The following is a 112,781-nucleotide window of genomic DNA, read 5'->3' as shown; positions in this document are numbered from 1 at the left end:
GCCAACGATTCCATCACCGCAACCGGCGTAGCGACGGTGTCGGGCGCAACAGTGTCGGCGACGATCTCCGGCGGTTCGGGCAGTCCTCTCGGCCAGCACACCATCATCACGGCGAGCGCGATCAGCGGCACGTTTGCCTCGTTCTCCGCGTCATCGACGTCAGCCTTCTTGCAGGAATCGCTGTCGTACGATGCGACGCACGTCTACCTGAACATCACGGGCAATGGCGCTGGCGGTAATGTGGACTTCACGACGGTCACGCAGACGGTCAATCAGTTCAACGTCGCGTCCGCGCTGAACGCGGCGGGCAACGCCAATGGCTTCAGCGGACCGCTCTTCAACGCCCTTGTGGGCCTTTCCGCTGTGCAGGCGCGTGCCGCATTCACGTCCCTTGACGGCGAAGCGGCGACAGGGGCGCAGCGCGCCTCCTTCCGCTTCATGGACCAGTTTCTCAATTTAATGCTCAACCCCTTTGTCGACGGCCATTTCGGCGCCGCCACGGGCGGTGGTGTCACCGGCTTTGCGCCGGAGGAGCAGGCCAACCTGCCGCCGGACTTGGCGCAGGCCTACGCATCGGTGTTCAAGGCGCCGCCACCTGCAAGCTTCGCGCAGCGCTGGAGCCTGTGGAATGCTGCGTTCGGCGGCAGCGGCAAGACCAGCGGCGATCCCGTGATCGGTTCGACCGACACCAGGCTCAGCACCTATGGGGTCGCCGGCGGTATCGATTATCGCCTCTCGCCCTCGACGGTGATCGGCCTGGCTGCGGCCGGCGGCGGCACCAATTGGGGATTGTCGAACAGCCTCGGCAGCGGCCGCAGCGAGTCCGCGCAAATCGGCGCTTATGCGAGGACGGTGATCGGTCCGGCCTACATCGCCGAGTCGATCGCTTTTGCCAATCACTGGTTCACGACCGACCGAACCGCGCTCGGCGGCAATCTGCGCGCGACCTTCACCGGCCAGAGCATTGGCGCGCGCATCGAAGGAGGTTACCGTCTTGCCGTGACGCCCAACTTCGGGATCACGCCCTATGCGGCGGCGCAGGCGCAGGCATTTCGCTCCGGCGCCTACAGCGAGACCGACGTGAATAATCTGGGCTTCGGCCTGACCTACGCAGCCAAGCAAGCCACCGATGTCCGAACCGAGCTCGGTGCCCGTTTTGATCATCCGACACTGCTCGGTGGCACGCCGCTGATCGTGCGCGCGCGACTGGCCTGGGCACACGATTTCGTCGATACGCCTTGGCTCAATGCAGCGTTTCAGGCGTTGCCGCTCTCGAACTTCACCGTGTTCGGCGCACCGATTCCGCACGATTCCGGCCTCGCCTCGATTGGCGCCGATTGGTACCTGAACCAGAACTGGAAACTGCTTGCCAAATTCGATGGTGAATTTGCCAAGCGCTCGGACCTCTACGCCGGCACAGTGGCGCTGCGGTACTCTTGGTGATGGCCGCGCCCCGCGCAAGGGGGCGCCAGCGATCGAGGTCAATCCGCATCGAGCGATCGTGCACGGCCGAGGCCGCCGACTGCCATGAACAATTGCGACATGCCCGCGAAGCCGCGAGCACGCATGATCAATGACAACAGAAGCCTTCAGTAAGCGAGCTTTGGATACCAGTCGGTACCGCGCCCCTCTGGCGTGGTGTCTAAGATGGTCCAGAGCGGATCGAAGTCGGGCGCGCCGCGGGGATCCTGTTGGGGGTCAGCCATCGTGGCACCCATCTCGCCGGACCAGAAATGCCGGATCGTGCCGTTGCGCTGCGTGAACACGCTGTAGCCGGGCACGTCGGCGTCCTCGGCGCTGACGTAGTCGCGCGTGTAATCGCCGGAGAGGTCGGAGAAGATCTTGTGTCGTGTCCAGCCGCGCGCCTTCTTTGCCTCGATCAACCGCGCGATCGGCGATCGCGCGATGAAGACGAAGGCGATACGCTGCTCGATGTCGGGCAATTTATGTTCCCACGTGCTCATGAATGAGGTGCACATCGGGCAGGGCGTCTGCCGCTGCGGCCCGAACATGTAGCTGTAGATCGCGAGCGTCTGCTTGCCGTCAAACAAATCGGCGAAACTCGCTTTGCCGTTCTCGCCTTCGAACACGTAGTCCTTCTTCACCTCGCCCCCGGGCGGCAGGGACCGGCGCAGTTCAGCGACACGCTCGATATGACGACGCAGTTCGATCTCCTCGGCCAGGAGGCTTTGGCGGGTGCGGCGGTAGTCGGCGCTTTCGTTGGGAAAATGAGCTTTGTTCGTGCGAGCGAGCTCGGAAGCAGGCTTCAGTATGGAACTATTCATGGCGTGACCTCTGGTTGGGGCCTCTCCGTGAAGACGTCCGGCGGCCCCTCGTTCCGACACCTACGCTCACTTATTTGACATAGCCCGAACGACACGCCGTTACGGCCGGAACCCAATTTGGATCCGGGCGTCGATATGCAATTGCGGACTTGCTTGGTTCGCCGTCGCTCGGAAGGGCTGGTCCAATGAAGTTCGAGGATTTCGAGGCCGCCGATGTTCAGGCGGAGGAAGCGCGGATTTTCATCCGTCGGGCCGGTTCGGGACCGGCAATTCTCCTGCTGCACGGATTTCCCCAGACGCATCTGATGTGGCGAGACGTTGCGCCGTTGCTCGCGCAAGACTTCACCGTAATCTGCGCCGATCTTCGCGGATATGGTCGCAGCGCTTGTCCGCCCTCCAGCCCGGACCACGCGCCATATTCGAAACGGGCGATGGCAAAGGACATGGTGTCCGTCATGACGAAGCTTGGCTTCGATCGCTTCTCGGTTGCGGGCCATGATCGCGGTGGCCGTGTCGCTTACCGGCTCGCGCTCGACCATGGCGACCGCGTGGAGCGGCTCGCCGTCCTCGACGTCGTTCCGATCGCCGATGCCTGGGAGCGTGCCGACAAGGAACTGGCGGTCGGCTATTGGCCCTGGTCGTTGCTCGCGCAGCCTGAACCTCTCCCTGAGCGGCTATTGTCCGCGGCTCCCGATGCCGTCATCGACAATGCGCTCCATGGCTGGGGGTCGCGAGCAGACAGTTTCAGTCAGGCCGTCCGGACGTCCTATGTCGAGGCGTTGCGCGATGAGGCGCATGTTCACGCGATCTGCGAGGAATATCGAGCGGCGGCGACGATCGATCATGAGCACGATCTGGCGGATCGCAATTCCGGCCGCCGGATTGATTGCCCTGTCCTGATCCTCTGGAGCCGCCGCGGCCCGTTGAATTCCTGGTATGCGAGCGAGGGCGGCCCCTTAGGGCTATGGCGGACCTGGGCCGATGACGTGCAAGGAAAGCCGCTCGATGGAGGACATTTCTTTCCGGAGGATATTCCGCAGCAGACGGCCCTTGAGCTGAATCGGTTCTTCAGGAGCGATAGCTAGTTGCGCGTTCGCAACCTGCGAAGATGGCTCGCTCGCATCCGGCGCGATGCTCGCCACGATCTTGGTGCTGTCGGCATCCGACCGCCCCTCCGGCCAAAACTGGCCGACCACGATGGTGCCTTCGACCTCCAAGAGTCCAACGGGCATCGGCCGCTCCTCTCGAACCGGCGCGGTCGCTCCCTTGAGACGGCGACCCGCGCGCGGGACGGGCGCGACCCGCGCGCGGCCCCGGCAAACAAAACGCCCGCGCACCTCAAGTGCGCGGGCGACGATCGAAGCCGGTTGCGTCTGCAGATCAAGACCTGTGCGGACAGACCATCGTCAGATTCAGCAGCGTCGGCTTGTCCGAGCCCTTCTTGTATTCCCACTCCAACCGGATCTCGTGCCGATGGGCATAGGCATCGCTTGCCGCGTGGCTGATGATCTTCGTCTTCATCGGGATCGGCGGCTCCGAGTTGAAGCATTTCCGCACGCAGGCATCGAGCAGGTCACATCGTGTCAGCGGGATGACGCCGGGCTCGTCCTTGGAGAGCGGGACCGTGTTCGGCTGGGTGCTCAGGTCGACCCGAGCCCGGCCCTTCTCCTTGTGCCAGTACTTGGCGCTGCCCTGCGGCCATATCGACGGCGGGTTCAAGATCAAATGGTATTGGCCGTATTCCAGGGTCGGCAGGTCGATGTCATCGGATGCCTTGAGCTTGGCGACGCTCTTTTTCATGTTCGCGAGGGGATAGTAATTGGCGTTCATCAAGTCTCGAAATGCCTTGCCGCTATATACCAGTCCGGCCATCGCCTCTTTCCTCGATATGTCTGTTTGTCAAAAACCGTAGCGTCTGGCCGCAACTTCGCGTCACGCGGCGGCCGATCACACAATTTGTTGTGTGCAGGCACGCTACCATCCACGACTGCACTTCGTCCAGCGAGCTACCATCCGGTAAGGTCGCGTATCCCGCAAGCCTAATTGCCATGTAGTCCTCTATTGGTAATGTAAGCTGAAGGTCTCGCGGGCGCGGGTAGCGAAGACTGCTGAGGCAGTCGTTTGAAGGCGCTGGAATGCATTGCTTCGCGTGTCAGTCGGCGATCGGTCCGGGCGATAGCTGGTGCTCCAAATGCGGAGCGGCAGTCCGCGAGCGCGCTGAGCCCGACAGCGAACGGCGGTTCGTGACCATTTTGCGCGCCGACGTCGTCGATTCCACTGGACTTGTTGCCGAGCTGGAGCCGGAGGCGGCGGTGTCGCGCCTTGAGCCGGCTCTCGCGGCGATGAGAGGCGCGGTGCGCCAGTTTGGCGGCATCGTCAGCAAGGAGCTCGGGGACGGGCTGGCCGCGGTGTTCGGTGCCCCGATCGCCGACGACAACCACGCGCCGCTCGCCTGCCACGCGGCCATCGAGCTCGTTCGGCGTGTTGGCAGCCTGGGCGATCCCGGTCTTCAGGTCCGGGTCGGGCTCCACTCGGGGCATGTGGTCGCCTACATGGTCGCCAGCGAATTTTCCAAGGTTTATGAGATCGGCGGGGCCGCCCAGCATCTGGCCGCGCGGCTGGAAGCGGCGGCCGAGGCGAACCAGGTCTACGTCTCTGAGGCCTGTCAGAAGCTGGCGGACGGGCATGTCCGCTTCGAATTCCTGGGTCGCAAGACGCTCCGCGGTTTCGGCGAGCCGATGCCCGTGTACCGGGTCATGGGCGCGAGCGATCTTTCGAGCTGGCGGGTCCGGCGTGCGCGCAGTGTTTCCCGATTTGTCGACCGCACGACGGAGCGGGCCTTGCTGTGGCGTGCGGCCGAAAGGGTCAGCGCTAGCCGCCAGACCGTTCTGCTCATGGGTGACGCCGGCATCGGAAAGTCGCGGCTTGCGCACGAGTTCGCGCAGGATCTTCGCGCCAGCGGCTGGCGGCTGATCGATGCCGAGTGCAGCCCGAATCTCCAGGGCGCGCCGTACAGCGCCCTCAAGCGATTGTTGCTGTCGATCTTCGACTTGGCCGCAAGGGATCAGGTCAGGGCGGATGATCCCAGAGGGGCGTTGCCGGCCGTGCAGCAGCGAGCCATCGACGCGGTCCTGGACCTGCCGATCTCCGATCCGCAATGGGACGAACTGGAGCCGCACGCGCGCGGTCGCGCGATTTCAGATGCGAGCTGCGCGATCGTCGAGAGCATCGCCCGTCGTCAGCGCACGATCCTTCTGATCGAAGACCTGCATTGGATCGATCGGGCCAGCGATACGGTCATGGCCACTCTCTCCGCGCTGCAATGTCCCGATTTGCTCGTGCTGCTGACCACGCGGCCCAACGGGATGCCGGTGTGGATTGCGCGCTGTCACGCAGAGATCGTGGCCATGCGGCCCCTCGACGACGATTCGGGCCTGGCCATGCTCGCGGAAATGCTCGGCCCCGCCACCACCAACGCGGACCTGAAGAACCGGATCATCTCCCACACCGCAAACGTCCCGCTGTTCATCGAGGAAGTCTGCCGCAGTCTGAAGGATAGCGGCTTACTCCTCGGTCAGTGGGGCGACCTGTCTCTTGCGCGTCCCGTGGAAGAGCTCGGCATTCCCACCAGCATTCAAGGTGTGATCGCGGCGCGGCTCGATCGCGTGTCACGACAGGAACGGTCGCTCCTGCAGATCGCCGCGGCGTTTGGCCCCCGGACAAATCAGGCCCTGCTTCGGAAGATCGCGGCCTTGCCGGAAGGCGTGCTGCAGGATTGCCTCACCGCGCTCGACCGGGCCGAACTGCTCGTCAGGATCGATAGCGAGTTGGAGGACTCGCTCGAATTTCGGCACGAGATGGTCCGGCAGGTGACCTACGATTCCATGGTCGAAAAGGTGCGCGAAAGTATCCATGCCAGCATCCTCGCAGCGCTCGAGGACGACGAGGCATCGAACGACGGGCCGGACGCGCTCTGCTATCACGCGACGAGGGCGAAGGATTGGCAGAAGGCGTTTCACCATGGCAGAAGCGCCGCTCGAAAATGTCTGGTGCGCTCAGCCTATGCCGACGCGGTCGACTATTTCGAGATCGCGATGGGGTCTCTCGACAAGACCCCGGTGACGCAAGCGCGAGAAGCAGACGCTATCGATCTCCGGATGGAGGCGCGTTTGGCCTTTGCCGGATCGGGGCGCGTCGCCGAAGCCCTGGATCTGGGACGCGAAGCCGAACGGCGCGCCGATGCAATCGACGACATCGGGCGCAAGATCGCGGCCATGACCGTGAGAGCAGGCGCGCAGAACTTCTACGGAACGCCGGTCGAAGCTGTCGCGATCGGGGAAGAGGTCGTGCGTCTGGCGGAAAGCTCAGGCAATCCCGGCTGGCGTAATCTCGCACAATATGGTCTTGGGCAGGCCTATTTTCTCTGCGGCCGCTATCATAGCGCCGAGAAGATGCTGGCCGCGGCACGTGCCGGTCTCGTGGGCTCGGCATCGAGTGCCCCGATCGGCACGACTCCACGATCCTTGCTCCTCCTCTGCTGCATGATGAACGCCATCACTCACACCGTCATGGGCGAGCTCGACACCGCCGAGCAGCTTCAGCAACAAGCGGCTGCGATCGCGGAGGAGACCGGACGTCCCTACGACCGCGTCGCCGCCGCCTATAGCGGCGGCTGCCTGATGCTCGGCCGGGGCGACCCGGCGGCGGCCGCCGCCATTCTCGAAGACGGGTTTGTGCTGGCGCAGAAGCACGGCATCCGCCTGTTCGTGCCGGTGCTCGCCTGCCACCTCGGCATGGCCTATCTGGAGCAGGGGCTGTTCGACCGGGCGCGCGGCATGCTGACCGAGGCGCGCGAGGAGGCCAAGGCGGTCGGCTACACCTCGGCGGTGCTGCGCAGCTCGATCTACCTTGCGCTCGCGACCTGCCGCCTCGGCGATGTCAGGGCCGCGCAGAACATGCTGCGCGAGGCGCGCAACACCGCCCGCCAGCAGGGGTTTTCGGGCCTCGAGGCCGAGGCCCTGTTCGGCGAAGCCGTTGTGACGCCCGCCTCGAGTACCGAGAGCAGGGCGGCCATCCTTACCGCGCTGCGCGCCGCCATCGCGATCGCCTCCGAAAGCGGCGCGGGGCCGCTCCAGCGCAAGGCCGAGGCGATGCTGACCGAGGTGCTCGCCCAGGGCAGCGAGCTGATCTGACGCCGCGCCCGGCAAGGTCTGCGCCTCACCAAACCGCCGGCCCAAAATGCCGAACGAATCTCGTAGGCAGTACAAAGGGTTAGCTACTGTGCATGGGGTTGTTTTCGACATAATTGGTTGGGCGCCGCCTCCAGACGGCTGCGAGAGGCAGCCTCGCTCACCGCAGTGACGAACCCCTTGCACCGACGCCAAGGTGGGCTACCGTCGGTGACTAGCCGCAGGGCCAGGTGACTTTTGATCTCGATTTTTTAGCATCGCATTTTGCCGGCGCCGCCATGGCGCGACGCCTACCGGATGAGGCGGGGCCATGATCACACGGGACCAGTCAGCTTTGTTGGCGCCGGTCGAGCGCGACCTCAGGCTCGATCTCTTCCGCGGCATCGGCCTATGGATGATCTTCCTCGACCACATCCCGCACGACGTCGTGGCCTGGATGACGCTACGCAATTACGGCTTCAGCGATGCGGCCGAATTCTTCGTCTTCATCTCCGGCTATCTGGTCGGCTGGATCTACGGCCCGATCGTCGCCGGCGGCTGGTTTCTCGCCGCGATGAAGCGGCTGTGGCGGCGTGCGGCCGAGCTGTATGTCGCGCACATCATGCTGTTCCTTCTGTTCACCGCGCAGATCGCCCGCACCGCGCGCCGCTTCGACAATCCGATGTACCAGCATGAGTTCAACGTGTTCAACTTCCTGGCGCATCCGGACGAGCTGATCGGGCAGGCGATCGTGCTGAAATACAAGCCGGTCAATCTCGACGTGCTGCCGCTCTACATCACGCTGGTGCTTGCCTCACCTTTCATCGTCTGGTGCCTGGTGCGCCGGCCGAACCTGACGCTCGCCGCCTCGGTCGTGCTCTACGTGCTGGCGCGCTGGTTCAACTGGAACATCGCCTCCTACCCGCCCGGCACGACCTGGTACTTCAATCCGTTCTGCTGGCAGTTGATGTTCGTGTTCGCGGCCTGGTGCGGCGTCGGCCAGATCGACAAGGTCGCCAGATGGGTGTGGTCGAGGGCGGCGATGGGTCTGGCCGCGGCCTGGCTGGTGTTCGCACTGCTGATCGTGATGACCTGGCACGTTCCCGCGCTCGAGGCGCTGATCCCGAAATGGATGATCAAGGCGATCTACCCGATCGACAAGACCGACCTCGACATGCTGCGCTTCACGCATTTCCTGGCATTGGCAATCTGGGTCACCCACTTCCTCTCGCGCAAATGGCGCGCGCTGCATGGGGTCTGGCTGCGCCCCGTGATCCTCTGCGGCCAGCATTCGCTGCCGATCTTCTGTCTCGGTGTGTTCCTGTCGTTCTCGGCGCACTGGATCCTGACGCAATACACCAAGGGCGTCTGGGAGCAGTTCGCCGTCTCCATCGTCGGCATCGTCATCATGGTCGGCGCGGCCTGGCTGCTCAACCGCGCCGAGCGCGTGCCTAACCTGTTCGTGAAGGTGACGGAGGTCGAGGAGCCGGAGATGGTCGAGAGCGCGCAGGCCGCGACCGCCGGCGCGGCTCCCGCGAGCCGCTGAAGCATCGTCCGCATTTCCGGGAGAGCCCAATGTCCAAACGTTTGTTGACGATCGCCGGCACTCTCCTGTTTCTCGCCTGCGGTGCATCGGCACAGGCGCCGTCGCCGGAGGCGATGAGCGCGGCACGCAAGCTCGTCGTCACCTTGAAGATCGCCGATCAGTACCGCGCATTGCTGCCGCAGCTCCTGCTCAAGCTTCGGCCCGTGGTCGCGCAGGACAGGCCGGAGATCGAGCGCGACTACGATGCGGTGACGGCACCCGGCTCAGAGATCTATACTCCGTTCGTAGCGTCCATGATCGAGCAGATCGCGGCGTTCTATGCCCAGAGCTTCACGGTGGACGAGCTGCGCCAGATCGAGGCGTTCTATGCCCAGCCGGCCGGGAAGAAGTTTTTGGAGAAGTCGGATGCGCTGGCGCAGGCGAGTGCGCAAATCGGCCAGGACGTCAGCCAGAAGGCCGCCGACGAACTGAAGCAGCGCCTGATCGAGGCGCTGCGCCAGAAGGGGCACAAGCTGTAGAGTCGCGCGCTAAGCCAGGAATGCGCGGAACCGCCGCAGCGCGATCAGGAAGAAGATGCCGCCGATCACGGCGAGCGCGACCAGCTGCGGCCACACCGCCTCCAGGCCCGCGCCGCGGAACAGGATCGCCTGGGCGAGCATCACGAAATGCGTGTTGGGCGCGGCCAGCATGATGTCCTGGACGAATTGCGGCATGCTCTCCCGCGGCGTCATGCTGCCCGACAGGGTCTGCAGCGGCAGCAGGATCATGATCAGCAGCAGCCCGAACTGCGGCATCGAGCCGGCGACGGTGGCGAGGAAGATGCCCATGCTGGTGGTGGCAAACAGCTGCAGCGCGGCGCCGACGAGGAACAGCGCCAGCGAACCGTCGATCGTCACCTCCAGCCATCCCTTGACGACGAATGCGATCGACAGCCCAGAGGCGACCAGCACCACGGCCCCCATCGACCAGACCTTGCTCACCATGATCTCCAGCGGCGTGACCGGCATCACCAGGAGGTGCTCGATGGTGCCGTGCTCGCGCTCGCGGATCAGCGCCGCCCCCGTCAGGATGATCGAGAGCATCGTGATCGAGGTGATCACGTGGTCGATGGCGCCGAACCAGGATTTCTTCAGCTCCGGATTGAACCGCGCCCGCAGCGCCAGCTCGATCGGCGCGGCCTGGGCATCGCGCGTATGCGCCAAAAACTCTGCGACTTCCGCGCTGACGATCTGCTCGACATAGCCGCCGCCGTTGAACGCCTGCGAGATGCGTGTCGCATCGACGTTGAGCTGGATCGTGGGCGATTTGCGCGCCAGCAGGTCGCGTTGGAAGTCGGGCGGGATGTCGAGTGCGAAAGTGTCGAGGCCGGCGTCCATCCTCCGGTCCATCTCATATTGCGAGATCAGGCGCGGCGCGGAGAAATAGGGCGCGGTGAACGCCATCTCGATGCGCGTCGAGATCGGCGAATGGTCCTCGTCGACGACCGCGATCGCGGCGCGGTTCAACGTTTCCGGCAGCGCCTTTGCGCCGGCATAAACCGCCAGCGTGAAGGAATAGACGATGAGCACGAGCAGCGTGGGGTCACGCACCAGGCCGCGCAATTCCTTGATGCCGAGCTGGAATACGTTGTCGAAGCGCATGGTCAGCGGGCCTGTTTCTTCAGCAGCATCGCGCCGGCGATCACCAGGACGGGCACCATGACTGCGAGCGCCAGGAGATCGTTGTGGAGGGTGTCGAACGCCAGGCCCTTGGAGAAGGTGCCGCGCGAGATCGTGACGAAATAGGTGGCGGGATAGAGCCGTCCAATCAGCGCGCCGGCCCCCTGCAGCGACGACACCGGGTCGATCAGCCCGGAATACTGGATGGCCGGAATCAGCGTGATCAGCACCGTGCCGAACAGGGCCGCGATCTGGCTGTTCATGAAGGCCGAGATCACCAGCCCCATGCCGGTCGTCGCCGTGACGTAAAGCAGCGCGGCGAGCGCGTAGGTCGGAAAGCTCCCAGTGAAGGGCACGCGGAAGACGACGAGGGCAAAGCCGACCAGGAGGAGGAAGTTTCCGAACGCCAGCACGACATAGGGCAGCTGCGTGCCGAGCAGGAATTCCAGCCGCGTCACCGGCGTCACGTAGAAATTGACGATCGAGCCGAGCTCCTTCTCGCGCACGACGGCGAGCGCCGCGAGCACCGCCGGGATCATCACCAGCAGCAGCGGAATAATGCCCGGCGCCATGGCGACGACGCTGATGACATCGGGATTGTAGCGATAGCGCAGCTGGAGCTGATAGGAGCCGGCGATTGCCGCCTCGCCATAGAGCTCGCGGCCCTTCTGCGCGAGCCAGGTGGCGTGGATCGCCTGGGCATAGGAGCGCAGCGTTTCGGCCCTGGTCGGATTGGCGCCGTCGACCCAGGCGCCGATCTCGACATGGCGGCCGCGGCTGACGTCGCGGCCGAAGCCCGCCGGCAGCTCGATGGCGAGCCCGATCTCGCCGGCGCGCATGCGGCGGTCGAGATCGGCGTAATCGGTGATAGGGGATTTTTCGGTAAAATAGCGCGAGCCCGCGATCTGGAGGCTGTAGTCGCGGCTGATCGCGCTGTCGTCGCGGTCGAGCACGGCGAAGGTCAGGTTCTCGACGTCCATGCTGATGCCATAGCCCAGCACGAACAGCAGCAGCACGCTGCCGAGGATTGCGAGCGTGGCGCGGATCGGGTCGCGCCGCAGTTCGAGTGCCTCGCGCCGGGAATAGGCGAGCATGCGCGTCGGATTGAACGTCGCACCGCGCTTGCGCGGCGGCTCCGCTGTCGCGGCCGGTAGGGGCGATGCGATCGCAGGCTGGCCGGCCGGCTCCGCCGTATCCGCGATCGCCTCCTCCAGGCAGGCGATGAAGGCCTGCTCCAGCGTCGCGGTGCCGCGCGCGGCCACGATCGCGGCGGGGGTGTCCGACGTCAGCACCTTGCCCGCATGCATCAGCGAGACCCGGTCGCAGCGCTCGGCCTCGTTCATGAAATGGGTCGAGACGAAGATGGTGACGTTGTCCTTGCGGGAGAGCTCGGCGAGGATCTGCCAGAAGCGGTCGCGGGCGACCGGGTCCACGCCGGAGGTTGGCTCGTCGAGGATGAGGATGTCGGGCGCATGGATCATGGCCACCGCCAGCGACAATCGCTGCCGCAGTCCGAGCGGCAACGCATCGGGCAGGGCGTCGGCGACGTCGGCGAGGTCGAACCGGCCGATCATCTCTTTGATGCGCGCGGCGACGGTGTCCGCCGGCAGCCCGAACAGCCGCGCATGCAGGTCGAGATTTTGCGCGACCGTGAGCTCCGAATAGAGCGAAAAGCCCTGCGACATGTAGCCGATGCGCCGCCGCACCGACATGTCGCCGGCATCGATGGTCTTGCCGAACAGCCGCGCGGTGCCTTCGCTTACGGGCAGGAGGCCGGTGAGCATCTTCATGGTCGTGGTCTTGCCGCACCCGTTCGAGCCGAGGAAGCCGAAGATCTCGCCCTTCCTGATGCGGAAGCTGACGTCGTCGACGGCGACGAAGCCGTTGAACCGTCGGGTCAGGTGGTCGGCCTCGATCGCGATCTCGTCCTGGTCCTCGGCGCGCGGCGGGATGACGACATTGGTGTAGTTGCTGCGATCCGCCTCAGGCAAAAGACGAATGAAGGCGTCATCGAGCGTATCCGCTCCGGTCTGCCGCTTGAGCTCGGCAGGCGTTCCGGTCGCCAGCACGCGGCCGGCATTCATCGCGATCAGGACATCGAACTGCGCGGCCTCTTCCATGTAGGCGGTCGATACGATCACGCTCATGCCGGGCCGGCTGTCGCGGATCGAGCTGATTAATTCCCAGAACTGGCGGCGCGACAGCGGATCGACGCCGGTGGTCGGCTCGTCCAGGATCAAGAGCTCGGGATCGTGGATCAGCGCGCAGCACAGGCCGACCTTCTGCTTCATGCCGCCGGAGAGTTTTGCCGCCGGCCGGTCGGCGAAAGCCGTGAGCCCGGTGTCGCGCAGCAGGCCGGCGATCCGCCGGTGCCGCTCGGCCTTGTCGTGTCCGAACAGGCGGCCGAAGAAGTCGATGTTCTCGAACACCGACAGCGTCGGATACAGATTCTTACCGAGGCCCTGCGGCATGTAGGCGATGTCGGGGCACACGTTGCGGCGATGGCGCGAACTCGCCATATCGCCGCCGAGGACGTTGATGCGCCCCTGCTGGATCGCGCGAGCGCTGGCGATCAGCGACAGCAGGCTCGATTTGCCGACGCCGTCGGGGCCGATCAGTCCGACCATGCAGCCGGACGGCAGGTCGAGCGTGATGGCATCGAGCGCCCGGGCCTTGCCATAGCTCAGGCCCACGCCTTCGAGATGCACCACGCTGCCGCGCCCGGCAGGCAGCTCGGCTGCGGCCGTCGTGCTCATCTCGTCAGCTTGATGTTGAGATTGCCGGGCCATTGCGCGGCCGGATCGAGCTGCACATAGGCCATGCCGGGCAGGCCGGTCTTCACATGCTCGATGTGCTGGCGCAGCAGCTCCGGCGCGATATGCGCCTTGATGCGGAACATCAGCTTCTGGCGTTCCTCCTCGGTCTCGACGGTCTTGGGCGTGAACTGTGCGACGTCGGCGACGAAGGTGGCCTTGGCGGGGATCACGTATTGCGGGATGGCGTCGAGCACGAGGCGAACCTCGGCGCCCATCGCGACGCGCCCGGCATCGGCCGTCGGCAGGAAGAACGTCATGTAGACGTCGCCGAGATCGACCATGTTGAGGACGCGGCCGCCGGCGGCGAGCACCTCGCCGGGCTGCGACACGCGATACTGCACGCGGCCGTCGCGCGGCGCCTTCAGCACGCTGTCGTTGAGGTCGGCATTGATGCTCTCGATCGCGGCCTTCGCGGCGTCGACCGAGGCGCCGGCGTCGATCACCATGGCGCGGGAGGAGCTGATCGCAGCCTCGGATGCGGCGACCTGAGCGTGGGACGCGGCGAGCGCCGCCTTGGCCGTGGCGTTGGCGGAGCGGTCGTCGTCCAGCACCTGCTGCGATACCGCACTGGTTCTGATCAGTTGCTCGGAACGATCGAGCTTGCGGCTCGTGGTGTCGAGCTGAGCGATGCGCTGGTCGACCACGGCCTCGGCGGCCTTGCGTTCGGCTTCGCGCTGGTTCACCAGGCTCTTCGCGGTCTCGACATTGATCGTCGCGCGCTTGAGCTGCGCCTCGGCCTGGCGGCGCTGGGCCTGCAATTGCTCGGTGTCCATGCGCGCCAGGACCTGGCCCGCGCGCACGAAGTCGCCTTCGTTGACCAGGATCTCGCGAATCCGGCCCGGCGTCTTGGTCGCGATGTCGATCTCGACCGCCTCGATGCGGCCGTTGCCGCGGGCGAAGCCTGCCGGCAGTGTGTTGGTATCGCGGTGCTGCCAATAGTAATAGCCGCCGCCAGCAACGAGCACGGCGATCGCGGCGATGACGCGACCCGGGGTGAAGTTCATCTGTTCAAAACGCCGTGAGGCGGCGCCCACTGTTGAGACACGAACGCCCGGCCGCCGAAGGTGCGGAAGGGCGAGCCCAACATTGCAGCGAATTTTGCATCGCAACTTGATGCAGATCAGACGGCGGCGCGCTGCACCCGTGCCTCATGTTTGGGCGGCGCGCCATCGTCGCCGCTCGTCCGCGCAGATTGCTCAGGCGGACGAGCGAGGCTTGCTGAACAGATGACCATCCGCGATCCGGGCCGCTTTACTTCACCAGCGGGCAACCGCCATCCTTCAGGGGCCGAAACGCCTGATCGGCGGGCACCTCGGCGAGCAGCTTGTAGTAATCCCACGGCCCCTTCGATTCCTCCGGCTTCTTCACCTGGAACAGATACATGCTGTGCACCATGCGGCCGTCCTCGCGCAGCACGCCGTTGTCGGTGAAGGCGTCCTTCACCGGCAGCTCGCGCATCTTCGCCATCACCGTCTTGGTGTCCCTGGTGCCGGCGGCCTGCACCGCCTTGAGGTAATGCAGCGTCGCGCTGTAGGTCGCCGCCTGGTTCATCGTCGGCATGCGCTTGACGCGCTCGAGGAAGCGCTTGCCGAAGGCACGGGTCTTGTCGTTGAGATCCCAGTAATAGGCCTCGGTGATGATCAGGCCTTGCGCGAGCTTCAAGCCCAGGCTGTGCACGTCGGAGATGAACATCACGATCGCGGCCAGGTTCTGGCCGCCGGCGACGATGCCGAACTCGCCGGCCTGCTTGATCGCGTTGATGGTGTCGCCGCCGCCGTTGGCGAGGCCGATAATCTTGGCCTTGGAAGCCTGGGCCTGGAGCAGGAACGAGGAGAAATCGGCGGTGTTGAGCGGATGCTTGACGCTGCCCAGCACCTTGCCGCCCGCGGCCTTCACGACATCGCCGGTGTCGCGCTCGACCGAATGGCCGAATACGTAGTCGGCGGTGAGGAAGAACCAGGTGTCGCCGTCGTTCTTGACGATGGCGCTGCCGACGGTGTGCGCGTTGGCATAGGTGTCGTAGGTCCAGTGCGCGGTGTAGGGCGAGCAGGATTTTCCCGTGATGTCGGAGCTGGCCGCATCCGTCACGATCATGATCTTCTCGTACTGCTTCGACAGCTCCATCACCGCGAGTGCGGTCGCCGAGGTCGGCAGGTCGATGATCATGTCGACGCCTTCGGTCTCCCACCATTTGCGGGCGATGGTGGAGGCGACGTCGGGCTTGTTGAGCACGTCGGCCGAGACCATGTCGATCGGCTTGCCGAACATCTGACCGCCGAAATCCTCGATCGCCATTTTGGTGGCCTCGACATTCCCCATGCCGCCGATGTCGGAATAGACGGAGGAGAAGTCGGAGAGCACGCCGATCTTGAGCGGCGGCTGCTGGGCCGAGGCAGGGGTGATCAGGGCAGCCGACAGTAAGCCGGCCGCAGACACGAGTGCTGCGATGGGTCTCATGGATACGTTTCCTCTTGAGCGGGACTATTCTGTCCCTTTGTCCGACAAAGCTAGAGCCGGGTTCCGGCGGAGTCAATTTCCTCCGCGGATGTTATGAATGATGTAGTTTGACGCACCTGACGTCAGTGCCTATAGTTTGTCGGACAATCGCCATTGGAGGCCGGTTTGCCCATCGCGCCGCTATTTCGACCGATCGATGTCGCGCCGGCCTATCAGAAGGTCGCCGACGCCATCGAACGCGAGATCGTCAATGGCCGCATCAAGCCCGGCGATCCCATCGGCACCGAGCACGACCTGGTCCGCCAGTTCGGCGTCAATCGCTCGACCATTCGCGAAGGCATTCGTGTGCTGGAGGAGGGCGGGCTGATCCGGCGCGATTCCTCGCGCCGCCTGCACGCCTGCCTGCCGCGCTACAGCAAGCTCGCAAGCCGTCTCAGCCGCGCGCTGGTGCTGCATGAGGTCACCTTCCGCGAGCTCTATGAAGCCTCGATGACGCTGGAGGTCGCCAGCATCGAGGGCGCCGTGGAGCGCGCGACGGACGAGAACCTCGCCGAGCTCGACGCCAATCTGCTGCGCAGCGAGGCCGTGGTCGGCGATCCCGCGATGCTGGCCGAATGCGATGCCGAATTCCACGTGCTGGTCGCAAAAGCCTCGCAGAACCGCGTGCTCCAGCTCGCGCGCGAGCCCGCGGCGCAATTGTTCTATCCGACCACCGAGATGATCGTGACCGGTGTCGCCGAAGGCGGTCCGCGTCTCGTCGCGGCGCACCGCCATCTCATCGACGCGATCCGCGACCGCGACCGCGAGGCCGGCGTGCTCTGGACGCGCCGGCATTTGCAGGACTGGCGCCGCGGCTTCGAGAAGATTGCTTCGCTCGATCGCTCGGTCGAGCACATGTACATGGAGCACGCGCAAGCGGCCCGACGAAGATAGCGCCGCATGATCCGGAAAAGTGTGAAGCGGTTTTCCGGCAAGATCATGCGCAAAAGAGAAGACGCAAGATCTCAAACAAGAAATCCAACAAACAAAGACATCACCCGGAGGGACACATGAGCGAGACCGCAGCCACCATCGCGAAGGCACGCGAACATTCCATCGGCGATCTCCTGCGCCGCTCGGCAGGTCGCGATCCGAACAAGCTCGCGGTGAGCTGCGGGGATGTGAGCTGGACCTTTGCCGAGATGGACGCGATCTGCAACCGGCTCGGCCGTGGTCTGCTCGGGCTCGGCGTGAAGAAGGGCGACCGCCTCGCGGTGCTGTCGCGCAATTCGCACGCGTTCGCCGCGCTGCGCTTCGCGGTGGCGCGGATTGGCGCGGTTCTGGTGCCGATCAACTTCATGCTCAATCCGGACGAGATCAATTTCATCCTGAAGAGCTCCGGGGCCAAATTGCTCGCGACCGGTCCCGATTTCGTCGAGCCGGCGAAGGCCGCCAGCGCGAAAGACTGTGCGGTCGAAAAAATGATCTGGCTGCCGGCCGAGGATCCCGCGTCGGCGCCGGCGGGCCTCACCACCTTCAACGATCTGCTAGATGCCGACGGCTCATTCCTGGAAGCCTCGGTCGATAGCCGCGATCTCGCGCAGATCGTCTACACCTCAGGCACCGAATCGCTGCCCAAGGGCGCGATGCTGACCCATGAAGCCGTGATGTGGCAGTATGTCAGCTGCATCATCGATGGCGGCATGAGCGTGGACGACAAGTTCCTGCACGCGCTGCCGCTCTATCACTGCGCCCAGTTGGACGTGTTCCTCGGGCCACAAGTCTATCTCGGTGCCTCCGGCGTCATCACGGGCAAGCCGACCGCCGACAACATCCTGGCGCTGATCCAGGCGCACAAGATCACGTCGTTCTTCGCGCCGCCGACGATCTGGATCGCGATGCTGCGCTCGCCGAATTTCGACAAGTCCGACCTGTCGTCCCTGCAAAAAGGCTATTACGGCGCCTCGATCATGCCTGTGGAAGTTTTGCTCGAGCTTCAGCGCCGCCTGCCCGCCGTAAAATTCTGGAATTTCTACGGCCAGACCGAGATCGCGCCGCTGGCGACCGTGCTGCGGCCGGAGGATCAGCTGCGCAAGGCAGGCTCGGCAGGCAAGCCGGTGCTCAATGTCGAGACGCGCGTCGTCAACACGTCAATGGAAGACGTTGAGGTCGGCGAGGTCGGCGAGATCGTGCATCGTTCGCCGCATCTGTTGTCCGGCTATTACAACGATCCCGTGAAGACTGCGGCAGCGTTTGCCGGCGGCTGGTTTCACTCCGGCGATCTCGCCACCGTCGACGAAGAGGGCCACATCACCGTGGTCGACCGGGTCAAGGATATGATCAAGACCGGCGGCGAGAATGTCGCCAGCCGCGAGGTCGAGGAGATGGTGTATCGTATCCCGGCGGTTTCCGAGGTCGCCGTGGTCGGCCTGCCCGATCCGCGCTGGATCGAGGCGGTCACCGCCATCGTCGTGGTCAAGAGCGGCGAAAAGCTGGACGAGGACGCCGTCATCAAGCACTGCGCCGGCCAGATGGCGCATTTCAAGGTGCCCAAGCGCGTCATCTTCGTGGATGCCTTGCCGAAGAATCCGAGCGGCAAGCTGCTCAAGCGCGAGCTGCGCCAGCGCTTCGTCGGCGGCGAGACGCTCGACAAGGCGATCCAGAAGAATTTTGGCGCGTAAGGCCGGGCGGCTACTGGCTGCGTCGTGATCGAGTTCGCTAGCCGGCGCCGCCGGCCAGCTTCCTGACGTCGTCCGGCGTCTGCCCGAACCGGCGGCGAAACGCGCGATGGAAGTAGGAGACGTCGTGGAAACCGGCGAGATGCGCGATCTCGATGATCTTGCGTGTGCGCAGGCTCGGATTTCGAAGGAGACGTTCGGCACGCAGCAGGCGCTGCTCCAGCACGAAGCCGCTATAGGTGATGCCGGCCTGCTCGAACAGCAGCTGGATCGTGCGCGGGCTGACCCGGTGCGCGGCTGAAAGGACGGTGAGCGACAGCGCGGGGCTGTCAAGCTGCGCCAGGATGTCGGACTTGAGGGTTTCGAGACGCGCTGCCGCCAGGCCGCGCATTCGAGCCTGCTCGGCGACATCGCCGCGCGCTCCGATCATCAGCACCGAAAGGTCGAACAGGTGCTGCGAGACCGCGTCAAGTTCCGCCGGGGCGAGTTTGTCGGCATAGGCATGCGCGAGATCGTAATATCGCAGGTACATCGACGTGATCGGATTGGCGCCGGGGATCGACCGCGCAATCAGGTCCTCGGCATTCGGGCAAACGCGTAGCAGCGCCTTGCGCGGCAGCAGCGCGGTCCGAAAATTGCCATTCCCGGTCTGAGTGATGTAGGCGCCTTTGATCGAGGGATCGCCAATTGTGACGTCCCCCGCCGCGATCTCCAGCGGGCGTTTTCCCATGGTCCCGCTCAATGCCGAATTGGGCGACGTCGTAATCACCAATTCGTCGTTCGTCCCCAACGACACGAAAGATATCGGCGAGCCGAACGAGGCCGAGAGCCTGATGCGGGGAAGAATGGCCGGCGCAATGGTCCGGTGGACTCGCCCTTCCCCGACCGGCACGAAATCGACGTTGGCCACCTGACGGCAAAACTGCTCGCGCCATCTTTCATAGGCCGGGCCATTCGGGTCGCCATCAAAGGAGAGTTGAGGCTGGATCATCGATCGGGAAGGGCAGGTCTGTTGGCGATTACGGCAGGTTGTATCGTCACGCTGCTGCTCCGCAACGGCAAAAGCGGGAAATTGCGTGATAAGCCACTTGCGATGACGCGCTGCGACCGCGACCAGGTGCCGCAGTCCGGTGTGCCCGGATCGCAACAGGCGCAGCCGCTGTCGCTGCGTTTCAGCTCAGTCCATTCGGTGGTTCGCGCCCTGCCACGAACGCGGATCGCTTCCCGCCTATCGTGGCCAGCGAGTGATCGACCGATTGGAAGGGAATGACCGGATGACACCTCGTGTGCGCGATCTGCTGCCGGCTCTGCTGGTGCTTGGCCTTGGCGCGGCTTGTGCCATTGATGCAACGGCTGCCGACATCGCGCTCAAGGCTCCGCCGGTCGGCTTCACCTGGACGGGGTTCTATGCGGGTGTTCACGCCGGCTATGGCACCGGCGATGGCAACGCCGCGAGGGTCGATCCCGGTGCGCTGCCGGCGCTGTTTCCCGGCGTGAACAATCTCACGTCGACGGCATCGGCGTCGTTCACGCTGGGGGTCGATCAGTCCGGCTGGCTGGGCGGACTGCAGGCAGGCTACAACTGGCAGAGCGGGCATCTGGTCGCCGGCGTCGAAGCCGATGTGAGCGCTGCCGGGTTCGGCGAGCGGGCATCGGGCTCATATGCGTTTCGTCCCGTTTTCCTGGTCGGCGATTTCGACAATTACACCGGCACCGTGAGGGTGACCCAGGACATCGATTATCTCGGTACGCTGCGCGGACGTATCGGCTATGCCAGCAACAACTGGCTGCTCTATGCCACGGGCGGTCTCGCCTGGGCCCACGTCAAGGCAAGCCTCGACAGTTCTCATGTCAGATTGACCAATAATTTCCCGATTCCCGGTTTTCCCGGCGCACTGGACGGTCATGCCTCCGCAAGCGGCTACAATATCGGCTATGCGGTCGGCGGCGGCGGCGAATGGGCGTTCGCGCCGCACTGGTCGTTCAAGGCGGAGTATCTGTATCTCAACCTTGGCCGCCAGCTCTCCTTGTCTATCCCTGCGAGCAGCATGCCCGCCGGCGACATCGAGCTTCACACCTTCAGGGTCGGCCTGAACCGGCAATTTACGCCGTGAGGTCGGCCACGGCGATGAAGCTCAATACTTCTTTACCGTCGACCCGAACGCGAACCACAGCGCCATCGATGCGAGGCCGAAGCCGCCGAGCAGCAGGAAGGTTGGCCCGTAGCCAATCCATTGCGCGATCCAGCCGCCGAGCGCGGGACTGAGGCTGGCGCCGATGCCCTGCACCGTAATCACGGCACCCTGGCCGAGATTGATGCGGCCGCTGCCGTTCAGCGCGCGCGCGACCATGCCGGGAACGGCGACCGTCTGCAGGCCGGTGCCGATACCGTCGAGCACCTGCATCGGTATGACGCCCCACCATCCCGTCACGAAGAAGGCCAGCACGCCGCGGATGGGCAGGAACATGAAGGACACCAGGATCACCGGCCAGTAGTTGCGCTTGCTCGCGGCCTTCATCGCGATCAGCGAGGTCACGATCATGACGCCTTGCGCGATCACCACGGTGGTCGCGACGAAGCTCGGGCCGTTGGCCTGTCCCTCGGCCACGGCCGCCAGCCCGTAGAGCGGTACAATGGCGGCATTGCCGAGGTGGAAGACCGCGAGCGCGAGTGCCAGCACGAGCAGAGCCTTGTGCTTGAGCAGCATCGTCATCGCATCCGGCGGAGCCTTGGAGTCGTCTTCCTTGCTGCCGCGTGCGGCACGGTCGTCGATCGCCTTGGCGGGGATCATCATCACACAGGCGATCGCGATGGCGCCGAACACGGCCGCCAGCACGAACACGGCGACATAGCCGAACCTGTAGCCGAGATAGCCAGACAATGCCGCGCCGACCATGTTGCCGGCGTGGTTGAACGCCTGGTTGCGGCCGTTCAGCGCGTTGAATCCCTTCTGCTTGGCGATGCCGAGCGTGATGCCCGTTACCGCCGGTACGATGGCGGCGCTCGCCAGCGATTGTGCCACTTGCGAGAACGTCACCGCCCAGAAGTTCTGCGAGATCAGGATGATCGCGGAGGCAAGAACGACGCAGATGCCGGGAATGACGACCCATAGCCGTTTGTTGCGGCTGGAATCGATGAAGCCGCCGATCGGAGTCGTGACCAGCATGCCCGCGACATTGCCGATCGTCATCGCGGTGCCGATCAACCCGGTCGCCCAGCCGCGCTCCTGGAGGAAGACCCCGACGAACGGCCCAATGCCCGACTGCATGTCGGCCATGAAGAAGTTGAGCGCGAACAGAGGCCAGATACGGGACGAGGAGGGAGGCCGCGATGTCATCGATACCCAAACATGCTCTTCGTGTGTCGCGATCCTCTTGACCAATCCTTCCGGCGTGGACCTGAACGTAACGGGCGCTCGCCGCGTTGGTTCCAGTCTGTCCTTGCGCTCATCGATCTTGCCGAAAGCGCGGTCGCAATGTCATCCTGCGATCTTCCCACGGAGCTCTGGTCATGCCTCTCTGGACCTGCGAAACCTGCGGTGCGCAATTCCCGAACGGCGGAAATCCGCCCGCCTCCTGCGTGATCTGCGAGGACGAGCGGCAGTTCGTGAACTGGAAAGGGCAGACCTTTCTCACGCGCGAGGAGCTCGCGCGGGGGCACCGACTGGTGGGACGCGACGATCTTGGCCTCACCGGGATCGCCCTGGAGCCGAGCTTCGCCATCGGACAGCGCGCGCTGCTGGTGCCTCAGGGCGACGGCTGCGTGATGTGGGATTGCATTCCGCTCGCAACCGATGAGGCCATCGAATACGTCGCAGCGCTCGGCGGGCTGAAGGCGATCGCGATCTCGCATCCGCATTACTACGGCGCGGTCGCCGACTGGAGCGATACCTTTGGCGGCGTGCCGGTCTATCTGCATGCCGACGATCGCGCTTTCGTCACGCGGCCGCATCCCTCGATCGTGCACTGGACCGGCGAGAGCCACCGTGTCTCAGACGACGTGCTGCTGCTACACACCGGCGGTCATTTCGCCGGCGCCACCATGCTGCATTGGCAACGCGGTGCCGATGGCAGGGGCGCGCTGCTCACCGGCGACATCGCCCAGGTGACGATGGACCGCCGCTTCGTCAGCTTCATGTATTCCTACCCCAACTACATGCCGCTCAACGCCGCCGCGGTGCGGCGGATCGCGGCCGCCGTCGAGCCGCTCGCCTTCGATCGCATCTATGGCGCCTGGTGGGGCCGCAACATCGCTAGCGGCGCCAAGGCCGCCTTCGCGGCGTCCGTGGAGCGCTACATCGCGGCCATCGGCTGAGCCGGCGAGCGGATCTGATTTATCTTGCCGGTCTCGAATAACTGTACTATACGTACAGTTATAAGTCTGCTGCAATGACGCAGCTGCAGGCCGGGCATGATCGATGCATCGTGGAAGCCGCGGCGCTGTGCAGCCGCGTAAGCGGAGTTCGGCTCATGACGGCGTACTACGAGATCTTCGAGGCTGGCGACGTTGTCCTCCAGTCCGGGACCGTTTTTCCTTCGCTGAAGCTTGCCTACGAGACCTATGGCACGCTGAGCGTTGCAAAGGACAACGTCATCCTCTATCCGACCTCGTTCAGCGCGCAGCATTTTGACACCGAGTGGCTGATCGGGCCCGACGGCGTGCTCGATCCCACGCGCTACTTCATCATCATCCCGAACCTCCTGGGCAACGGCCTGTCGTCCTCGCCGTCGAATAGCGCAGCGCCGTTCCCCGCGGTGACCTATCACGATGCGATTGCGGTCCAGCATCGGCTGCTCGCCGAGCGCTTCGGCGTTTCAAAGCTGGCCCTCGTCTATGGGTGGTCGATGGGCGGCATGCAGGCCTATCACTGGGCGGCGCTGCAGCCTGATATGGTCGAGCGTGCAGCCGTCGTCTGCGGCAGTGCCCGCTGCGCGCCCTATAATTACGTTTTCCTGGAAAGCGTGAAGGCCGCGCTCACCGCAGATCCTGCCTTCCGTGACGGCCGCTTCGCCGAGAAACCCGTCGCCGGCTATCGCGCCATGGGGCGGGTCTATGCCGGCTGGGCGATGTCGCACGGCTTCTATCGCGACGAGCTCTGGCGCGAGGCCGGCTTCACCTCGCTGGAAGATTATCTTGTCCGCGTCTGGGACGCGACGTTCGCCCGGCGCGACGCCAATGATCTCTTGGCGCAGGTCGGCATCTGGCAGCGGGGCGACATCAGCCGCTGTGAGGCATTCGGCGGCGATCTCAATCGCGCTCTGGCGGCGATCAAGGCGCACATGCTGCTGATGCCGGGCGCGACCGACCGCTATTTCGACGTCCGCGACAACGAGGACGAGCTCGGCCGGCTGGTCAACGCGAAATCGGCCGTGCTGCATCCGATCCCGTCGCTGCATGGCCATCGCGCCGGCAATCCCGTTGGCAATCCGCGCGACCAGGCTTTTCTCAAGGCCGAGGTCGCGGCGCTTCTCGGCAAGTAAGGCAGGCATTTTGATCATGACCGACGCGACCGTTTCAGAGTCAAGCCATCGCCTGAAGCCGCTGACGCCGGCCATGCTGCGCGAATTGTCGGTCCGCTCCAATCTCAGAGGCGCGGCGCAGAGCCTTGGCCATTATGGCGTGATCGTGCTGGTGGAAGATCTCGTCGACGTGGCGCGTGCTCTGGGCGCTGCCGCTGATGGCGGTGCAGGGCTACGTTGTCGCCTTCCTGTTCATGGCGGTGCACGAGACCGCGCACAGGACCGCGTTCAAAAGCCGCAGCCTCAACCTCGTCGTCGGTTATCTCTCGGCCTTCCTCATCGGATTGCCTTACGAATATTACTGCCTGTTTCACTGGGACCATCACCGCTACACCCAGGATCCGGACAAGGATCCCGAGCTGATCGTCGGCGTGAAACCGACATCCGACACGCAGCTCGCGCTCGCCTATAGCGGCCTGCTCCAGGTCGCCGGTCGTCTCCGGCTGATGCTTTGCCATGCGGTCACCGGAAAGGTCACCGTGCCCTGGATCCCCGAAAACAAACGCGCCGTCATCGTGAGAGAGGCGCGTGCCTATGTCGCGGTCTATGTCCTGCTGCTCGCGCTCTCGCTGTGGTTCTCGTCAGCGCTGCTGCTCTGGGTCTGGCTCGTCCCGCTCGTCATCGGGCAGTTCTTCCTGCGGCCCTATCTCTATGCCGAGCATACCGGCTGCGAGCGGACCCGCAGCGCTTTTCAGAACACCCGCACCACCTATACCGCCACGGTGGTCAAATGGTTCGCGTGGAACATGCCCTACCATGTCGAGCACCACGCCTATCCCTCGATCCCGTTTCACGCGCTGCCGAAGCTGAATGAGATCGTCGACGGTGAGATCGTTCATCGCGGCCGCGGCTACATCAGAACGACGCGCGAGACCTGGGCCTGGTTTCGCCGGAATCTGAGGAGCCGTTAACCAAACGCAAAACTCCGGCCGCAGCGCGACCGGAGCTTTGTTTGGAAGGCGGGATATCAGTAGATCCCGTAGGCACAGACATTCACGACGCGGACGCGCATGCCGTGGCGGGTCTGAACGAGGCGCTCCTGGTAGCAGTTGCTGACGCCGGTGTTGACGTAGACGCCGCCGAAGCCCCAGCCCGGACCCCAGCCATGACCCCAATGGTGATGGTGGAAACCGCCAGCCGAGGCGGCGGTGGGCGCGAGAGCGGCAACGCCGAGCGAACCGGCGGCGATCAGACCGAGAGCAAGCTTACGAAACATCTTCATTCTCCAGTGTGGCGCTAAGGCCGTTGTTGTGTCCCTGCATCTCGGTCGGGCCGAGACGCGAATGCGTTCACCCGTGAGGAGGAGAATCGTGTTTCAGGAGTGTTTCGTGGGCTGCGGCGAAATACGCCGGCCTTGTGTTTTCCGCGCCGCGCGATAGCGCGCGGCCATCCCCTGCGTCAACTCCGCCATCTTGTCGCGGAGGTCGGCGGGCTCCAGCACCTCGGCCTCGGGGCCGAGCCGCAACAATTCGGCCGCGGCGTGCCAGGACGTCTTGCCGACAGGCACGCGCGCAATGCGCCAGCCCTCTGCATCGCTGGCCTCTTCAATCTCCGTACGCGCCTTGATGTAGGGCTGGCTCAGCGCATCGAGCAGCTTGACGCCGAACGGCGACAACCGGACGATCGCGACATTGGGATGCATCTCCGCCTCGAGACGCAGCGTCGCGGCCTGCCAATAGGCGGCAAGATCGAAATCGGCGGGACGATCGAAGCCGTCGTCGAGCGCCGTGCAGTCGAGCACGCGCGCGACGCGATAGGTGCGCACGCTGGCGTCGACCTGGCCGGCGAAATACCAGCTCCCGCCCTTCAGCACGAGACCTAGCGGCGCGAGGCGACGCCGCTTTTCCGCGCGCCAGCTCTGGTAGCGGATCTTGATCAGTGTCCCGCGCAGCACGGCGCCGGCAATCGTGCGCAGATGCTTCGGCTCTTCGGCCTCGCCGAACCAGCCCGGCGCGTCCAGATGAAAGCGTTCCTGCATCCGGCTGGCGTCCCGGCGCAGATGGACGGGCAGCGCCGCCATCAGCTTGTTCTGCGCGGCGATCATTGCCGCATCCAGCCCGAGCGCCGCCGCCGGGCCCGGTAAGCCCGCCAGGAACAGCGTCTCGGCCTCGCTCTGCGACAGGCCGTTCAGCCGCACGCGATAGCCGTCGAGCAGCCGATAGCCGCCCTCCGCGCCACGGTCGGCGTAAACCGGAACGCCTGATGCCGCGAGCGCGTCGATGTCGCGATAGATCGTGCGGACCGAGACCTCGCAGGCCTCCGCGAGCTCGGGCGCGGTGACTTGCCCCCTGGCCTGGAGGGTGGTGAGGATCGACAACATTCGGCTCGCGCGCATGATTGCTTAAACCATACCTGACACAGGATGTCAGGTATGGCCCGCTACAAGCTGCGCCACCGCCCGCTGGCCCGATGGAGACCTGCCATGACCGATCCGAACCGCATCACGCTGTATTACTCGCCGCAAAGCCGTGCCACCGGCACGCGGGTGCTGCTGGAGGAGCTGGGTGCCCCCTACGATCTGCACGTCCTCAACATGAAGGCCGGCGAGCAGCGTCAACCCGCCTACCTCGCCATCAACCCGCTCGGCAAGGTCCCGGCGATCCGCCACGGCGATGCCCTGGTGACCGAGCAGGTCGCGGTCACCATCTATCTCGCCGATCTCTTCCCGCAGGCCGGTTTGACGCCCGCGCTGAACGATCCGCTGCGCGGTCCTTATCTGCGCTGGATCGCCTATTACGGCTCATCCTTCGAGCCGGCGCTGATTGACAAGTTCATGCAGCGCGAGCCGGCGCCGATCACGCAGTCGCCCTATGCCGACTACGACACCATGTTAGGTGCGCTCGAAGCGCAACTGTCGAAGGGACCTTATCTGCTCGGCGAGCGGATGACGGCTGCCGACGTGTTGTGGGGCGTGGCGTTCAGCTGGACCATGATGTTCGGCATCGTGCCGAAGAAGGACGTCTTCGTTCGCTATGCCGAGCGCATGACCGCGCGGCCTGCGTTCCAGCGCATCAATGCGGCGGACGACGAGATGGCGGCGCTGCATGCGAAGGCGGCGGGAGTGTAGGTCAGCCCCACACTCGGTGTCGTCCCGGGACGACAGCGAGAGAAATTTCAAAACCTCGGCGCTCGCTTCTCCGCGAACGCCTTGATGCCTTCCTTGATCTCGTCGCCGCGCATGCTGTCGCGGTGGCGCTGGTCGGCGGCGCGGTCATCGAGCTCGCCGCGGGCGAATTCGTTGATCGCGCGCTTCATGCCGCGCATCGCCTGCGGCGCGTTGCCGGCGAGGGTTCCGGCGAGCTTGTCGACCTCCTCGTCGAGGAATTCCACCGGTACCATCGCAGTGAGATAGCCGATGCGCAGCATCTCCGGCGCGCTGATCTTCTGCGCCGTCAGGAACAGCTTCTTCGCGTTGTCGACGCCAAGCCGGGTGACGTAGCGTTTGATGCCGTTCCTGTAATAATGCAGCCCGAGCCGCGCCGCCGGCATGAACATCTCGGCGGTGTCGACGCCGATGCGGAAATCGCAGGCGAGCGCGAGGTCGGTCGAGCCGCCATAGACGCCGCCGTTGAGCCGGCAGATCGTCGGCACGCCCAGATCCTCCAGCCGGTTGACGACCACCTCAAATGCAGAGCCCGCGCTCTGCTGCTCGTTGGCGCTGACGGCGCGCTCGGCGACCGAATTGAGGTCATACCCGGCTGAGAAGGCGCGTCCGGTGCCGGTCAGCACCAGCACACGGATGGCTGGATCGGCTTCGACCAGATCGAACAGTCTGACGAGCTCGTCGAGGTCCTCGGCCTGGAGCCGGTTGAGATGCTTCGGCCGATTGAGGCGGATGGTGGCGCGGGCGCCGTCGCGTTCGAGCACGGGGCCGGTGGCTGCGTCGGTGATGTCCGACATCTTGTCTCCTTTTATCTGTTTTCGAGTGCGCGTCGTTTCGCCTCGGCGTCAATGGTCTCGGCGAGATCTGGATGTCGTGCCATCAACACGCGGAAGTCGACGAGGTCGAGCACCAGAAGCCGCGACACTTTCGTGGTCGAGACGTTGGCGCCGCGCATGTTGTTGCCGAGCAGCGCCATCTCGCCGAAGAAGGCGCCTTCGCCGAGCTGCACCTTCTTGCCGGGCAGCTCGACCTCGACCTCGCCGGCGGCGATGAAATACAGGCAGTCGCCCTGCGCGCCCTTGCGGATGATCATGGTGCGCGCCGGCAGCTCCATGGTCCGCAGCATGTGGGTGACGTCGGCAATCGCGGCGGGGCCGAGCGCCGCGAAGAACGGTACCTTGCTGACGGATTCCCAGGTCTTGAGGAAATTGTCGCGCCGCGTCTCGGCGGCAAATCCGGTCGCCAAAATACCGGTCCAGAGGCCGAACACGCCGAGGCCGGAGATCATCACCGCGGCCGCCACGATGCGGCCGAGCGGCGTAACCGGCACGACGTCGCCGTAGCCGGTGGTCGTGAGTGTGACGACGGCCCACCACAGCGCAGCGGGGACGCTGCCAAAAGTCTGCGGCTGCACGTCCCGCTCCAGGAAATATTCGGCGACGGAGGCGAGGAAGACCACCATCAGGAAGATCACGAGCACGCTGAGCAGCGGGCCCGATTCCAGCACCAGCACGCGGCGAAGCTGCCGAAGACCGGGGATGCCGGGGACCACCTTCAACACCCAGAGCACGCTGAGCAGCCAGGCCGTCTTCGGCTCGGCACCGAGGAGAAGCGCGACCGGCACCGCCAGCGCCCCTATCGCGTCGACCAGCCCGGCGGAGGAGGACATGTACAGCGAGAGCCGCCCCTGCTGCGTCATGTGGCGCAGCCGCACCAGCCATTCGAACACGAAATAGGCGAGGCAGGTCCAGAGCAGGGTGTTGATCCAGCCATGCGCCTCCTGGGCGCGCTTGTCCGACAGCAACACCATGCTGAGCACGCCGACGGTCACAGCCACATAGGCCGCCTTGGTCATGTTGCGGCCGGCCGTGGCGGCCGCGAACTGGGCCAGAGCGGAAATCAGCGGCTTGGACATGCGGGCAGGCGGCTCGGTGTTGAGACAAGTCTTCGGGTCCCGGCGGGACGCCGGCGCCAAAGTGCCCGCCTGGGCGAGGGCCGTCAACGACAGGCAGGCGGCGTGATCGGCGCTGCTGCGCCGGGCGGCCGGTCCGTGCCGCCATCGTTGGCGGAATGCCTTACCTGAAATGCGGCGGCTCGTCGTAGCCACGGCGGCTGCTGAAGAACAGCAGCACCATCAACCCGACGCCGACAATGACGGAAAACCCTGCGCCCAGTGCCAGCGCCACATAGCCTTCCGTCGGGATCGGCTCACCTTCGACCGCCATTGCGGAATAGGCGAAGTAGCCGGCCGCCGCCAGCATTCCCAGAAGGAGGATGATGAGGAGTGCACGCATGCTGCGGTCTCCGGTTGTAGTCGCGAACCAACGGTTGCAGGTGGGCTGGGTTCCAGACGGCCGGCCGTCACGATCTCCCTCTTGTGCCCCGGACGCAGCGCAGCACCGAGTGATGCGCTGCAGAGCCTGGGCCCATCCAGCAGCGCAAACTGCGGTTCCTGGGTCCCGGCTCGGCGCCGCAAACGCCTTCGGCATTGCGGCTTGTCCGGGACAAGAGATTGATGGGCGGCCCAATCGGGCGGCCGTCAGGCACTCTGGGCGGTCTTCACCACCACGACATTGCTGTCGTCGTGCTGGGCAGGGCCGCCGTCCTGCACCGTCTTCTCGGTTTCGCCGGCATGGCGTTTCAGATAGTCGCGACGCATGCCGATCTCGTCGCGGACGAATTCGTAGCCGAGCTTGAAGGTGTCGAGGCCGTCGGTGCTGATCGTGCCGTCTCTGAGCCCGATGACCGCCCCGCGTAAAATGCCCTCCAGTTCGTCCTGGAGACATTCGAGCTGATCCAGAGAGTGGGCGTGCTCGATCCGCTCGCCGATGTCGAGGATGGCGGTGGAGAGCTCGCTGGCCTTCTCCGGCGCGATCCGGGTGATCTTGGCGTAGATCGCCGCGAAGATCGAGCCGATGACGCTGAGCGCGGCGGCGCCCAGATACATCAAGTCGCTGTACTTATCCATGAACGACTTGGTGTCGTCATTGATGTAATCGGCCGCCCCCTGGTGCGCCATCACAAAGGCGTCCTTCTCGACGGAGGCCGGCTCGATCCTGCTGGCAAAGCCGTTGTCGAGGCCGAGCGCGGATTTGTTCTCGTAGATGGTGCGCGCCAGCTCGCCCGCCGTGGATGGCGACATCCTGGATTGCGCGACCAGCAGCCATTCGAGCCCGATCGTGTCGAGATCGTCATCGGGGATTTGCGGCGACGTCGACAGCGTGCCCGCCGTCAGCGTCTCGCTGGAAATGCCCGGGAGCTTGCGCGCCAGCGCCTTGGCCTCGTCGATCGTGTTGAGCGTGAAGCCGCCACGCTTGGCGACCTGCTCATAGGCTTTGTCGCGCACTGCCCTGGAGGCATGAACGATGGCGATCACCGCGCCAAAGCCGTTTGACGGCGCGAACAGCTTGTCGAGCGTCGTGCCCTGCGGCGCCATCTGGATCTTGGCCGCGTCCGGACCGTCGGGGATATCGAGGATGCTGCGGACGAAGGCGAGGGAGGATTCGTTCTCGGCGAGAACGGCGACCTTCTTTTTCTTCAGCTCGGCGATCGACTTGATCTTCTTGTTGCCGGGACCGAGCAGAAGCACGAGATCGTGCTCGAGGATCGCGAGCGTGCGCGCCCGCAGTGGCACCTTGGCGTCGGTGCGCAGCACGGCCAGATCGGCCTGCTTGCGGTCGAACTGGGCGAGCGCCTTGGCATTGTCTGCGTTGTTGACGATCTTGATCCGGAAGCGCGAGGCGTTGGTCTTAAGCACGGCAGCAAGCTTGGCCGCGAACAGCGCCTCGTCGCTGTTGGGAGCGCCGACGGCAAAGGTCAGCGTCTCCGAATTGTGCAGCATGGCACGGCCGCCCCAGACGGTGGCGAGCGACAGCAGCAGGGTCAGCACGACGTAGAGGAAGACCTGCTGCTGATTGGTCTTGATCACCTTCGGGCGCCGCGGCGGCGGCTCGATCGGGGATGTGGTGGGGCCTTCAGTACTCATGGCAGCACTCTGGCCTTATTCCCGGGTCACGGGCGGCTCGCGGACGTGATCGCGGCGGGCGCCCTGCAATTCCTAAACATCTGAAAAAAGAACGATATTCTGAACGGGCAATGATAACGCGCTGGGACCGGAAAGCAAATTTCGATCCGAGGGTAACCTTACTCGACGTGGCCGCGGCGAAAGGTCATCCTATCACCAGTTAGCCACACTTGGCGATTTTCCGGTTCCCCCCGGCTGCATTCCGCCGCGGGAGATGTCATAAATCGAAGGTCCCGGCGATTTGACCGGTCCAAGAAGAAGTTGCGCTGAACGCTCCAATTTTTCTTGTCACCTCAATGAGGGCGTCGGCTTTGTCGTTTCCACCCATGTCATCGGCGGTTCCGGTCGAAGCGCTCATTGGCTGGATGCTGCTGCTCACCTTCAAGCACATCATCGCCGATTTCGTTCTTCAGACCGCCTGGATGGCGCACGGCAAGGACCAGAAGCACGGCTGGGCCCTGCCGCTGCTGGTGCATTGCCTGATTCACCTTGCGGTTGCGCTACCGTTGATAATGATCGTCGCGCCGAAATTCTGGTTCGTCGCCTTCATCGACTTCGTGATCCACATCACCATCGACCGCGCCAAGGGGTTCGTCTCGGCCAATTTCGGCGTCGACCTTGCACATCCCTGGTTCTGGACCCTGATCGGCGTCGACCAGGCGCTGCACCATCTCACCGGCTTCGGTCTGTCCATCTTCATGGCGGCGAACTGAGGGCTGACGGCCCTCTGAGTGGGCAAGCCTTCATCGGCACTAAAGGTCGTCATGCCCGGGCTTGTCCCGGGCATCCACGTTCTTCCTGCGTCTTGGCCGTTCGTGGATGGCCGGGACAAGCCCGGCCATGACGCCGTGGAGGCGCTGCCGCCCGTTCTCCAGCCAGCGCGGTAATTCCCGGTCCCACCGCCACCTTCCGATTCGCCGCGAGCGCGCAAGCACCCCGGGTGACTACCGGGCAGCGTGGTTAACCTTTCATTAGAGAATTGCGCTGCATCTTCCGCACACGAGGGAGAACTGCAATGTTTTCAAGCCGCGATACTTTTGAAAGCGATTTCTGCCCGGTTCGCGACGAGCTCCTTGGCGAGATGTATCGCGCCAGCGAGAGTGGCCTGCCGCGGCTGGTTGAGAGTGTTTCCCCTGACGCGCGCGCCAGGCTGGCGCTGTTCTGCTATCGCCGCAGCCATCTGCACTCGCTGGCGGTCGCGATCGCAGCGAGCTGTAACGAGCGCGACCTGATCGAAAACGGCGGCCGCGTGGGCTCGACGCTCTATGCGCTGTCGCGCGAAGGCACGGCGAAATCCTCGCCGTCGCTGTCGGGCGGGCGCAAGCCGATCACGCTGTCGACCAAGCCGCTCTCGGTGCTCGCACCGCTGGACGACGAGATCGACGACGAAATCGGCGAAGCCGTTCCGGCCTAACTAGCTTCGATAGCCGGAAGCCCGAACTTCCGCCGCGCCATCGCGCATTCGGCGTCGCCCGGCATGCAGGTGCGACACACCTCCGGCCGTACCGCATAGATGCCGCACGCGGTCGCTCTTCCAATATCCCCCTGCAAGGCTGAGCAGCGGTCGCCCTCGCAACGCATGCCGGATTGGCGGTCGTTGACCAGCGCCTCCGGAATGGCGGCAAGCTCTTCGTCGCTCTCGACCGAGAAGCGCGGCCAGTTGGCCGAATAGCCGCAGCAGGCGCCGCAACTCTGGCAACAGCTCGACAGATCGACGGGGGAGCTCTCTTCCATCGTCCTCAAATGTCCTTGTCAGGTGTCTTTGGGCGGGCCCCAGACCAGGCTCTGCCGCCATCTCGCGCGCAGCACGTCGCGCCGCTCAGGATATCTCTCGTCGAGATAGTTGGCATCGACCACGCGGTCGGTGCGGAAGCTGCGGAAGTCGCCGCGTAGCTCGCACCAGGCTGCCAGCAGGCGCACGGCTTCGAGATAGCCGACCGAGATCGGCCAGATCATGCGCTCGCTGGCGCGGCCCTGCTCGTCGCGATAGCGCAGCATGATCTTCTTGCCTTCATGGATCTGGGTGCGCGTGCGCACCATGTCCAGGCGGTCCGGCTCCCTGTTCCAGCTCGGCCGTGCCCGGCTCGCGGGCTCCAGCACGAACGGACGCAGCCGCTCGGGCACGGTGTCCGCGATCTTGGCCATCAGATCCTCGGCCGCGCGCGCCAGTGCCGAATCGGCATGGCCGGCGACCCACTGTGCGCCCAGCACCGCCGCCTCGATCTCGTCGGGCGTCAGCATCAGCGGCGGAAGATCAAATCCCTTTTCCAGGATGTAGCCCATGCCGGCTTCACCGCGGATCGGCACGCGCTGGCCGATCAGCGTTGCGATGTCGCGATAGATCGTGCGCTTCGAGGTCTCGAGCTCGGCCGCGATGGCGTCCGCCGTCAGCGGCTTACGCGTGCGCCTCAGCACCTGGATGATTTGAAACAGCCGGTCGGCGCGTCTCATGACGGGTCTCTTGTTGTGGTCTTTTCAGAAAGCGGCGCGCGGCTGCTGACAGGATGTTGGCAGCAGGGGGGTTCTATACCGGGACAACACATCGACTGAAGAGGATTTGTCCATGATCATTCCGACCCATTTCGGCCCGGCTATTCCGATGTTGCGGGCGCAGGCGTGGTCCGCGTCGGCGTTCGGCCGCCTCGTTTCGCTCGATCTCATGGCCGTCGACCTCCGGTTTGCCCTCGCAAGCGTGGTGGCACGCCCGCTGATCCAGGCCGCGGACGCGCTGGTCCGCCATGTGATGGGCCGTGCCTGGCGGGGGGCCCGTTTCGCAGAAGATATCACGGCTGCTGCCACCATGGTGGCAGCAGCCCGGCACTAGGTTCCGTCAACTTTTTCGGTGGTTCAGGAGAAGCTTTCATGATCACGCTCTACGGATTTGGCACCGGCTTCGGCCTGCCGGAAATCAGCCCCTTCGTCACCAAGACGGAAGTGCAGCTCAAGATGGCGGGACTGCCCTACCGGAAGGAGCGGGCAATGCCGCCGGCCTCGCCCAAGGGCCAGCTGCCCTTCATTGACGATGGCGGCGAGGCGGTGGCCGATTCCACCTTCATTCGCGCCCATATCGAGCGCCGATACGGCTTTGATTTCGATGCCGGGCTGTCGCTGACCGACCGCGCGCAGGCCTGGGCGTTCGAACGGATGATCGAGCACCACATCTACTGGGGGCTGGTTGGCGCGCGCTGGGTCGATCCCGTCAATTTCGCCAAGGGGCCTGCGCATTTCTTCGACGGCGCGCCGGAGCACAACCGCGAGAAGCTGCGCGAGGACGCGCAATTCCGCGTCGCCGAGAACTATCTGCTCTCGGGCCTCGGCCGCCATGGTCCCGATGACGATGTCGAGCTCGCCGTGCGCTCGCTGTTCGCGCTCTCGGTGCAGCTCGGCGACAAGTCCTATCTGATGGGCAAAAAGCCCTGCGGCGTCGATGCCACCGCCTTCGGGATGCTCGCCGGCATTCTCTCGCCGTTCTTCGAATCGGCCCTGCGCGAGCGCGCCGAGGGCTTTCCGAACCTCACCGCCTATGTCGATCGCATGATGGACAATTACTATCCGGAGTTCGCCTGGACCCCGCTGCGGCAGGCGGCTTAGGGCCTGATGTGATGAATTTCCTCTCGTGCTCCGAAGGAGGTGCGTTCCCTCCCCCCTTGTGGGGGAGGGTTAGGGAGAGGGGTAGCCCAGCAAAAGGTGCTGCTTGGTGATGGTGCATGGAGGCCGGCGCACGACGGAAGGAATCCCCGTGTGGCACCCCCCTCCCTGCCCCTCCCCCACAAGGGGGGAGGGAACGGTGAGAGCGGTGTTGTTGGCCTGCGTACGATTTGATCTCCCGCTCGCGGCACTCGATCTCAAACGCCCAAACAAAAAGAGCCGGCCCATTGGGCCGGCTCTCGTCGTCTCTCAACTTTCGCCGCGCCTATTTCACCAGCGAGTACTTGCCGTTCTTCACCGTCAGCAGGATGCGCGAGCGGTCGTCGAGGCCGTAACGGTCCTTTTCGGTGAAGTTGTAGACGCCCTGGCTTGCCGCCAGTTCCTTCTCCGTCAGCAAGGCCTGGCGGATCGCTTCGCGGAATTCCGGCGTACCGGGTTTTGCGGTCTTCAGCGCGGTCGGGATGATGCGCTTGAGGATCTCAAAGGCGTCGTAGGAATGGCCAGCGAACTGGCTGCGGCTGTTCGGGCCGTACTTTGCCTCATACGCGGCGTTGAGCGCGAGACCCGGCTTCTTGGTGGCGGCTTCGTCCGGCTGGTCCTCGGGGTCCATCACCGGACCCGACGCCATCAGCACGCCCTCGGCCGCTTTGCCGGCGATGCGGATGAAGTCCATGCTGGCTGCGCCATGGGTCTGGTAGATCAGGCCCTGATAGCCGCGCTCGCGCAGCTCGGTCTGCGGCAGCGCGGCTGCGGTGCCGGACGCGCCGACCAGGACCGCGTCGGGATTGGCGGCAACGAGCTTCAGGACCTGTCCGGTCACCGACGTATCGGGACGGGCGAAGCGCTCCTCGTCGACGATGGTCATGCCCATCGGCACGGCCTGGGCTTTCAAATCGTTGAACCAGAGGTCGCCATAGGAGTCGGAATAGCCGATATAGCCGAGCGTCTTCACGCCCTTGCTCTTCATGTGCTCGTACAGCACCTTGCCCACGATCGGGATCGGCTGCGGCATCGCCACCGACCACTTCATGCGCTCGGGCGTGATCGGGAACGGTGCTAGGCCGAAATGCGGAATGCCGGCTTCATTGGCGACGTTGGAGACCGCGATCGTCGGCGGCGTCAGCGCCGAGCCCATGATGATGTCGGCCTTGGATTCGGTCACGAAGCGGCGGGCGTTGGTGGTTGCGGTGGTGGGATCGCCGCCGTCGTCGAGCACGATCACCTTCAGCGGCACGCCGCCGATTTCCTTCGGCACGAATTCCAGCGCGTTGCGCTCGGGAATGCCGAGCGCGGCGCCGGGGCCGGTCGTGGTGGTGGTGATGCCGATGGTGATTTCGCTGGTCTGGGCCAGCGCGGGCAGCGCCGGCAGGGCAAGCGTCGCCGCGGTGATGGCGGCGGTCAAGTAAAAGCGTTTCATCTATTCCTCCCTTTACGTGTTTCTTTGAAAGCAGAAATCGGGGGGTAATTCAGCCCCCTCTTTTGGCGATGCGGCGATTAGCTCCGGACTTAACTCCCCGTGAATTTGGCCACCATTTCCGCCGGGAACGGTGCCGATTTCAGCTTGTCGGGGTTAACGGGATCGCGACCGACGAGGACGCGGGTCTCAAAACCCTCGATCGCCAGCGCGTCACCCTTGTAGACGTTGTGCTTCACCTCGAAGCTCGAGCGCCTGATGCTCTCGATCTTCGTCTCGATGGTGATCCAGTCGCCATAGGTCGAGGGGATGTAGAACTTGGATCGCGTGTCGACCATGGGGATTCCCACCAGGCCGTATTTGCGGACCAGGTCCTGCTTGGAGAATCCGGCGACCTCGAACAGGGTCGAGGTCGAATCGTCGAACATCGCGAAATAGCGCGGGTAGTAGACGATGTTGGCGGGGTCGCAATCACCCCACTGGATCTGTACGTCGCGCCGGTTCACGAACATGTGTCGCGCGCCTTATTTCGGTGCCATGCGCAGCGAGCCGTCGAGGCGCACCACTTCGCCGTTCAGGTAGGAGTTCTCGACCATGTGCAGCGCGAGCGCGGCGAACTCGTCGGCGTGGCCGAGCCGGCGCGGGAAGGGGATGGCGGCGGCGAGCGAGTCCTGGGCTTCCTGCGGCAGGTTCGCGAGCAGCGGGGTCAGGAACAGGCCCGGCGCGATGGTCAGCACGCGGATGCCGAACTGCGCCAGTTCGCGCGCGATCGGCAGCGTCATGCCGACGATGCCGCCCTTGGAAGCCGAATAGGCTGATTGCCCGATCTGGCCATCATAAGCGGCAACGGAGGCCGTGTTGATGATGACGCCGCGCTCGCCGGTCGCCTGCGGCTCCAGCTTGGACATCTCGGTCGCGGCCAGGCGCAGCATGTTGAAGGTGCCGATCAGATTGACCTTGATCACCTTGTCGAAATCGGCGAGCGCCATCGGGCCGTCGCGGCCGACGACGCGCTTGGCCACGCCGATGCCGGCGCAATTGACCAGCACGCGCGGCGCGCCAAGAGCCTTGGTCGCCTGCGCGATCGCAGCTTCAGCGGAAGCGGCATCGGAGACGTCGCAGGTGATTGCCACGCCCTTGATCTCGGCGGCGACAGTCTCCGCGAGCTTGGCGTTGAGATCGCACACCGCGACCTTGGCGCCCTGCGCCGCCAGTTTTCGCGCGGTTGCAGCGCCCAGTCCCGATGCGCCGCCGGTGACGATGGCTGCCTGATCTTTCAACAACATGGCGTTCTCCTGTAGCTTATGTCCGGGTTAGCCGACCGATATCACACGGTCCGACGGATTGGCAGCGTAGAGCTCCTCGATCAATTCGGTGCGGTGCTCGAGCACGGCGCGCTGGTTGATCGAGCCCTTGTCGGTGACTTCGCCCTTGTCGATCGAGAGCGGCGCGTCCATCAGGATCGCGCGCGTGATCCGGGTCGAGGAACCCGTGGCTTGGCTGAGGAAACCGGCCAGGCGCTCGCGAAACGCCTCGCGCACCAGCCGGTCGCGTGTCGCGACGACGAGATCGTCGGTCGGCAGCGTCGGATTGATCAGCCGGCAACCGTCGAGGTCGAGCACAACCAGCGCCGAGACCTCGTCGCGATTGATGCCGGCAATAACGACGTCGCGCACCAGCGGGGCGCAGGCCGCCGTGAGGCGCGCGCGCAGCGGGCCGACGCTGACCCAGGTACCGCTGGCGAGCTTGAAGTCTTCACCGACACGGCCGTCGAAATCGAAGCCTGCGTTGAGATCATCGGGATCGGCGGGCTTGAGCGCATCCCCCATCTTGTAAAATCCCTCCTCGTCGAAGGATTTCGCGCTGATGTCGGGTTGGCGCCAGTAGCCGGGCATCACGTTCGGCCCCTTGGCGCGCACTTCCAGCTTGCCGTTGTTCGGCACCAGCTTGGCGTCGTTGCCTGACACGGGCAGACCGACATGGCCGGAGCGGCTGGTGCGCGGATTGACCGACATGAAGAACGGCGCGGTCTCGGTCGCACCGAGCCCGGTCAGCATCGGCACGCGGTAGCCCTTTTCCTTCACCGCGAGCTCGTCGAGGCTGTCCCAGATGAAGGGCGAGAGTGCCGCGCCGGAGAAGAACATCGCATGCAGCCGGTCGAAGAACTTTGCGCGCAGGCCCTGATCGTCACGCAAATAGGGCAGCAGCGATTCATAGCCCTTCGGCACGTTGAAATAGACCGTCGGAGAGATCTCCTGGAGATTGCGCACGGTCTCCTCGATGCCGCCGGGCATCGGCTTGCCGGCGTCCAGATACATCGAGCCGCCATTGTACAGCGTCAGGCCGATATTGTGGTTGCCGCCAAAGGTGTGATTCCAGGGCAGCCAGTCGATGATGACCGGCGGCTCGTCTTTCAGAAAGGCGAGCGTCTCGCGCAACATCACCTGGTTGGCGCAGATCATGCGCTGGGTGTTGATGACGGCCTTGGGATTGCCGGTCGAGCCCGACGTCAGCAGGAATTTCGCGATCGTGTCGGGGCCGATCTTGCCGTGGACCTCGTCGAGATCGCTGCGGATCGGCGTCGCCATGAGGTCGGCGAGCGTGGTGACGTCGCGGCCCGGCACCTGGCCGTAGGACGCGGCGATCTCGGTGCCGAGCGAGACGTTGGCGGCAAGCGCATCGGCGAACTTGTCGGCGTCCTCGGCGAAGACGAGGCCGGGCGTCAGCAGCTTCATCAGATAGGACAGCTTGCCGTAATCTTTCGACACCAGCGAATAGGCCGGCGACACCGGGCAGAACGGAATGCCGGCATAGAACGCGCCGAACGCGAGCAAGGCGTGGTCGATCGAATTGCCGGAGAGGATGACGACCGGCCGCTCCGCCGACAGGCCGCGCGCAATCAGGCCGGACGCAATGTGACGGCTGGCGACGAGCAACTCGGCGTAAGTGATCTTGCGCCAGCCGCGGCCGCCTTCGCGCTCGGCCATGAAGACGCGGTCCGGCGTCGTCGCCGCCCAATGATGCAGGCGATCGGTGATGCGGACCGGATAGTCGCCGAGCGGCTGCTTCGGCCTGAGGTAGATCGTGCCGTCGTCGCGGCGTTCGATGTCGACGACGGGATCGCCGAACGAAATGGGCCGCAGCGGGAAAGTGCTCGCGCCGCGCTCCATGCTGGAAGAGGACGGCTGCGCGCTCATGACTTGGGCTTTACCTTTGCGGTCTTGTGTTCGAGGAATTCGCGGATCCGGCGTTTTGCCTCTTTGTCGCTCTGCGCGACGGTCGCCATCAGCGATTCCATCAGCAGGCCGGTCTGCGGATTGGCCTCCGCGATCATCGGCAGCGCCTGGAGCACGGCGAAGTTCGTCAGCGGCGCGTTGGAGGCCACCTTGGTCGCGAGCTCCATCGCCTTGCCGAGCCCGTTGCCGGCCTCCGTGACATATTGCGCGAAGCCGTAGGAGGCGCCTTCGGTCGCGCTGTAGACGCGGCCCGTCAGCATCATGTCCATCATCCGGGCGACGCCGATCAACCGCGGCAGCCGGACCGAGCCGCCGCCGCCGACGAAGATGCCGCGCTGGCCCTCCGGAAGCGCGAAATAGGTCGAGGGCTCGGCGACGCGGATATGCGCCGAGCAGGCAAGCTCCAGCCCGCCGCCGATCACGGCGCCCTTCAGCGCCGCGATCACGGGGACGCGGCTGTATTGGATGCGGTCGAACACCCGGTGCCACATCTGGGAATGGAGCAGGCCGCCGGTCGCGTCATGCTCGGTCAGCTCGGAGAGGTCGAGGCCGCTGGAGAAATGATCGCCAATGCCGTGAATGACGACCGCGCCGATATCCGAGGGCAGGGACGCAAAACACTCGCCGATTTCCAGGATGATGCCATCGTTGAGCGCGTTGCGCTTGGCCGGCCGGTTCAGACCCACGGTCAGAACCCGGTCCGCCCTCTCGATCCGGAGTAGCCCGGAGGCACCCGCGTCAGCGGTCTCGGCGTTTCCCTGTGTCATTTGCGTCCTTGTCAGAATAGTTATGTTGTATAACGAATTTTGGGGGAGTCAAGCTTGGGCTGACGCGTGGAGTTAACCGGTTAGGGGCAAAATCCTTCCCCAAATTCGATGTCGTCCCTGCGAACGCAGGGACCCATAACCCCAGGGAGGAGTTTGGCGAAGACTTGCCGTTCGGTACTCCCACCGCCCGCAATCGATAGATTCCGCGGTATGGGTCCCTGCGTTCGCAGGGACGACAGCAGAGCGTATGGTCACATCACCTGATGCACGTCGATCACGACGCGGTCGGCGTGCCGCGCCGCTGAGCCGACGAAAATGTGCTCCATCAGCCAGCGATACTTGTCGTGCCCGGTCTCGAACCGCGGCACGGTGCGGAAATAGATCAGCTTGGGATCGACCGGTTCGCCGCGCTTGAGCTTCTGCAGCAGCTCGACCGGTCCGAAACGCATGCCCTTGTTCTCGACATAGACAATGGCGCCGTCGTCGGTCTCGAAGGCGTATTTCGCCTCCAGGTCGATCAGCTCGTTGGGTCGGATGGTCTGGAAGTCGGCGCCGAACGGCAGCACCTTGCCTGATATCGCACCCGTGACCTCACCGCCGATGATCGGGATGATGCGGCGGACACCGATGCCGGTCTCGCCGGCGGTGACGACGTCGCCGATGCGCGCGGTGATGGTGAAGACGTATTTCGTCTCGAGCGTCGGTGTCGTCATGCTTCACCCTGTCAATGCGCCATCATCCGCGTCGGCAGCCAGGTCGCGAGCAGCGGGAAGGCGATCAGGATCACGAGGCGGATCAGGTCGGTGACCACGAACGGAATCACGCCCTTGAAGATCGTGGAGAAGGAGACGTCCTTCACCACGCTCTTGATGACGAAGACGTTCATCCCGACCGGCGGGTGAATCAGGCCGAGCTCGACGGTCATGACAATGATGACGCCGAACCAGATCGGGTCGAAGCCGAGATGCGTGATCACGGGGAAGATGATCGGCACGGTGAGGATAATCATCGCCATGGCGTCCATCAGGCAGCCGAGCACGAGATACATCACCATGATCAGCGCCAGCACGCCATAGCTGCCGAGACCGAGGCCGGTGAGGAATTCGGTCACTTTCTGCGGCGTCTGCGTCACCGTGAGGAAATAGCCGAAGATCAGCGCGCCGATCAGCACCGTGAACACCGCCGCGGCGGTGCGCGTCGCCTGCAGCAGCGAGGCCAGCATCTTCTCGCGGTCGAGCCGGCCCGTCAGCACGCCGATGATGAACGCGCCGGCGGCGCCGACGCCGCCGGCTTCCGTCGGCGTGAAGCGCGGCAAATAGGGCAGGCCATAGAGGCCGCCGATCACGAACACGAACAGCAGCACCGGCGCCCAGATCTCCTTCAGGCCCGCAAAGCGCTCGCGCCACGGCGTCACCTTGCCCTTGGGCAGGAAGTCGGGGCGGAAATAACCGATCAGGAAGATCGTGATCATGTACATGCTCATCGCCAGCAGGCCCGGGATGATGCCGGCGATGAAGAGCTTTCCGATGTCCTGCTCGGTGATGATGCCGTAGACCGCGAGCACCGTGGAGGGCGGCAGCATCGCGCCCAGCGTGCCGCCGGCGGCGATCACGCCGGTGGCGAACGATTGCGGATAGCCGAAGCGGCGCATCTCCGGGTAAGCGACGGCGGAGAACGTCGCGGCGGTCGCGACAGAGGAGCCGCAGATCGCGGCAAAGCCGCCGCAGGCCCCGACGGTGGCGATGCCGAGGCCGCCGCGCAAATGTCCGACGAACCCGTTGGCGGCGCGGAACAGCTCGCGGCTCATGCCGGAATTGGACACGAACGAGCCCATCAGCAGGAACATCGGGATGACGCCGAAGGTGTAGTCGGTCACCGTGCGCATCGAGGTCTGGCCGACCAGCTTCAGGGCCGCCGTCCCGTTGACGAGATAGGCGAAGCCGGAGACGCCGACGAGGCCCATGGCCATGCCGACGGGCACGCGCAGCAGCATCAGGACAAACAGGGAGACGAAGCCGATTACGGCGACGGCATCGGTGCTCATGATTACTCCGTCGCCTTCAATTTGGGATCGTGCATGTCTTCGGGGTGGAAGATCAGGCGGTAGGTGCGGATCGCGATCAGCAGCACGGCGCAGACGTCACCGACCCAGGCGATCGCGAAGAACGGCCATGTCGGCATGTGCATGTCGAAGGTCAGGACATTGTCGTTGTAGGTGCCGCGTACCTTGTCGAACAGCGTCCAGGTCTGCACCGTCACGACGAACAGCAGCACCAGGGTTGCGAACACGTCGATCCAGCGCTGATGGCGCGGTCCGACATTGCCCCAGACGAGGTCCACGGTGATATGGGTGCCGCGATAGGAGGTCGCGGCGATGCCCCAGAAGATGAGGATGCCGAGCAACATGCGGCCGATGTCGAACGAATCGGGGATCGAATAATTCAGCGTGTTGCGCAGCAGCACCGACAGGAAGATGTCGAGCGCGACGATGCCGACGAAGCCGGCCGCGATCCATTCGATCGTGTCGATGATGCGGTCCATCCAGGAGCGCTTCATGGGGTGGTCCTGTTCAAGATGAGTGCGTTGCATCCACGACGGTGCTGGGCTCCCTCTCCCGCTTGCGGGGGAGGGGTGGGGGTGCCTCCACAGAGAGACTCCTCAAGGGGAGAGAGCCCTCACCTGGCGCGCGGGACGATGCTTCGCATCGCCCGGACGCGCCGACCTCTCCCGCAAGCGGGAGAGGCGGAGCGAGTGTGGGCCTCACTCCGCTAGCGCGTTGTACTTCTTCAGCGAGGCCTTGAGATCCGCGAGAGCGGCGTCCGGATCGGCTCCGGCCTTCTTGGCGCCCTCGGACCAGGTCTTCACCAGCGGCTCGGCGGCCTTCTTCCAGGCAGCGGTCTGCTCGGATGTCAGCTTGTAGACCTCGTGACCGGATTCCGCCTTCACCTTGTCGATGCCGGCATCCTCGAACTTGCCCCAGTGCTCGCCGACCATGCCCGCCATTTCGACCGAGCAGTTCTTGTCGATCGCGGCCTTCTGCTTGTCGGACATCGCGTTGTACTTGTCCTTGTTGATCACGAACACGAAGGTCGTGGTGTAGAGCGGCGCCTCCATGTCGTACTTGGTCACCTTGTCGATGCCGAACAGCACCAGCGACCCCCAGGGAAAGGTGACGCCGTCGGCGACGCCGCGCTCGATGATATCGCGGACCTCAGGCGCCGAGGACTGCACATTGGTGCCGCCGAGCGACGTCACGAAGTTCGCCATGGTGGCGTGCGCCGGGCGGATCTTCATGCCCTTCACATCTTCGGGCAGCACGATCTTCTTGGTCTTGGAATGGAAGGAGGAGGGTGAGTGGACGAAGGCGAGGCAGTATTTGACGTCCTTCATCTCCTTCTCGGCATATTTGCGATACCAGGCGTCCAGCCCCATCGAGCCGCCCTTGGCGTCCGAGATCAGGAACGGCAGTTCGCCGGCGCCGACGATCGGGAAGCGGCCGGGCTGGTAGCCGGGATTGACGTAGGTGACGTCGGCGATGCCGTCGCGCGCCATGTCGTAATGGTCGAACGCCTTGCCGAGTTGCTGGGCCGGAAACACTTTGCCTTTGATGGTGCCGCCGGAATCCTTCTCGACCGCGGCAGCCCAGTCTTCCAGCGACTTCTGCAGCGGATGCGAAGCCGGCACCCAGTGCGAGATCTTCAAATCGAAGGTCTTGTCCTGCGCGAAGGCAGGCGTCACGCTTGCGGCCAGCAGCAACGCCAGACAGGCTTTCCTCATCACACGTCTCTCCCTGTTTTCGACGGCGGGCTTCGATGGCCCGGTCTCGTTAATTAACATGTTATCTAATCGGCCAGCGCGTTCAAGCCGGAACTGGCGCGCACTTCGCCGCGCCGTCTGCGTCAGCCATGCTGCATGGATTTGTCGCTGCCCGGCGACGGCCCTCCCCTTTTGCCCAACCGTTATATGATATAATTATCGTGCGCGGAGCAACGCGACAAGCGAGCCACGAGCAAAGCCTACAGGATCGGAAGGAGCAAGTATTGCGGACAAAAGTCGCAATCATCGGGGCCGGACCGGCCGGATTGTTGCTTGGGCAACTGCTGCACGCATACGGCATCGACAATGTCATTCTGGAGCGGCAGAGCCCGGATTACGTGCTCGGTCGCATCCGCGCCGGTCTGCTCGAGGAGGGAACCGTCGCGCTGCTCGACCAGATCGGCGCCGGGGCGCGGGCGCATGCCGAAGGCCTGGTGCATGAAGGCATCGAGCTCGCCTTTTCCGGCCGCCGTCACCGCATTGACATGAAGGCGGCGACCGGCAAGACGGTCATGATCTACGGCCAGACCGAGGTCACGCTCGACCTGATGAATGCGCGGAAGGCCGCCGGTCTCGTCTCGGTCTATGAGGCCAGGGACGTGCAGCCGCATGATTTCGACGGCAGTCACCCGCGCGTAACCTGGGTCAAGGACGGCGTGACCCACACGCTCGATTGCGATTTCATCGCCGGCTGCGACGGCTTTCACGGCGTCAGCCGCGCCAGCGTCCCGGCCGGGGCGATTGAGGAGTTCGAGCGGGTCTATCCGTTCGGTTGGCTCGGCATCCTCTCGGAGACGCCGCCGGTCAGCCATGAGCTGATCTACTCCAACCACGCCCGCGGCTTTGCGCTTTGCACCATGCGCTCGACCAGACGCAGCCGCTACTATGTGCAGTGTTCGCTCGACGACCATGTCGACCAATGGCCGGACGAACGCTTCTGGGACGAATTGAAGCGCCGGCTCGACCAGGAGGCGGCCGACAGCCTCGTCACGGGCCCCTCGATCGAGAAGAGCATTGCGCCCCTGCGCAGCTTCGTCGCCGAGCCGATGCGCTTCGGCAAGCTGTTCCTGTGCGGTGACGCCGCCCACATCGTGCCGCCGACCGGCGCCAAGGGACTGAATCTCGCTGCCAGCGACGCACATTATCTGTCGGGCGCGCTGCGCGAATTCTACGACGAGAAATCCAGCGCCGGCATCGACGCCTATTCCACCACGGCCCTGGCGCGGGTCTGGAAGGCGGTGCGCTTCTCCTGGTGGATGACCTCGATGCTGCACAAATTCCCCGACACCGGCACCATCGGCGCGCGCATTCAGCTCGCCGAGCTCGACTACGTCACGCAGTCGCAGGCCGCGATGACGTCGCTGTCGGAGAATTATGTCGGGCTGCCGTTTTAAGACGGTGCCGTAGTGCGGGCAAAGGCGCTCTTGCGCCGTGCCCGCCACCTTCGCATAATTGCGAAAGCGCGTGGGCACGCTTCGCTTTGCCCACCCTACGGCTCGGTCATTGTGGCGCCACCCGTGTTTCAAACACGCGAGCAAATCCCGTTTAAAACTTTGTAATTGATGCAACCGTCATCGCCATCGCGTTCAATGCTGACGACACGGCAACGCGCGACAACCATGACCGCCACCGACATTCCCGCCGGCTTCGAGCCGCTCTTTCGCAAGAGCCCTCTCACCGAACCCTGGGAGCCGCTTTACTCCAAGAACACCGACAAGGCCGTCATCATCGGCCTCCGGCTGGCCAGACCCCACACCAACGGCCGCGGGCTGATCCATGGCGGCCTCATCGCGGCGCTCGCCGACAATGCCATGGGCTATAGTTGTGCGCTGGTGACCAACTGGACCACGTCGTTCGTGACGGTCTCGCTTTCGGTCGATTTTGCCGGCTCCGCCGAGATCGGCCAGTGGTGTTCGATCGAGAGCGACGTGATCAAGACCGGCAAGACGATCTGCTTTGCGCAGTGCCTTGTGAAGGCCGACGATGCCGTGATCGCGCGGGCGAGCGGCACGTTTCGGGTGGTGCCGAAGAAGGGGTGATCTCTCCGTGTCCCGGACGCGCTGCAGCGTGCAACGCTGCTGCGCAGAGCCGGGACCCATGTCTCGACATGGCACCCTGCCGCGTCCCGGCTCTGCGCCCGCTCCGCGGCGCGTCCGGGACACGTATCTACCCAAACCTCCACTCCGCAGTCTCCACCACGAGATCGACGAACGCGCGCACCTTGGCCGAGAGCAGTCGCGAGGTCGGGTAAATGACGTGGATCGGCAGCGCCGGCTGCTCGTACTTCGCCAGCACGATTTTCAGCCGTCCGCGTTTCAGCCCCTCGGCGGCCTGATAGGCCAGCACGCGCGTCACCCCGCCGCTGGCTTCCGCGTATTGCAGGGCGGCGTCGGCGCTGTTGCTGATGAAGCGGGGCGATGGCGTGACCTCGATGTCGCGGCCATCCTGCACGAAGTGCCAGCTGGCGGAGGGGCCGAACTGAATGGTCTGGTGTTCGAGCAACGCGTCCGGCGTCTTCGGCTCGCCGTGACGCTTCAGATAGCCCGGCGTCGCCACCACGATCCGCCGCATCTCGCCGACCTGGCGCGCCACCAGCGAGGAGTCGGAGAGATGACCGATCCGCACCGCGACATCGACGGCGTCCTCCACGAGATTGACGAGATGGTCGGACAAGCGCAATTCCCCGCCGACCTCGGGATAGCGCTTGAGATAGTCGGTCATCACCGGCCCGACATGCAGCCGGCCGAAGCCGACCGGCGCCGATACCACCAACCGTCCGCTCGGCCGGTTGCGCTCCTCCCGCGCGGAGCCGTCGGCCTCCTCGACATCGGCGAGGATGCGCCGCGCGCGCTCCAGATAGCGCGTGCCGACGTCGGTCAATCTCACCTGCCGGGTGGTCCGCTGCAACAGCCGGGCGCCGAGGTGCTGCTCCAGCGCCGCGATCAGCCGCGTTACCGCCGAGGGCGACAGGTGCAGCTTGCGCGCCGCCGGCGCGAAGCCGCTGAGATCGGCGACGGTGACGAAGGCGTGCATGGCTTCGAGGCGGTCCATGTCATTATTGCATATATCGCAATGATGAAGTGTCAAGCGCGTAGATTGTTTTAGCTGCCGTGAGGTCCACTTTAGTCGTCGAAAGACGCAGCAATGCGCGGGAATCTTCAGGAGATGTTCCGATGATTGCAGTTCACACCTATGCCAGCGATGTCGCGTTCTCGCCGGCGGTGAAGACGATCCAGGCCCGCAAGGGCTCGCGCGAGGGTTATGCCCACGCCGAGCAGCGTGGATGGCGCACTGAGGTCGACGAGAACCTCGCCGCATTCCTGGCTGACGCCACCAGCTTCTATTTTGCGACCGCCTCGGCCGATGGCCAGCCTTACATCCAACACCGCGGCGGCCCGAAGGGCTTCTTGAAGGTGCTGGACAAGCAGACGCTGGCTTTCACCGATTATGCCGGCAACCGGCAGTACATCACCCAGGGTAACCTGTCGGAGAATCCCAAGGCCTACATTTTCGTGATGGACTACGCCCATCGCCGCCGCGTGAAGATCTGGGGCGAGGCGCGCGTGGTCGAGGACGACGAGGCGTTGACGACGTCGCTGATGCCGAAGGGCTACCGCGCCCGGCCGGAGCAGGTGATCCTGTTCAAGATCGCAGCCTGGGACACCAACTGCCCACAGCACATTCCGCAGAAATTCGATGCGGGTGATGTAGCGGCCGCGCTGGCGGCGAGGGATGCGAGGATCGCGGAGCTGGAGGCGGAGGTCGCGATGCTGAAGGAGAAGGCGGGGTAGCTTCGTAAACGCGGCGCTTGCTTACCCTCCCCTGGAGGGGGAGGGTCGATCGCGTGGAGCGCGAGCGGGGTGGGGTGATCTCTCAACACGGGCAGTGTTCTACGCGGAGGGACCGTCATCCCACCCGCTTCGCACATCGCTACGCTCGTGGCGAAGCGACCCTCCCCCTCCAGGGGAGGGTAAGAGAAATCAGATCGCGCTCTCGCCTTCATGCTGGAAGCCAAGATAGCTCGCCGCAACCCGCTCGTTCGCGGCGATGTCGCTGGCCTTGCCGGAGAGCACGAACTCGCCGAGCTCCATCACATAGGCCTGGTCCGCGATCTTCAGCGCGGCCTGGGCGTTCTGCTCGACCAGCAGCACGGAGACGCCGCTGGCGCGGAGTTCGGTGACGATGCGGAAGATGTCGGCGACGATGATCGGCGCGAGGCCGAGGCTCGGCTCGTCCAGCATGAGGAGCTTCGGCTCGCCCATCAGCGCGCGGCCCATCGCGAGCATCTGCTGCTCGCCGCCGGAGAGCGTGCCGGCGAACTGCTTGCGCCGCTCCTTCAGCCGCGGGAACAGCGTGTAGACGCGCTCCATCGAGGCCTTCGCCTTGCTCCGCTCAATGCGGAACGCACCCAATTCGAGATTGTCCTCGACATTCATGGTCACGAACAATTCGCGGTGCTCCGGGACGAGGCCAAGCCCCATCGCGACACGGTCCTCGATGTCGAGCCGGGCGAGATCCTGGCCGGCAAAGGTGACGCGGCCTTTCAGCGGCAGGATGCCCATGATGGCGGACAGCAGCGTGGTCTTGCCGGCGCCGTTGGCGCCGACGATGGTGACGATCTCATTCGCGCCGACCTCGAGCGAGACCGAGCGCACCGCCTCGACCTTGCCATAGGCGACATGGGCGTCGGTGACGGACAACAGCGCGCTCATGCCGCCACTCCGAGATAGGCCTTGATCACTTCGGGATTGGTCTTGATCGTGGCGGGGGTGCCTTCGGCAATCTTGGTGCCGAAATCGAGCACCACGATGCGGTCGGCGAGGTTCATGACGAAGCCCATGTCGTGCTCGACCAGGAGGACGCTCATGCCGCCATCGCGCAAGTCACGCAGCAGCTTGGCGAGCTGCTGCTTCTCCATGTGGCGCAGGCCGGCGGCCGGTTCGTCGAGCAGCAGCAGCATCGGGTCGACGCAGAGCGCGCGGGCGATCTCGACGATGCGCTGCTGGCCGAGCGAAAGGCTGCCTGCGAGCTGATGCATCTGGTCGGCAAGGCCGACACGCTCGATCTGGCGGGCGGCCTCGGCGAGCAATTTGGCCTCGTCGGCGCGGTCGAGCCGCAGCATCGAGGCGATCGGGCCGGAATGGCCGCGCAGATGCGCGCCGATCGCGACGTTCTCCAGCACGGTCATGTCAGGGACCAGCTTCACATGCTGAAAGGTCCTGCTGATGCCGAGCTTGACGATCTCCTGCGGCGGCGCCTTGTCGACCTTCTTGCCGAGCACCGAGACCGAGCCTGACGTGGCCGACAGCACGCCGGTGATCAGGTTGAAGGTCGTGCTCTTGCCGGCGCCGTTCGGGCCGATCAGCGCGACGATCTCGCGAGCCTGGACGTCGAAGGAGACGTTGTTGACGGCGACCACGCCGCCGAACTGCTTTCGTGCCTTGTCGACCTGGAGCAGGATGCTGGAGTGGCCGGGCGCGCGGGGACGCTGTTCCAGCTTCAGCGAGGTGTCGGGCTTCTTGCCACCGGAGCGCTCGGGCAGGAAGGACATCAGCCAGGGCCAGAGGCCGCCGGGCGCGAGTTGCAGCAGCGCCACCAGCATGATGCCGAACACGATGGTCTCGACCTGTCCGGAGCCGGGCAGGATCAGCGGCAGATAGCTCTGCAGCACCTCTTTCAGCACCACGACGATCGCCGCGCCGAGCACGCCGCCCCAGACATAGCCGGCGCCGCCGACCACCGCGATGAAGAGATATTCGATGCCGGCCTGTGCGCCGAACGGCGTCGGGTTCACCGCGCGCTGGAGATGGGCGTAGAGCCAGCCCGAGAGGCCCGCGAGCACGGCGGCATGGATGAACACCAGCAGCTTGGCGCGCGGCGTGTGCACGCCGAACGCCTCGGCGGCGACATGGCCGCGCCGCAGCGCGCGGATGGCGCGGCCGGTGCGGGAATCCAGGAGGTTCATCGTGAGCAGGGCCGAGAGGATCACGGCGACCCAGATCGCGTAATAGATCGAGCCGGGCGAGAGCATCTTGAACGTGCCGATCGACAGCGGCGGGATCGCCGAGATGCCGTCGTTACGGCCGAGGAACTCCAGCTTGCTGAAGAGATAGAACAGCCCGAGCCCCCAGGCGAGCGTGCCCAGCGGCAGATAATGGCCGGAGAGGCGGACGGTGATCAGCCCGAGCAGCACTGCCAGCGATCCGCTGACCAATAGCGACAGCGGCAGCGTCAGCCAGGGCGACAGGCCGTAGGCCGTCGACAGCACCGCGGTGGTATAGGCGCCGAAGCCGACGAAGGCTGCCTGTCCGAACGAGGTCAGGCCGCCGACGCCGGTCAGCAGCACGAGGCCCATCGCGACGAGGGCGGCCAGGCCGATATTGTCGAGCAGCACGATCCAGAACGGAGGCATGCCGGGGACGAACGGGATCACGGCCATGACGGCTGCGAAGACGATGATGGGAAGGCGGCTCTGCATCTTAGCCTCAGTCCTTCTCTTCTTCGACGGCGGGCGCGGCGAGCGAGCGCAGCAGCAACACGGGGATCAGCAGCATGAAAACGATCACCTCCTTGTAGTTGGAGGCATAGAAGGACGAGAACGCCTCGACGAGGCCGACGACCAGCGCCGCGGCGGCGGTGAGGGGGTAGCTGACGAGGCCGCCGATGATCGCGGCGACGAAGCCCTTCAGGCCGATCAGGAAGCCGCTGTCATAGTAGAGCGTCGTGATCGGCACGATCATGATGCCCGACAGCGCGCCGATGACGGATGCCAGCAGGAAGGCGATCTGCCCCGACAGCGTGGTGCGGATGCCGACGAGCCGCGCCCCCAGCCGGTTCACGGCGGTCGCGCGCAGCGCCTTGCCGTAGAGGGTCAGGCCGAAGAACAGCCAGAGGGCGACGATGAAGGCGATGGTGATGCCGTAGACGGTGAGGCTCTGGCCGGTGAAGCGCAGCGAGCCCGCGGTGAACGCGCCGGACAGCACAGCAGGTCCGCGCTGGCCTTCGGCGCCGAAGAACAGCAGGCCGAGGCCCTGCAGTGCCAGATGGACGCCCACGGATGCGATCAGCAGCACCAGCACGGAGGTGTGTGCCAGCGGCTGGAATGCGACGCGGTAGAGATAGAGGCCGATCATCGCCACGATTACCAGCGACAGAGCGATCGAGACCGCGACCGGCGGCTTCTGCGCGGCGAAGTACACCGTCAGCGCCAGCACGATGGCCGGCAGCACGATATTGGTGAGGGCGCTGCGCACGATCAGGCGGCCGTGCAGCGCCTTGCGCGCGACGAACAGGTCGAAGGCGAAGGCGCCAATGCCGAGCGCCAGCGCGAGCTTGGCCGTGCCCGGCATCTGGCCCGCGGCCAGCGAGGCATAGGTCAACGCGCCGTAGGTGACGAATTCGCCCTGGGGAATGAGAATGACGCGGGTGACGGCGAACACCAGCACCAGCGCCAGGCCGAGCAGCGCATAGATCGCGCCATTGGTGATGCCGTCCTGCACCAGGAACAGCATGATGGTGGTATTCAAGACCGGACGCTCCCCCTTAAGATTACGGACCGGTCCCCTCGATCTCGGTGGACGGTCCGCTCACAGCCATTGAAAAACGCATGCGATATTTGATATGGTCCATAACAATTATCAAATATAACATCAAGGGCGGGAACGATCCCTCCCGAATTTAGCGGGATTACGAGCACGAGGCGATGACCGTTTCCAAAGCCGCTGAAAAGTCCGCCGAAAAGCCTGCCGACACGGCCAAGGGCCGCAAGGACGCGGCCGAGGTGCAAGGTCAGGGGGCTGGCGAAGCGCTCCAGCTCGGCGAGCTCTCGGAACAGCTCGGCTATGTGCTGAAGCGGGCGCAGCTCAAGGTGTTCGAGAACTTCCTGCGCTGCATGGCCTCGCTCCAGCTCACGCCGGCGCAGTTCTCCGTGCTGCTGCTGGTCGAGAAGAATCCGGGCCGTAACCAGACCGAGATCGCCTCCACCCTCGGCATCCTCAGGCCGAACTTCGTGGCCATGCTCGACAATCTCGAGAGCCGCGACCTTTGTGCGCGGATTCGCTCCACCAACGACCGCCGCTCGCACATCCTGGTGCTGACCGACAAGGGCAAGGCGGTGCTGGCCCGCGCCAAGAAGCTGGTCGCCACCAAGCACGAGGCCCGGCTGAACGAGCTGCTCGGGCAGGCCAATCGCGAAGCCCTGATCGCGATGCTCGCGAAGGTCGCGAGCGAGTTCTGAACTCGGCTGTCATCGCCCGGCTTGACCGGGCGATCCAGTATTCCAGAGACGGCACGGCTGGAATCGAGAAGCCGCGGCGTACTGGATTCCCCGCTATCGCGGGGAATGACACCGTTGCTGGGGGCAGGCGCCTCAATCCACCAAAATCACCCTGATGTCGTTCACGTTGGTCAGCGTCGGGCCCGGTAGCAGCAGGTCGCCGGTCGCCTCGAAGAACGTCGTGGCGTCGTTGTTGTCCAGGTACGCTTGCGGCTGAAGCCCCTGCGCCTTCATCTTTGCGAACGTCGTCGCGTCGATCAGCGCGCCGGCGGGGTCGGTGGGGTTGCCGGCGCCGCCGTCGGCGCCGTCGGTGTCGCCGGCCAGCGCCGAGATGTCAGGCGTGTCCTTGAGCAGGGCGGCAAGCGCCAGCGCGTATTCCTGGTTCGGCCCGCCGCGCCCATTGCCGCGCACGGTCACCGTGAGCTCGCCGCCGGAGAGAATCGCGAGGCGCTTGCCTTGCGCGCGCGCTTGCAGCGCCAGCCTGGCGTGAGCGGCCGCGACCTCGCGTGCCTCGCCTTCGAGATCGGCGCCGAGGTCGATGGTCTCGTAACCGGATTCGCGCGCGAGCTTCACCGCGGCGTCGAGCGACTGCTTGGGCCGCGCGATCAATTCGAAATGCGCGCGCGCGAAGGCGGCATCGCCGGGCTTGCAGCTTTCGTTGGCGGGATCGTCGAGCGCGCGGCGCACGGCATCGTCGATGTTGAGCTTGTATTTCGCGACGATGGCGCGCGCATCGGCCAGCGTGGTCGGATCAGGCACGGTCGGACCGGAGGCGATCGCGGAAGGATCGTCATGCGGTACGTCCGAGATCGCGAGCGTCACGATCTTGGCGGCATTCTTGCCGGCGCGTGCGAGACGGCCGCCCTTGATCCGCGACAGGTGTTTGCGCACGACGTTCATCTCGCCGATCGGCGCGCCCGAGCGCAGCAGCGCCTTGTTGACCGCCTGCTTCTGCGCAAAGCTGATACCGTTGCTGGGCGCGATCCAGTTCGCCGAGCCGCCGCCGGTGAGCAGCACCAGCAGCAGATCGTCCGGCCCGGCCTCGCCTGCGAGCGCGAGCGTGTCGGCCGCGCCCTTGAGGCCAGCCTCATCCGGCACGGGATGCCCGGCCTCGACCACGCGGATGCGGCGCGTCGGCACGCCGTAGCCGTGGCGCGTGGTGGCGATGCCGACGAGCCGCTCCGGCGCCAGCTTGAGCGTGTCGAGATAATGCCGTTCGGCCGCTGCGGCCATGGCGCCGGCGCCCTTGCCGGCGGCGAGGCAGATCACGCGTCCTTTCGGCGCGGGCCCCAGGTGCGGCGCCAGCATCACATTGGGATGGGCGGCGGCAACGGCGGCGTCGTAGAGCGCGCGGAGCAGGGGACGGCGGTCGGTCATGACGATGGCCTTCGGCAGACGGAACAAACTGGCGACACACGCCGCGGTTCCCCCTGCCTAGCGCATCGGCGGCCAAAGCGTAAGCCGGCTGTGTCATCATTCGAATATGCAATCGCGTGATCATAATCGCCGCGTAGCAAAAAGCCCTCCGCGATGATTTCGCGGAGGGCCCTTTTGAACATTGCGATCCGGCTGGAGGCTAGCCGCCGGCGTCAGCGCTGATGACGTCGCCGAACAGATCCCACTTCTCGCCCTTGAACTTCATGAGCTGAAGCGAGCTGATCGGTGCGAAGTCGTTCGCGCCGGTGTTGATCTTGATGCCGGGCAGCAGCACCTCGGTGCGGAAGTCCTTCAGGCTCGCCGCCTGCTTCATGACGTTCTCGCGCGTGAGATTGTCGCCGCACTTCTTCAGCGCTTCCACCAGCGTCTGCGCCACGCCGTAACCGACGATGGTGCCGCCGTCGAGCTTGTCACCTTCAGGGAAGTATTTCGTCATGAACTCCAGGAAAGCCTTCATGCCGGCGTCGTCCTTCCACTGAGGATCCGACACGTCCTTCAGGTAGGCGGCCGAAATGATGTCCTGCGAATTCTCGAAGCCGGCGGGCTTGATCACGCTGCCGACCGAGGCCGAGACGTTGTTGAGGAAGTGGGTCGGCTTCCAGCCGATTTCGGAGATCTTCTTGATCGCCTGTGCCGCGAACTTCGGTGTGGTGATGTTGATGAAGACGTCGGCGCCGGTCGCTTTCATCTTCACGATGTGATTGTCGATCGTCGGCTCGGAGGTCTCGTAGCTTTCCTCCAGCACGATCATGCTCGCGGCCTTGGCGCCGAGCCCGTCTTTCAGGCCCTTCAGGTAGTCCTTGCCGTAATCGTCGTTCTGGTAGAGCACGCCGATCTTGGCATTCGGCATCTCCTTCAGGATGTATTTCGCGTAGATCTGCGTCTCGCTCTGGTAATTTGGCTGCCAGCCCATGGTCCAGGGGAAGTTCTGCGGATCGTTCCATTTGGTGGCGCCGGTCGCGACGAACAGCTGGGGCACCTTCTTCGAGTTCATGTATTTCTGAATGGCCGAGTTCGGCGGCGTGCCGAGTGAATTGAAGATCAGCAGAACCTCGTCGCTCTCGACCAGCTTGCGTGCCTGCTCCACCGTCTTCGGCGGCGAATAGGCGTCGTCGTAGGAGACGAAATTGATCTTGCGGCCGTTGATGCCGCCCTCTTCGTTGATCTTCTTGAAATAGGCGGCTTCGGTCCGCCCGATGATACCGTAGGCGGAGGCCGGTCCGCTGTAGGGCATGATGTTGCCGATCTTGATCTCGGTGTCGGTCGCGCCGGTATCGTATTTCTTCTGGGCCGATGCAGTGGAGGCCGAGGCCGCAATGAGCGCAAGCGCCAGTGATGCGGCTGCAAGCTTGCCGGTGACAGCGGGCATTCCTATCTCCCTATTTTCTTGATGTGTGTGCGCCCCTTTTCTTGTCTCGATTTTTTTGGCGACGCTGCCGCAATTCAATACGATTTGGCTGGTGCCTTCAACAGAAAGCCCCAGCGACGGCGTCGCAGGGGCTGCGTCTTTAGTAGTCAGGGGCCGCCGGCGCCCGTGTGCGACTGCGAGAAGGTCCGGCTGTCTTGGGTTGTTTAACCAATCAGGGAACGATTTTGGGTTGCGCCGCTTCAGTGGCCCATCTCGCTGGAGATGATGTCGCCGAACAGCTCCCATTTCCGGCCCTTGAAGCGCATCATCTGCAGCTGCTCGATCGGCGCGAAATTGTCCGGCGCGGTGTTGATCCTGATGCCGGGCAGCAGCGTGTCGGGCTCGAAATCCTTCAAGGAGGCTGCCTGCCTCATCACGTTCTCGCGGGTGAGGTCGTCGCCGCACATCTGCAGCACCTTCACCATGGTCTGCGCGGCGGCATAGCCGAACACGACGCCGGCATCGAGCTTGTTGGCCTTGGGATCATATTGCGCGAGGAAGTTATAGAATTTCTTCATGCCGTCGTCGGCATTCCACTGCGGATCGGAGCCGTCCTTGGTGTAGCTCGCCGACAGGACGCCCTGCGAGACCTCGAGCCCTGCGGGCTCGATCACGCCGCCGACCGAAGCCGAGACGTTGGAGATGATGTGGACCGGATGCCAGTTGATCTCCGCCGCCTTCTTGATCGCCTGCGCGGCGAATTTCGGCGTGGTGATGCTGATGAACACGTCGGCGCCCGAGGCCTTCAGCTTCACGACGTGCTCGTCGATCGCGGGCTCCGACGTGTCGTAGGCCTCTTCCAGCACGATCATCGAGGCCTTGGGCCCGAGGCCATCTTTTAACCCCTTCAGATAGTCCTTGCCGAAATCGTCGTTCTGGTAGAGCACGCCGATCTTTCCGTCCGGCTTCTCTTTCATGATGTATTTGGCGTAGATGCGCGCCTCGCTCGCGTAGCTCGGCTGCCAGCCCATGGTCCAGGGATACTGCCTGGGATCGTTCCACTTCGAGGCGCCGCTCGCCACGAACAATTGCGGCACCTTCTTCTCGTTCATGTATTTGCGGATGGCGCCGTTGGTGGACGTGCCGAGCGATCCGAAGATCAGCAGCACCCCGTCGCTCTCGACCAGCTTGCGCGCCTGCTCCACCGTCTTCGGCGGTGAATAGGCGTCATCATAGGAGATGAACTTGATCTTGCGCCCGTTGATGCCGCCCTCGGCATTGACCTTGCGGAAATAGGCTTCTTCGGCCTTGCCGATCGCGGCGTAGGCCGAGGCCGGGCCGCTATAGGGCATGATGTTGCCTATTCTGATCTCGGTATCGGATGCGCCGCTGTCGTACTTCTTCTGCGCCAGTGCCGGGCTGCTCATCGCAGTGCACAAAGCGAGCGCGGTCCAGAGGGCCGCAACCTGAAAACGAACGGCGGACATTGTTCTCCTGCCCCGAGTTGGATCGGCGCCGCATTGAACAAGATTGGCGCCTGCCGTCAACAAAAAGCCCCCCGCGATCGCTCGCGGGGGCTTCTCGAGGGTCGGACTATTGCGTCAGCGTGTCACTCGGAGGCGACGTCGCCGCTGATGATCTCGCCGAACAGTTCCCACTTCTCACCCTTGAAGCGCTGCATCTGCAGCTGCGCAATGGGGGCGAAGTCGGTAGCGCTGGTGTTGATCTTGACGCCGGGCAGGAGCGTATCCGGCGCAAAATCCTTCAGCGAAGCCGCCTGCTTCATGAGATTGGCGCGGGTGAGATCGTCACCGCACATCTCCAGGACCTTGGCCAGGGTCGAGGCAGCGCCGTAGCCATAGACCATGCTGGTGTCGGACTTGTCGGCACCCGGCATGTACTTGTCGACGAACTCGTTCCACTTCTTCATGCCGGGGTCGTTGGCCCACTGCGGATCGGTGGAGTCCTTGGCATAGGCCGCCGACAGCACGCCCTGTGCATTCTCGAAGCCGGCGGGCTTCATCACGCTACCGACCGAGATCGAGACGTTGGTGAGGATCTGGAGCGGCTTCCAGCTGAGCTCGGCCGTCTTCTTGATGGTCTGGGCCGCGAATTTGGGCGTCGCATAAATCAGCAGCACGTCGGGATTGGCGGCCTTGATCTTGACGATATGGCCGTCGATCGACGGCTCGGACACCTCATAGCTCTCTTCCATGATGATCATGGACGCGCCCTTGGCGCCGAGACCGTCCTTGGTGCCCTTGAGGTAGTCTTTGCCGAAATCGTCGTTCTGATAGAGGATCGCGACCTTGGCGTCGGGCTTCTCCTTCATCAGCCATTTCGCGTAGATCTGGGCTTCGCTCTGGTAGGACGGCTGCCAACCGATGGTCCAGGGGAAGTTCTTGGGATCGTTCCACTTGGTGGCGCCGGTGGCGACGAACAGCTGCGGGATCTTCTTGGCGTTGAGGTACTTCTGGATCGCGCTGTTCGAGGGCGTACCGAGCGGATTGAACACGGCCAGCACCTCGTCGCTCTCGACCAGCTTGCGGACCTGCTCGACCGCCTTCGGCGGTGAATAGCCGTCGTCATAGGTGACGAAGTTGATCTTGCGGCCGTTGATGCCGCCCTTGTCGTTGATCATCTTGAAATAGGCTTCTTCGGTCTTGCCGATGATGCCATAGGCCGACGCCGGACCGCTGTACGGCATGATGTTGCCGATCTTGATCTCGGTATCGGACGCGCCGGTGTCGTATTTCTTTTGGGCCAGTGCGGCGCCGGAGGTGAGGGCAATGGCCGCCGTTGCCGTGACCAGCGCGGCGGCTCGCAGTGTTCTTCCAAAATACAATTCGATCTCCTTCTTTAGTCCAACAGTCTTCAGTTCTTCTTGAGTTTGCCGGCGAATTGCTGGCCCAGGATCGCGATCTGCCTGGCGCCGTGCGGCACGAGGTAGATGACGAGGAACAGCAGCACGCCGAACACGGCGCCGGAGAGGCCTTTTGAGATGCTCTCCGCCATGTTCGGCACGAAGATGATGAAGGCCGCGCCGACGAACGAGCCGGGCAGCCAGCCGACGCCGCCGACGACCATGCCGAGGAACAGCGAGATCGCGAGCGTGATGGTGTAGCTGTCGGGTGCGACGAACTGCACCGCGATGGCGCCGAGCGAGCCGGCAACGCCGGTGATGCCGGCGGACACGCCGAACGCCAGCGTCTTGTACAGTGCGACGTTGACACCCATCGAGGACGCCGCGATCTCGTTGTCGCGGATCGCCATGAAGGCGCGGCCGGAGCGGGAGCGCAACAGGTTCACCGAGAAGATGTAGATCGCGATAGTGACGATGAGCGTGAAGTAGTACAGCCACGTGTCCTGCGACATCGGCAGGCCGAACGGCGCGTCCGGCTTGGTGACGACGAGGCCCTGCACACCGCCGGTCCAGTGTTCCAGGAAGTTCAGCTTCAGCAGCTGTGGCATCGCGGTCGCGAGTGCGAAGGTCGCGAGCGCGAGATAGACGCCCGAGAGCCGCAGCGCCGGTTTGCCGAACAAGTACCCGAAGCCGAAGCAGACCACGGCGGAGATCGGAATGGTCAATGCGTAGTTGATGTTGGCGTGCTCCATCAGCACCGCCGACGTATAGGCGCCGACGGCGTAGAAGGCGCTCTGGCCGAGCGAGAACTGGCCGGAGCCGCCGGTCAGGATGTTCAGCGCCAGCACGGCGAGCCCGTAGATCAGGAGCATCGTCATCTGGAAGATGACGAAGTTCTTGACGAACATCGGCACGATCAAAAGCGCCGCGAGCACCACCAGCGAGGTGCCGGTGCCCAAGGTCATGGCCCGCTTCGGAACCGCCTCGACCGCCTGGTGGCCTTCTGCAACGACTTCTTCTGCAGCGCTCATGATCAAACTCGCTTGACGATGTGCCGGCCGAACAGGCCAGCGGGTTTGACGACCAGGACGGAGATGATCAGCGCAAGCGCGATCGGGAGTTTCAGCTCGTTGCCGACGCCGGGGATGTAGGTGCCGGCGAGGTTCTCGAAGACGCCGACCAGGAAGCCGCCGACCACGGCGCCGAACGGGCTGGAGAGGCCGCCGAGCACCGCCGCGGCAAAGCCGTAGATCAGCACGCCGCCCATCATGTTCGGCTCGAGGAACACGACCGGTGCGATCAGCATGCCGGCGATCGAGCCGATCGCGGTCGCCATGCCCCAGCCGAGCGCAATCATCCAGCTGGTGTTGATGCCGACGAGGCGGGCCGATTCAGGCACGGAGGCGGCCGCGCGCATGGCAAGACCGATCCGCGTGTACTGGAAGAAGAAATAGAGGCCGAGCAGCAGCAGCACCGTGACGCCGATCATGCCGGCCTGGTGGGTCGAGATCAGCTGGCTGCCGAGGAACGGCGCGGAGCCGAACGGGGTCGGGTATTGCTTGATGGTGAAGTCCCAGATCAGGCCCGCCGAGGAGTTGATGATCGCGAACAGCGCGATGAAGCCTGCGACGTTGGTCAGAACCGGTGCCTTTGTCAGCGGCTTGAACAGGATCCGCTCGATCGCGATGCCGGCGACGAAGGAGAAGGCCAGCGTGATCACGAAGGCGGCCCAATAAGGCACGCCCCACTGCATCAGCTGCCACGAGATGAAGGTCGAGAACATCGCCATCTCGCCCTGCGCGAAGTTGAGATGGTCGATGGCCTGGTAGATCATGACCACGGCGAGCGCCATGCAGGCGTAAATCGCGCCCGTGGCAATGCCGGCCAGGACCTGGTTGGTGAACAGCTCCATTGTCCCGGCTCCCTCAGTAACCCAGATAGGATTTGCGGATTTCTTCGTTGTTCGCGATGTCCTTGGCGTTGCCCGACATCACGATGCGGCCGGTCTCGATCACATAGGCCTGGTCGGCGAGCTCCAGCGCGAGCTGGGCGTTCTGCTCGACCACCAGGATCGACACCTTGTCCTCGCGGTTGATCTTGCCAAGGATGCCGAACAGGTCGCGGACCACCAGCGGCGCGAGGCCGAAGGAGGGCTCGTCCAGCAGCATCAGCCGCGGTCGCAGCATCAGGGCGCGGGCGACCGCGAGCATCTGCTGCTCGCCGCCGGAGAGTGTGCCGGCCTGCTGGGTGTGGCGCTGTTTCAGCACCGGGAAATGCGCATACATTCGCTCGATGTCGGAGACGATGCCGGCGCTGTCCTTGCGGGTGATGGCCCCGAGCTGGAGATTCTCCTCCACCGTCATGGTGGTGAAGGTGCCGCGGCCCTGCGGCACATGGGCGATGCCGAACCGCACGATGCTCTCGGTGGAGCGGTTGTTCAACGGCTTGCCGTCGAACTCGATGCCGCCGGTGGAGCGCACCATGTTGCAGATGGCGCGCAGCGTGGTGGTCTTGCCGGCGCCGTTGGCCCCGAGCAGCGTCACCAGCGAGCCCTCGTTGAGCGAGAAGGACAGGCCATGGAGCGCCTGGACCTGGCCGTAATAGGCGCGCAGGTCCTTGACGTTGAGCAATGTCGTCATTGGTCCTTGCTCCCGAGATAGGCCTTGATGACGTCGGGGTCCGCCTGCACCTGGGCCGGCGTGCCTTCCGCGAGCTTCTTGCCGAAATTCAGCGCGACGACGTGGTCGGCGATCGACATCACGAGTCCCATGTGATGCTCGACCAGCAGCACGGTCATGTGGCGCTCGTCGCGGATCTTGCGGATGAGATCGCCGAGCACGTAGACCTCTTCGTGGTTGAGGCCACCGGCGGGCTCGTCGAGCAGCAGGATCTTGGGATCGGCAGCCAGTGCCCGGGCCAGCTCGACACGCTTCTGCGTGCCGAAGGGCAGGCCGGAGACCACGGTGTGGGCGACGTCCTCGAGGTCGAGATAGGCGAGGATCTCGTGCACCTTCTTGTTGACGCTGGTCTCGCTGCGGCGAACCCATGCAAGCTTCAGCGAGTCGCTGATGATGTCGCTGGACGTCCTCGAATGCGCGCCGACGCGGACGTTGTCCATCACCGAGAGGTTCGGAAACAGCGCCACGTTCTGGAAGGTGCGGCCAATGCCGATCTCGGCGATCCGGTGCGGCGGCCGCGTCAGGATGCTCGCACCCTCCATCAGGATGTCGCCGGATGACGGCTGGTAGAGCCGGGACAGGCAGTTGAAGAGCGTGGTCTTGCCGGCACCGTTGGGGCCGATCAAGCCGAGGATCTGGCCCTTGTGCATGTCGAAGGACACGCCGTTGAGCGCGATGATGCCGCCGAACACGACGCTGACGTCGCGAACCGCGAGCAGGGGCGATGTCCCCTGCGCGAGCTGTGCCTGCGTCATCTCGTCTCGCTCACGGCATTCAGTGAGCGAAGGAGCGATGTGAACCGCTCCCGATGATGACAAAGGCTATCTGAATCCCTCGGCCACACGCGCAACTTTTCCTCCTGATTTCAGCTTTTTGCTGACGTCTTTTTTGGAATGCGGCATTAGACCCCCGAGCGCCGCTTCGATGTTCCTTACCATCGCTAAGAGACGCGGTCCAATGTCGTTGATCAAACGCTCTTCCGTGAAGCGGAATGCGGGCGCGCCGCAATTGAATGCGTAGGGACCGGTTCCGTCGTTGAGCCTGAGTGCGACGCCGGCGGCGCCGATGTCGTCGTGCCAGTCGCCGACGGAGATCGCAAAACCATATTTCGCGACGGTTTCGCCGGAACGTTCCAGCCCGTCGCGCATCTTGGGCCAGCGGCTGCCGTAATGTTCGCGCAAGAGGCGGGACAGGTCTGCGCGGTCCGCGTCGTCGAGCGCCCAGAAATAGGCGCGGCCCATCGCGCTGGTTGCAATCGGCACGCGAGAGCCGACGTCAAGTTGAACCCCGACAGTCTCGCTGCCGCGACTTTGCCCGAAATAGATCATGCTGTGACGGTCGCGTCCGCCGACGGCGACGGCACCGCCCGTCGCGCGCATCACTTCCTCGCGGAACGGCTCGGACAAATGCCGAACGCCGAGATTGGCGAGCGCGGCGTAGCCGAGCGACATCGCCGCGGGTGTGAGCTGATACTTCTCGAAGCGGGGAACCGGCGCAAGATAGCCCAGCTTGGTCAAGGTGTAGGTCAGCCGAGACACGGTCGGCTTCGGCAGGTTGGTGCGAGCCGCAATCTCCTGATTGCCGAGAAGGCCGTCATTGGGGTGGAATGCGCGCAATACGTCCAGTCCGCGGGAAAGCGCGACGACGAAATTCCGATCGGTCGCAGTCTTCTTTCCTGTACGCTTCATCCCTGATCTGCTTCTTGCGCGGAGTCGTTGACAAGCCACGTGCTTCAAAATAACCCTGCCGTCAAGATGCGGAATTAAATTCCGCACCGCGAAATCGAACAAAAGTAAATCCCCACCAAGGAGGGAACACCGTGAGCGAAGTGGTCAAGCTTGAGCGTCATGACGAAGTCGGGATCGTCACGGTCGACAGCCCTCCGGTCAACGCGCTGAGTGCCGCGGTCCGCGGTGGCATCCTGGAGTGCATCAAGGCTGCGATTGCCGATCCCGCCATCAAGGGCATCGTGCTGACCTGCGCCGGCCGCACCTTCATCGCCGGTGCCGACATCACCGAATTCGGCAAGCCGCCGAAGGCGCCCGCCCTCAACGACGTGCTGTCCGAGATCGAGAATTCGCCCAAGCCCGTGGTTGCCGCGATCCACGGTACCGCGCTCGGCGGCGGCCTCGAGGTCGCGCTCGCCTGTCATTTCCGCGTCGCGGTGAAAGAGGCCAGGCTCGGCCTGCCCGAGGTGAAGCTCGGTCTTCTGCCGGGCGCCGGCGGTACCCAGCGCCTGCCCCGCGCGGTCGGTCCCGAGCTCGCGGTCAAGATGATCGTCGGCGGTGATCCCATTGGTGCGGCCGAAGCGCTCAAGAACGGCCTGATCGAGGAAATCATCGAGGGGCCGGCATCGGGCGGCGAAGCCTTCGTGCGAAAGCTGCTGGCCGAGAAGCGTCCGCTGCGGCGCCTGCGCGACGACGATTCCAAGATCGCGGCGGCCAAGGCCGATCGCTCGATCTTCACCAATGCGGTCGCCGCCATGACCAAGAAGTCGCGCGGCCTGGAGGCGCCGTTCGCCGCCGCCGACGCCGTCGGCTACGCCATTGACCTACCCTTCGACGAAGGCCTGAAGAAGGAGCGCGAGGGCTTCCTGAAGCTCGTCGCCAGCGATCAGTCCAAGGCGCAGCGTTATGCGTTCTTCGCCGAGCGCGAGGCTGCCAAGATCGCGGGCGTTCCTGACGGCACCAAATCGCGTCCCGTGAACCGGGTCGCCATCCTCGGCGCCGGCACCATGGGCGGCGGCATCGCGATGTCCTTTGCCAATGCCGGCGTTCCCGTCACCCTGATCGAGACCGGCGAGGAGCAGCTCAAGCGCGGCATGGGCATCATGCAGAAGAACTGGGAAGCGACCGCGGCGCGCGGCGGCATCCCGGCCGACGCGCCCGCCAAGCGCATGGCGCTGATCAACGGCGTCGTCGGTATCGAGAATGTCGGCGATGCCGATCTCGTCATCGAAGCCGTGTTCGAGACCATGGCGGTGAAGAAGGAAGTGTTCGGCAAGCTCGACCAATACGCCAAGCCCGGCGCCGTGCTCGCCTCCAACACCTCGTATCTCAACATCGACGAGATCGCGAAGTCGACCAAGCGTCCCCAGGACGTGCTCGGCATGCACTTCTTCTCGCCGGCCAATGTCATGAAGCTGTGCGAGATCGTGCGCGCCGACAAGACTGCGCCGGACGCGCTGGTGACGGCGGTGACTATCGCGCGAAAAATCGCGAAGGTGCCGGCCGTGGTCGGCGTCTGCGACGGCTTCGTCGGCAACCGCATGCTCGCCCAGCGCGGCAAGCAGTCCGAGAAGCTGCTGTTCGAAGGCGCGCTGCCGCAGCAGGTCGACGCCGTGGTGACGAAGTTCGGCATGCCGATGGGGCCGTTTGCGATGGGCGACCTCGCCGGCCTCGACATCGGCTGGCGCTCGCGGAAAGACCGCGGCATCAAGTCGGAGATCGCGGACGCGCTGTGCGAGGCCGGCCGCTTCGGCCAGAAGACCGGCAAGGGCTATTACAAGTACGAAGCCGGCAGCCGCTCGGCGCTGCCCGATCCGGAGGTCGAGAAGCTGATCGACGAGACGCTTGCGCGTCTCGGCCGCAAGAAGCGCGTCGTCAGCGACGACGAGATCCTCGAGCGCATGATGTATCCGATGATCAACGAGGGCGCGAAGATCCTCGAAGAGGGCATCGCGGCGCGTCCCTCCGACATCGACGTGGTCTGGCTCTATGGCTATGGCTGGCCGATCTATCGCGGCGGCCCGATGTTCTGGGCCGACAGCGTCGGTCTCAAGCACATCGCCGATCGCCTGGCCTTCTACGCCAAGGAGACCAACGACCCGAGCCTCGAGCCCGCACCGCTGCTGAAGAAGCTCGCGGCCGAAGGCAAGACGTTTGCGTCGCTGGCGGCGGCGTCGAAGGCGGCGTGATCGGATTGGGTGCTGCTGCGATGTCGCGCTCCGGGCAAAGCTCTCTCCGTTCCCTCCCCCCTTGTGGGGGAGGGGCAGGGAGGGGGGTGGCCCCGGGCGAGATCGGAATTTGTGGCTATCCCCTTCCCCAACCCTTCCCCACAAGGGGGAAGGGAGCCCGTCCGCCGGTGCCCACCTCACACGACCCGGCGACTACCGTTTTGCAGAGTATCGATCGCCAATGACCCATCCCGGCGAACAGTTCTATCCCGAGGGCGTGCGGTGGGACGACACAATCGTCCAGGGCACGCTGCCTGACCTGCTGTCGAAAGCTGCCGCCGATTACGGCCCGCGGCCCGCTCTGGAATTTCGAGATCGCCCGATCACATACACGGAGCTCGCAGCTCAGGCCGAGCGCGCGGCGGCGGCGTTTCTGCGCGCCGGCTGCGGCAAGGGAACGTCCATCGCGCTGTTTCTGGGCAACTCGCCGGACCATCCCGTCAACTTCTTCGGCGCGCTGAAGGCAGGCGCCCGCCTCGCGCATCTGTCGCCGCTCGACGGCGAGATCGCGCTGACGCACAAGATCTCGGACTCCGGCTCGCGCCTGCTGGTCACCTCGAACCTTGCGGCGCTGCTGCCGACCGCGCTGAAGTTTTTGGAGAAGGGGCTGATCGACCGTCTCGTCGTCTGCGAGGACGATCATTGGGGCAAGGTCGGCACGCCGCAGGCGGCGATCCCGGATGATCCCCGCATCGTCACCTTCAAGGCCTTCACCGAGGGCGCGACCGCGCCGGCGGCGTGGCCTGTCGTAACGGCCGACGACGTCGCGCTGCTGCAATATACCGGCGGCACCACCGGTCTGCCCAAGGGTGCGATGCTCACCCACGGCAATCTAACCTCGGCAGTGTCGATCTACGACGTCTGGGGCAAGCCGGCGCGCGCCGCGCGCGGCGAGACGATCGAGCGCGTCATCTGCGTGCTGCCGCTGTTCCACATCTACGCGCTGACCGTGGTGCTGCTGTCCTCGCTCAGCCGCGGCAATCTGGTCTCGCTGCATCAGCGCTTCGACGTCGAAGCCGTGATGCGCGACATCGAGGTCAAGCGCGCGACGTATTTTCCGGGCGTACCGACGATGTGGATCGCGATCGCCGCGCTGCCTGATCTGGACAAGCGCGACTTCTCCTCGCTCGCGACTATCGGCTCCGGCGGCGCGCCGCTGCCGGTGGAGGTCGCGAACTTCTTCGAGCGCAAGGTCGGCAAGAAGCTGCGCAGCGGCTGGGGCATGACCGAGACCTGTTCGCCCGGCACCGGCCATCCGCCGACGGGGCCGGACAAGCCCGGCTCGATCGGCCTGATGCTGCCCGGCATCGAGCTCGACGTCGTCGCGCTCGATGATCCCAAGCGCGTGCTTGCGCCGGGCGAAGTCGGGGAAATCCGCATCAAGGGCCCGAACGTCACCAGGGGCTACTGGAACAAGCCGGAGGGATCCACGGACGCCTTCGTCGACGGCCGCTTCCTCACCGGCGACATCGGCTATGTCGACACCGACGGCTATTTCTTCCTGGTCGATCGCAAGAAGGACATGATCATCTCCGGCGGCTTCAACGTTTATCCGCAGATGATCGAGCAGGCGATCTACACCATTGCTGGCGTGCACGAGGTGATCGTGCTCGGCATCCCAGACCAGTATCGCGGCGAGGCCGCCAAAGCTTTCATCAAGCTGAAGCCGGACACAAAGCCGTTCACGCTCGACGAGCTGCGCGCGCAGCTCGCCGGCAAGCTCGGCAAGCACGAATTGCCGGCCGAGGTCGAGTTTGTCGACGATCTGCCGCGTACGCCGGTCGGAAAATTGTCGCGCCACGAATTGCGCCAGCAGCAGAAACCGTCACAATCCACTAAAACCGCATCAGGAGCTCGTTCTTGACCGACGCCGTCATCGTTTCCACCGCCCGCACCCCGATCGGCAAGGCCTATCGCGGCGCGCTCAATGCCACCGAGGGCGCAACCCTGCTCGGCCACGCCATCGGCGAAGCCGTCGCGCGTGCCAAGGTCGATCCGAAGGAGATCGAGGACGTCGTGATGGGCGCGGCGCTGCAGCAGGGCGCGACCGGCGGCAACATCGCGCGCAAGGCGCTGCTGCGCGCCGGCCTTCCCGTCACCGTCGCCGGCACCACCATCGACCGGCAATGCGCCTCGGGTCTGCAGGCGATCGCGCTCGCCGCGCGCTCGGTGATCTTCGACGGCGTCGAGATCGCGGTCGGCGGCGGCGGCGAGTCCATCTCGCTCGTGCAGAACGACAAGATGAACGGCTTCCACGCCCAGGACCCGGCGCTGCTCAAGATCAAGGGCGAGGTCTACATGCCCATGATCGACACCGCGGAGATCGTCGCCAAGCGCTACGGCATCTCGCGCGAGAAGCAGGACGAGTATTCGCTGGAGAGCCAGCGCCGCACTGCGGCAGCCCAGCAGGGCGGCAAGTTCAAGGAGGAGATCGCGCCGATCACGACGCAGATGGCAGTCACCGATAAGGCGACCGGCGCCGTGTCGATGAAGGACGTCACGCTGTCGCAGGACGAAGGTCCGCGCCCCGAGACCACGATCGAAGGCCTCGCCGGCCTCAAGCCCGTGCGCGGTGAGGGCTTCTCGATCACCGCCGGCAATGCCAGTCAGCTCTCCGACGGCGCCAGCGCCTCCGTCATCATGAGCGACAAGGAAGCCTCGAAGCGCGGCCTCAAGCCGCTCGGCATCTTCCGCGGCTTCGTCTCCGCCGGCTGCGAGCCGGACGAGATGGGCATCGGCCCGGTCTTCGCCGTGCCGCGCCTGCTCAAGCGCCACGGCCTCACCGTCGACGACATCGGCCTGTGGGAGCTGAACGAAGCCTTCGCGGTGCAGGTGCTGTATTGCCGCGACAAGCTCGGCATCGACCCCGACAAGATCAACGACGACGGCGGCGCGATCGCGGTCGGCCATCCCTACGGCATGTCCGGCGCGCGCCTCACCGGCCACGCTTTGATCGAAGGCCGCCGCCGCAAGGCGAAATATGCGGTGGTCACCATGTGCGTCGGCGGCGGCATGGGCGCGGCCGGCTTGTTCGAGATTTTGCAGTAATTCACAGGAGGATCCGATGGATCTCGCATTCACGAAAGAAGAACAGGCGTTTCGCGAGGAAGTGCGGCAGTTCTTCCGCGACAACGTGCCGCCGGATACGCGGCGCAAGATGGTCGAGGGGCGTCACCTCAGCAAGGACGAGATGGTGACGTGGTGGCGCATCCTCAACAAGAAGGGCTGGGGCGTCAGCCATTGGCCCAAGCAATATGGCGGCACCGGCTGGACCAGCGTGCAGCACTACATCTTCAACGAGGAGCTGCAGTCCTATCCGGCGCCGCAGCCGCTCGCCTTCGGCGTCAGCATGGTCGGCCCCGTCATCTACACCTTCGGCAACGAGGAGCAGAAGAAGCAATATCTGCCGCGCATCGCCAATGTCGATGATTGGTGGTGCCAGGGCTTCTCCGAGCCCGGCTCCGGCTCCGACCTTGCCTCGCTCAAGACCAAGGCTGAGCGCAAGGGCGACAAATGGATCATCAACGGCCAGAAGACCTGGACTACGCTCGCCCAGCACGCCGACATGATCTTCTGCCTGTGCCGCACCGATCCCGGCGCCAAGAAGCAGATGGGTATCTCCTTCATCGTGTTCTCGATGAAGTCGAAAGGCGTCACGGTGCGCCCGATCCAGACCATCGACGGCGGCGTCGAGGTCAACGAGGTGTTCTTCGACGACGTCGAAGTTCCCTACGAGAATTTGATCGGCGAGGAGAACAAGGGCTGGGACTACGCCAAATTCCTGCTCGGCAATGAGCGCACCGGCATCGCCCGCGTCGGCGTCTCCAAGGAGCGGCTGCGCCGCATCCGCGATCTCGCCGGCAAGGTGGAATCCGGCGGCAAGCCGATCATCCAGGACGCTGCGTTCCGCGAGAAGCTCGCCGCGTGCGAGATCGAGCTGAAGGCGCTCGAGCTGACTCAATTGCGCGTCGTCGCCGACGAAGGCAAGCACGGCAAGGGCAAGCCCAATCCGGCCTCCTCGGTGCTGAAGATCAAGGGCTCCGAGATCCAGCAGACCACTACCGAGCTGCTGATGGAAGTGATCGGCCCGTTCGCCGCGCCCTACGACGTGCATGGCGACGATGGCTCTAACGAAGCCATGGACTGGACCGCCCAGATCGCGCCGAGCTACTTCAACAACCGCAAGGTCTCGATCTACGGCGGCTCCAACGAGATCCAGCGCAACATCATCGCCAAGGCGGTGCTGGGGCTGTGAGTCAACAATGACGGTGTCGTCCTCCGCGAAGGCGGGGGACCCAGTACGCCGCGGCGGTCGTGAGTACGGCAGGCGGCTGCGTTTACTGGATCCCCGCCTTCGCGGGGATGACGTCTGAGGGTGAGGCGACGGCAGGGCAATTCCCGCCGATTTGGAGAGAAACATGGATTTTGATCTGAACGAGGAGCAGCGGCTTCTCAAGGAAAGCATCGACGGCCTGCTGACCGATTCCTACGATTTCGAGCAGCGCAAGAAGTACATGAAGGAGAAGGGCGGCTGGAGCAAAACCGTCTGGCTCAAGCTTGCCGAGCAGGGCCTGCTCGGCCTGCCCTTCAGCGAGGCCGATGGCGGCTTCGGCGGCGGCGGCGTCGAGACCATGATCGTGATGGAGGCGCTCGGCAAGGCGCTGGTGCTCGAGCCGTATCTGGCAACGGTCGTGATCGGCGGCGGCTTCCTGCGCCATGCCGGCACCGACGCGCAGAAGGCCGCGCACGTGCCCGGCATCATCGACGGCAGCAAGACGCTGGCGTTCGCCCAGCTCGAGAAGAACTCGCGCTACGATCTCTTCGACGTCTCGACCACGGCGAAGAAGAAGGGCGACGGCTGGGTCATCGACGGCGAAAAATTCGTCGTGCTCAACGGCGAGAATGCCGACACCTTGATCGTCACCGCGCGCACCAAGGGCGAGCGCCGCGACAGAAACGGCATCGGCGTGTTCCTGGTGCCGGCGAATGCCAAGGGCGTGACCAAGAAGTCCTACCCGACCCAGGACGGCCTGCACGCCGCCGACATCACGCTCACCGGTGTCGAGATCGGCCCCGATGCCGTGCTCGGCAATCCCGAGGATTCGCTGGCGCTGATCGAGCGTGTCGTCGATGAAGCCCGCGTCGCGCTCTGCGCCGAGGCGGTCGGCCTGATGGACGAATCGCTCAAGACCACGGTCGAGTACATCAAGACGCGCAAGCAGTTCGGCGTCGCGATCGGCTCGTTCCAGTCGCTGCAGCACCGGGCGTCCGACATGTTCGTGGCGGCCGAGCAGGCCCGCTCGATGTCGATGTTCGCGACCATGGCGAACGATTTCGAGAACGCCAAGGAGCGCTCCAACGCCATCGCCGCGGCCAAGGTGCAGATCGGCAAGTCGCTGAAATTCGTCGGACAGCAGGCCATCCAGCTGCACGGCGGCATCGGCATGACCATGGAGGCGAAGATCGGCCACTACTTCAAGCGCCTCACCATGATCGAGAACTCGTTCGGCGACACCGATTACCACCAGCGCCGCGTCGCCGATGGTGGCGGGTTGATCTGAGGCCAAGCAACGACTGTCATCCCCCGCGAAAGCGGGGGATCCAGTACGCCGCGGCTTCTCGATTCAAGCCGCGCCGCCTCTGGAATACTGGATCGCCCGGCCAAGCCGGACGATGACACCGAGCAAGTTCAATCAACGGAGGCAACAACAATGAAAAACACCCCGTTCGATCTCACCGGCAAGGTCGCCGTGGTCACCGGCTCCAGCCGCGGCATCGGCCGCTCTTCCGCCGAACTGCTGGCGAAACTCGGCGCCAAGGTCGTGGTCTCCTCGCGCAAGGCTGACGCCTGCAAGGAAGTCGTCGACGGCATCATTGCGGCTGGCGGCGATGCCACCGTCATCCCCTGCAACATCGCGCGCAAGGCCGAGGTCGAGGCGCTGATCGCGGGCGCCACCAGGCATTACGGCAAGATCGACATCCTCGTCTGCAACGCCGCGGTGAATCCCTATTACGGCCCGCTGCTCGACATCACCGACGAGGCCTTCGACAAGATCATGGGCTCGAACGTCAAGAGCAACATCTGGCTCTCCGCGCTCGCGATTCCGCAAATGGCCGAGCGTGGCAACGGCTCCGTCGTCATCATCTCCTCGATCGGGGGCTTGCGCGGTTCCACCGTGATCGGCGCCTACGGCATCTCGAAAGCGGCCGACTTCGCGCTGTGCCGCTCGCTCGCCGGCGAGTGGGGCCCGAAAGGCGTCCGCGTCAACTGCATCGCGCCCGGCCTCGTCAAGACCGATTTCGCCCGCGCGCTGTGGGAAGACGAGGCCATGCTGAAGCGCCGCACCGCCGCCACGCCGCTGCGCCGCATCGGCGAACCCGACGAAATCGCCGGCGCGGTCGCCTATCTCGCCTCCGACGCCTCGAGCTTCATGACCGGCCAGACCATCGTGATCGACGGCGGCGTGACGACGGCGGCGGTGTAGCCTTTCAACGACTTGCAATTGTAGTGAAGTGGCGCTCCACTTCACCCTCCCCTGGAGGGGGCCGGGACGAGCGTAGCTCGCCCGTGGGTCGCTCGCGCTCAGCGCGAGCGGGGTGGGGTGAGGCCACGGCAATGGTCTCAACATCAATCCGACGCGCCGCCGCGAAGAAGCTGAGGGCGAACACCACGCCGCACGAGCGAGCCTTGTGGCGCGCCCTGAAAGACCTCCCGATGGACGGATCGCACTTCCGCCGACAAGCGCCGATCGGCCCCTATGTCGTTGACTTCTTCTGTCCGGCCAAGCGGCATATCATCGAGCTCGACGGCGGGCATCACAATGAAGACGATACGGCTGCCCGCGATCTCGCGCGTCAAGGTTGGCTCGAGAACGAAGGCTATCGAGTCATCCGATTCTGGAATTCTGAGATCGGGAGCGACCTGACCGCTGTGCTCGAACGGATTTATGTCGAGCTGTACGGATCGCGCGAAGCGCAAGCCATGCACCTTGAGCGCCGGCGCAAGCGAAAAAGGTCAACCTGAATCGAGCTGCGCTCTTTCTTACCCTCCCCTGGAGGGGGAGGGTCGATCGCGCGTAGCGCGAGCGGGGTGGGGTGATCTCTCCCCACGGGCACTGTTCGCTGCGGAGAGACCTTCACCCCACCCCGGATCACATTTCGCTACGCTGCATGTGATCCGACCCTCCCCCTCCAGGGGAGGGTGAGCGAGACCAACCTTGACCTTCCCGCCCTAATCCGCTCCCTTTGGCGCGACACAATCACTCCCTCCAGGGAAACGCCAAGCTAAACGCCAGGGTAAGCCGCCATGTCTTTCGTCCTCGCCATCGACCAGGGCACCACCTCCTCGCGCGCCATCGTGTTTCGCGGCGACATATCCATCGCGGCGAAGGCGCAGCAGGAGTTTCCGCAGCATTTTCCGGCCTCGGGCTGGGTCGAGCACGAGCCCGAGGACATCTGGACCTCGACGGTGATGGTCTGCCGCGAGGCGATCGAGCAGGCCGGCATCACCGCGAAGGACATCGCGGCGATCGGCATCACCAATCAACGCGAGACCACCGTGGTGTGGGACCGCGCCACCGGGCAGGCCGTGCATCGCGCCATCGTCTGGCAGGACCGCCGCACCGCCGACATCTGCGCCAAACTCAAGGCCGACGGCCGCGAGCCCGTGATCTCGCAGAAGACCGGGCTGATCATCGATCCCTATTTCTCCGGCACCAAGGTCGCCTGGATCCTCGACCACGTCCCCGGCGCCCGGGCGCGCGCCGCGCGCGGCGAACTGATGTTCGGCACGGTCGACTGCTATCTGCTCTGGCGCCTCACCGGCGGCAAGGTGCACGCCACCGACGCCACCAACGCCTCACGCACGCTGCTGTTCAACATCCACACCGGCCAATGGGACGACGAACTGCTGGAGATCATCGGCGTGCCGCGCTCGATGCTGCCCGAGGTGAAGGATTCCTCCGCGCGCTTCGGCGAAAGCACGCCCGATCTGTTCGGCGGCGCGATTGCGATCTCAGGCATCGCCGGCGACCAGCAGGCCGCCACCATCGGTCAGGCCTGCTTCCGCCCGGGCATGATGAAGTCGACCTACGGCACGGGTTGCTTCGCGCTACTCAACACCGGCACCACGCCTGTTGTCTCGAAGAACAAGCTGCTCACCACCGTCGCCTACCAGCTCGATGGCAAACGCACTTACGCGCTCGAAGGCTCGATCTTCGTCGCCGGCTCAGCCGTGCAATGGCTGCGCGACGGCCTCGGCATCATCAAGCATGCCGCCGAGACCGGACCTCTCGCCGATCAGTCCGATTCCATGCAGAGCGTCTATCTGGTCCCGGCTTTCGTCGGCATGGGCGCGCCCTATTGGAATCCGCGCGTTCGCGGCGCCCTGTTCGGCCTCACCCGCAACACCGGCCCCGCGGAGCTTGCCCATGCCGCGCTCGAAAGCGTCTGCTACCAGACTTTTGACCTCTGGGCCGCGATGCGCGCCGACTGGCCAAGCTCGGAAACCGCCAGCGTCGTGCTCCGCGTCGACGGCGGCATGACCGCCTCCGACTGGACCATGCAGCGCCTCGCCGATTTGCTGGACGCGCCGGTCGATCGCCCCGTGATCCAGGAGACCACCGCGCTGGGCGCCGCCTACCTCGCCGGCCTCCAGGCCGGCGTCTATCCCGAGCCCACAAAGTTCGCCGACAACTGGCGCCTCGAGCACCGCTTCAAGCCGAACATGAGCCAGGCGACGCGTGAGCGGAAGCTCGCGGGCTGGGCGAGGGCGGTGAAGGGCGTGCTGGCGAGCGATGAGGGGGAGGGCTGATACGCCACCATCCAAATCGTCGTCCCTGCCTAGTGCGCAATTGCGCACGGGCGCAGGGACCCATACCGCGAGGTCTGTCGATGGCAGGCGGAGCCTATCCCGAACGATTGATCGTCGCCAAACCACTTCCTGTGGTTATCGCGACGAGCGCAAGCGCTCGCGGGGACGTCCCGGATCCGCGCTCGCTCCGCTCGCTTGTCCGGGACACGATAGAATGTGTAGCGCCGGCCGGAGCCACTCGCGGTGATGCGGAGCAAGCAAGGATGATCCTCCTCGACGGCTATTCCGATGTGCCTGCTGGCAAGATCGCCGCCGTCGTCACCCATCTGGAGATGACCGCGCCGCCCGCGCGCCGCGACGATCCCCCCGGCGTCTGGACCCTGCGCAAGGTCGATACCCCCACGCTTCCTTGGTACCGCGATCTCTTCCGCCGCGTCGGCGAGGACTGGCTGTGGTTCTCGCGCGCCCGCATGACCGACACCGAGCTCGCCGCAACCATCCTCGCGCCTGATATCGAGGTCTACGCACTGGTCGCGCACGGCCGCGATGAAGGCCTGCTCGAGCTCGACTTCCGCGAGTCCGGCCAATGCGAGCTGGTCTATTTCGGCGTCACCGCACCCCTGATCGGCACTGGCGCCGCGCGCTTCCTGATGAACCGCGCGCTGGAGCGCGCCTGGTCGCGGGACGTCCGCCGCGTCTGGGTGCACACCTGCACGCTCGATCATCCATCCGCCGTCGCGTTTTACCAGCGCTCCGGCTTCCGCCCCTTCCGCCGCCAGATCGAAATCGCCGACGATCCACGCCTCGACGGCACGGCGCCGCGGACGGCGGCGAAGCATGTGCCGATCATTGAGTAATGCGCGAGCGAGCGTAACCCAGATGAGCGGCTGGCCCGCTGCCGGTCGGAGGCGAACGCAATCAGGCGAGCGTCACCGCATCTCGCTTTGCTCATGTCGGCTAAGATCGTCCGCTGCCACACGCTTCGTCGTCATCCTGAGGTGCGCGCTCTTGCGCGCAAGGATGGGCCGCAAGCGCCCGTGGCCCATCCTTCGAGGCTCCCCTCGCGCTGCTCGCGCATCGCAAGGCTCGCGCCTCAGGATGACGGCTGAACTTGTGGCAGCACTTGTAGCCCGGATGGAGCGCAGCGCAATCCGGGACGGCGTCCCCGTATTCCGCTGCACTCCATGCAGCTACTCCTCAAAACAACCTCTGTTCTGCCCGCGCCAGCGAAAACCCCCGCTGCATCGCGTTGAAACATGTCAACCCCGTCTGCTCCGACCGGCACGTGAATCCTCCGCGCTGCCACACCTCGCCATAGGCCAGCACCGGCAGCGAGGCGTCCATCACGGTGTCACCGGCGCAGATGCGCCCCGCGGCTCCCTTCGCGCTCATCTCGAAGGCACGGCCCCAGTCGAGCTCGCAATCGGCCGGACGGCGCGGGCGGCTCTCCATGTTCATGATGTCGCAGCGGAGCACACCCTGTTCGTTATCGGTGAAGAACTGGCAGACGATGTTCTTCGACGGTGTCAGAAAGCCGATCGGGCGATCCTGGGCGTGGGCGGCCCCGATCATCGGCAGCAGGATCGATATCAGGATCAGTCCGCGTGGCGCCGTCATGTCACTCCCACTCAGCTATCGAAATTCACCGCATTGGTGTTGGCGCCGCAGACCAGAACCGCGACGCGTTCACCGGTCGCGGGACGATAGCGGCCGGAGAGCACCGCGGCAAAGGCGGCCGCGCCGCCGGGCTCGGCCACGAGGCACAAGCGCGACCACAGGGCGGCCTGGGCCTGCCGGATCGCAGCGTCGCTGACGAGGACGACGCGCTCCACATGAGCGCGCGCGATCGGAAACATCAATTCGCCGACGCGCCGCGGCGCAAGGCTGTCGGCGGCGAGACCGCCGGCAGGCGCATCGACCGGGGCGCCCGCTTCGAACGCCGTGTGCAGGGTCGGCGATTGCTCCGGCTCGACCGCGACGATGCGCGTCCTTCCCGCGAACCACGCCGCAATGCCGCCGATCAGCCCGCCGCCGCCGACCGCTACCAGCAGTGTGTCGATGTCGGGCGCGTCCTGCTCCAGCTCCAGTCCGACGCTGCCCTGGCCAAGCAGGGTTTCGGCCTGGTCGTAGGCATGGACGGCAAGCGCGCCGGTCTGCGCGACATGCGTCTCGCTCGCGGCGAGCGCATCGGCGTAGCGGTTGCCCGCGATCACGAGCTTGGCGCCATAACCCCTGATCCGCTCGGCCTTGGCAGGTGAGGTGATGTCAGGCACGAAGATCGTGGCGGGGATGCCGAGCCGCTGCGCCGCATAGGCGACGGCCGCGCCGTGGTTGCCGCCGGATGCGGCGACGACACCGGCCTGCGGCACCTGCCGCAGCAACAGATTGGCGAAGGCGCCGCGCGCCTTGAACGATCCCGAATGCTGCAGCATTTCGAGCTTGAACGTGAGGGGCGCCGCGGGCAGGCCGAAATCGGCGAGATCGGCCCGAAGAAGGGGCGTGCGCCTGATATGCGGACGGATGACCGCTTCGGTCGCCGCGATCCGCTCCCGTGTGATGTCCATTGTCGCTGTCATGATGCCGTCCAGAATAGCGCATCGGAGAGTTGACATCAATTAGGTAATTAGCAAAATAACTAAATGAAGTTTGCCGTCGCCCTGCGCGCGCTCGCCAACGAACGTCGCCTGCAGATCCTGGAATGGCTGCGGGATCCGCGGAAGCATTTTCGCGAGCAGGCCGATGGCGACCTGGTCGAGGACGGCGTCTGCGGATTGCTGATCGCCGAAAAGCTCGGCGTCAGCGCGCCGACGGTGAGCGAGCACATGCGGGTGCTGACCGCCGCCAAGCTGGTGCGCGCCAAGCGCATCAAGCAGTGGACGATGTACAAGCGCAACGAGACCGCGATTGCCGCCATCAAGCGCTCGATCCAGGACGGCCTCTGAGCGCGCAGCGCCATCGCCGGCGACGTTGCAGCCGGTGCAATGCTCCATTTCCGAGATATTTCTTGCGCCGCGCCGATCAGGTCGTGGAGACTGGACGGCCCCGCCGTGTCCAACCGCTTGGAAGAGCAAGAACCATGTTCCTGATCGGCCAATATGATTCCCCCTTCGTCCGCCGCGTCGCGATTGCGCTGCGGCTTTACGGGCTCGCCTTCGACCACAAGCCGTGGTCGACCTTCGGCGATGCCGACCAGATCGCGCCCTATAATCCGCTGCGGCGGGTGCCGACCCTGGTGCTCGACGACGGCGAGGCGCTGATCGAGAGCACGGTCATTTTGGATTATCTCGACGAACTTGTCGGGCCAGAGAAGGCGATGCTGCCGCGCAGTGGCACTGAGCGGCGGAAGCATTTGCGCATCTGCGCGCTCGCTTCCGGTCTCGGCGACAAGGCGGTGAGCCTGCTCTATGAGCGCGTGCTGCGGAAGGAGCAGCTCGCGCTGTGGGTCGAGCGTTGCCAGGCGCAGATTGGCGACGTGCTGAAAGTGCTGGAGGCCGAGCGCGCCAAGGTGACGACGCCGTACTGGCTGGGCGGCCGCATCGGCCACGCCGACATCGCGGTGGCCTGCGTCGTCCGCTTCACCCGTGAGGCGCATCCGCAGCTGTTCGACGCGTCGCGTTACCCGGCGCTGGCTGCGCATGCCGAGCGCTGCGAGGCACTGCCGCCGTTCAAGGAGATCGTGCAGCCGCTGTCCCCGCCGAAGGGGTGATGCGCTCTTACCCTCCCCTGGAGGGGGAGGGTCGATCGCATGAAGCGCGAGCGGGGTGGGGTGATCTCTCAACACGGGCGCTGTTGAATGCGGAGAGACCGTCACCCCACCTCGGTCCGAACCACCTCGGTCCGCATTCCGCTACGCTGCATGCGCACCGATCCTCCCCCTCCAGGGAAGGATGGGGATCGCGGGTGGGGCTTGGGTTTCCTAGACCATGAGCCGGAAAAGTGCGAAGCGGACTTTCGAAAAGATCACACTTAAGCAGCAAGCCAAAGTGAGATGACGATTCATCGCGCTTTAGTCCGTCATCCAGAGTTCGCGCCTTGGCCGGAATGACGGGGGCGACTACTTCCTCCGCGTCACGCCGTTCGTCCGCAGATACTCGTCCAGTTCAAACCCCAGATCCTCGGCACGATCGAAATACGCCTCCGCGGCATCCGGGTCCTTCGCCATCCCTTCCCCGCGTGTCGCCATCACGCCGAGCGCTGCGGCGGCGCGGCCGACGCCGAGATCGGCGGCGCGCTTGTACCAGCGGATGGACTCGCCGAGATCCTTCTCGATGCCGGGCAATTGCCCGGTGGCATGGAGCGCGCCGAGATTGGCGGAGGCGCGCGGCTGGTCGCGTTGTCCGGCCTGCTTTAGGTAGAACACTGCCTTGTCGCGGTCACCGATGCCTTGCATCGCATAGACGAACAGCTCGAAATAGGCATCGGCGTTGCCGCGCTTCGCCGCTTCGAGATGCAATGCAAGGCTCTTGGCCACGTCCTTCGGTTGGCCGCGACCGTTGTAGGCCATCAGCCCCAGCAGGTAGCGCACGGCGCCATCGGGGTCGTCGCCTGCAAGCGCTTTCTGCGCGTAAGCATAGGCGTCGTCATATTTCCTGAACGTCCAATAGAGATTATAGGCGGTGAGATAGGCGCCGTAATCCGAGCCGAGTTCGGCCGCGCGTTTGTAGGCAGCGATCGCCGCGTCGCGATCGCGCGGCACGCCCCAGCCGTTCCAGAGGCAGCGGCCATAGTCGACCCAGGCGTTGGCGTGCCCGCCGAGCGCGACCTCATGCAGCGCCCTTGCCAGCGTGTCGCGACTCTCGACCGGCGCCTTGCCTGCCTCGATCGCCTTGAACAGGGCTACCGCGGCCAAATAGAGCTGGTCATCGCGCGACGGCGAGCGCGGTTGGGCGAGGAGCTTTGTGACGGTTTGCATGGTTCCGCTGGCATCATTTGACTTGGACGGTTGCTGCGCAACCTCGGCCACCGCCGCATCGAGCGGGACGGCATGATGCAAGACGAAGATCCCGCCAATCATCACGAGGCAGGAGCCCAGGATTTTCAGATGATTACGAATGCCGCCCTCCCGCGCGCCGGCCGGATGTTTGTCGTATCCCATCCGGTACACGAGATCGGAGCATGTGGCATCTGACGGAGTGCTGACGCGGCGGGCGATGATGGAATATTACAGGTGTTTTGCCCGACGCTGCAAATGCGGCCTCGGGGGCCGAAATCGCTCAATCTTTTCAACCCCATCGCTACTGTGCATGGGGTTGTTTTTCAGATTTTTGGTTTTGCAGCAAGAGCGGGGCCTATCCCGCGCCCGCGCGCTTCTTCTGCCAGACCAGATGCACCGCGCAGGTGCAACCCGGCGGATGCGAGGCGAGATCCTTCGACGTCTCGTCGTTCGCCGCCGTTGCGGCAAAGGCCTTGTCACTGTCCTCTCGCGACGGGATGTAGTTCAGCACCGGCGCGAGCCAGCGCTCGGCTTCCGCGACGCTCATGCCCTTGCGCGCGGCGTAGTCCTCGACCTGGTCGCGCTCGATCTTGCCGACGCCGAAATAATAGCTCTCGGGGCTGGCGAAATAGAGCCCGGACACGCTGGAGCCTGGCCACATCGCAAAGCTCTCGGTGAGCTTCACGCCGCAGGTCGCTTCCGCATCGAGCAGCTCGAACAGCGTCGCCTTCTCGGTGTGGTCGGGCTGCGCGGGATAGCCCGGCGCGGGGCGGATGCCCTGATACTTCTCGAGGATCAGCTCGTCGTTGGAGAGCGCCTCGTCGGGCGCGTAAGCCCAGAACTCGCGGCGCACGCGCGCATGCATGCGCTCGGCAAAGGCTTCCGCGAGCCGATCGGCCAGCGCCTTGCACAGGATCGAGGAGTAATCGTCGTTGGCCATCTTGAAGCGATCGGCGACCGCGTCCTCGCCGATGCCGGCCGTCACGACGAAGCCGCCGACATAGTCGGGCACGCCCGCAGGCGCGACGAAGTCGGCGAGCGCCGCGTTGAAGCGGCCTTCGCGCTTCTCGAGCTGCTGGCGCAGCGTGTGCAGCGTCGCGATCTTCTTCGTGCGGCTCTCGTCGGCAAAGAGCGCGATGTCGTCGCCTTCGGCATTCGCCGGCCAGAAGCCGATCGTCGCGCGCGCCCGGAACCATTTTTCCTTGACGATGGTGTCGAGCATCTTGCGCGCGTCGTCATGGAGCGAGCGCGCGACCTCGCCGACCTTGGCATCGTCGAGGATCGCGGGAAAGCGCCCCGCGAGCTCCCAGGTCTGGAAGAACGGCGTCCAGTCGATGCAATCGACCAGCTCGGCGAGGTCGTAGTCGTCAAAGCTACGGATGCCGAGGAAGGTCGGCTTCACCGGCTTGTTCTTGGCAAAGTCCACCGGCACGCGATTGGCGCGGGCGGCTTCCAGCTTCAGCCGCTTCTTGTCGGCCTGCGCGCGCAGATGAGCGTCCGAGATCTTGGCGTATTCGGCACGTACCTCGGCGGCATAGGCGTCGCGCTTCTCGGGCGAGAGCAGCGAGGACGCAACGCCGACGGCGCGGCTGGCGTCGTTGACATGCACGACGGGGCCGGCGCGATAGCTCGGGTCGATCTTGACGGCGGTATGCACGCGGCTCGTGGTGGCGCCGCCGATCAGCAGCGGCAGCTTGAGGCCCTCGCGCTGCAGTTCGCCGGCGAAGAACGCCATCTCGTCGAGCGAGGGCGTGATCAGGCCGGAGAGACCGACGATGTCGGCCTTCTCCGCCTTCACGGTCTCGACGATCTTGGCGGCGGGCACCATCACGCCGAGGTCGATGACCTCGAAATTGTTGCACTGGAGCACGATGCCGACGATGTTCTTGCCGATGTCGTGGACGTCGCCCTTGACGGTCGCGAGCACGATCTTGCCGGCGGAGGAGGAGCCTTCCGTGCCGACGCCGTTGGCGAGGTTGCGCGCCTTCTCTTCTTCCATGAACGGCATCAGCCAGGCCACCGCCTGCTTCATCACGCGGGCGGATTTCACCACCTGCGGCAGGAACATCTTGCCGTCGCCGAAGAGGTCGCCGACCACGTTCATGCCGGCCATCAGCGGGCCCTCGATCACGTCGAGCGGACGCGAGGACTGCTTGCGCGCCTCTTCGGTGTCCTGCTCGATGAACTCGGTGATTCCATGCACCAGCGAATGCGACAGCCGCTTTTCCACCGGCCATTCGCGCCAGGCGAGATCGGCCTCCTTGGCCTGGGTCTTGTTGCCGCGGAATTTCTCGGCCAGCGCCAGCAGGCGCTCGGACGCGCCCGGATCGCGGTTGAGGACGACGTCCTCGCACACCTGCCGCAGCTCCGGATCGATGTCGTCATAGACGATCATCTGGCCGGCATTGACGATGCCCATGTCCATGCCGGCCTTGATGGCGTGATACAGGAACACCGAGTGCATGGCCTCGCGCACCGGCTCGTTGCCGCGGAACGAGAACGACAGATTGGAGACGCCGCCCGAGATGTGCGCGCCAGGCAGGTTCCGGCGGATCCAGCGCGTCGCCTCGATGAAGTCGACGCCGTAATTGTTGTGCTCCTCGATGCCGGTCGCGATCGCGAAGACGTTGGGATCGAAGATGATGTCTTCAGGCGGGAAGCCGACCTTGTTCACCAGGATGTCGTAGGCGCGCTTGCAGATTTCGGTCTTGCGCGCGAACGTATCGGCCTGGCCGACCTCGTCGAACGCCATCACGACGACAGCCGCGCCATGACGGCGGGCGATCTTGGCCTCGTGAATGAACTTCTCCTCGCCTTCCTTCATCGAGATCGAGTTGACGACCGGCTTGCCCTGCACGCATTTCAGGCCGGCTTCGATCACGGAGAACTTGGAGGAGTCTACCATCACGGGGACGCGGGCGATGTCGGGCTCGGCGGCGACGAGGTTGAGGAACGTCACCATCGCAGCTTCGGAGTCGAGCAGGCCCTCGTCCATGTTGATGTCGATAACTACCGCGCCGTTCTCGACCTGGTCGCGCGCGACCTGCAGCGCCGCCGTGTAGTCGCCGGCGGTGATCAGCTTGCGGAAACGGGCGGAGCCCGTGACGTTGGTGCGCTCGCCGACGTTCACGAACGGGATTGCGTCGGTCAGGATGAAGGGCTCGAGGCCGGAGAGCCGCAGGCGCGATGCGATCTCCGGCACGATGCGCGGCTTGTGCGGGGCGACCGCAGCGGCGATCGCCGCGATATGGTCCGGCGTGGTGCCGCAGCAGCCGCCGACGATGTTGACGAGGCCATCGCGCGCGAACTCGCCGACTAGGCGCGCCATGTATTCCGGCGTCTCGTCATACTGGCCGAACTCGTTGGGCAGGCCGGCGTTGGGATAGGCACACACCAGCGTGTCGGCGACGCGGCCGATATCAGCAATGTGCGCGCGGAGGTCTTCGGCGCCGAGCGCGCAGTTGAAGCCGATGGTCACAGGCTTGGCGTGCCGCACCGAATGCCAGAACGCTTCCGGCATCTGGCCGGACAGCAGGCGGCCGGACTTGTCGGTGATGGTGCCCGACACCATCACGGGCATGTCGATGCCGCGTTCTTCGGTGATCTCGGCGATCGCATAGAGCGCCGCCTTGGCGTTCAGCGTGTCGAAGATGGTCTCGACCAGCAGCAGGTCGACGCCGCCGTCGAGCATGCCACGGATCTGCTCGCCATAGGATTTGCGCAAATCGTCGAAGGTGACGGCGCGGTAGCCGGGGTTGGACACGTCGGGGGAGATCGAGGCGGTGCGGTTGGTCGGACCGATGGCGCCCGCGACGAAACGCGGCTTGCCGTCCTCCGCCTCGACGCGCCGCGCGGCATTGCCGGCGAGGCGGGCGCCTTCGCGCGCCATCTCGTAGACGATGTCGGTGAGGTCGTAATCGGCCTGCGCGATCGAGGTCGTGGAGAAGGTATTGGTCGCGACGATGTCGGCTCCCGCGCGCAAATACGCCGCGTGGATGTCCTCGATTGCCTGCGGCTGGGTCAGGATCAACAAATCGTTGTTGCCGCGCAGGTCGCGATGAAAGTCCTTGAAGCGCTCGCCGCGGAAGGCGGTCTCGTCGAACTGCAGGTTCTGAATCATCGTGCCCATGGCGCCGTCGAGCACCAGGATGCGCTCGCGCGCGGCGTTGAGCAGGGCAGTTCGCTTGGCGGAAACGGGTACGGTCATTTTCTCTTACGCAGCCTTCTGAGCGCTCTTGGCACGGATGCCGAGCAAATGGCTGATCGCGAACACGAGATCGGCGCGGTTCATGGTGTAGAAATGGAAGGTGTCGACGCCGTGCTTGGCGAGCTTCTGCACCTGGCCGGCCGCGACGGTTGCGGCCACCAGCTTGCGGGTCTCGGCGTCGTCATCGAGGCCTTCGAATTTCGCGGCGAACCAGTCGGGCACGGTGGTGCCGGCGCGCGTCACGAAGGCTCTCGCCTGCTTGAAATTGTGCATGGGCATGATGCCCGGCACGATCGGGATGTCGATGCCGCGGGCGCGGACGCGGTCGAGATAGCGGAAGTAGAGGTCGTTGTCGAAGAACACCTGGGTGATCGCGCGCGTCGCGCCGGCATCGACCTTGGCCTTCAGCGTGTCGATGTCGTCATCGAAGTCGCGCGCTTCAGGATGCTTCTCGGGATAGGCCGACACCGACACTTCGATATCGCCGTGTCGCTTCTTGATCCCGGCGATGAGCTCGGGGGAGCTCTGATAGCCGTCGGGATGACTGGAATAGGGCGTGCCGATGCCGCCGGCGGGATCACCGCGCAAGGCGACGATGTGGCGGACACCGACCTCGTGATAGCGATCGACGATCTCGTCGATCTCGCCGCGCGAGGCGCCGACGCAGGTCAGATGCGCCGCCGGCAGCAGCGCGGTCTCCTTCAGGATGCGGGCGATGGTCGAATGGGTGCGCTCGCGGGTCGAGCCGCCGGCGCCATAGGTCACCGAGACGAATTTCGGGTCGAGCGGGGCGAGCCGGTTGATGGTCTCCCAGAGATTGCGCTCCATATCTTCCGTCTTGGGCGGAAAGAACTCGAAGGAGATCGCTGGCCGCTTCAGGTGCCCATCTTGCCCGTCGGCTCGGGCAGGAATCGTCAGATCGGTCATGGCACCACTCGCTCCAGATGTGCCGCCAGATCCTGGCGGCCAACGGTCAGGTCTAGCTTGGGAAAGCCTATGATAGGGCAAAGGCGGTTTGATCGACAGCCCATCAATGATGGGAAATGGCCCACTTCTGCCGGCAATGGCTGAATTATTGAATGTCTACCGGTTTGAGTGGGATGCCGGTATCCTCATAATAATTTGCCTATTTCAAAGAGTTATAGAGGTTTTGATGGTTGTCTGAGGCAGATAGCGTAGGTGGGCAGAATGGAATCAATTTTGCTAGGGTTGCCTTTAGCCCACCATCTCGGTTCGGTCCGGTGCGCGGGCTCGCGGCCTGCACACGTCAGATCTGCGCAGCCGCCCCATTGTCGCCGCGCGGCCCTCCACTAGGTTAGCGCGCCATGATCCCGCTCTCCGTCCTCGATCTCTCCGTCGTCACCACAGGCACCAAGCCCGCCGCGGCGCTGCGCAACAGCATCGACCTGGCGCGCCATGTCGATGGCCTCGGCTATGTCCGGTACTGGCTCGCCGAGCACCACAACCTCGCCTCGGTCGCGAGCCCAGCGCCCGACGTCATGATCGGCCAGATCGCGGCGGTGACGAAGCATATCCGCGTCGGCTCCGGCGGGGTGATGCTGCCCAATCACGCGCCGCTGGTGGTGGCCGAGCGCTTCAAGATGCTGGAGGCGCTGTTTCCCGGCCGCATCGACCTCGGCCTTGGCCGGGCGCCCGGCACCGACGGAGCGACCGCTTATGCGCTCCGCAGCCGACTTGATCGCCGCGAGGGCGACGATTTCCTGGAGCGGCTGCACGAACTGATTCTGTGGGAGACCCGCGAATTTCCCGCAGGGCATCCCTACAACAACGTCGTCGCCATGCCCGACGACACCAAACTGCCGCCGGTCTGGCTGCTCGGCTCCAGCGATTATTCCTCGGAGCTCGCCGCACAGGTCGGCATGGGCTTCGCCTTCGCGCATCATTTTGCGTCCCACGATGCGGTCGATGCGATGGTGCATTATCGCAACCGCTTCCAGCCCTCGGCCTGGCGTGCGACGCCCCACGCGATCCTCGCGATCGCCGTCATCGCCGCCGATACCGACGAGGAGGCCGAACGGCTCGCCAGCTCGTTCGACCTCAACCGGCTGCGCCGCGACCGCGGTCAATATCTGCCGCTGCCGAGCGTCGAGGAGGCGGTGGCCTATCCTTACTCCGACTCCGAGCGCACCTCGATCCTGCGCAACCGCTCGCGCCTGTTCGTCGGCAGCCCCGCGACGGTGCAGAAGAAACTGCAGCCACTGATCGACGCGAGCAAGCCGGATGAGCTGATGGTGATCACGGCGGTGTACGATCACGAGGCGCGGAAGAAGTCGTATTCGCTGCTCGCGGAGGCCTTCGGGTTGGTGAAGCCGGCGGCCGTATAGGAGCTGCCGTGCCCCGGACGCAGCGCAACGCCTTTCAGCGGTACGCTGCTGAGCCGGGGCCCATCGCAGCGCCGGTTCGCGTCGCCCCTGTGTCCCGGCTCGCGCTTCGCGCGTCCGGGACACGAGATCAATCCTGCTGCGTCTCGTTGAACGTGGCGCGGAAGGGGTGGCCGGGATACACACCGACGATGCGGAATTCGCGCGAGAAGAATTTCAGCTCCTCGATCGCGAAGGCGAGGCCCTTGTCTTCAGGGTGGCCGTCGACGTCGGCGTAGAACTGCGTGGCGAAGAAATTGCCGTCGACCATGTAGCTCTCGAGCTTGGTCATGTTGACGCCGTTGGTGGCAAAGCCGCCGAGCGCCTTGTAGAGCGCGGCCGGCAAATTGCGCACCCGGAACACAAAAGTCGTGACCAGCGGGCCGGAGCCTTGCGCGGCCCATTTCGGCGCGCGCGCCAGCACCACGAAACGCGTGGTGTTGTGCGCCTCGTCCTCGATGTCCTCGGCGAGGATGTCGAGGCCGTAGATCTTGGCAGCGAGACGGGAGGCGATCGCGGCGACCGTCTTGTCCTTGCGCTCGGAGATGTCGCGAGCACTGCCGGCGGTGTCGGCATGCACGATGGGCTTGATGCCGAGCTTGCGGATGATGCGCCGGCACTGGCCAAGCGCATGCACATGGCTCTCGACGCTCTTGATGTCGTCGAGCTTGGTGCCCTTCACCGCCATCAACTGATGCCGGACGGGCAAAAACCATTCACCGACGATGAAGAGGCCGGAGGCCGGCAAGAGATGATGGATGTCGGCGACGCGGCCGGCGACCGAATTCTCGATCGGGATCATGCCGAGATCGGCCTCGCCGGAGGAGATCGCCGACAGCGCGTCCTCGAAGGTGGCGCAGGGCATCGGCTCGGCGTCGGGATAGGCCTCGACGATGGCGATGTGGGAATTGGCCCCGGGCTCGCCCTGGAATGCGATCTTCATCTTGCTCATGTCTTAAAATGCTCCTGGGTCGGCCTTGTAACAGCGGCTCAGGATTTGGAAAGGATGCTGCGGGCGGTTTCCAGGTCCGCGGGCGTGTCGACCCCGCGGGGTACGGTGTCGACGATGGTGAAGTCGATGCGCATTCCCGCCTCGAGCGCCCGGAGCTGTTCGAGCTTCTCCTGCAATTCCAGCGGCGAGGGTGGCAGCGAAACGTAACGCTCCAGCGCCGCGCGGCGATAGGCGTAGAGGCCGATATGGTGGTAACGCGGTCCGTCGCCGGTCGGCGCGGTCGCGCGAGTGAAATAAAGTGCACGCATGCGCCTGCCGCCGAGCGAGGTTCCGATCGCCTTCACGACGCTCGGAGCGAGATCCTCCTCCTCGGTGTGGATCTGCGAGGCCAGTGTCGCGATGTCCACGGCCGGGTCTTGCAGGGGCGGCAGCACCTCGCGGATGTTGCCGATCGTGATCGTCGGGAAATCCCCCTGCAGATTGACCACGATCTCTGCCTTGCCGTCCGGATCGAGCTTCTGCATGGCCTCGTGGATGCGGTCGGAGCCGGAGGGGTGTGTGGGGCTGGTCATCACGGCCTCGCCGCCATGGGCCGCCACGACCGCAGCGATCTGGGGCGTATCGGTCGCGACCGCGACCCGGCCTATACCTGCGGCCTCGGCGCGGCGCAGCACGTGCACGATCATCGGCAATCCCGCGATGTCGGCGAGTGGCTTGCCGGGCAGGCGGGTGGCGGCCATGCGGGCCGGGATCAGCACCAGGATGCGAGGATCGATCATTGGGTCTAGAGATCTGAGGTCAAGAGCCTGAAAACGGGGCGTTTTCCGCGCCGAGAAATGGAGCGGGGACGGCCGAAAGCCGGGTCGCTTATACGGGTTGCCAGACCCCGGGCAAACCGATATCTCAATGGCAAAACTCGGGGAAACGATAAGGAACGTTTGATTCTCCCGAGGCTCGTCCTGGCGGCCGCCCGGCCGCTCGATCCTTCTTGCGGTGTGGGGCCTGGCCGGAAATGGACTCTTTCGAACTCAATAAAATCATGGGTGCCGTGCTTGGTACCTGTCTCTTTCTCTTGGTGACCAGCTTTACCGCCCAGGCTCTTTTCTCGCCCAAGATGCCGGAAAAGCCGGGCTTCGAGATCGCCGTGAAGGAAGACGCCGGCCACGGCAAGGAAGGCGGCGCTGCCGCCGCGGCCTCCGAGCCGATCGAAAAGCTGCTCCAGACCGCCTCCGTCGAAAAGGGCGCAGCGGCCGCCAAGAAGTGCGGCGCCTGCCACACTTTCGAGAAGGGTGGCCCGAATCGCGTCGGTCCGAACCTGTATGGCGTCGTCGGCGAGAAGAGGGGTGAGGGCCGCGGCGGCTTCAATTTCTCCGCTGCCATGAAGGGCAAGGGCGGGACCTGGACATTCGACGACCTCAACAAGTTCATCGCCAATCCGAAGGGCTTCATCCCGGGCACTGCGATGGGCTTCGCCGGTATTGCCAAGGATTCCGAGCGCGCCGATGTCATTGCCTATCTGAATTCGCTGTCGGAGCATCCTCAGCCGCTGCCGACCGCGTCGAAGTAAGCCTCAAGAACCCGATCTTGGAAAATGCGGCCAGGCTGAAAAGCCTGGCCGTTTCCTTATCCGGGCCTCGCGGTGAGTTTATCGGGGCGTTTGGCCGCATCCGACGGGCCGTCCGGCCTTCCAAGATGAGGAAAAAGCAACATATTCGGTCGAAACCTCGCCTATATTGGGAACTTAAAGGAGTAGCCTCCTTCAAGACAGGAATGTTGATTTGGCCATTACCCGACGTGATCTCCTGCTCACCGGCACTGCGGCCGCAGCGCTCCCCGCCCTCGGTTCCGTAGCGGGCCTTTCCGTCGTCGGCAGTGCCGAGGCGCAATCGGCGAATGAGCTTCCCTGGCGCCATGCCTTGTCGCTGTTCGGAAAGGTCAAGTACCCCGCCGACTTCAAGCGCTTCGACTACGTCAATCCGGAAGCGCCCAAGGGCGGCGTCGCGCGCCAGATCGCCGTCGGCACCTTTGACAACCTCAACATCGTGGTATCGGGTGTGAAGGGCCAGGTCGCCGGTGCCGTCGCTTTCATCTATGAATCGCTCCTCACGCAGTCGCTCGACGAGGTCTCGACCGAGTACGGTGCGCTGGCCGAAGCCGTCAGCCACCCCGACGATTTCTCCTTCGTCACCTACCGCTTGCGGCCCCAGGCCAAATGGCACGACGGCAAGCCGGTCACCGCCGATGACGTGATCTTCTCGCTCGAGTCCTTCAAGAAGCACCATCCGATGTACTCGGCCTATTACAGCCATGTGGTGAAGGCCGAGAAGGTCAGCGAGCGCGAGGTGAAGTTCGTGTTCGACGCGCCGGGAAATCGCGAGCTGCCGCAGATCGTCGGGCAGCTCATCGTCCTGCCGAAGCATTGGTGGGAGGGGACTGACGCGCAGGGGCGCAAGCGGGACGTGTCCGCCACCACGCTCGAGGTGCCGCTCGGCTCCGGTCCCTACAAGATCAAGGATTTCGTCGCCGGACGGTCGATCGCTATGGAGCGCGTCAAGGATTATTGGGGCCGCGATTTGCCGGCCAATGTTGGCCGCAACAATTTCGACGAGCTTCGCTACGAATATTTCCGCGATGCCACCGTCGCGATCGAGGCCTTCAAGGCCGACCAGGTCGACTGGCGTACCGAGAACAGTGCGAAGAACTGGGCGACCGCCTACGACTTCCCGGCCGTGAGTGAGAAGCGCGTGATCCTCGAGGAATTCGCCAATCGCAGCTCAGGTGTCATGCAGGCTTTCGTGCCGAACCTGCGCCGCGGCAAGTTCAGCGATCCCCGCGTGCGGCGTGCACTTAACTACGCGTTCGACTTCGAGGAGATGAACAAGCAGATCTTCTACGGCCAGTACAAGCGCATCAGCAGCTATTTCGATGGCATCGACGAGCTCATGGCAACCGGCTTGCCGCAGGGCAAGGAGCTCGAGATCCTCGAGACCGTCCGCACCCAGGTGCCGCCCGAAGTCTTCACCACGGCCTACACCAATCCGGTCGGCGGCAGTCCGGAAGCCGTGCGCGACAATCTGCGCGAGGCGCTGCGCCTGTTCAAGGAGGCCGGCTACGAGGTGCGCGACCGCAAGCTGACCGACGTCAAGACCGGCGCGCAGTTCACGCTCGAACTGCTGAACTCGGATCCGAGCTTCGAGCGGATCACGCTGTTCTACAAGCCGTCCCTGGAGCGGCTCGGCATTGCCGTCAACGTGCGGACGGTCGACCCGACCCAGTACGAGAACAGGACGCGCGAGTGGGATTTCGACATCGTCACAAACTCGTGGGGCGAGTCGCAGTCGCCAGGCAACGAGCAGCGCGAGTTCTGGTCGACCAAGACGGCTGACATCGCCGGCTCGCGCAACATTGCGGGCATCAAGAATCCCGCAATCGACAAGCTGATCGAGCGGGTCATCTACGCTACCGATCGGGACGATCTCGTCGCGGCCACCAAGGCACTCGACCGCGTGCTGCTGTGGAATCACTACGTCGTGCCGCAATGGACTTATAACAAGGTGCGGACGGCACGCTGGGATCGCTTCGGCCGGCCGACGGAAATGCCGAAATACGGCCAATCCGGCTTCCCGTTCATCTGGTGGTACGACGCAGAGAAGGCGGCGCGGATCGCAAAGAAGTCGTGAAGGACATTCCCCGCATGACGCAGATGTCACGCCGCCACGTGCTGGCCCTCGGTGTCGGCGGCACCCTCGGGATGTCGCTGGGCGCGCAGCCGTGGCGCGGAGCGCATGCATCGGAAGCGGGGATCGAGGCTCACGGTATCTCGGCGTTCGGCGATCTCAAATATCCCGCCGACTTCCACCATTTCGACTACGTCAACGTCGATGCGCCGAAAGGCGGCACGTTCTCACTCATTCCGTCGGTGCGCGCCTACAACCAATCCTACCAGACCTTCAACTCGCTCAACGCCTTCATCCTGAAGGGCGACGGCGCTCAGGGCATGGACATGACGTTTGCGCCACTGATGGTGCGCGCAAGCGACGAGCCTGATGCGATGTACGGGCTTGCCGCCAAATCCGTGCAGATATCGCCGGACAAGCTGGTCTACCGCTTCACGATGCGGCCGGAGGCGAAATTCCACGACGGCACGAAGCTCACCGCGCATGATGCGGCGTTTTCGCTGATGACGCTGAAGACCAAGGGACATCCCCTGATCCTCGTGCAGCTGCGCGACATGGTCAGCGCAGAGGCGGTCGACGATGCAACGCTCGTCGTCACCTTTGCCAAGGGCCGGGCGCGCGACGTGCCGCTCTATGCCGCCAGCCTGCCGATCTTCTCGAAGGCCTACTACGCGTCTCGCCCGTTCGATGAATCGTCGCTGGAGACCCCGCTGGGCTCCGGTCCGTACAAGGTCGGCAAGTTCGAGGTCAATCGCTATATCGAGTATGAGCGGGTGAAGGACTGGTGGGCTTCCGATCTGCCGCCCTGCCGCGGTGCCTATAATTTCGATGTCGTGCGCTATGAGTTCTATCGCGACCGCGACGTCGCTTTCGAAGGGTTTACCGGCAAGAACTATCTCTACCGGGAAGAGTTCACCTCACGCATCTGGGCGACGCGATACGACTTCGCGGCCGTGAAGGATGGCCGCGTCAAGCTCGAGATCGTGCCCGACGACACGCCATCCGGCGCGCAGGGCTGGTTCATCAATACCCGGCGCGAGAAATTCAGGGATCCCCGCGTACGTGAGGCCCTGATCGACGCTTTCGACTTCGAATGGACCAACAAGACCATCATGTACGGCGCCTATGCCCGTACGGTGTCACCGTTCCAGAATTCCGATCTCATGGCTAGCAATGGCCCTCCGTCGCCGGAAGAGCTGAAGCTGCTCGAGCCATTCCGCGGGCAGGTTCCCGACGAGGTGTTCGCTGCGTCCTTCGCGCCGCCGGTTTCCGACGGATCGGGGCAGGATCGAGCTCTCTTGCGCAAGTCGCAGCAGCTGCTCAACGAAGCCGGCTTTCCGATCAAGGACGGCAAGCGAATGCTGCCGAGCGGAGAGGTGTTCAAGATTGAATTCCTGGCGGAGGAGCCCTCGCTCCAGCCGCATCACGCGCCGTATATCAAGAACTTGGGGACGCTCGGCATCGAGGCGAGCCTCCGCCTCGTCGATGCCGTGCAATATCGCTCGCGCGTGGAGGATTTCGACTTTGACATGACGATCCAGCGTTTCAGCATGTCGGCGACGCCGGGCGATGCCATGCGCGCGTTCTTCTCCTCGCAGGTCGCGAACACCAAGGGCTCGTACAATCTCGCGGGCGTCGCCAGTCCGGCCATCGACGCCATGATCGAGAAGATCATGGCGGCCGACAGCCGCGAGGAATTGAGCATCGCCTGCCGCGCCTTCGATCGCCTGTTCCGCACTGGCCGCTATTGGGTGCCGCAATGGTACAACAAGACGCACCGGCTGGCTTATTGGGATCAGTTCGGCCATCCGCAGAAGCTGCCGCGCTATGCCAATGGCGTCGGCGCGCCCGATATCTGGTGGCATGAACCTGCCAAGGCCGCCAAGCTCGAGCAGGCGAAGTAACCATGAGCGCCTATATCGCCCGCCGCATCCTCCTGATGATTCCGACGCTGCTCGGAATCCTCTTCGTGTCCTTCGTTGTCGTGCAGTTCGCGCCGGGCGGCCCGGTCGAGCGCGTGATCGCGCAGCTCTCCGGGGCCGACACCGGCGGCACTTCGCGGATTTCGGGCGGCAGCGACTTTGCGCAGCGCGCGCCCGGGCAAGTCGGGGCCGGTGGCGACGCCATCAACTCGAAATATCGCGGCGCGCAGGGCCTTGATCCTGACTTCATCAAGAAGCTCGAGGTGCAGTTCGGCTTCGACAAGCCGGCACCGGAACGCTTCGCCCTGATGGTCTGGAATTTCGCCCGCTTCGATTTCGGCAAGAGCTATTTCCGCGACGTCAGCGTTCTGCAACTGATCAAGGAGAAGCTGCCGGTCTCGATCTCGCTCGGCCTGTGGCTGACGCTGATCACCTATCTGATCTCGATTCCACTCGGCATCCGCAAGGCGGTGAAGGACGGCACGCGCTTCGACACCTGGACATCGACCGTTCTCGTGCTGGGCTATGCCATTCCCGGCTTTCTGTTCGCAATCCTCCTCATCATCCTGTTTGCCGGCGGTTCCTTCTTCAATTGGTTTCCGCTGCGCGGACTGACCTCCGACGGCTGGTCGCAGTTTCCCTGGTACTGGAAGATTATCGATTATTTCTGGCATCTGACGCTGCCGTTGATCGCCATGGGGCTCGGTGCCTTCACCACCATGACGTTCCTGACGAAGAATTCGTTCCTGGACGAAATCCGCAAGCAATACGTCATGACTGCGCGCGCCAAGGGCTGCGGCGAGGGCCGGGTGCTTTACGGCCACGTCTTCCGCAATGCGATGCTGATCGTGATCGCGGGCTTCCCCGGGACCTTCATCCACGCGTTCTTTTCGGGCTCGCTTCTGATCGAGACCATCTTCTCGCTCGACGGGCTGGGGCTGCTCAGCTTCGAGAGCGTGCTCAATCGCGACTATCCCGTGGTGTTCGGCACGCTCTACATCTTTTCGCTGGTCGGCCTCGTGATCAATTTGATCTCCGACCTCACCTATATGTGGATCGACCCACGGATCGATTTCGAGGCGCGGGAGGTCTGATGACGGTTACCGCGCCGACGCCGATCGAGACCACGACCCAGTCCCCGCTGGGCGAGGTCGTCCCGATCACGCGCAAGCCCTTCGCGCCTTCACCGCTCAACAGGCGGCGGTGGCAGAACTTCAAGGCGAACCGCCGCGGCTACTGGTCCTTCTGGATATTCATCGCCCTGTTCGTGGTCTCGCTGTTCGCGGAGTTGATCGCCAACGATCGGCCTTTCCTGATCAAGTTCGACGGCCGGCTCTATTGGCCCGCGTTCGTGACCTATTCGGAAACCACCTTCGGCGGCGACTTCGAAACCGCGGCCGACTATCGCGATCCCTATTTGCAGAAGCTGATCAAGGACAAGGGCGGCAGCATCGTCTGGCCCCTGATCCGTTATTCTTACGACACCCACAATCTGGACCTGCCGACGCCTGCGCCGTCACCGCCGACATGGATGCTGACGGAAGCGCAATGCAAGCCGGTGGTGGAGAAGAAGGGGCTGAAGAGTTGCCGCGACCTCGAATATAACTGGCTCGGGACGGACGATCAGGGGCGCGACGTGGTCGCGCGGCTGATCTATGGCTTCCGCATCTCGGTGCTATTCGGCCTTTGCCTCACGATCGTCTCGTCCGTTATCGGCATCGCGGCGGGTGCGGTGCAGGGATATTTCGGCGGCCGGGTCGATCTCATCTTCCAGCGCTTTATCGAGATCTGGACGGCGATTCCCTCGCTCTATCTTCTGCTGATCCTGTCGTCGGTGCTCGTGCCCGGCTTCTTCGTGCTGCTTGGCATCCTCCTGCTATTCTCCTGGGTCTCGCTGGTGGGTCTGGTGCGGGCCGAGTTCCTGCGCGGGCGCAACTTCGAATACATCCAGGCGGCACGGGCGCTCGGCGTCTCCAATCCCGTCATCATGTTCCGCCACCTGTTGCCGAACGCGATGGTCGCGACCATGACGTTTCTGCCCTTCATCGTGTCGAGCTCGGTGATGACGCTGACGGCGCTGGACTTCCTTGGCTTCGGCCTGCCGCCAGGATCGCCTTCGCTCGGCGAATTGCTGTCGCAGGCCAAGGCCAATGTGCAGGCCCCCTGGCTCGGCTTCTCCGGCTTCTTCTCGGTCGCGAGCATGCTGTCGCTCCTGATCTTCATCGGCGAAGCGGTGCGCGACGCCTTCGATCCGCGCAAGACGTTCAGGTAAGGCCATGGATGCGATCAACCAGCCCCTGCTCAGCGTGCGCGACCTGTCGGTGGCTTTCCACCAGGGCGGCACCACCACGCTCGCGGTCGACAAGGTCTCGTTCCAGATCAAGCGCGGCGAATGCCTGGCTTTGGTCGGCGAATCCGGCTCCGGCAAATCCGTCAGCGCGCTCTCGATTCTCAAGCTTTTGCCCTATCCGAACGCCTCGCACCCCTCGGGCAGCATCCGCTTCAAGGGGCAGGAGCTGATCGACCGATCCGAGCAGGAGATGCGGGAGATTCGCGGCAGCGACATCTCCATCATTTTCCAGGAGCCGATGACCTCGCTCAATCCGCTGCACACGATCGAGGCGCAGATCGGCGAGATCATCCAGCTGCACAATCCGACCAGCAATGCGGAGGCGCGCCGGCGGACGCTGGAATTGCTGACGCAGGTCGGTATTCCCGAGCCGGAGACGCGACTGAAGAGCTATCCGCATCAGCTCTCCGGCGGTCAGCGCCAGCGTGTGATGATCGCGATGGCGCTCGCCAATGAGCCCGATCTGTTGATCGCGGACGAGCCCACCACGGCGCTCGACGTCACCGTGCAGGCGCAGATCCTGGCGCTGCTCGCCGAGATCCGCTCGCGGCTCGGCATGAGCCTGCTCTTCATCACCCACGATCTCGGCATCGTGCGCCGCATCGCCGACACCGTCTGTGTCATGAAGAGCGGCGAGATCGTCGAGCAGGGGCCGGTCGAGCAGGTCTTCAAGAGCCCGAAACATCCCTATACGCGCGACCTGCTCGCGGCGGAACCGAAGCCCGATCCGGCACCGCCGCAGCCGGGTGCCCCGGTGGTGATGTCCGCCAACGAGCTGAAGGTCTGGTTTCCGATCAAGCGCGGCCTGATGCGCAAGACCGTCGGCCACATCAAGGCGGTCGACGGCGTCAGCATCGCCGTGCGCAAGGGCGAGACGCTCGGTGTGGTCGGCGAGTCAGGCTCGGGCAAGACCACGCTGGGGCTGGCATTGCTGCGGCTGATCTCCTCGAACGGACGCATCGTGTTCCTGGGCAAGGACATCCAGGGCCTGCGCTTCAAGGAGATGCGGCCGTTCCGGCGCGACATGCAGATCGTGTTCCAGGACCCGTTCGGCTCGCTCAGCCCGCGCATGTCGGTCGCCGACATCATCGCCGAAGGTCTCTCCGTGCATCAGCCGGGGCTGTCGCGCGAGGAACGCGAGGCGCGCGTCGTCAAGGCGCTGGAAGACGTCGGGCTGAAGCCCGATACCCGCTACCGCTATCCCCACGAATTCTCCGGCGGCCAGCGCCAGCGCATCAGCATCGCGCGGGCCGTGGTGCTGGAGCCGGACTTCGTCGTGCTCGACGAGCCGACCAGCGCGCTCGACATGCTGTTCCAGGCGCAGATGGTCGATCTGTTGCGCGAACTCCAGCGCAAGCGCGAGCTCACCTACATGTTCATCTCGCACGATCTACGCGTCGTCGCCTCGCTTGCGAGCCACCTGATCGTGATGCGCGGCGGCAAGGTCGTCGAAGAGGGACAGGCCGCCGAGCTATTCAAGAATCCGAAGACCGATTACACACGCGCGCTGTTCGCGGCGGCGTTCCGGCTCGAGACAGCGGGCAACGGGTCGGTGGCGACGTAGCCCGTCATCCCAGGCGAGCGACATCGCGGCGCCCTGAGCGTTTCACCGGAACAGGCCCGCCTTGATGTTACGCGGCGCGTTCCTTGTCTGACGCTTCCTCGACCCTGGTCGCAGTGTCTTCCAGGTTCTTGTCGTAATTGGCCTCGAGCCTCTCGATACTATCGGCCCACATCCTCAGCATTGAGACCTGGAAGTGCATCATCGGCTTCAAGGCATTCATGCCAATTGCTGTCGCTGCGGCGATGCGCCGTTGAGGGTCGCGCACGAAACGGTTTGCATTGGTGTCGTCTGCCATGCTGCTCGCTCCTTCGCTCTGGTGTCATGACCTAAGCTATCTGTCCTGTTGTGAACTGCTTGCTTCCAAGCGTTCGGCCAGAAGTTGATCTGCCGCGCGGCGCGCGCATTGGTCGTCATGCAGTTCATCCAGCTTTTTCAAGTAGGCGACCGCGGCTATCTGCAAGAGATCGAAATCGTCCTCGCAGGTGTCGCGAAGATTGGAGATGTAGCTGTAGAGGGCGGAACGCCTGTCGTCGTTCTCGCTGATGCCGCTATGGAGCAGCAAGTAGTTTCGCCAAGCGAACGCACACGCGCCTTCTCTGGCCTGAGAACTCATGGGCACCTCCCAAAGCCAAAGAAAGACTGACGCCGCGTTTCGTTCCGCAAATCACCTCAGATGTAACGTTGTTCCGTAGCTGCGCCGCAAGGTAAACCATTCTGCCAGTGCTAATGCGCCCGTTCCGTCCGCAACCGCGTCCGAAACCTGTTCGGATGCCGAGAAAAAAGATCGAGTACGATCCTCTCGATCCACGGCCCTAGAGCCGCTTGATCGCAACGACCTCGCTGCCGGCCTGCCTGATCCGCGCAATTGCCGGCTGGATCGGTTCGATCACCGTCGCCATGTGATACGCGTTGGCGTGAACCATGGTGCTGCCATCGCGCACGATGGCAACGTGGCCCTTCCAGAAGATCAGATCGCCGCGTAGCAAGCTGCTTCGCTCATGCGGCTCCAGTGCGCGGCCGAGACCGGCCAGCTGCATGTCGCTGTCGCGTGGGCAGCCGATTCCCGCCGATGTCAGCGAGACCTGGACGAGGCCGGAGCAATCGATGCCGAAACTGCTCTTGCCGCCCCAGAGATAGGGCGTGCCGACGAAGCGGTCGGCGACCGCAACGAAGTCCGGCTCGCGATGATCGAGCGGGGCGAGATGCGCCTTCGGCAGGTAACTGCCCTCGCGCGTGACGGCGAAGCTGCCGTCCTCGCGCGCCACAGCCAGCCTGGATCCCATCACGAGCGTGTCGGCCGGCGGCAGCTTGATCGAGGGGCCGGGGAAGGCGAACGTCCGCAGCGCGCTGACCACATGGGTCGGCGTCGCCGAGGGTTTCATGAGCGCTGCATCCGGCAGCCAGCCGACATAGCCGTCGCCATTGAGCTGGCCCCACGCCCAGCCCTCGCTGTTGCGGTCGTAGACCGTGACGCGTTCACCGCGCAATGCCTCCGTCATCAGCATCGCGCCCGAAGACGGCTGCTCGCGTACCGGCGCGACCGGATCAACCACCTCGAATTCTTCGCCGGCGACGAAGCGATCCGCCTCGACCTTGCCTTCGAGGTATTTCGCGGCGAGGTCGCCCCGCGCCGGTGTTAGTCGCGGATCATGCATAGCGCTCGCTCAGCAAAGTATAGATCGCGCGCGCGGCCTGGCACTCGCCGCCTTCGGGACGGGCCGGCTTTGCCGACGGTGTCCAGCCGTAGATGTCGACATGCAGCCAGCTCTTCGCGTGCTCGACGAAGCGTTGCAGGAACAGCGCGCAGGTGATCGAGCCGGCAAAGCCGCCGGATGGTGCGTTGGTGATGGTGGCCGTCTTGGAGTCCAGCCACGCATCGTAAGCCGGCCACAGCGGCATGCGCCACAACGGATCGTTCTCCTGCACCGCACAGCGCGCGACATCGGCGGCAAGGCTCTCATCATTGGTGTAAAAGGGCGGTAAATCCGGTCCCAGCGCGACACGCGCGGCGCCGGTCAGCGTGCCCAGATCGATCAGCAGATCGGGCTTTTCCTCATCGGCCAATGCCAGCGCGTCGGCGAGCACCAGCCGGCCTTCGGCGTCGGTATTGCCGATCTCCACCGTGATGCCCTTGCGCGAGGTGAAGATGTCGAGCGGGCGGAAGGCGTTGCCGGCGACCGCGTTCTCCACCGCTGGAATCAGCACGCGCAGCCGCACCTTCAGCTTCGCATCCATCACCATGCGCGCCAGCGCCAGCACGTTGGCGGCGCCGCCCATGTCCTTCTTCATGATCAGCATGCCGCTCGACGGCTTCAGGTCGAGCCCGCCGGTGTCGAAGCAGACGCCCTTGCCGACAAGCGTCACCTTGGGATGATCTGGATCGCCCCAGCCGATGTCGATCAGCCGCGGCGCGCGGCTGGAGGCCATGCCGACGGCGTGGATCAGCGGGAAGTTCTTCTCCAGATCGTCGCCGACGGTGCAGGCGAAGCTTGCGCCGAACTCCGCGGCGAGGTCTTGCGCGGCGGCGGCCAGCTCCGCCGGCCCCATGTCGTTGGACGGCGTGTTGATGAGGTCGCGCGCGAGCATCGCCGCGTCAGCGATCCGCTCGATTTCGGCCGCATCGACGCCATCAGGCGGCACCAGCCGGACGTCGGGCCTGTCAGCCTTGCGGTAGCGCGCGAACCGGTAGCGCCCCATCGCAAAAGCGAGCGCCGCCAGCCGTGCATCGTGGGGTGCATTGGCAAAGCGATAGATACCCGGCGGCAGCAGGCCGGGCAGGGCGCCGGGCCGGAACAGGTCGCGCGATCTTGCCCCCTCGTCCTCGAGGCCGAACAGCACCTGCGCGATTGCGCCATCGGGCGCAGGCAGTGCCAGATAGGCGCCCGGCTTGGCGGCAAAGGCGCATGCCGCAGCGAACGCGCGTTGCGGCGGCGGCAACGCCTCGGCGACCTGATCCCAGCTCGATTTGGTGACGAAGGTGATCGGGATGGCGGCGGAAGACGTCTCGAAGACAGAGGGCATTGGCGGGTCCGGATCGTCAGATCGAACGGGTTATGCGAACGGATGAGACTTCGCAGAGTTTCGCCGCCGCTGCAATCGGCTTTGCTGTCGCCGTTCAGCGAGCCGCTACTCGCGGCGAAGGGGCCATGCTAGGTTCCGGCAACGGTCGCCAGAGTTGGAGATCAGGCGACCGACGACAAGGCGCGCCGGGAGGAAATGCAATGGAATTTGTGTGGAGCGTGGTCACGTTCATTGGCGAGGCCATCGAGGCGATTTTCGGCTATGTCGAGCACCACCATTGGATCTTCGCGTTCCTCGCCGGCGGCTACGTCTTCTATCTCCACGACCGCTCGGTCCACGCACGGTTCGATGCGCTCGACAGGCGCGTCGACGAAATCCGCAAACGGCTTGCCATCGAATATTGATCGGGCGAGACGAAAACCGTCGTCGCACGTATCTCGTGTTGAGAGCTGGCGTTCGCGCGAGCGGCCTTCGACCTGCTGCTGCTGGATTCCCAACGCGCAAGCCTGACGACGCTTGCGAGCGGGAATATCGACGAGAGCACGGCCCGGGAGCGGTGTTAACCGGCCGTTAGGGTTAACAGTCTATTGCTGGCGCGTTCGGCTCGATCAATCGGCTCGAGAGTCAAAGCGTCATGCGTCTACGGTTCAGTCTTCCTCGGCTTCTTGCGTCCACCTCGCTGGTCGCGGCGGTGGCCATGGGTCTCGGCGGCTGCACGGGCATGTCGAAGCTCTCCGACGTGACGGGCTCGATCGGCGGGCCACGGGCAGAGGCGGCTCCCACCGATCCGGCGCGCGCGGTCGAGGTCTATGGCGAGCGCTACCGCGCCAATCCCAAGGATGCCGATGCCGCGCTCGCCTACGGTCAGGCATTGCGCGCCAACGGTCAGCGCGCCCAGGCCGCCGCCGTGCTCGAGCAGGCGACCATCGCCAATCCCGGCAACAAGGCGCTGCTCGCCCAATACGGCCGCGCCCTCGCCGACAACGGTAATTTCCAGCAGGCCTACGACGTGCTGTCGAAAGCGCATTCGCCTGACAATCCGGATTGGCGCCTGCTTTCGGTGCAGGGCACCGCGCTGGACCAGATGGGTCGTCACGAGGAAGCGCGCTCCTACTACGCGAGCGCGCTCAAGATCGCACCGGGTGATCCCGGTGTGCTCTCTAATCTCGGCCTGTCCTACATGTTGTCGAGAGACCTTCCGAAGGCCGAAGAGGTGCTACGGCAGGCCTACGCCTCGCCGCGTGCGAGCATCCGGGTGCGGCAGAATCTCGGTCTTGTCGTCGGTCTGCAGGGTCGCTTCGCCGAAGCCGAGACCATCGTGAAGGCGGATCTGCCACCGGATCAGGCCGCGGCCAACGTCGCCTATCTCAAGGAGATGCTCAGCCGCAGCGACGCTCCCCGTGGCGCACCGAAGCGGACGCCGGTCGCCTCGCTCAGCCAGCCCGATTGATCCGAGCTGATCGTCTCTTCTATCGTCTCATGCTGAAAGCGGACCGCGAGCCGCGTGCGCGACCCGCGTCTTGCGTCATTGCATCTCGGAGATCTTGATGCCGGTCGGTCCGAGAATGACGACGAACAGCACGGGCAGGAAGAACAGGATCATCGGCACGGTCAGCTTCGGCGGCAGGGCGGCAGCCTTCTTTTCGGCCTCGTTCATGCGCATGTCGCGATTTTCCTGCGCCATGACGCGCAAGGAATGTCCGAGCGGGGTGCCGTAACGCTCCGCCTGCTGAAGCGCGAGACACACCGACTTGACGCCCTCGAGCCCGGTGCGTCGCGCCAAATTCTCGTAAGCGACCTTGCGATCCTGCAGATAGGATAATTCGGCCGTGGTCAGCGTGAACTCCTCCGACAGTGCGATCGACTGTCCCACGATCTCGGTGGCGACTTTCCGGAACGCCATCTCGACCGACATGCCGGATTCGATGCAGATCAGAAGCAGGTCGAGCGCATCGGGAAAGGCGCGCTTGATCGAGAGCTGGCGCTTGGAGATCGCATTCCTGAGGAACAGCATCGGCGCCTGGAGGCCCAGATAGGCGGCGCCGATGCAGATGCCGATCTTGATCGGCATGCCCTGCTGAAGATGCGCGATCAGGAAAACGTAGATGACCGAGCCGATAAAGAGCACCATCGGCGTGACCATGCGGGCAAACAGGAATGTGATGTAGGGCGCCTGACCGCGGTAACCCGCCATGATCAGCTTGTCGCGCGCGGCTTCCTGCGCGAGCCATTTGGTGAGGTTGAAGTCCTCGACGACCTTGGAGACGAGCTGCTTCGGCGTCTGGCGTAGCGTGACCTTTTCATTCTTGTGAAGGCGCTCACGCTCCCGCTGCCGGATGCGCTCGCGCTCGCTCGCCACCGCCTTCATGCGTTTGGAGAGGCCTTCGCCGGCGAACAGCGGCATCACCAGCGTATAGACGGTGGCGCTGGCGGCAATGGCCGCCAGCATCATGGTCATGAAATGGACGTCATGTAGTTTCGCGACGAGAAACTGGACCATACTGCACCGTCAGAAATCGAAATTGATCATCTTCTTCATCACCATGATGCCGACCGCCATCCAGACGACGCAGCCGACCAGCATGAGCTGGCCGGTGGGATGGGTCCACAGCACCGAGATGTAATGTGGCGTCGTGAGATAGACGAGGAACATCACGATCGGCGGCAGCGAGCCGATGATGCCGGCCGAGGCCTTGGCTTCCATCGACATCGCCTGGATCTTTTCCCTCATCTTCTTGCGGTCGCGCAGCACCTTGGAAAGGTTGCCGAGCGCTTCGGAGAGGTTGCCGCCGGATTTCTGCTGGATCGAGATGACGATGCCCAAGAAGTTGGCCTCCGGCAACGGCATGCGATCATAGAGCCGCGAGCAGGCCTCGCCGAGCGGCATGCCGATCGCCTGGGTCTCGATGATCGCCAGAAACTCGCTGCGCAGCGGCTCGGGCGCGTCGGCCGCGACGACCTTGATCGATTCGAACAAGGGCAGGCCCGCCTTGATGCCGCGGACGATGACGTCGACCGCGTCGGGCAGCGCCGCCAGGAACTTGGCCTCGCGCCGCTTTTTCAGGAAGCCCAGCGCCCAGCGCGGCAGGCCGAACCCGCCGGCAAAGGCGAGGCCGGCAGCACCGATCAGGCCGCCGCCGGCGAACAGAGCGGCTGCGAAGAACGCGCCCGCCACGACGGCGGAGACGATCCAGAATTTCTGCGGCGTCCAATCGAGCCCCGCCTGCGACAGGCGGACGGGGAGCGGAGCGCTCTTCTCCTGCAGGCGTCGCGCCTCGAGATCCTTCAGCGTGGTCTCGACCTGCTCGCGGCGCGAGCGCTGGGTCTTCTCGGCCTGGCGGGCCGTGGGCGCCTCGGCGCGCGAGATCGAAGCGCGGCGGCTTTCGGCCTTTCGTTCCCCGGACAGCAGCGGATAGAGGAAGACCCAGGCGATGCCGCCGACCGCCGCGGTGGCAAGGAATGCGAGGGCGAGGACCTGCATGTTCATGCTGAACGGCTCACGTCTTCGGCGCGACTTCCGCCGCGTCCAGCGCAGCGGCAAGGCGCTTCTCGTCGCCGTAATAGCGGGCGCGTTCCCAGAATTTCGGACGGCCGATGCCGGTCGAGCGGTGCCGGCCGATGATCTTGCCGTTGGCGTCCTCGCCGACCATGTCGTAGAGGAAGATGTCCTGAGTGATGATGGTGTCGCCTTCCATGCCCATCACCTCGGTGATGTGGGTAATGCGGCGCGAGCCGTCGCGCAGGCGCGCAGCCTGGACGATCACGTCGATGGAGGCGCAGATCATCTCGCGGATGGTGCGTGAGGGAAGCGAGAAGCCTCCCATCGTGATCATGGATTCGCAGCGCGACAGGGCTTCGCGCGGGTTGTTGGCGTGCAGCGTGCCCATCGATCCGTCATGGCCGGTGTTCATGGCCTGGAGCAGGTCGAACGCCTCGGGTCCGCGAACCTCGCCGACGATGATGCGTTCCGGGCGCATACGCAGGCAGTTACGCACCAGCTCGCGCATGGTGATCTGGCCCTCGCCCTCGATGTTGGGCGGTCGGGTTTCCAGCCGCACCACGTGAGGCTGCTGGAGCTGGAGCTCGGCGGCGTCCTCGCAGGTGATGATGCGCTCGTCATGCTCGATATAGTTGGTCAGGCAGTTGAGCAGCGTGGTCTTGCCGGAGCCGGTGCCGCCGGAGATCAGCACGTTGCAGCGGACGCGACCGATGATCTGGAGGATTTCGGCGCCTTCCGGCGAGATCGCGCCGAACTTGACCAGCTGATCGAGCGTCAGCTTGTCCTTCTTGAATTTGCGGATGGTGAGCGTGGGGCCGTCGATCGACAGGGGCGGCACGATGGCGTTGACTCGGGAGCCGTCGGCGAGGCGCGCGTCGCAGATCGGCGAGGATTCGTCGACGCGCCGGCCGACCTGGCTGACGATGCGCTGGCAGATGTTGAGGAGCTGCTGGTTGTCGCGGAAGCGAATTCCCGTGCGCTGGATCTTGCCGGCGACTTCGATGTAGACGGTGTTGGCGCCGTTGACCATGATGTCGGCGATGTCGTCGCGCGACAGCAGCGGCTCGAGCGGACCGTATCCGAGAACGTCGTTGCAGATGTCGTCGAGCAGTTCCTCCTGCTCGGCGATCGACATCACGATGTTCTTGATCGCGATGATCTCGTTGACGATGTCGCGGATTTCCTCGCGCGCGGACTCCGAATCGAGCTTGGCGAGCTGAGCGAGGTCGATCGCCTCGATCAGCGCGCCGAAGATGGTCGCCTTGACCTCGTAATAATTGTCCGACCGCCGGCTCTCCATGGCCGGAGGCGGCGGCGCCTTGGCAGGCGCAAGCGGTGGCGAGGCGACAGCCGGCGGCGGCGGGGCGCGCGACACCGTCGGCGCCGGAGCCTGGGCAGGCTCGGGCGACACGGCGCCCGGCTTGGGCGCCCGAAGGTCGGTGTCTGTTCCGCTACGCTTACCGAACACTTAACAACTCCATGCGGCGGCTTATTTTCCCCGCAACTTGTCAATCAGGGGTGAAAGCAGGGACGACTTTTGTTTCTTGGTTTCGCTGCGGCCGGTCAGGCGCTGGGCGATCTGAAGAAACATCTCGATCGACTTGTGGTTGGCGGAGATCTCCGCGATCATCTGGCCGTTGTTGGCGGCCGAGCCGAAGATCTGCGGCTCGAACGGGATCGAGACGATCGGCTGGCTCTCGATCGCCTTGGCGAACTCCGCGGCGGCGATTTCGGGGCGCTTCGGCACGCCGACCTGGTTCAGGCAGTAGAGCGGTGGCCGGTCGTTGGGGCGCGCGGCCTTCAACAGATCGAACAGGTTCTTGGTATTGCGCAAATTGGCGAGGTCGGGCGCGGCCACGATCAGGATGTCGTCCGCCCCGATCAGGGCGCGCTTGGTCCAGCCCGACCATTGGTGCGGAATGTCGAGCACGATGCAGGGCATGGTGGAGCGCAGGGTATCGAACACGGCGTCGAAGGCGTCGGTGCCGAAATCATAGACCCGGTCGAGCGTCGCCGGCGCCGCCAGCAGGCTGAGATGGTCGGTGCATTTCGACAGAAGGCGGTCGATGAAGGCGGTGTCGACGCGATCGGGCGAGAACACGGCGTCGGCAATGCCCTGCGGCGGGTCCTGGTTGTAGTCCAGCCCGGCGGTGCCGAAGGCGAGGTCGAGATCGGCGACGACGGCGTCCATGGCGAGGTCGCGCGCGATCGCCCAGGCGACATTATGGGAGATGGTGGAAGCCCCGACGCCGCCCTTGGCGCCGACCACGGCGATGATGCGGCCGACCGCCTTGGCTTCCGGGGCGGAGAACAGGTTGCAGATCGAGCGCACGACGTCGATCGCGCCGACCGGCGCGAGCACGTAGTCGCTGACACCGCGGCGCACCAGCTCACGGTAGAGTGTGACGTCGTTGATGCGGCCGATCACGACCACGCGGGTGCCGGCGTCGCAGACGGTGGCGAGCTGGTCGAGCCCGCCCAGCAGGTCGTTGCGTCCGTCGCTTTCGAGCACGATGACGTTCGGCGTCGGGGCCGAGCGGTAGGCCTCGGTTGCAGCGGCCATGCCGCCCATCTGGATTTTCAGATGGGCCTTGCCGAGGCGGCGGTCTTCGCCGGCCGACTGGACCGCGGCGGCGGTTTCCACGGTCTCGCAGAAAGCTTGGACCGAGACGCGCGGCGCGGGCGCAATATGCTCCTCGACCGGCGGAGGAGCTGCGTCCGGCTGCTCTTCGTGTGTCTGGCGAGCGTAGCTGATCATTTGCCGGTGTCGCTGAGCTTGGCCTTGTCGGCCTCGGGATAGGTGGTCGCCGTCGTGAGACCCTTGCGATATTTCTCGAGAGCGGTGATGCGCCGTGCCGTGTAGGACGGAGTTTCAGGCCGCGGCTGCTCGAGGTCCGACGGATTGTCGACCATCGCTGCGAGGTTGCGCTGATAGGCGCAGCCGTAATTGTAATAGTCCTTGTTCTCGAACCATCTCTTGTTCTTGATCGAAGGGCCGACGTCCTCCGGCCACAGGCCGCAGGGACCCGCGACCGCGGCGATCTTGGAATAAGTGAGCCGGATCGGCGGCAGGAAGCGCCTGTCTTCCGGCTGGTAGGGGCGAACGTTGACGCCGCGCGGCGGAACGCCTGCTCCCGCCAGCATCGCCTGGATTTCACGCATCGTGTCCGCGACCGGACGCGCATTGGGCGTGCCGGACGGCACGTCGATACGGATGGCGCCCGTGCCTTCGTGCAACCATGCCGATGCGACACCCATCACGTCCGCGCGCTGGGCGGCGGTCAATCCGCCGCGGGCATGGCCGACGAAAACGACGATCGAACGATTTTGCTCTTCGATCGCGATCGGATGGCGCTGCTTGTAGTCGTCGGGAATGGAGGCCGTGACGACTTCGTCATGCTGGCACCCGCCGAGCGCGAGCGCCATGCCAACGAGCGCGCCACCGAGACGGATGGCGCGTTTGCGAAGCTGGGGTGGTCTTGTGATCATCGTGAAGTCCCCGTTCCGCCTCAGTCGGTGATGAAGCCGTAGGTGCCGCGGTAGTTCTTGGCCGGTTCGGTCCGGCCGGGCACGCCGTAAAGGCGGTTGATGTTGCCGAGCAACTGGGCCTGTGGATCCGCAGGCGGGGCGAAGCCGTCATCCGGCCGCGACAGGTCCTTTGGCGCCACCGCGCGAACGACATAAGGCGTCACGATCACGACCAGCTCGGTCGCGTTGTTGACGAAGTCGCGGCTGCGGAACAGCGTGCCGAGGACCGGGAGCTGCATCAGTCCCGGCAATCCGCTGATGGCCTGCTTGGTCTGCTGCTGGATCAGGCCGGCCATCGCCATCGCGCCGCCGGAGGGAATTTCCAGCGAGGTCTCGGCACGGCGGGTCCTGATCGAGGGCACCGTCACCGAGTTCACCGACGTCGAGGTCACGGCCTGCGACAGCGTGATCGCATTCTCGTTCGACAGCTCCGAGACCTCGGTCATCACCCGCAGGCTGATCTTGCCTTCGCTCAGCACCACGGGGGTGAAGTTGAGCGAGATGCCGAACTTCTTGAAGCTGATCTGGGTGGTACAGACATGCGTGGTGGGATCGCACGCATAGCCCGCCGGCACGGGGAATTCGCCGCCGGCGATGAACGTTGCCGATTCACCGGAGATCGCGGTCAGGTTCGGTTCGGCCAGCGTCCGGATCACGCCAGCGGTTTCCATCGCGCGCAGGGTGGCCTGCACCGACGGCGCCGCGCCGAACTTCGTGGTCAGATTGTTGCCGTCCACGAGGTTGTGGCCGAGAGCGGTGAACGGATTCGAGTTGGAGAAGCTCACCACCGACGTGCCGTAGTTGAGGTTCGCGGTCAGGTCGATGCCGAGCTGCTTGACGATGTTGCGCTGGACTTCGGCCACCGTCACCTTGAGCATGACCTGGTCACGGCCGCGGACCACGATCGAGTTCACGACCTTGTCGGCGCCGCCGGCCAGGCGCGCGGCGAGGTCATTGGCCTGCTGCGCTTCCATCGGGTTCGCCGCTGTGCCGGTCAGGACGATTCCGTCGCCGAGCCCGTCGATTTGGATGTCTGAATTCGGCAGGACCTGCTTCAGCGCCGCCCGCACGCCGTTGAGGTCGCGCTTGACCGCGATGTCATAGGCCGCGATCTGCTGGCCTGCAGAATCGAAGAACACGATGTTGGTCTGGCCGAGCGCGGCGCCGATGATGTAGGCGCGCTGCGCCGAGCGGACCACCGCATTGGCGATCTTGGGGTCAGCGACCAGCACGTCCTTGATGTCGCGCGGAAGGTCGATCACCACGGACTTGCCGATGCCGAGCGAAAGGAAGCGGGCGTTCATCTGACCGTCGGCGGCGACCGCCGCGCCGGGGCGATAGTCGGCGGCGACCACGGGGGTCAGCACCGGGTTGAATGCCAGCGCGAAGGCGGCCGAAAACGACAGGGCGCGGACCATGGAGGTTCGCATCGTCGCCAGATCTGCCCTGCATTTCATGTCGCCTGTCCTCATCGTGCTTTCGCCGTCGAGCTCGGGATGCCGTAGCGAATGATCGAGACGCCGTCGCGCTTCTGGGCGGATTCGTCGAGCGTGATCTCGCTCATCTTGACGTCGGCAATGCTGCGCAGCGCCAGCGAGAGCGTTCCGGCCTGACGAGCCGAGGAAAGCGCCTGGGTCTGTGCGGAAGTGAGTTCCAGGGTCACGGTCTTGCCGACCACGGTGTTCTGGCCGTCCTTTTCCTTCGGAGCCTGGTCGATGGCGAGGACGCGCACGTTGACCAGGATGATCTCGGACGTGACGACGTCCTGGCCCCCGGCGGTCTGGTCCGGGTTCTTGAGGCGGCGTGTCAGCAGGACATCGACGCGGTCATTGGGCAGGATGAAGCCGCCTGCGCCGGTCTCCGGCGAGATTTCGGTCGAGATGGCCCGCATGCCGCTGGGCAGGATGGCCGCCATGAATCCGGAGCCCTCGGCCTTGACCAGCTTCTGGTCGCGGATCGGCTCACCCTGAATGAAGGGGGCGCGCGCGATCGAACCGGTCACCTGGGTCACGCCCTCGGGACGCTCGTTGCGGCGAATGAAGGTGGCGCTGGCGGTCGCGGCCGGCCAGGTCTGCCATTGCAGATCTTCCGGCTTCACGGTCTGGCCGAGGCCGATGTCGTTCTTGGCCACGAGGACGTCGACGGTCGGAAGCTGCGCGACCGGGGCCGGAGGCGGCGCAGAATTGTCCGAGCCGCTCGCCAGGTACGCGGCGACACCGCCGGCGCAGATGGCGACCGCCAGGACGACAATGCGTGCCCTATTCATACGCTTCACTTTCCAACAAAACGCCGCGACGCTGCCGCCGCCGTAATCGGCAGTTGACCAGCTATTCGTCAAAGCATGGTTAATGAGGCGTATCTAAATCGCCTTAACGCCGGGTTTACCCGGTGCGTTCAGCGCAGCGCGAGGTGAGCGAGATCAATCGCCTTCACCCATTCGGTCTCCGGGTAGACCATCAGCGCACTCAGTGCGAGCGCGATGCCATAGGGGATACCGCTCTCCTTGGCATGCAGCCGGGCGAGCCAGGCCTGACCCGCCAGTCCGTAGGGCAGCGGCCATTGCCGGAACTGGAGCAGGAGCAGCGTCAGCGCTCCGCCGAACAGCGAGGCGTAGAGCAGGAAGTTCATCAGCTGTGCGAAGCCGAACCAGAGCGCGACGGAGGCTGCGACCTTGGCGTCGCCGCCGCCGACCCAGCCCATCGCAAAGCAGGTGAAGGCGATGACCAAAAGAAGCGCGCCGGCGCCGACATGACTGAGCATCTCGTAAGGTGCCATGCCACCGGCGAGGGCAAGCGCGAAGAAGCCGGCGACCAGCGCCAGCGACACTCGGTTCGAGATCGTCATCGTGAAGAGATCGCTCGCGGCAGCGAACGCCATCAGGGCCGGGAAGAGCAGAAGGCGCGCAAGGTCGAGGATCATGGGCTGCGTCTTGAGGCCTGGGTTTGCCGCGGGAACTGGCGTCGGGCGATGCTAGCCGGCAGTGCTAAACAAACCGACAACGGCAGCAAGGGCGCGCGAGGCTGAAGTCGCGGAAGGCGTCGTCACCAGAGGCTGGCAATGCGCGCGGCGAGCGCGGCCGTCGCAAGCAGCAGCGCAAGGCAGACCCAATAGATCGGCGAGCCGGCCTGTGCCGCCGCTGTCTCATCCGCCGCGATCGCGGCATCGGTTCTGTACTTACGCAACGCCACTGGAACTCGCCGTCTTCGGAAAAACAAAGGCCCCGGAGATCCGGGGCTTTTGCCGAGATTCGTCGGTTGCTTACTTCAGCGAGCTGCTGATCGAAGTGAACTTGGCGTTCAACGTGGTGCCGAGGTTGTTGACGACGGTGATGATGGCCAGCGCGATGCCGGCGGCGATCAGACCGTATTCGATCGCGGTGGCGCCGGATTCATCCTTCGCGAAACGTGCAATCAAGTTCTTCATGAACATAACTCCATCTGGGGTGGGGATCGCCTCGTTCGGCGCCGTCATTGACCCGATGACCATGAGAGCCGAGCTCTTTCGGTAGAGTTAATTCGATCGGGCAAACCCGCCTGCGGCGCGATGCTTTGGCCCAGAGTGAATTTCGTCTTAAGGCGGCGCCTGTAATTCGTTCCGGTTCCGGATTGTACCGTCGGCGCGGCGCCGGCTTCACGCTCCCTTAAATTTAGCGGCGTAGGCGTAACAGAGCTGGAATTCGCAAGAGAGGCGACGATGTCGAGCCTGCCCATGCAAGTCGCCCTGATGCTCGGCGAGACCATCGTCAAGGTGATCCCCATCACCTTCGCGCTCGCGGCGGTCTTCACCGTGCTCGAACATTTCTGGGCCTGCAATGCCGGCGCGCCGTGGTGGCGCAAGCGCGAGATCGTCACCGACATCTGCTACTGGTTCTTCGTTCCGGTGTTCGCCCGCACCATGCGGATCGGACTTCTGATCGTCGGCGCGAGCCTCGTCTTCAACATCCACGACGCCGATGAGCTCATCGCCTTCTATGACAATGGCCACGGCCCGCTGTCGTTAATGCCGCTCTGGGTCCAGGCCGGGTTGTTCCTGGTCCTGTCCGACTTCATGCTGTATTGGCTGCACCGGCTGTTCCACGGCGGCGGGTTCTGGAAGTACCACGCCATCCATCACTCCTCGGAGGAGATCAGCTGGATTTCGGCGGCCCGCTTCCATCCCGTCAATCTCGTGCTCGGCTCGATCGGCGTCGACGTCGTGCTGCTGATGGCCGGCATTTCCCCGAACGCGATGGTTTGGCTCTCCCCGTTCACGACCTTCCATTCGGCCTTCGTGCACGCCAACCTGAATTGGAGCTTCGGGCCGTTCAAATATTTGCTGGCGACGCCGGTGTTCCACCGCTGGCACCACACCTCGCTCGAGGAGGGCGGCGACACCAATTTTGCCGGCACGTTCCCGATCTGGGATGTTCTGTTCGGCACCTTCCGTATGCCCGAGGGTGAACTGCCTCAGGATTACGGCAAGGACGAAGCGACGATGCCGAAGGAGATCGCGGGCCAGTTCGCCTATCCGTTCCGCCGCTAGCCTCCAAGGCGGTAAAACGCCAGTCTGTTCAAACAATAGTCGGCGAGTTTGCGGAACGTTCACGAATTAAGGGCAGGTTAGCCGGGTCGGGCACTGGCTTCGTTGTATCGAGTCGCTTCCGCTGGTTTGTGACGTCCCGGGGGTAAGAGTATGCGTAAGGAATTGCTGCGCCGTCGTGCGCGCGTCTGTCTTCTGGTTGCGGCCGCGGTGCTGGCATCGCCGGCCGCCGGCCTTGCCGAGCCCACCGCCGACACCATTGCCGTCAATGTCGACCAGGCCAAGCTGGTGCGGCTGCCTGGCAAGGTGGCGACCATCGTGGTCGGCAATCCCCTGATCGCCGACGTCACGCTCCAGCCCGGCGGCATGATCGTCGTGACCGGCAAGGGCTATGGTGCCACCAATTTCATCGCACTCGACCGGGCCGGCGAGATTCTGGTCGATCGCCAGATCCAGGTCGAAGGTCCGAGCGACCGGCTCGTCACCGTCTATCGCGGAATCGAGCGCGAGTCCTACAGCTGCGTGCCGCTTTGCCAGCGTCGCGTGACGCTCGGCGACAGCGACACCTACTTCAACAACACGATGAGCCAGGCCGGCTCGCTGAGCGCCAGCGCCAGCGGTGGTGGTGGCGGCGGTCCGCCCAAGTCCAACTAGCAGCACCGATCGGCGGGTTTGCCCGGGCAGGAGCCCCCCAGACCGCTTTGCAAATGCGAAGCAGAGGTCTCGGCGCGCGCCGTGCTTTCCGCGAGCTTGGGATCGCGGCTGGTTAACGCGTTCTTAATGGCGCGGTCCGCGGGCTGCGGATCGCCTGAAACACTTAAACAATCAGTTTCCGCTATTGAACGGGACAGTTGATCGCCCGTTGCTGGGGAATTTGACGCGATGCCATCGCCTGCACCTTCGAGATTCACACTCCGGAAAGCGCTGGGCCGGTTTTGCGGCAACCGCCGCGGTTCCGCGGCCGTCGAGTTCGCCCTGGTCGCACCGATGTTCTTCGCGCTGCTGTTCGCCATCATCGAAACGGCGCTCATGTTCCTCGCGAGCCAGGTGCTCGAGACCATCACGCAAAATTCCGCGCGCGCGATTCTGACCGGCCAGGCGCAAGCGCAGGGCGGGTCGGTGGCGGCCTGTCAGACCACGCCCGGCGTGGTCATGGCGTGCGACCAGACGACGTTCAAGGCCTATGTGTGCACGCAGATCCCGGCGCTGTTTGATTGCAGCAAGCTCTACGTCGACGTCGTGAGCACCAGCTCCTTCGGGTCGCTAAGCCTGACGAACTACGGCGATTCCTGCAATTTCAACCCGACCGGCATGCAGTACAGTGCCGGGACCTCCGGCCAGGTGGTCGTGGTGCGGCTGTTCTATCAATGGCCGCTCATCGTCACCGGACTCGGTTACAATATCGGGTGCAGCAACAAACGGCTGATGGTGGCGACCACGGCCTTCAAGAACGAACCCTTCTGAGACAGATGGATCCGAGCGGACCGATGCAGGCGATTGCGAATATCTGGCGGAATGCATGTAGTTCCGTGCGCGACTTCGTCGCCGACAAGCGCGCGCTCGCGGCGACCGAATTCGCGGTCATCGTCCCGCTGATGCTGGTGATGTTCTTCGGCACCGTCGAATTCTCGTCGGCCGTGGCGATCGATCGCAAGGTTACATTGATCGCGCGGGCGCTGTCCGATTTGACGTCGCAGTCGACGACGCTCGCCGATGCCGACATGAAGGATACGTTCACGGCGAGCATCTCGGTCATCATGCCCTACGACGCCAGTCTGGTGAAGGGCACGGTCTCCCAGATCTATATCGATGCCAACAGCATTGCTACGGTCCAGTGGAGCAAGGCCGGCACCATTGCGAGCGGCGCGACGCAAGCGACGCTGGCGACCTCGGCTCGCAAGGCCGGCGACAAGGTCACCACCATGATTCCCTCGACGCTGTTGATTCCGTCGACCTACCTCATCCTCAGCGAGGCGAGCTACACTTACACGCCGTCCGTAGGCTACGTGTTGAAGTCGAGCCTACCCTTGAGCGATCTGTCCTACACGCGGCCGCGCCAGGTCACCTGCGTTCCCTACAACGGCGTGCCGTCGACGTGCTGATATCCGCGAGCAGGCGCTAAAATGAAAAAGGCCGTGCGTTGCGCACGGCCTTCTTGCTTTCTTTGGCTTGCGCGAGCCGATCGGCCCAACGCCCGGACGCTCAGCCTTCGGAGCGGAGGTTGTCCGCTGCCGACTTGCCGGAACGACGGTCGGCCACGATCTCGTAGGAGATCTTCTGACCTTCGCGCAGCGTGCCGAGGCCCGCGCGCTCCACAGCGCTGATGTGGACGAACACGTCCTGGCCGCCGTCGTCGGGCTGAATGAAGCCGAAGCCTTTGGTCGCGTTAAACCACTTCACGGTTCCCATGCTCACGGGGGTAGTCCCTTCTCAGATAACACAATGTGAGAGCCCGCTTGCGCAGGCCGGTTAGATCGAATTTTTGGAAGGGTCGTCAGCGTGTCTGAACCGGCTGTACCGGTGGATGCTAATGTCGTCCGGCCGAAAATCGATAAATTCATTTTATCGGAATTGGGGTCTCAAAACAATCCGGACATGCACGATTTTTTGATCCGCCGCGATGGCCGCGGCGGATCCACATAAAGTCAGAATCTTACTTCCGCGCTCAGGCGCCTAGCGACGGCGGAACTGGCCGCCGCGCTGGCCCGGGCGAGGCGGTCCGCCCACGCCGCTGGGACGCTCGTCC

At 64.5% G+C, this 112,781-nt stretch carries 105 protein-coding genes and 1 pseudogene (2 of these 106 cut by a window edge); 45 read left to right on the top strand and 61 right to left on the bottom strand.

All coding sequences use genetic code 11. The features are described from left to right. On the top strand, positions 1-1,443 hold the end of the coding sequence (locus tag GGD61_RS41270) for an autotransporter outer membrane beta-barrel domain-containing protein (protein ID WP_143109034.1). 1,662 nt of this gene lie to the left of the window's left edge; the window shows 1,443 of its 3,105 coding nt (coding positions 1,663-3,105); its start codon lies off the left edge, out of view; the stop codon is at positions 1,441-1,443. Between the two features lie 146 nt (positions 1,444-1,589). Here the strand turns inward: GGD61_RS41270 and GGD61_RS23365 are convergent, their stop codons facing one another. Continuing rightward, positions 1,590-2,285 (bottom strand): DUF899 family protein, encoded by a 696-nt coding sequence (locus tag GGD61_RS23365; protein ID WP_092254257.1) that lies wholly within the window; start codon positions 2,283-2,285, stop codon positions 1,590-1,592. A 185-nt stretch (positions 2,286-2,470) separates the two neighbouring features. On the opposite strand from GGD61_RS23365, the gene GGD61_RS23360 reads away from it, so the two are divergent. Continuing rightward, the gene (locus tag GGD61_RS23360) at positions 2,471-3,370 is read left to right on the top strand and encodes an alpha/beta fold hydrolase (protein WP_092254259.1); all 900 of its coding nucleotides are present in this window, start codon (positions 2,471-2,473) and stop codon (positions 3,368-3,370) included. A 295-nt stretch (positions 3,371-3,665) separates the two neighbouring features. Here the strand turns inward: GGD61_RS23360 and GGD61_RS23355 are convergent, their stop codons facing one another. Further along, a complete protein-coding gene (locus GGD61_RS23355) occupies positions 3,666-4,157 on the bottom strand; it encodes a hypothetical protein (RefSeq protein ID WP_018321397.1) in 492 nt (163 codons plus the stop codon). Between the two features lie 263 nt (positions 4,158-4,420). Here GGD61_RS23355 and GGD61_RS23350 point away from each other — a divergent pair, with 263 nt between their 5' ends. The 3 genes from GGD61_RS23350 to GGD61_RS23340 all read left to right on the top strand — a co-directional run bounded on the left by GGD61_RS23350 (position 4,421) and on the right by GGD61_RS23340 (position 9,517). Further along, complete coding sequence (locus GGD61_RS23350; RefSeq protein WP_092254261.1) at positions 4,421-7,477, top strand: AAA family ATPase; 3,057 nt, start codon at positions 4,421-4,423, stop codon at positions 7,475-7,477. Positions 7,478-7,784: 307 nt separating this feature from the next. Then, positions 7,785-8,999 carry an OpgC domain-containing protein gene (locus GGD61_RS23345; protein ID WP_092254263.1) on the top strand — a complete coding sequence of 405 codons (1,215 nt, stop codon included), beginning with the start codon at positions 7,785-7,787 and terminating at the stop codon, positions 8,997-8,999. A gap of 29 nt (positions 9,000-9,028) precedes the next feature. Beyond that, positions 9,029-9,517, top strand: a complete 489-nt coding sequence (locus GGD61_RS23340; RefSeq protein WP_092254265.1) for a DUF2059 domain-containing protein — start codon at positions 9,029-9,031, stop codon at positions 9,515-9,517. Positions 9,518-9,526: 9 nt separating this feature from the next. Here the strand turns inward: GGD61_RS23340 and GGD61_RS23335 are convergent, their stop codons facing one another. The 4 genes from GGD61_RS23335 to GGD61_RS23320 form a co-directional block, all read right to left on the bottom strand. Then, on the bottom strand, positions 9,527-10,639 hold the full coding sequence (locus GGD61_RS23335) for an ABC transporter permease (RefSeq protein ID WP_018321401.1): 1,113 nt from the start codon (positions 10,637-10,639) through the stop codon (positions 9,527-9,529). Between the two features lie 2 nt (positions 10,640-10,641). Continuing rightward, positions 10,642-13,413: a ribosome-associated ATPase/putative transporter RbbA gene (rbbA, locus tag GGD61_RS23330; RefSeq protein WP_177237029.1), complete on the bottom strand. Its 2,772-nt coding sequence runs from the start codon at positions 13,411-13,413 to the stop codon at positions 10,642-10,644. Then, complete coding sequence (locus GGD61_RS23325; RefSeq protein WP_092254269.1) at positions 13,410-14,477, bottom strand: HlyD family secretion protein; 1,068 nt, start codon at positions 14,475-14,477, stop codon at positions 13,410-13,412. The genes rbbA and GGD61_RS23325 overlap by 4 nt, the downstream gene beginning before the upstream one ends. Before the next feature lie 247 nt (positions 14,478-14,724). Then, entirely contained in the window at positions 14,725-15,930 is a 1,206-nt protein-coding gene (locus tag GGD61_RS23320) for an ABC transporter substrate-binding protein (protein ID WP_183231198.1), read from the bottom strand. A 165-nt stretch (positions 15,931-16,095) separates the two neighbouring features. Here GGD61_RS23320 and GGD61_RS23315 point away from each other — a divergent pair, with 165 nt between their 5' ends. Both GGD61_RS23315 and GGD61_RS23310 read left to right on the top strand, forming a co-directional pair. Continuing rightward, entirely contained in the window at positions 16,096-16,863 is a 768-nt protein-coding gene (locus tag GGD61_RS23315) for a FadR/GntR family transcriptional regulator (RefSeq protein WP_049815037.1), read from the top strand. Between the two features lie 116 nt (positions 16,864-16,979). Beyond that, entirely contained in the window at positions 16,980-18,590 is a 1,611-nt protein-coding gene (locus GGD61_RS23310) for an acyl-CoA synthetase (RefSeq protein ID WP_092254273.1), read from the top strand. Positions 18,591-18,627: 37 nt separating this feature from the next. On the opposite strand, the gene GGD61_RS23305 is transcribed toward GGD61_RS23310, so the two are convergent. Continuing rightward, the gene (locus tag GGD61_RS23305; RefSeq protein ID WP_244550635.1) at positions 18,628-19,317 is read right to left on the bottom strand and encodes an AraC family transcriptional regulator; all 690 of its coding nucleotides are present in this window, start codon (positions 19,315-19,317) and stop codon (positions 18,628-18,630) included. On the opposite strand from GGD61_RS23305, the gene GGD61_RS40575 reads away from it, so the two are divergent. Both GGD61_RS40575 and GGD61_RS23300 read left to right on the top strand, forming a co-directional pair. Beyond that, positions 19,316-19,501: a hypothetical protein gene (locus tag GGD61_RS40575; RefSeq protein WP_244550636.1), complete on the top strand. Its 186-nt coding sequence runs from the start codon at positions 19,316-19,318 to the stop codon at positions 19,499-19,501. The genes GGD61_RS23305 and GGD61_RS40575 overlap by 2 nt on opposite strands. Before the next feature lie 360 nt (positions 19,502-19,861). Next, positions 19,862-20,701, top strand: a complete 840-nt coding sequence (locus GGD61_RS23300) for an outer membrane protein (protein ID WP_183231197.1) — start codon at positions 19,862-19,864, stop codon at positions 20,699-20,701. A gap of 21 nt (positions 20,702-20,722) precedes the next feature. Here the strand turns inward: GGD61_RS23300 and GGD61_RS23295 are convergent, their stop codons facing one another. Then, positions 20,723-21,925, bottom strand: coding sequence for an MFS transporter (locus tag GGD61_RS23295; protein WP_092254279.1), 1,203 nt, complete (start codon positions 21,923-21,925; stop codon positions 20,723-20,725). 173 nt (positions 21,926-22,098) lie between these two features. Between GGD61_RS23295 and GGD61_RS23290 the strand changes: the two genes are divergently transcribed. The 3 genes and pseudogenes from GGD61_RS23290 to GGD61_RS23280 all read left to right on the top strand — a co-directional run bounded on the left by GGD61_RS23290 (position 22,099) and on the right by GGD61_RS23280 (position 25,018). Next, complete coding sequence (locus GGD61_RS23290) at positions 22,099-22,902, top strand: MBL fold metallo-hydrolase (protein WP_092254281.1); 804 nt, start codon at positions 22,099-22,101, stop codon at positions 22,900-22,902. 155 nt (positions 22,903-23,057) lie between these two features. Continuing rightward, a complete protein-coding gene (locus GGD61_RS23285; RefSeq protein WP_183231196.1) occupies positions 23,058-24,068 on the top strand; it encodes an alpha/beta fold hydrolase in 1,011 nt (336 codons plus the stop codon). Positions 24,069-24,084: 16 nt separating this feature from the next. Next, positions 24,085-25,018: pseudogene (locus tag GGD61_RS23280) on the top strand (fatty acid desaturase). 56 nt (positions 25,019-25,074) lie between these two features. Here GGD61_RS23280 and GGD61_RS23275 read toward each other — a convergent pair. Together GGD61_RS23275 and GGD61_RS23270 are read right to left on the bottom strand one after the other, a co-directional pair. Then, a complete protein-coding gene (locus GGD61_RS23275) occupies positions 25,075-25,323 on the bottom strand; it encodes a hypothetical protein (RefSeq protein WP_091956035.1) in 249 nt (82 codons plus the stop codon). Positions 25,324-25,422: 99 nt separating this feature from the next. Then, complete coding sequence (locus GGD61_RS23270; RefSeq protein ID WP_183231195.1) at positions 25,423-26,442, bottom strand: YafY family protein; 1,020 nt, start codon at positions 26,440-26,442, stop codon at positions 25,423-25,425. 87 nt (positions 26,443-26,529) lie between these two features. On the opposite strand from GGD61_RS23270, the gene GGD61_RS23265 reads away from it, so the two are divergent. Further along, the gene (locus GGD61_RS23265) at positions 26,530-27,174 is read left to right on the top strand and encodes a glutathione S-transferase family protein (RefSeq protein WP_092254894.1); all 645 of its coding nucleotides are present in this window, start codon (positions 26,530-26,532) and stop codon (positions 27,172-27,174) included. A gap of 47 nt (positions 27,175-27,221) precedes the next feature. On the opposite strand, the gene GGD61_RS23260 is transcribed toward GGD61_RS23265, so the two are convergent. The 4 genes from GGD61_RS23260 to GGD61_RS23245 all read right to left on the bottom strand — a co-directional run bounded on the left by GGD61_RS23260 (position 27,222) and on the right by GGD61_RS23245 (position 31,195). Beyond that, positions 27,222-28,007, bottom strand: coding sequence for an enoyl-CoA hydratase/isomerase family protein (locus tag GGD61_RS23260; RefSeq protein WP_092254285.1), 786 nt, complete (start codon positions 28,005-28,007; stop codon positions 27,222-27,224). 11 nt (positions 28,008-28,018) lie between these two features. Further along, entirely contained in the window at positions 28,019-29,125 is a 1,107-nt protein-coding gene (locus tag GGD61_RS23255; protein WP_092254287.1) for a cyclic nucleotide-gated ion channel, read from the bottom strand. 160 nt (positions 29,126-29,285) lie between these two features. Next, the gene (locus tag GGD61_RS23250) at positions 29,286-29,504 is read right to left on the bottom strand and encodes a hypothetical protein (RefSeq protein ID WP_018321417.1); all 219 of its coding nucleotides are present in this window, start codon (positions 29,502-29,504) and stop codon (positions 29,286-29,288) included. A 245-nt stretch (positions 29,505-29,749) separates the two neighbouring features. Beyond that, positions 29,750-31,195: a TAXI family TRAP transporter solute-binding subunit gene (locus GGD61_RS23245; RefSeq protein WP_092254289.1), complete on the bottom strand. Its 1,446-nt coding sequence runs from the start codon at positions 31,193-31,195 to the stop codon at positions 29,750-29,752. A gap of 404 nt (positions 31,196-31,599) precedes the next feature. Here GGD61_RS23245 and GGD61_RS23240 point away from each other — a divergent pair, with 404 nt between their 5' ends. Further along, the gene (locus GGD61_RS23240; protein WP_049815038.1) at positions 31,600-31,947 is read left to right on the top strand and encodes a DUF3307 domain-containing protein; all 348 of its coding nucleotides are present in this window, start codon (positions 31,600-31,602) and stop codon (positions 31,945-31,947) included. Positions 31,948-32,249: 302 nt separating this feature from the next. Next, complete coding sequence (locus GGD61_RS23235; RefSeq protein ID WP_026202549.1) at positions 32,250-32,648, top strand: hypothetical protein; 399 nt, start codon at positions 32,250-32,252, stop codon at positions 32,646-32,648. Here GGD61_RS23235 and GGD61_RS23230 read toward each other — a convergent pair. Further along, positions 32,645-32,968 carry a YkgJ family cysteine cluster protein gene (locus GGD61_RS23230; RefSeq protein ID WP_092254293.1) on the bottom strand — a complete coding sequence of 108 codons (324 nt, stop codon included), beginning with the start codon at positions 32,966-32,968 and terminating at the stop codon, positions 32,645-32,647. The genes GGD61_RS23235 and GGD61_RS23230 overlap by 4 nt on opposite strands. A gap of 18 nt (positions 32,969-32,986) precedes the next feature. Beyond that, complete coding sequence (locus GGD61_RS23225) at positions 32,987-33,685, bottom strand: YafY family protein (protein ID WP_026202551.1); 699 nt, start codon at positions 33,683-33,685, stop codon at positions 32,987-32,989. A gap of 112 nt (positions 33,686-33,797) precedes the next feature. Here GGD61_RS23225 and GGD61_RS23220 point away from each other — a divergent pair, with 112 nt between their 5' ends. Beyond that, positions 33,798-34,058 (top strand): hypothetical protein, encoded by a 261-nt coding sequence (locus tag GGD61_RS23220; protein WP_018321420.1) that lies wholly within the window; start codon positions 33,798-33,800, stop codon positions 34,056-34,058. A gap of 38 nt (positions 34,059-34,096) precedes the next feature. Continuing rightward, positions 34,097-34,825 carry a glutathione S-transferase family protein gene (locus tag GGD61_RS23215; protein ID WP_092254295.1) on the top strand — a complete coding sequence of 243 codons (729 nt, stop codon included), beginning with the start codon at positions 34,097-34,099 and terminating at the stop codon, positions 34,823-34,825. 322 nt (positions 34,826-35,147) lie between these two features. Here the strand turns inward: GGD61_RS23215 and GGD61_RS23210 are convergent, their stop codons facing one another. From GGD61_RS23210 to GGD61_RS23170, 9 genes are all read right to left on the bottom strand, one after another. Next, positions 35,148-36,299, bottom strand: a complete 1,152-nt coding sequence (locus GGD61_RS23210; RefSeq protein ID WP_092254297.1) for an ABC transporter substrate-binding protein — start codon at positions 36,297-36,299, stop codon at positions 35,148-35,150. Between the two features lie 89 nt (positions 36,300-36,388). Beyond that, on the bottom strand, positions 36,389-36,808 hold the full coding sequence (locus tag GGD61_RS23205; RefSeq protein WP_018321423.1) for a thioesterase family protein: 420 nt from the start codon (positions 36,806-36,808) through the stop codon (positions 36,389-36,391). Positions 36,809-36,820: 12 nt separating this feature from the next. Further along, positions 36,821-37,582, bottom strand: coding sequence for an SDR family NAD(P)-dependent oxidoreductase (locus GGD61_RS23200; protein ID WP_018321424.1), 762 nt, complete (start codon positions 37,580-37,582; stop codon positions 36,821-36,823). Positions 37,583-37,609: 27 nt separating this feature from the next. Further along, the gene (locus tag GGD61_RS23195; RefSeq protein ID WP_092254299.1) at positions 37,610-39,493 is read right to left on the bottom strand and encodes a feruloyl-CoA synthase; all 1,884 of its coding nucleotides are present in this window, start codon (positions 39,491-39,493) and stop codon (positions 37,610-37,612) included. Then, entirely contained in the window at positions 39,490-40,299 is an 810-nt protein-coding gene (locus tag GGD61_RS23190; RefSeq protein ID WP_092254301.1) for a crotonase/enoyl-CoA hydratase family protein, read from the bottom strand. The genes GGD61_RS23195 and GGD61_RS23190 overlap by 4 nt, the downstream gene beginning before the upstream one ends. Positions 40,300-40,550: 251 nt before the next feature. Then, entirely contained in the window at positions 40,551-41,012 is a 462-nt protein-coding gene (locus GGD61_RS23185; protein WP_092254303.1) for a DUF3237 domain-containing protein, read from the bottom strand. 11 nt (positions 41,013-41,023) lie between these two features. Next, positions 41,024-42,343: a TRAP transporter large permease gene (locus GGD61_RS23180; protein ID WP_092254305.1), complete on the bottom strand. Its 1,320-nt coding sequence runs from the start codon at positions 42,341-42,343 to the stop codon at positions 41,024-41,026. Positions 42,344-42,345: 2 nt separating this feature from the next. Further along, positions 42,346-42,855 carry a TRAP transporter small permease gene (locus GGD61_RS23175; protein ID WP_018321429.1) on the bottom strand — a complete coding sequence of 170 codons (510 nt, stop codon included), beginning with the start codon at positions 42,853-42,855 and terminating at the stop codon, positions 42,346-42,348. 204 nt (positions 42,856-43,059) lie between these two features. After that, positions 43,060-44,076 carry a TRAP transporter substrate-binding protein gene (locus GGD61_RS23170; RefSeq protein WP_092254307.1) on the bottom strand — a complete coding sequence of 339 codons (1,017 nt, stop codon included), beginning with the start codon at positions 44,074-44,076 and terminating at the stop codon, positions 43,060-43,062. A gap of 263 nt (positions 44,077-44,339) precedes the next feature. On the opposite strand from GGD61_RS23170, the gene pobA reads away from it, so the two are divergent. Together pobA and GGD61_RS23160 are read left to right on the top strand one after the other, a co-directional pair. Further along, positions 44,340-45,509 (top strand): 4-hydroxybenzoate 3-monooxygenase, encoded by a 1,170-nt coding sequence (gene pobA, locus GGD61_RS23165; RefSeq protein ID WP_092254309.1) that lies wholly within the window; start codon positions 44,340-44,342, stop codon positions 45,507-45,509. Positions 45,510-45,734: 225 nt separating this feature from the next. After that, a complete protein-coding gene (locus GGD61_RS23160; protein ID WP_091956036.1) occupies positions 45,735-46,154 on the top strand; it encodes a PaaI family thioesterase in 420 nt (139 codons plus the stop codon). Between the two features lie 127 nt (positions 46,155-46,281). Here GGD61_RS23160 and GGD61_RS23155 read toward each other — a convergent pair whose 3' ends face one another. Further along, positions 46,282-47,166 carry a LysR family transcriptional regulator gene (locus GGD61_RS23155; protein ID WP_092254311.1) on the bottom strand — a complete coding sequence of 295 codons (885 nt, stop codon included), beginning with the start codon at positions 47,164-47,166 and terminating at the stop codon, positions 46,282-46,284. A 122-nt stretch (positions 47,167-47,288) separates the two neighbouring features. Here GGD61_RS23155 and GGD61_RS23150 point away from each other — a divergent pair, with 122 nt between their 5' ends. Next, complete coding sequence (locus tag GGD61_RS23150) at positions 47,289-47,906, top strand: pyridoxamine 5'-phosphate oxidase family protein (RefSeq protein ID WP_092254313.1); 618 nt, start codon at positions 47,289-47,291, stop codon at positions 47,904-47,906. 189 nt (positions 47,907-48,095) lie between these two features. Here the strand turns inward: GGD61_RS23150 and GGD61_RS23145 are convergent, their stop codons facing one another. The 3 genes from GGD61_RS23145 to GGD61_RS23135 are packed head-to-tail and all read right to left on the bottom strand — an operon-like array spanning position 48,096 to position 51,641. Further along, positions 48,096-48,827: an ABC transporter ATP-binding protein gene (locus GGD61_RS23145; protein WP_018318834.1), complete on the bottom strand. Its 732-nt coding sequence runs from the start codon at positions 48,825-48,827 to the stop codon at positions 48,096-48,098. Beyond that, a complete protein-coding gene (locus tag GGD61_RS23140; protein WP_092254315.1) occupies positions 48,824-50,593 on the bottom strand; it encodes an ABC transporter permease subunit in 1,770 nt (589 codons plus the stop codon). The genes GGD61_RS23145 and GGD61_RS23140 overlap by 4 nt, the downstream gene beginning before the upstream one ends. Before the next feature lie 7 nt (positions 50,594-50,600). Next, positions 50,601-51,641 carry a branched-chain amino acid ABC transporter permease gene (locus GGD61_RS23135; protein WP_018318832.1) on the bottom strand — a complete coding sequence of 347 codons (1,041 nt, stop codon included), beginning with the start codon at positions 51,639-51,641 and terminating at the stop codon, positions 50,601-50,603. Between the two features lie 176 nt (positions 51,642-51,817). Here GGD61_RS23135 and GGD61_RS23130 point away from each other — a divergent pair, with 176 nt between their 5' ends. Beyond that, positions 51,818-52,351 (top strand): MarR family winged helix-turn-helix transcriptional regulator, encoded by a 534-nt coding sequence (locus tag GGD61_RS23130; protein ID WP_092254317.1) that lies wholly within the window; start codon positions 51,818-51,820, stop codon positions 52,349-52,351. A 132-nt stretch (positions 52,352-52,483) separates the two neighbouring features. Here GGD61_RS23130 and GGD61_RS23125 read toward each other — a convergent pair whose 3' ends face one another. The 9 genes from GGD61_RS23125 to GGD61_RS23085 form a co-directional block, all read right to left on the bottom strand. Further along, positions 52,484-53,767 carry a glycerate kinase gene (locus GGD61_RS23125; protein ID WP_092254897.1) on the bottom strand — a complete coding sequence of 428 codons (1,284 nt, stop codon included), beginning with the start codon at positions 53,765-53,767 and terminating at the stop codon, positions 52,484-52,486. Positions 53,768-53,966: 199 nt separating this feature from the next. Beyond that, complete coding sequence (locus GGD61_RS23120) at positions 53,967-55,196, bottom strand: ABC transporter substrate-binding protein (RefSeq protein WP_092254319.1); 1,230 nt, start codon at positions 55,194-55,196, stop codon at positions 53,967-53,969. A 239-nt stretch (positions 55,197-55,435) separates the two neighbouring features. Further along, on the bottom strand, positions 55,436-56,662 hold the full coding sequence (locus GGD61_RS23115) for an ABC transporter substrate-binding protein (protein WP_092254321.1): 1,227 nt from the start codon (positions 56,660-56,662) through the stop codon (positions 55,436-55,438). Between the two features lie 122 nt (positions 56,663-56,784). Further along, on the bottom strand, positions 56,785-58,020 hold the full coding sequence (locus tag GGD61_RS23110) for an ABC transporter substrate-binding protein (protein WP_092254323.1): 1,236 nt from the start codon (positions 58,018-58,020) through the stop codon (positions 56,785-56,787). Between the two features lie 29 nt (positions 58,021-58,049). Continuing rightward, positions 58,050-59,069 (bottom strand): branched-chain amino acid ABC transporter permease, encoded by a 1,020-nt coding sequence (locus GGD61_RS23105; protein WP_026202077.1) that lies wholly within the window; start codon positions 59,067-59,069, stop codon positions 58,050-58,052. Between the two features lie 2 nt (positions 59,070-59,071). Then, positions 59,072-59,950 (bottom strand): branched-chain amino acid ABC transporter permease, encoded by an 879-nt coding sequence (locus GGD61_RS23100; protein ID WP_018318825.1) that lies wholly within the window; start codon positions 59,948-59,950, stop codon positions 59,072-59,074. 13 nt (positions 59,951-59,963) lie between these two features. Next, complete coding sequence (locus GGD61_RS23095; RefSeq protein WP_018318824.1) at positions 59,964-60,677, bottom strand: ABC transporter ATP-binding protein; 714 nt, start codon at positions 60,675-60,677, stop codon at positions 59,964-59,966. Further along, entirely contained in the window at positions 60,674-61,471 is a 798-nt protein-coding gene (locus GGD61_RS23090) for an ABC transporter ATP-binding protein (RefSeq protein ID WP_018318823.1), read from the bottom strand. Before GGD61_RS23090 ends, GGD61_RS23095 begins: the two co-directional genes overlap by 4 nt. Positions 61,472-61,537: 66 nt before the next feature. After that, positions 61,538-62,404, bottom strand: a complete 867-nt coding sequence (locus tag GGD61_RS23085; protein ID WP_026202076.1) for an IclR family transcriptional regulator — start codon at positions 62,402-62,404, stop codon at positions 61,538-61,540. A 131-nt stretch (positions 62,405-62,535) separates the two neighbouring features. Here GGD61_RS23085 and GGD61_RS23080 point away from each other — a divergent pair, with 131 nt between their 5' ends. The 9 genes from GGD61_RS23080 (at position 62,536) to GGD61_RS23040 (ending at position 74,340) form a co-directional block, all read left to right on the top strand. Next, entirely contained in the window at positions 62,536-64,632 is a 2,097-nt protein-coding gene (locus GGD61_RS23080) for a 3-hydroxyacyl-CoA dehydrogenase NAD-binding domain-containing protein (RefSeq protein ID WP_092254325.1), read from the top strand. 220 nt (positions 64,633-64,852) lie between these two features. Then, positions 64,853-66,535 (top strand): dicarboxylate--CoA ligase PimA, encoded by a 1,683-nt coding sequence (pimA, locus tag GGD61_RS23075; protein WP_092254327.1) that lies wholly within the window; start codon positions 64,853-64,855, stop codon positions 66,533-66,535. Then, positions 66,532-67,719 (top strand): acetyl-CoA C-acyltransferase, encoded by a 1,188-nt coding sequence (locus tag GGD61_RS23070; protein ID WP_183231194.1) that lies wholly within the window; start codon positions 66,532-66,534, stop codon positions 67,717-67,719. Before pimA ends, GGD61_RS23070 begins: the two co-directional genes overlap by 4 nt. 16 nt (positions 67,720-67,735) lie before the next feature. Then, on the top strand, positions 67,736-68,926 hold the full coding sequence (gene pimC, locus GGD61_RS23065; RefSeq protein ID WP_018318818.1) for a pimeloyl-CoA dehydrogenase large subunit: 1,191 nt from the start codon (positions 67,736-67,738) through the stop codon (positions 68,924-68,926). Between the two features lie 163 nt (positions 68,927-69,089). After that, the gene (pimD, locus tag GGD61_RS23060; protein ID WP_092254331.1) at positions 69,090-70,232 is read left to right on the top strand and encodes a pimeloyl-CoA dehydrogenase small subunit; all 1,143 of its coding nucleotides are present in this window, start codon (positions 69,090-69,092) and stop codon (positions 70,230-70,232) included. Between the two features lie 150 nt (positions 70,233-70,382). After that, entirely contained in the window at positions 70,383-71,156 is a 774-nt protein-coding gene (locus GGD61_RS23055) for an SDR family NAD(P)-dependent oxidoreductase (protein WP_092254333.1), read from the top strand. 131 nt (positions 71,157-71,287) lie between these two features. Continuing rightward, complete coding sequence (locus GGD61_RS23050; RefSeq protein ID WP_092254335.1) at positions 71,288-71,695, top strand: endonuclease domain-containing protein; 408 nt, start codon at positions 71,288-71,290, stop codon at positions 71,693-71,695. Between the two features lie 282 nt (positions 71,696-71,977). Continuing rightward, entirely contained in the window at positions 71,978-73,483 is a 1,506-nt protein-coding gene (gene glpK, locus GGD61_RS23045) for a glycerol kinase GlpK (protein WP_092254339.1), read from the top strand. Positions 73,484-73,746: 263 nt separating this feature from the next. Further along, complete coding sequence (locus GGD61_RS23040; RefSeq protein WP_092254341.1) at positions 73,747-74,340, top strand: N-acetyltransferase; 594 nt, start codon at positions 73,747-73,749, stop codon at positions 74,338-74,340. 340 nt (positions 74,341-74,680) lie between these two features. On the opposite strand, the gene GGD61_RS23035 is transcribed toward GGD61_RS23040, so the two are convergent. Both GGD61_RS23035 and GGD61_RS23030 read right to left on the bottom strand, forming a co-directional pair. Continuing rightward, complete coding sequence (locus GGD61_RS23035) at positions 74,681-75,100, bottom strand: DUF6636 domain-containing protein (protein ID WP_092254343.1); 420 nt, start codon at positions 75,098-75,100, stop codon at positions 74,681-74,683. Between the two features lie 11 nt (positions 75,101-75,111). Further along, entirely contained in the window at positions 75,112-76,095 is a 984-nt protein-coding gene (locus tag GGD61_RS23030) for a threonine/serine dehydratase (RefSeq protein ID WP_183231193.1), read from the bottom strand. A gap of 27 nt (positions 76,096-76,122) precedes the next feature. Here GGD61_RS23030 and GGD61_RS23025 point away from each other — a divergent pair, with 27 nt between their 5' ends. Both GGD61_RS23025 and GGD61_RS23020 read left to right on the top strand, forming a co-directional pair. Beyond that, positions 76,123-76,425, top strand: a complete 303-nt coding sequence (locus tag GGD61_RS23025) for a helix-turn-helix transcriptional regulator (RefSeq protein WP_018318809.1) — start codon at positions 76,123-76,125, stop codon at positions 76,423-76,425. Between the two features lie 134 nt (positions 76,426-76,559). Next, complete coding sequence (locus GGD61_RS23020) at positions 76,560-77,189, top strand: glutathione S-transferase family protein (protein ID WP_092254347.1); 630 nt, start codon at positions 76,560-76,562, stop codon at positions 77,187-77,189. A gap of 348 nt (positions 77,190-77,537) precedes the next feature. Here GGD61_RS23020 and GGD61_RS23015 read toward each other — a convergent pair whose 3' ends face one another. The 3 genes from GGD61_RS23015 to metF all read right to left on the bottom strand — a co-directional run bounded on the left by GGD61_RS23015 (position 77,538) and on the right by metF (position 83,550). Further along, entirely contained in the window at positions 77,538-78,578 is a 1,041-nt protein-coding gene (locus tag GGD61_RS23015) for a tetratricopeptide repeat protein (protein WP_092254348.1), read from the bottom strand. 193 nt (positions 78,579-78,771) lie between these two features. Continuing rightward, positions 78,772-82,623 (bottom strand): methionine synthase, encoded by a 3,852-nt coding sequence (metH, locus tag GGD61_RS23010; protein ID WP_092254350.1) that lies wholly within the window; start codon positions 82,621-82,623, stop codon positions 78,772-78,774. Between the two features lie 6 nt (positions 82,624-82,629). Then, the gene (gene metF, locus GGD61_RS23005) at positions 82,630-83,550 is read right to left on the bottom strand and encodes a methylenetetrahydrofolate reductase [NAD(P)H] (RefSeq protein WP_092254352.1); all 921 of its coding nucleotides are present in this window, start codon (positions 83,548-83,550) and stop codon (positions 82,630-82,632) included. A gap of 398 nt (positions 83,551-83,948) precedes the next feature. Between metF and GGD61_RS23000 the strand changes: the two genes are divergently transcribed. Beyond that, a complete protein-coding gene (locus GGD61_RS23000; protein WP_018318804.1) occupies positions 83,949-84,968 on the top strand; it encodes an LLM class flavin-dependent oxidoreductase in 1,020 nt (339 codons plus the stop codon). A gap of 127 nt (positions 84,969-85,095) precedes the next feature. Here GGD61_RS23000 and GGD61_RS22995 read toward each other — a convergent pair whose 3' ends face one another. Both GGD61_RS22995 and GGD61_RS22990 read right to left on the bottom strand, forming a co-directional pair. Continuing rightward, entirely contained in the window at positions 85,096-85,956 is an 861-nt protein-coding gene (locus tag GGD61_RS22995; RefSeq protein ID WP_092254353.1) for a prephenate dehydratase, read from the bottom strand. A gap of 38 nt (positions 85,957-85,994) precedes the next feature. Further along, positions 85,995-86,735, bottom strand: a complete 741-nt coding sequence (locus GGD61_RS22990) for a 3-deoxy-manno-octulosonate cytidylyltransferase (RefSeq protein WP_183231192.1) — start codon at positions 86,733-86,735, stop codon at positions 85,995-85,997. Between the two features lie 233 nt (positions 86,736-86,968). On the opposite strand from GGD61_RS22990, the gene GGD61_RS22985 reads away from it, so the two are divergent. The 6 genes from GGD61_RS22985 (at position 86,969) to GGD61_RS22960 (ending at position 95,469) form a co-directional block, all read left to right on the top strand. Then, positions 86,969-87,523 carry a cytochrome c family protein gene (locus GGD61_RS22985; protein ID WP_092254355.1) on the top strand — a complete coding sequence of 185 codons (555 nt, stop codon included), beginning with the start codon at positions 86,969-86,971 and terminating at the stop codon, positions 87,521-87,523. Between the two features lie 211 nt (positions 87,524-87,734). Further along, complete coding sequence (locus tag GGD61_RS22980; protein ID WP_092254357.1) at positions 87,735-89,636, top strand: extracellular solute-binding protein; 1,902 nt, start codon at positions 87,735-87,737, stop codon at positions 89,634-89,636. Between the two features lie 14 nt (positions 89,637-89,650). Then, positions 89,651-91,537 carry an extracellular solute-binding protein gene (locus tag GGD61_RS22975; RefSeq protein WP_183231191.1) on the top strand — a complete coding sequence of 629 codons (1,887 nt, stop codon included), beginning with the start codon at positions 89,651-89,653 and terminating at the stop codon, positions 91,535-91,537. Positions 91,538-91,539: 2 nt separating this feature from the next. Next, positions 91,540-92,649, top strand: a complete 1,110-nt coding sequence (locus tag GGD61_RS22970) for a microcin C ABC transporter permease YejB (RefSeq protein WP_092254361.1) — start codon at positions 91,540-91,542, stop codon at positions 92,647-92,649. Further along, positions 92,649-93,827, top strand: coding sequence for an ABC transporter permease (locus tag GGD61_RS22965; RefSeq protein ID WP_026202073.1), 1,179 nt, complete (start codon positions 92,649-92,651; stop codon positions 93,825-93,827). Before GGD61_RS22970 ends, GGD61_RS22965 begins: the two co-directional genes overlap by 1 nt. A gap of 4 nt (positions 93,828-93,831) precedes the next feature. Further along, on the top strand, positions 93,832-95,469 hold the full coding sequence (locus GGD61_RS22960; RefSeq protein ID WP_018318797.1) for an ABC transporter ATP-binding protein: 1,638 nt from the start codon (positions 93,832-93,834) through the stop codon (positions 95,467-95,469). A 67-nt stretch (positions 95,470-95,536) separates the two neighbouring features. Here GGD61_RS22960 and GGD61_RS22955 read toward each other — a convergent pair whose 3' ends face one another. The 4 genes from GGD61_RS22955 to GGD61_RS22940 all read right to left on the bottom strand — a co-directional run bounded on the left by GGD61_RS22955 (position 95,537) and on the right by GGD61_RS22940 (position 98,490). Beyond that, positions 95,537-95,764: a hypothetical protein gene (locus GGD61_RS22955; RefSeq protein WP_092254363.1), complete on the bottom strand. Its 228-nt coding sequence runs from the start codon at positions 95,762-95,764 to the stop codon at positions 95,537-95,539. Between the two features lie 36 nt (positions 95,765-95,800). Beyond that, entirely contained in the window at positions 95,801-96,082 is a 282-nt protein-coding gene (locus GGD61_RS22950) for a hypothetical protein (protein ID WP_092254365.1), read from the bottom strand. Positions 96,083-96,281: 199 nt separating this feature from the next. After that, positions 96,282-97,124 carry a C40 family peptidase gene (locus tag GGD61_RS22945; protein ID WP_092254366.1) on the bottom strand — a complete coding sequence of 281 codons (843 nt, stop codon included), beginning with the start codon at positions 97,122-97,124 and terminating at the stop codon, positions 96,282-96,284. Next, positions 97,117-98,490, bottom strand: a complete 1,374-nt coding sequence (locus tag GGD61_RS22940; protein WP_092254368.1) for a M17 family metallopeptidase — start codon at positions 98,488-98,490, stop codon at positions 97,117-97,119. Before GGD61_RS22940 ends, GGD61_RS22945 begins: the two co-directional genes overlap by 8 nt. 200 nt (positions 98,491-98,690) lie before the next feature. Here GGD61_RS22940 and GGD61_RS22935 point away from each other — a divergent pair, with 200 nt between their 5' ends. Both GGD61_RS22935 and GGD61_RS22930 read left to right on the top strand, forming a co-directional pair. Next, positions 98,691-98,894, top strand: coding sequence for a hypothetical protein (locus GGD61_RS22935; protein ID WP_018318792.1), 204 nt, complete (start codon positions 98,691-98,693; stop codon positions 98,892-98,894). Between the two features lie 230 nt (positions 98,895-99,124). After that, positions 99,125-99,940 (top strand): tetratricopeptide repeat protein, encoded by an 816-nt coding sequence (locus tag GGD61_RS22930; RefSeq protein ID WP_092254370.1) that lies wholly within the window; start codon positions 99,125-99,127, stop codon positions 99,938-99,940. 75 nt (positions 99,941-100,015) lie between these two features. On the opposite strand, the gene GGD61_RS22925 is transcribed toward GGD61_RS22930, so the two are convergent. The 10 genes from GGD61_RS22925 to GGD61_RS22880 form a co-directional block, all read right to left on the bottom strand. Next, on the bottom strand, positions 100,016-100,990 hold the full coding sequence (locus GGD61_RS22925; protein ID WP_018318790.1) for a type II secretion system F family protein: 975 nt from the start codon (positions 100,988-100,990) through the stop codon (positions 100,016-100,018). Positions 100,991-100,999: 9 nt separating this feature from the next. Next, positions 101,000-101,977: a type II secretion system F family protein gene (locus tag GGD61_RS22920; protein WP_092254372.1), complete on the bottom strand. Its 978-nt coding sequence runs from the start codon at positions 101,975-101,977 to the stop codon at positions 101,000-101,002. A 10-nt stretch (positions 101,978-101,987) separates the two neighbouring features. Further along, positions 101,988-103,457: a CpaF family protein gene (locus GGD61_RS22915; RefSeq protein WP_018318788.1), complete on the bottom strand. Its 1,470-nt coding sequence runs from the start codon at positions 103,455-103,457 to the stop codon at positions 101,988-101,990. Positions 103,458-103,478: 21 nt separating this feature from the next. Continuing rightward, positions 103,479-104,747, bottom strand: coding sequence for an AAA family ATPase (locus GGD61_RS22910; RefSeq protein WP_018318787.1), 1,269 nt, complete (start codon positions 104,745-104,747; stop codon positions 103,479-103,481). Further along, entirely contained in the window at positions 104,744-105,478 is a 735-nt protein-coding gene (locus GGD61_RS22905) for a CpaD family pilus assembly protein (RefSeq protein ID WP_092254374.1), read from the bottom strand. The genes GGD61_RS22910 and GGD61_RS22905 overlap by 4 nt, the downstream gene beginning before the upstream one ends. Positions 105,479-105,498: 20 nt before the next feature. Next, positions 105,499-106,974 carry a type II and III secretion system protein family protein gene (locus tag GGD61_RS22900; protein ID WP_177237030.1) on the bottom strand — a complete coding sequence of 492 codons (1,476 nt, stop codon included), beginning with the start codon at positions 106,972-106,974 and terminating at the stop codon, positions 105,499-105,501. Between the two features lie 11 nt (positions 106,975-106,985). Next, positions 106,986-107,783: a Flp pilus assembly protein CpaB gene (cpaB, locus tag GGD61_RS22895; protein WP_177237031.1), complete on the bottom strand. Its 798-nt coding sequence runs from the start codon at positions 107,781-107,783 to the stop codon at positions 106,986-106,988. Positions 107,784-107,911: 128 nt separating this feature from the next. Beyond that, a complete protein-coding gene (locus GGD61_RS22890) occupies positions 107,912-108,436 on the bottom strand; it encodes a prepilin peptidase (protein WP_028142098.1) in 525 nt (174 codons plus the stop codon). 122 nt (positions 108,437-108,558) lie between these two features. Next, positions 108,559-108,699, bottom strand: coding sequence for a hypothetical protein (locus GGD61_RS22885; RefSeq protein WP_177237010.1), 141 nt, complete (start codon positions 108,697-108,699; stop codon positions 108,559-108,561). Between the two features lie 76 nt (positions 108,700-108,775). Next, positions 108,776-108,940 carry a Flp family type IVb pilin gene (locus GGD61_RS22880; protein ID WP_007599783.1) on the bottom strand — a complete coding sequence of 55 codons (165 nt, stop codon included), beginning with the start codon at positions 108,938-108,940 and terminating at the stop codon, positions 108,776-108,778. A 270-nt stretch (positions 108,941-109,210) separates the two neighbouring features. Between GGD61_RS22880 and GGD61_RS22875 the strand changes: the two genes are divergently transcribed. The 4 genes from GGD61_RS22875 to GGD61_RS22860 all read left to right on the top strand — a co-directional run bounded on the left by GGD61_RS22875 (position 109,211) and on the right by GGD61_RS22860 (position 112,137). Further along, positions 109,211-110,038: a sterol desaturase family protein gene (locus tag GGD61_RS22875; protein ID WP_018318780.1), complete on the top strand. Its 828-nt coding sequence runs from the start codon at positions 109,211-109,213 to the stop codon at positions 110,036-110,038. Positions 110,039-110,188: 150 nt separating this feature from the next. Next, complete coding sequence (locus GGD61_RS22870; protein ID WP_092254378.1) at positions 110,189-110,689, top strand: pilus assembly protein N-terminal domain-containing protein; 501 nt, start codon at positions 110,189-110,191, stop codon at positions 110,687-110,689. Positions 110,690-110,917: 228 nt separating this feature from the next. Next, on the top strand, positions 110,918-111,499 hold the full coding sequence (locus GGD61_RS22865; protein ID WP_018318778.1) for a TadE/TadG family type IV pilus assembly protein: 582 nt from the start codon (positions 110,918-110,920) through the stop codon (positions 111,497-111,499). Positions 111,500-111,522: 23 nt separating this feature from the next. Next, positions 111,523-112,137 carry a TadE/TadG family type IV pilus assembly protein gene (locus GGD61_RS22860; protein WP_026202069.1) on the top strand — a complete coding sequence of 205 codons (615 nt, stop codon included), beginning with the start codon at positions 111,523-111,525 and terminating at the stop codon, positions 112,135-112,137. Between the two features lie 100 nt (positions 112,138-112,237). Here GGD61_RS22860 and GGD61_RS22855 read toward each other — a convergent pair whose 3' ends face one another. Continuing rightward, on the bottom strand, positions 112,238-112,450 hold the full coding sequence (locus GGD61_RS22855) for a cold-shock protein (RefSeq protein WP_018318776.1): 213 nt from the start codon (positions 112,448-112,450) through the stop codon (positions 112,238-112,240). A 258-nt stretch (positions 112,451-112,708) separates the two neighbouring features. Next, a protein-coding gene (infA, locus tag GGD61_RS22850) for a translation initiation factor IF-1 (protein ID WP_008131890.1) crosses the window boundary here: on the bottom strand, positions 112,709-112,781 show its end. Its footprint extends 215 nt past the window's final position; the window shows 73 of its 288 coding nt (coding positions 216-288); its start codon lies off the right edge, out of view; the stop codon is at positions 112,709-112,711.

Origin of the sequence: Bradyrhizobium sp. SBR1B (genome assembly GCF_014198205.1) — a bacterium.
Taxonomy (GTDB): Bacteria; Pseudomonadota; Alphaproteobacteria; order Rhizobiales; family Xanthobacteraceae; genus Bradyrhizobium.
This window is presented reverse-complemented; position numbering and strand designations above follow the sequence as displayed.

Excerpts from the sequence above, each read along its gene's own strand:
- GGD61_RS23365 (WP_092254257.1), bottom strand. The coding sequence starts at position 2,285 with ATGAATAGTTCCATACTGAAGCCTGCTTCCGAGCTCGCTCGCACGAAC.
- GGD61_RS23360 (WP_092254259.1), top strand. The coding sequence starts at position 2,471 with ATGAAGTTCGAGGATTTCGAGGCCGCCGATGTTCAGGCGGAGGAAGCG.
- GGD61_RS23355 (WP_018321397.1), bottom strand. The coding sequence starts at position 4,157 with ATGGCCGGACTGGTATATAGCGGCAAGGCATTTCGAGACTTGATGAAC.
- GGD61_RS23350 (WP_092254261.1), top strand. The coding sequence starts at position 4,421 with ATGCATTGCTTCGCGTGTCAGTCGGCGATCGGTCCGGGCGATAGCTGG.
- GGD61_RS23345 (WP_092254263.1), top strand. The coding sequence starts at position 7,785 with ATGATCACACGGGACCAGTCAGCTTTGTTGGCGCCGGTCGAGCGCGAC.
- GGD61_RS23340 (WP_092254265.1), top strand. The coding sequence starts at position 9,029 with ATGTCCAAACGTTTGTTGACGATCGCCGGCACTCTCCTGTTTCTCGCC.
- GGD61_RS23335 (WP_018321401.1), bottom strand. The coding sequence starts at position 10,639 with ATGCGCTTCGACAACGTATTCCAGCTCGGCATCAAGGAATTGCGCGGC.
- rbbA (WP_177237029.1), bottom strand. The coding sequence starts at position 13,413 with ATGAGCACGACGGCCGCAGCCGAGCTGCCTGCCGGGCGCGGCAGCGTG.
- GGD61_RS23325 (WP_092254269.1), bottom strand. The coding sequence starts at position 14,477 with ATGAACTTCACCCCGGGTCGCGTCATCGCCGCGATCGCCGTGCTCGTT.
- GGD61_RS23320 (WP_183231198.1), bottom strand. The coding sequence starts at position 15,930 with ATGAGACCCATCGCAGCACTCGTGTCTGCGGCCGGCTTACTGTCGGCT.
- GGD61_RS23310 (WP_092254273.1), top strand. The coding sequence starts at position 16,980 with ATGAGCGAGACCGCAGCCACCATCGCGAAGGCACGCGAACATTCCATC.
- GGD61_RS40575 (WP_244550636.1), top strand. The coding sequence starts at position 19,316 with ATGGTCCCGCTCAATGCCGAATTGGGCGACGTCGTAATCACCAATTCG.
- GGD61_RS23305 (WP_244550635.1), bottom strand. The coding sequence starts at position 19,317 with ATGGGAAAACGCCCGCTGGAGATCGCGGCGGGGGACGTCACAATTGGC.
- GGD61_RS23300 (WP_183231197.1), top strand. The coding sequence starts at position 19,862 with ATGACACCTCGTGTGCGCGATCTGCTGCCGGCTCTGCTGGTGCTTGGC.
- GGD61_RS23295 (WP_092254279.1), bottom strand. The coding sequence starts at position 21,925 with ATGACATCGCGGCCTCCCTCCTCGTCCCGTATCTGGCCTCTGTTCGCG.
- GGD61_RS23290 (WP_092254281.1), top strand. The coding sequence starts at position 22,099 with ATGCCTCTCTGGACCTGCGAAACCTGCGGTGCGCAATTCCCGAACGGC.
- GGD61_RS23285 (WP_183231196.1), top strand. The coding sequence starts at position 23,058 with ATGACGGCGTACTACGAGATCTTCGAGGCTGGCGACGTTGTCCTCCAG.
- GGD61_RS23275 (WP_091956035.1), bottom strand. The coding sequence starts at position 25,323 with ATGTTTCGTAAGCTTGCTCTCGGTCTGATCGCCGCCGGTTCGCTCGGC.
- GGD61_RS23270 (WP_183231195.1), bottom strand. The coding sequence starts at position 26,442 with ATGCGCGCGAGCCGAATGTTGTCGATCCTCACCACCCTCCAGGCCAGG.
- GGD61_RS23265 (WP_092254894.1), top strand. The coding sequence starts at position 26,530 with ATGACCGATCCGAACCGCATCACGCTGTATTACTCGCCGCAAAGCCGT.
- GGD61_RS23260 (WP_092254285.1), bottom strand. The coding sequence starts at position 28,007 with ATGTCGGACATCACCGACGCAGCCACCGGCCCCGTGCTCGAACGCGAC.
- GGD61_RS23255 (WP_092254287.1), bottom strand. The coding sequence starts at position 29,125 with ATGTCCAAGCCGCTGATTTCCGCTCTGGCCCAGTTCGCGGCCGCCACG.
- GGD61_RS23250 (WP_018321417.1), bottom strand. The coding sequence starts at position 29,504 with ATGCGTGCACTCCTCATCATCCTCCTTCTGGGAATGCTGGCGGCGGCC.
- GGD61_RS23245 (WP_092254289.1), bottom strand. The coding sequence starts at position 31,195 with ATGAGTACTGAAGGCCCCACCACATCCCCGATCGAGCCGCCGCCGCGG.
- GGD61_RS23240 (WP_049815038.1), top strand. The coding sequence starts at position 31,600 with ATGCTGCTGCTCACCTTCAAGCACATCATCGCCGATTTCGTTCTTCAG.
- GGD61_RS23235 (WP_026202549.1), top strand. The coding sequence starts at position 32,250 with ATGTTTTCAAGCCGCGATACTTTTGAAAGCGATTTCTGCCCGGTTCGC.
- GGD61_RS23230 (WP_092254293.1), bottom strand. The coding sequence starts at position 32,968 with ATGGAAGAGAGCTCCCCCGTCGATCTGTCGAGCTGTTGCCAGAGTTGC.
- GGD61_RS23225 (WP_026202551.1), bottom strand. The coding sequence starts at position 33,685 with ATGAGACGCGCCGACCGGCTGTTTCAAATCATCCAGGTGCTGAGGCGC.
- GGD61_RS23220 (WP_018321420.1), top strand. The coding sequence starts at position 33,798 with ATGATCATTCCGACCCATTTCGGCCCGGCTATTCCGATGTTGCGGGCG.
- GGD61_RS23215 (WP_092254295.1), top strand. The coding sequence starts at position 34,097 with ATGATCACGCTCTACGGATTTGGCACCGGCTTCGGCCTGCCGGAAATC.
- GGD61_RS23210 (WP_092254297.1), bottom strand. The coding sequence starts at position 36,299 with ATGAAACGCTTTTACTTGACCGCCGCCATCACCGCGGCGACGCTTGCC.
- GGD61_RS23205 (WP_018321423.1), bottom strand. The coding sequence starts at position 36,808 with ATGTTCGTGAACCGGCGCGACGTACAGATCCAGTGGGGTGATTGCGAC.
- GGD61_RS23200 (WP_018321424.1), bottom strand. The coding sequence starts at position 37,582 with ATGTTGTTGAAAGATCAGGCAGCCATCGTCACCGGCGGCGCATCGGGA.
- GGD61_RS23195 (WP_092254299.1), bottom strand. The coding sequence starts at position 39,493 with ATGAGCGCGCAGCCGTCCTCTTCCAGCATGGAGCGCGGCGCGAGCACT.
- GGD61_RS23190 (WP_092254301.1), bottom strand. The coding sequence starts at position 40,299 with ATGACACAGGGAAACGCCGAGACCGCTGACGCGGGTGCCTCCGGGCTA.
- GGD61_RS23185 (WP_092254303.1), bottom strand. The coding sequence starts at position 41,012 with ATGACGACACCGACGCTCGAGACGAAATACGTCTTCACCATCACCGCG.
- GGD61_RS23180 (WP_092254305.1), bottom strand. The coding sequence starts at position 42,343 with ATGAGCACCGATGCCGTCGCCGTAATCGGCTTCGTCTCCCTGTTTGTC.
- GGD61_RS23175 (WP_018321429.1), bottom strand. The coding sequence starts at position 42,855 with ATGAAGCGCTCCTGGATGGACCGCATCATCGACACGATCGAATGGATC.
- GGD61_RS23170 (WP_092254307.1), bottom strand. The coding sequence starts at position 44,076 with ATGAGGAAAGCCTGTCTGGCGTTGCTGCTGGCCGCAAGCGTGACGCCT.
- GGD61_RS23160 (WP_091956036.1), top strand. The coding sequence starts at position 45,735 with ATGACCGCCACCGACATTCCCGCCGGCTTCGAGCCGCTCTTTCGCAAG.
- GGD61_RS23155 (WP_092254311.1), bottom strand. The coding sequence starts at position 47,166 with ATGGACCGCCTCGAAGCCATGCACGCCTTCGTCACCGTCGCCGATCTC.
- GGD61_RS23150 (WP_092254313.1), top strand. The coding sequence starts at position 47,289 with ATGATTGCAGTTCACACCTATGCCAGCGATGTCGCGTTCTCGCCGGCG.
- GGD61_RS23145 (WP_018318834.1), bottom strand. The coding sequence starts at position 48,827 with ATGAGCGCGCTGTTGTCCGTCACCGACGCCCATGTCGCCTATGGCAAG.
- GGD61_RS23140 (WP_092254315.1), bottom strand. The coding sequence starts at position 50,593 with ATGCAGAGCCGCCTTCCCATCATCGTCTTCGCAGCCGTCATGGCCGTG.
- GGD61_RS23130 (WP_092254317.1), top strand. The coding sequence starts at position 51,818 with ATGACCGTTTCCAAAGCCGCTGAAAAGTCCGCCGAAAAGCCTGCCGAC.
- GGD61_RS23125 (WP_092254897.1), bottom strand. The coding sequence starts at position 53,767 with ATGACCGACCGCCGTCCCCTGCTCCGCGCGCTCTACGACGCCGCCGTT.
- GGD61_RS23120 (WP_092254319.1), bottom strand. The coding sequence starts at position 55,196 with ATGCCCGCTGTCACCGGCAAGCTTGCAGCCGCATCACTGGCGCTTGCG.
- GGD61_RS23115 (WP_092254321.1), bottom strand. The coding sequence starts at position 56,662 with ATGTCCGCCGTTCGTTTTCAGGTTGCGGCCCTCTGGACCGCGCTCGCT.
- GGD61_RS23105 (WP_026202077.1), bottom strand. The coding sequence starts at position 59,069 with ATGAGCGCTGCAGAAGAAGTCGTTGCAGAAGGCCACCAGGCGGTCGAG.
- GGD61_RS23100 (WP_018318825.1), bottom strand. The coding sequence starts at position 59,950 with ATGGAGCTGTTCACCAACCAGGTCCTGGCCGGCATTGCCACGGGCGCG.
- GGD61_RS23095 (WP_018318824.1), bottom strand. The coding sequence starts at position 60,677 with ATGACGACATTGCTCAACGTCAAGGACCTGCGCGCCTATTACGGCCAG.
- GGD61_RS23090 (WP_018318823.1), bottom strand. The coding sequence starts at position 61,471 with ATGACGCAGGCACAGCTCGCGCAGGGGACATCGCCCCTGCTCGCGGTT.
- GGD61_RS23085 (WP_026202076.1), bottom strand. The coding sequence starts at position 62,404 with ATGAAGCGTACAGGAAAGAAGACTGCGACCGATCGGAATTTCGTCGTC.
- pimA (WP_092254327.1), top strand. The coding sequence starts at position 64,853 with ATGACCCATCCCGGCGAACAGTTCTATCCCGAGGGCGTGCGGTGGGAC.
- pimC (WP_018318818.1), top strand. The coding sequence starts at position 67,736 with ATGGATCTCGCATTCACGAAAGAAGAACAGGCGTTTCGCGAGGAAGTG.
- pimD (WP_092254331.1), top strand. The coding sequence starts at position 69,090 with ATGGATTTTGATCTGAACGAGGAGCAGCGGCTTCTCAAGGAAAGCATC.
- GGD61_RS23055 (WP_092254333.1), top strand. The coding sequence starts at position 70,383 with ATGAAAAACACCCCGTTCGATCTCACCGGCAAGGTCGCCGTGGTCACC.
- GGD61_RS23050 (WP_092254335.1), top strand. The coding sequence starts at position 71,288 with ATGGTCTCAACATCAATCCGACGCGCCGCCGCGAAGAAGCTGAGGGCG.
- glpK (WP_092254339.1), top strand. The coding sequence starts at position 71,978 with ATGTCTTTCGTCCTCGCCATCGACCAGGGCACCACCTCCTCGCGCGCC.
- GGD61_RS23040 (WP_092254341.1), top strand. The coding sequence starts at position 73,747 with ATGATCCTCCTCGACGGCTATTCCGATGTGCCTGCTGGCAAGATCGCC.
- GGD61_RS23035 (WP_092254343.1), bottom strand. The coding sequence starts at position 75,100 with ATGACGGCGCCACGCGGACTGATCCTGATATCGATCCTGCTGCCGATG.
- GGD61_RS23030 (WP_183231193.1), bottom strand. The coding sequence starts at position 76,095 with ATGTCAACTCTCCGATGCGCTATTCTGGACGGCATCATGACAGCGACA.
- GGD61_RS23025 (WP_018318809.1), top strand. The coding sequence starts at position 76,123 with ATGAAGTTTGCCGTCGCCCTGCGCGCGCTCGCCAACGAACGTCGCCTG.
- GGD61_RS23020 (WP_092254347.1), top strand. The coding sequence starts at position 76,560 with ATGTTCCTGATCGGCCAATATGATTCCCCCTTCGTCCGCCGCGTCGCG.
- GGD61_RS23015 (WP_092254348.1), bottom strand. The coding sequence starts at position 78,578 with ATGGGATACGACAAACATCCGGCCGGCGCGCGGGAGGGCGGCATTCGT.
- metH (WP_092254350.1), bottom strand. The coding sequence starts at position 82,623 with ATGACCGTACCCGTTTCCGCCAAGCGAACTGCCCTGCTCAACGCCGCG.
- metF (WP_092254352.1), bottom strand. The coding sequence starts at position 83,550 with ATGACCGATCTGACGATTCCTGCCCGAGCCGACGGGCAAGATGGGCAC.
- GGD61_RS23000 (WP_018318804.1), top strand. The coding sequence starts at position 83,949 with ATGATCCCGCTCTCCGTCCTCGATCTCTCCGTCGTCACCACAGGCACC.
- GGD61_RS22995 (WP_092254353.1), bottom strand. The coding sequence starts at position 85,956 with ATGAGCAAGATGAAGATCGCATTCCAGGGCGAGCCCGGGGCCAATTCC.
- GGD61_RS22990 (WP_183231192.1), bottom strand. The coding sequence starts at position 86,735 with ATGATCGATCCTCGCATCCTGGTGCTGATCCCGGCCCGCATGGCCGCC.
- GGD61_RS22985 (WP_092254355.1), top strand. The coding sequence starts at position 86,969 with ATGGACTCTTTCGAACTCAATAAAATCATGGGTGCCGTGCTTGGTACC.
- GGD61_RS22975 (WP_183231191.1), top strand. The coding sequence starts at position 89,651 with ATGACGCAGATGTCACGCCGCCACGTGCTGGCCCTCGGTGTCGGCGGC.
- GGD61_RS22970 (WP_092254361.1), top strand. The coding sequence starts at position 91,540 with ATGAGCGCCTATATCGCCCGCCGCATCCTCCTGATGATTCCGACGCTG.
- GGD61_RS22965 (WP_026202073.1), top strand. The coding sequence starts at position 92,649 with ATGACGGTTACCGCGCCGACGCCGATCGAGACCACGACCCAGTCCCCG.
- GGD61_RS22960 (WP_018318797.1), top strand. The coding sequence starts at position 93,832 with ATGGATGCGATCAACCAGCCCCTGCTCAGCGTGCGCGACCTGTCGGTG.
- GGD61_RS22955 (WP_092254363.1), bottom strand. The coding sequence starts at position 95,764 with ATGGCAGACGACACCAATGCAAACCGTTTCGTGCGCGACCCTCAACGG.
- GGD61_RS22950 (WP_092254365.1), bottom strand. The coding sequence starts at position 96,082 with ATGAGTTCTCAGGCCAGAGAAGGCGCGTGTGCGTTCGCTTGGCGAAAC.
- GGD61_RS22945 (WP_092254366.1), bottom strand. The coding sequence starts at position 97,124 with ATGCATGATCCGCGACTAACACCGGCGCGGGGCGACCTCGCCGCGAAA.
- GGD61_RS22940 (WP_092254368.1), bottom strand. The coding sequence starts at position 98,490 with ATGCCCTCTGTCTTCGAGACGTCTTCCGCCGCCATCCCGATCACCTTC.
- GGD61_RS22935 (WP_018318792.1), top strand. The coding sequence starts at position 98,691 with ATGGAATTTGTGTGGAGCGTGGTCACGTTCATTGGCGAGGCCATCGAG.
- GGD61_RS22930 (WP_092254370.1), top strand. The coding sequence starts at position 99,125 with ATGCGTCTACGGTTCAGTCTTCCTCGGCTTCTTGCGTCCACCTCGCTG.
- GGD61_RS22925 (WP_018318790.1), bottom strand. The coding sequence starts at position 100,990 with ATGGTCCAGTTTCTCGTCGCGAAACTACATGACGTCCATTTCATGACC.
- GGD61_RS22920 (WP_092254372.1), bottom strand. The coding sequence starts at position 101,977 with ATGAACATGCAGGTCCTCGCCCTCGCATTCCTTGCCACCGCGGCGGTC.
- GGD61_RS22910 (WP_018318787.1), bottom strand. The coding sequence starts at position 104,747 with ATGATCAGCTACGCTCGCCAGACACACGAAGAGCAGCCGGACGCAGCT.
- GGD61_RS22905 (WP_092254374.1), bottom strand. The coding sequence starts at position 105,478 with ATGATCACAAGACCACCCCAGCTTCGCAAACGCGCCATCCGTCTCGGT.
- GGD61_RS22900 (WP_177237030.1), bottom strand. The coding sequence starts at position 106,974 with ATGAAATGCAGGGCAGATCTGGCGACGATGCGAACCTCCATGGTCCGC.
- cpaB (WP_177237031.1), bottom strand. The coding sequence starts at position 107,783 with ATGAATAGGGCACGCATTGTCGTCCTGGCGGTCGCCATCTGCGCCGGC.
- GGD61_RS22890 (WP_028142098.1), bottom strand. The coding sequence starts at position 108,436 with ATGATCCTCGACCTTGCGCGCCTTCTGCTCTTCCCGGCCCTGATGGCG.
- GGD61_RS22880 (WP_007599783.1), bottom strand. The coding sequence starts at position 108,940 with ATGAAGAACTTGATTGCACGTTTCGCGAAGGATGAATCCGGCGCCACC.
- GGD61_RS22875 (WP_018318780.1), top strand. The coding sequence starts at position 109,211 with ATGTCGAGCCTGCCCATGCAAGTCGCCCTGATGCTCGGCGAGACCATC.
- GGD61_RS22870 (WP_092254378.1), top strand. The coding sequence starts at position 110,189 with ATGCGTAAGGAATTGCTGCGCCGTCGTGCGCGCGTCTGTCTTCTGGTT.
- GGD61_RS22865 (WP_018318778.1), top strand. The coding sequence starts at position 110,918 with ATGCCATCGCCTGCACCTTCGAGATTCACACTCCGGAAAGCGCTGGGC.
- GGD61_RS22860 (WP_026202069.1), top strand. The coding sequence starts at position 111,523 with ATGCAGGCGATTGCGAATATCTGGCGGAATGCATGTAGTTCCGTGCGC.